At 59.9% G+C, this 111,439-nt stretch carries 117 protein-coding genes, 2 tRNA genes and 1 pseudogene (1 of these 120 cut by a window edge); 67 read left to right on the forward strand and 53 right to left on the reverse strand.

From position 1 onward, the window contains the following. Positions 1-126: 126 nt before the first annotated feature. Together WA367_RS06865 and WA367_RS06870 are read right to left on the reverse strand one after the other, a co-directional pair. On the reverse strand, positions 127-2,349 hold the full coding sequence (locus WA367_RS06865; protein WP_336056060.1) for an amylo-alpha-1,6-glucosidase: 2,223 nt from the start codon (positions 2,347-2,349) through the stop codon (positions 127-129). Positions 2,350-2,370: 21 nt separating this feature from the next. Then, positions 2,371-3,468, reverse strand: a complete 1,098-nt coding sequence (locus WA367_RS06870) for a glycosyltransferase family 4 protein (RefSeq protein WP_336056061.1) — start codon at positions 3,466-3,468, stop codon at positions 2,371-2,373. A 425-nt stretch (positions 3,469-3,893) separates the two neighbouring features. On the opposite strand from WA367_RS06870, the gene WA367_RS06875 reads away from it, so the two are divergent. Then, a complete protein-coding gene (locus WA367_RS06875; RefSeq protein ID WP_336056062.1) occupies positions 3,894-4,316 on the forward strand; it encodes an ion channel in 423 nt (140 codons plus the stop codon). Positions 4,317-4,343: 27 nt separating this feature from the next. On the opposite strand, the gene WA367_RS06880 is transcribed toward WA367_RS06875, so the two are convergent. Beyond that, the gene (locus WA367_RS06880; protein ID WP_336056063.1) at positions 4,344-5,543 is read right to left on the reverse strand and encodes a CaiB/BaiF CoA transferase family protein; all 1,200 of its coding nucleotides are present in this window, start codon (positions 5,541-5,543) and stop codon (positions 4,344-4,346) included. A gap of 13 nt (positions 5,544-5,556) precedes the next feature. Next, entirely contained in the window at positions 5,557-6,519 is a 963-nt protein-coding gene (locus WA367_RS06885; RefSeq protein ID WP_336056064.1) for a hydroxymethylglutaryl-CoA lyase, read from the reverse strand. Positions 6,520-6,633: 114 nt separating this feature from the next. Between WA367_RS06885 and WA367_RS06890 the strand changes: the two genes are divergently transcribed. From WA367_RS06890 to WA367_RS06910, 5 genes are all read left to right on the forward strand, one after another. Then, positions 6,634-7,326, forward strand: coding sequence for a GntR family transcriptional regulator (locus tag WA367_RS06890; RefSeq protein ID WP_336056065.1), 693 nt, complete (start codon positions 6,634-6,636; stop codon positions 7,324-7,326). A 30-nt stretch (positions 7,327-7,356) separates the two neighbouring features. Next, positions 7,357-8,325 (forward strand): Bug family tripartite tricarboxylate transporter substrate binding protein, encoded by a 969-nt coding sequence (locus WA367_RS06895; protein WP_336056066.1) that lies wholly within the window; start codon positions 7,357-7,359, stop codon positions 8,323-8,325. Continuing rightward, positions 8,322-8,753, forward strand: a complete 432-nt coding sequence (locus WA367_RS06900) for a tripartite tricarboxylate transporter TctB family protein (RefSeq protein ID WP_336056067.1) — start codon at positions 8,322-8,324, stop codon at positions 8,751-8,753. The genes WA367_RS06895 and WA367_RS06900 overlap by 4 nt, the downstream gene beginning before the upstream one ends. A gap of 3 nt (positions 8,754-8,756) precedes the next feature. Continuing rightward, entirely contained in the window at positions 8,757-10,259 is a 1,503-nt protein-coding gene (locus WA367_RS06905; RefSeq protein ID WP_336056068.1) for a tripartite tricarboxylate transporter permease, read from the forward strand. Between the two features lie 159 nt (positions 10,260-10,418). Next, complete coding sequence (locus WA367_RS06910; protein ID WP_336056069.1) at positions 10,419-10,958, forward strand: cell wall hydrolase; 540 nt, start codon at positions 10,419-10,421, stop codon at positions 10,956-10,958. A 177-nt stretch (positions 10,959-11,135) separates the two neighbouring features. On the opposite strand, the gene WA367_RS06915 is transcribed toward WA367_RS06910, so the two are convergent. The 6 genes and pseudogenes from WA367_RS06915 to WA367_RS06940 all read right to left on the reverse strand — a co-directional run bounded on the left by WA367_RS06915 (position 11,136) and on the right by WA367_RS06940 (position 17,462). Beyond that, positions 11,136-12,884, reverse strand: a complete 1,749-nt coding sequence (locus WA367_RS06915) for a peptidase M14 (protein WP_336056070.1) — start codon at positions 12,882-12,884, stop codon at positions 11,136-11,138. Then, the gene (locus WA367_RS06920; RefSeq protein ID WP_336056071.1) at positions 12,881-13,729 is read right to left on the reverse strand and encodes an ABC transporter permease; all 849 of its coding nucleotides are present in this window, start codon (positions 13,727-13,729) and stop codon (positions 12,881-12,883) included. Before WA367_RS06920 ends, WA367_RS06915 begins: the two co-directional genes overlap by 4 nt. A gap of 13 nt (positions 13,730-13,742) precedes the next feature. Next, complete coding sequence (locus WA367_RS06925) at positions 13,743-14,666, reverse strand: ABC transporter permease (protein ID WP_336056072.1); 924 nt, start codon at positions 14,664-14,666, stop codon at positions 13,743-13,745. A gap of 113 nt (positions 14,667-14,779) precedes the next feature. After that, a pseudogene (locus tag WA367_RS06930) lies at positions 14,780-15,727 on the reverse strand (ABC transporter substrate-binding protein); the annotation flags it as partial. A 623-nt stretch (positions 15,728-16,350) separates the two neighbouring features. Continuing rightward, positions 16,351-17,229, reverse strand: coding sequence for an AbiJ-NTD4 domain-containing protein (locus WA367_RS06935; RefSeq protein ID WP_336056073.1), 879 nt, complete (start codon positions 17,227-17,229; stop codon positions 16,351-16,353). A 143-nt stretch (positions 17,230-17,372) separates the two neighbouring features. Then, positions 17,373-17,462: transfer RNA gene (locus WA367_RS06940), tRNA-Ser, on the reverse strand. A 210-nt stretch (positions 17,463-17,672) separates the two neighbouring features. Here WA367_RS06940 and WA367_RS06945 point away from each other — a divergent pair. The 8 genes from WA367_RS06945 (at position 17,673) to WA367_RS06980 (ending at position 25,546) form a co-directional block, all read left to right on the forward strand. Further along, the gene (locus WA367_RS06945; protein ID WP_336056074.1) at positions 17,673-17,996 is read left to right on the forward strand and encodes a hypothetical protein; all 324 of its coding nucleotides are present in this window, start codon (positions 17,673-17,675) and stop codon (positions 17,994-17,996) included. Between the two features lie 49 nt (positions 17,997-18,045). Then, the gene (msrA, locus tag WA367_RS06950) at positions 18,046-18,717 is read left to right on the forward strand and encodes a peptide-methionine (S)-S-oxide reductase MsrA (protein WP_336056075.1); all 672 of its coding nucleotides are present in this window, start codon (positions 18,046-18,048) and stop codon (positions 18,715-18,717) included. A 132-nt stretch (positions 18,718-18,849) separates the two neighbouring features. After that, positions 18,850-19,848 (forward strand): BMP family lipoprotein, encoded by a 999-nt coding sequence (locus tag WA367_RS06955; protein WP_336056076.1) that lies wholly within the window; start codon positions 18,850-18,852, stop codon positions 19,846-19,848. 94 nt (positions 19,849-19,942) lie between these two features. Then, a complete protein-coding gene (locus WA367_RS06960) occupies positions 19,943-21,331 on the forward strand; it encodes a dipeptidase (protein WP_336056077.1) in 1,389 nt (462 codons plus the stop codon). Beyond that, complete coding sequence (locus WA367_RS06965) at positions 21,321-21,839, forward strand: GNAT family N-acetyltransferase (RefSeq protein ID WP_336056078.1); 519 nt, start codon at positions 21,321-21,323, stop codon at positions 21,837-21,839. The genes WA367_RS06960 and WA367_RS06965 overlap by 11 nt, the downstream gene beginning before the upstream one ends. Next, the gene (locus WA367_RS06970; RefSeq protein WP_336056079.1) at positions 21,836-22,453 is read left to right on the forward strand and encodes a ribonuclease D; all 618 of its coding nucleotides are present in this window, start codon (positions 21,836-21,838) and stop codon (positions 22,451-22,453) included. The genes WA367_RS06965 and WA367_RS06970 overlap by 4 nt, the downstream gene beginning before the upstream one ends. A gap of 147 nt (positions 22,454-22,600) precedes the next feature. Then, on the forward strand, positions 22,601-24,736 hold the full coding sequence (locus WA367_RS06975) for a transglycosylase domain-containing protein (protein WP_336056080.1): 2,136 nt from the start codon (positions 22,601-22,603) through the stop codon (positions 24,734-24,736). 60 nt (positions 24,737-24,796) lie between these two features. Beyond that, positions 24,797-25,546: an SDR family NAD(P)-dependent oxidoreductase gene (locus WA367_RS06980; RefSeq protein ID WP_336056081.1), complete on the forward strand. Its 750-nt coding sequence runs from the start codon at positions 24,797-24,799 to the stop codon at positions 25,544-25,546. 36 nt (positions 25,547-25,582) lie between these two features. Here the strand turns inward: WA367_RS06980 and WA367_RS06985 are convergent, their stop codons facing one another. Beyond that, positions 25,583-26,032: a host attachment family protein gene (locus tag WA367_RS06985; protein WP_336056082.1), complete on the reverse strand. Its 450-nt coding sequence runs from the start codon at positions 26,030-26,032 to the stop codon at positions 25,583-25,585. 220 nt (positions 26,033-26,252) lie between these two features. Between WA367_RS06985 and cysG the strand changes: the two genes are divergently transcribed. From cysG to rpsU, 6 genes are all read left to right on the forward strand, one after another. Then, the gene (gene cysG / locus WA367_RS06990) at positions 26,253-27,689 is read left to right on the forward strand and encodes a siroheme synthase CysG (protein ID WP_336056083.1); all 1,437 of its coding nucleotides are present in this window, start codon (positions 26,253-26,255) and stop codon (positions 27,687-27,689) included. A 12-nt stretch (positions 27,690-27,701) separates the two neighbouring features. Beyond that, a complete protein-coding gene (locus WA367_RS06995; protein WP_336056084.1) occupies positions 27,702-28,010 on the forward strand; it encodes a DUF2849 domain-containing protein in 309 nt (102 codons plus the stop codon). A gap of 22 nt (positions 28,011-28,032) precedes the next feature. Then, positions 28,033-29,703, forward strand: coding sequence for a nitrite/sulfite reductase (locus tag WA367_RS07000; protein ID WP_336056085.1), 1,671 nt, complete (start codon positions 28,033-28,035; stop codon positions 29,701-29,703). Continuing rightward, positions 29,678-30,430, forward strand: coding sequence for a phosphoadenylyl-sulfate reductase (locus tag WA367_RS07005; RefSeq protein WP_336056086.1), 753 nt, complete (start codon positions 29,678-29,680; stop codon positions 30,428-30,430). The genes WA367_RS07000 and WA367_RS07005 overlap by 26 nt, the downstream gene beginning before the upstream one ends. A 10-nt stretch (positions 30,431-30,440) precedes the next feature. After that, the gene (locus WA367_RS07010) at positions 30,441-30,968 is read left to right on the forward strand and encodes a DUF934 domain-containing protein (RefSeq protein WP_336056087.1); all 528 of its coding nucleotides are present in this window, start codon (positions 30,441-30,443) and stop codon (positions 30,966-30,968) included. 278 nt (positions 30,969-31,246) lie between these two features. Beyond that, complete coding sequence (rpsU, locus tag WA367_RS07015; RefSeq protein WP_036485114.1) at positions 31,247-31,474, forward strand: 30S ribosomal protein S21; 228 nt, start codon at positions 31,247-31,249, stop codon at positions 31,472-31,474. 144 nt (positions 31,475-31,618) lie between these two features. On the opposite strand, the gene WA367_RS07020 is transcribed toward rpsU, so the two are convergent. Continuing rightward, positions 31,619-31,813, reverse strand: a complete 195-nt coding sequence (locus WA367_RS07020) for a hypothetical protein (protein ID WP_336056088.1) — start codon at positions 31,811-31,813, stop codon at positions 31,619-31,621. 571 nt (positions 31,814-32,384) lie between these two features. On the opposite strand from WA367_RS07020, the gene cpaB reads away from it, so the two are divergent. The 7 genes from cpaB to WA367_RS07055 are packed head-to-tail and all read left to right on the forward strand — an operon-like array spanning position 32,385 to position 40,303. Beyond that, a complete protein-coding gene (cpaB, locus tag WA367_RS07025; protein ID WP_336056089.1) occupies positions 32,385-33,203 on the forward strand; it encodes a Flp pilus assembly protein CpaB in 819 nt (272 codons plus the stop codon). Between the two features lie 20 nt (positions 33,204-33,223). Then, positions 33,224-34,753 (forward strand): type II and III secretion system protein family protein, encoded by a 1,530-nt coding sequence (locus WA367_RS07030; protein ID WP_442935552.1) that lies wholly within the window; start codon positions 33,224-33,226, stop codon positions 34,751-34,753. Between the two features lie 16 nt (positions 34,754-34,769). Then, positions 34,770-35,462: a CpaD family pilus assembly protein gene (locus tag WA367_RS07035; RefSeq protein WP_336056090.1), complete on the forward strand. Its 693-nt coding sequence runs from the start codon at positions 34,770-34,772 to the stop codon at positions 35,460-35,462. Positions 35,463-35,486: 24 nt separating this feature from the next. Further along, positions 35,487-36,764, forward strand: coding sequence for an AAA family ATPase (locus tag WA367_RS07040; protein WP_336056091.1), 1,278 nt, complete (start codon positions 35,487-35,489; stop codon positions 36,762-36,764). Positions 36,765-36,785: 21 nt separating this feature from the next. Next, the gene (locus WA367_RS07045; protein WP_336056092.1) at positions 36,786-38,282 is read left to right on the forward strand and encodes a CpaF family protein; all 1,497 of its coding nucleotides are present in this window, start codon (positions 36,786-36,788) and stop codon (positions 38,280-38,282) included. Then, positions 38,282-39,295 (forward strand): type II secretion system F family protein, encoded by a 1,014-nt coding sequence (locus tag WA367_RS07050; RefSeq protein WP_336056093.1) that lies wholly within the window; start codon positions 38,282-38,284, stop codon positions 39,293-39,295. Before WA367_RS07045 ends, WA367_RS07050 begins: the two co-directional genes overlap by 1 nt. A 15-nt stretch (positions 39,296-39,310) precedes the next feature. Beyond that, entirely contained in the window at positions 39,311-40,303 is a 993-nt protein-coding gene (locus WA367_RS07055) for a type II secretion system F family protein (protein ID WP_336056094.1), read from the forward strand. Here WA367_RS07055 and WA367_RS07060 read toward each other — a convergent pair whose 3' ends face one another. Genes WA367_RS07060 through WA367_RS07070 form a run of 3 tightly spaced genes read right to left on the reverse strand, consistent with a single transcriptional unit; the run spans position 40,304 to position 42,326 of the window. After that, on the reverse strand, positions 40,304-40,705 hold the full coding sequence (locus WA367_RS07060; RefSeq protein ID WP_336056095.1) for a Fur family transcriptional regulator: 402 nt from the start codon (positions 40,703-40,705) through the stop codon (positions 40,304-40,306). Positions 40,706-40,708: 3 nt separating this feature from the next. After that, a complete protein-coding gene (znuB, locus tag WA367_RS07065) occupies positions 40,709-41,509 on the reverse strand; it encodes a zinc ABC transporter permease subunit ZnuB (RefSeq protein ID WP_336056175.1) in 801 nt (266 codons plus the stop codon). Continuing rightward, entirely contained in the window at positions 41,502-42,326 is an 825-nt protein-coding gene (locus tag WA367_RS07070; RefSeq protein ID WP_336056096.1) for an ATP-binding cassette domain-containing protein, read from the reverse strand. Before WA367_RS07070 ends, znuB begins: the two co-directional genes overlap by 8 nt. Before the next feature lie 150 nt (positions 42,327-42,476). On the opposite strand from WA367_RS07070, the gene WA367_RS07075 reads away from it, so the two are divergent. Continuing rightward, positions 42,477-43,517, forward strand: a complete 1,041-nt coding sequence (locus tag WA367_RS07075) for a zinc ABC transporter substrate-binding protein (RefSeq protein WP_336056176.1) — start codon at positions 42,477-42,479, stop codon at positions 43,515-43,517. A 74-nt stretch (positions 43,518-43,591) separates the two neighbouring features. Here the strand turns inward: WA367_RS07075 and WA367_RS07080 are convergent, their stop codons facing one another. Further along, positions 43,592-43,789, reverse strand: coding sequence for a CsbD family protein (locus WA367_RS07080; RefSeq protein WP_336056097.1), 198 nt, complete (start codon positions 43,787-43,789; stop codon positions 43,592-43,594). A 154-nt stretch (positions 43,790-43,943) separates the two neighbouring features. On the opposite strand from WA367_RS07080, the gene WA367_RS07085 reads away from it, so the two are divergent. Then, positions 43,944-45,323, forward strand: coding sequence for a cytochrome P450 (locus WA367_RS07085; RefSeq protein ID WP_336056098.1), 1,380 nt, complete (start codon positions 43,944-43,946; stop codon positions 45,321-45,323). Here WA367_RS07085 and WA367_RS07090 read toward each other — a convergent pair. The 6 genes from WA367_RS07090 to rph all read right to left on the reverse strand — a co-directional run bounded on the left by WA367_RS07090 (position 45,314) and on the right by rph (position 49,597). Beyond that, positions 45,314-45,688, reverse strand: coding sequence for a YraN family protein (locus WA367_RS07090; protein WP_336056099.1), 375 nt, complete (start codon positions 45,686-45,688; stop codon positions 45,314-45,316). The two genes, WA367_RS07085 and WA367_RS07090, sit on opposite strands and share 10 nt — an antisense overlap. Then, positions 45,675-46,529: a 16S rRNA (cytidine(1402)-2'-O)-methyltransferase gene (rsmI, locus tag WA367_RS07095; protein WP_336056177.1), complete on the reverse strand. Its 855-nt coding sequence runs from the start codon at positions 46,527-46,529 to the stop codon at positions 45,675-45,677. Before rsmI ends, WA367_RS07090 begins: the two co-directional genes overlap by 14 nt. A gap of 117 nt (positions 46,530-46,646) precedes the next feature. Beyond that, entirely contained in the window at positions 46,647-47,810 is a 1,164-nt protein-coding gene (gene hemW / locus WA367_RS07100) for a radical SAM family heme chaperone HemW (protein ID WP_336056100.1), read from the reverse strand. Further along, positions 47,810-48,454, reverse strand: coding sequence for an RdgB/HAM1 family non-canonical purine NTP pyrophosphatase (gene rdgB, locus WA367_RS07105; protein WP_336056101.1), 645 nt, complete (start codon positions 48,452-48,454; stop codon positions 47,810-47,812). Before rdgB ends, hemW begins: the two co-directional genes overlap by 1 nt. Next, entirely contained in the window at positions 48,451-48,864 is a 414-nt protein-coding gene (locus WA367_RS07110) for a VOC family protein (RefSeq protein ID WP_336056102.1), read from the reverse strand. Before WA367_RS07110 ends, rdgB begins: the two co-directional genes overlap by 4 nt. A gap of 16 nt (positions 48,865-48,880) precedes the next feature. After that, positions 48,881-49,597 carry a ribonuclease PH gene (gene rph, locus WA367_RS07115; protein ID WP_336056103.1) on the reverse strand — a complete coding sequence of 239 codons (717 nt, stop codon included), beginning with the start codon at positions 49,595-49,597 and terminating at the stop codon, positions 48,881-48,883. Positions 49,598-49,752: 155 nt separating this feature from the next. On the opposite strand from rph, the gene hrcA reads away from it, so the two are divergent. From hrcA to WA367_RS07130, 3 genes are all read left to right on the forward strand, one after another. Next, positions 49,753-50,823 carry a heat-inducible transcriptional repressor HrcA gene (gene hrcA / locus WA367_RS07120; protein ID WP_336056104.1) on the forward strand — a complete coding sequence of 357 codons (1,071 nt, stop codon included), beginning with the start codon at positions 49,753-49,755 and terminating at the stop codon, positions 50,821-50,823. An 84-nt stretch (positions 50,824-50,907) separates the two neighbouring features. Further along, positions 50,908-51,561, forward strand: coding sequence for a nucleotide exchange factor GrpE (grpE, locus tag WA367_RS07125; protein WP_336056105.1), 654 nt, complete (start codon positions 50,908-50,910; stop codon positions 51,559-51,561). Positions 51,562-51,575: 14 nt separating this feature from the next. After that, positions 51,576-52,208 (forward strand): trimeric intracellular cation channel family protein, encoded by a 633-nt coding sequence (locus WA367_RS07130; protein ID WP_336056106.1) that lies wholly within the window; start codon positions 51,576-51,578, stop codon positions 52,206-52,208. A 3-nt stretch (positions 52,209-52,211) separates the two neighbouring features. On the opposite strand, the gene WA367_RS07135 is transcribed toward WA367_RS07130, so the two are convergent. Next, positions 52,212-53,204, reverse strand: coding sequence for an adenosine kinase (locus tag WA367_RS07135; RefSeq protein WP_336056107.1), 993 nt, complete (start codon positions 53,202-53,204; stop codon positions 52,212-52,214). Between the two features lie 171 nt (positions 53,205-53,375). On the opposite strand from WA367_RS07135, the gene WA367_RS07140 reads away from it, so the two are divergent. Both WA367_RS07140 and WA367_RS07145 read left to right on the forward strand, forming a co-directional pair. Then, positions 53,376-54,110, forward strand: coding sequence for a sulfate transporter family protein (locus WA367_RS07140; RefSeq protein WP_336056108.1), 735 nt, complete (start codon positions 53,376-53,378; stop codon positions 54,108-54,110). Then, the gene (locus WA367_RS07145) at positions 54,107-54,550 is read left to right on the forward strand and encodes a DUF2214 family protein (RefSeq protein WP_336056109.1); all 444 of its coding nucleotides are present in this window, start codon (positions 54,107-54,109) and stop codon (positions 54,548-54,550) included. Before WA367_RS07140 ends, WA367_RS07145 begins: the two co-directional genes overlap by 4 nt. Positions 54,551-54,556: 6 nt before the next feature. On the opposite strand, the gene nth is transcribed toward WA367_RS07145, so the two are convergent. Next, a complete protein-coding gene (gene nth / locus WA367_RS07150; RefSeq protein ID WP_336056110.1) occupies positions 54,557-55,315 on the reverse strand; it encodes an endonuclease III in 759 nt (252 codons plus the stop codon). Positions 55,316-55,336: 21 nt separating this feature from the next. On the opposite strand from nth, the gene WA367_RS07155 reads away from it, so the two are divergent. Together WA367_RS07155 and WA367_RS07160 are read left to right on the forward strand one after the other, a co-directional pair. Beyond that, entirely contained in the window at positions 55,337-55,819 is a 483-nt protein-coding gene (locus tag WA367_RS07155) for a DUF2244 domain-containing protein (RefSeq protein WP_336056111.1), read from the forward strand. 62 nt (positions 55,820-55,881) lie between these two features. Beyond that, positions 55,882-56,763: a bifunctional helix-turn-helix domain-containing protein/methylated-DNA--[protein]-cysteine S-methyltransferase gene (locus WA367_RS07160; protein ID WP_336056112.1), complete on the forward strand. Its 882-nt coding sequence runs from the start codon at positions 55,882-55,884 to the stop codon at positions 56,761-56,763. On the opposite strand, the gene WA367_RS07165 is transcribed toward WA367_RS07160, so the two are convergent. Continuing rightward, positions 56,760-57,698, reverse strand: coding sequence for a nucleoside hydrolase (locus WA367_RS07165; RefSeq protein WP_336056113.1), 939 nt, complete (start codon positions 57,696-57,698; stop codon positions 56,760-56,762). The two genes, WA367_RS07160 and WA367_RS07165, sit on opposite strands and share 4 nt — an antisense overlap. Before the next feature lie 114 nt (positions 57,699-57,812). Here WA367_RS07165 and WA367_RS07170 point away from each other — a divergent pair, with 114 nt between their 5' ends. Both WA367_RS07170 and WA367_RS07175 read left to right on the forward strand, forming a co-directional pair. Further along, on the forward strand, positions 57,813-58,247 hold the full coding sequence (locus tag WA367_RS07170; RefSeq protein ID WP_336056114.1) for an Hsp20 family protein: 435 nt from the start codon (positions 57,813-57,815) through the stop codon (positions 58,245-58,247). A gap of 87 nt (positions 58,248-58,334) precedes the next feature. Further along, on the forward strand, positions 58,335-58,601 hold the full coding sequence (locus tag WA367_RS07175) for a DUF1150 family protein (RefSeq protein ID WP_336056115.1): 267 nt from the start codon (positions 58,335-58,337) through the stop codon (positions 58,599-58,601). Positions 58,602-58,640: 39 nt separating this feature from the next. Here WA367_RS07175 and ptsN read toward each other — a convergent pair whose 3' ends face one another. The 5 genes from ptsN to WA367_RS07200 form a co-directional block, all read right to left on the reverse strand. Beyond that, the gene (gene ptsN, locus WA367_RS07180; protein WP_036486327.1) at positions 58,641-59,105 is read right to left on the reverse strand and encodes a PTS IIA-like nitrogen regulatory protein PtsN; all 465 of its coding nucleotides are present in this window, start codon (positions 59,103-59,105) and stop codon (positions 58,641-58,643) included. Between the two features lie 52 nt (positions 59,106-59,157). Further along, the gene (gene hpf, locus WA367_RS07185) at positions 59,158-59,736 is read right to left on the reverse strand and encodes a ribosome hibernation-promoting factor, HPF/YfiA family (RefSeq protein ID WP_336056116.1); all 579 of its coding nucleotides are present in this window, start codon (positions 59,734-59,736) and stop codon (positions 59,158-59,160) included. A gap of 292 nt (positions 59,737-60,028) precedes the next feature. After that, positions 60,029-61,132, reverse strand: coding sequence for a histidine kinase dimerization/phosphoacceptor domain -containing protein (locus WA367_RS07190; protein ID WP_336056117.1), 1,104 nt, complete (start codon positions 61,130-61,132; stop codon positions 60,029-60,031). 67 nt (positions 61,133-61,199) lie between these two features. Beyond that, positions 61,200-62,678: an RNA polymerase factor sigma-54 gene (gene rpoN / locus WA367_RS07195; protein ID WP_336056118.1), complete on the reverse strand. Its 1,479-nt coding sequence runs from the start codon at positions 62,676-62,678 to the stop codon at positions 61,200-61,202. 84 nt (positions 62,679-62,762) lie between these two features. Further along, the gene (locus tag WA367_RS07200) at positions 62,763-63,596 is read right to left on the reverse strand and encodes a tetratricopeptide repeat protein (protein ID WP_336056119.1); all 834 of its coding nucleotides are present in this window, start codon (positions 63,594-63,596) and stop codon (positions 62,763-62,765) included. Between the two features lie 111 nt (positions 63,597-63,707). Here WA367_RS07200 and WA367_RS07205 point away from each other — a divergent pair, with 111 nt between their 5' ends. Then, the gene (locus WA367_RS07205) at positions 63,708-65,084 is read left to right on the forward strand and encodes a leucyl aminopeptidase family protein (protein ID WP_336056120.1); all 1,377 of its coding nucleotides are present in this window, start codon (positions 63,708-63,710) and stop codon (positions 65,082-65,084) included. Positions 65,085-65,102: 18 nt separating this feature from the next. Beyond that, positions 65,103-65,951 carry an NlpC/P60 family protein gene (locus tag WA367_RS07210; protein WP_336056121.1) on the forward strand — a complete coding sequence of 283 codons (849 nt, stop codon included), beginning with the start codon at positions 65,103-65,105 and terminating at the stop codon, positions 65,949-65,951. Positions 65,952-65,960: 9 nt separating this feature from the next. Here the strand turns inward: WA367_RS07210 and WA367_RS07215 are convergent, their stop codons facing one another. The 6 genes from WA367_RS07215 to WA367_RS07240 form a co-directional block, all read right to left on the reverse strand. Continuing rightward, the gene (locus WA367_RS07215) at positions 65,961-67,175 is read right to left on the reverse strand and encodes a beta-ketoacyl-[acyl-carrier-protein] synthase family protein (RefSeq protein ID WP_336056122.1); all 1,215 of its coding nucleotides are present in this window, start codon (positions 67,173-67,175) and stop codon (positions 65,961-65,963) included. A gap of 1 nt (position 67,176) precedes the next feature. Then, a complete protein-coding gene (locus WA367_RS07220) occupies positions 67,177-67,449 on the reverse strand; it encodes an acyl carrier protein (protein ID WP_336056123.1) in 273 nt (90 codons plus the stop codon). A gap of 111 nt (positions 67,450-67,560) precedes the next feature. Continuing rightward, entirely contained in the window at positions 67,561-68,064 is a 504-nt protein-coding gene (locus WA367_RS07225) for a hypothetical protein (RefSeq protein WP_336056124.1), read from the reverse strand. A gap of 73 nt (positions 68,065-68,137) precedes the next feature. Next, entirely contained in the window at positions 68,138-68,749 is a 612-nt protein-coding gene (locus WA367_RS07230) for a nucleoside/nucleotide kinase family protein (RefSeq protein ID WP_336056125.1), read from the reverse strand. An 11-nt stretch (positions 68,750-68,760) separates the two neighbouring features. Then, positions 68,761-69,450, reverse strand: coding sequence for a D-lyxose/D-mannose family sugar isomerase (locus WA367_RS07235; RefSeq protein WP_336056126.1), 690 nt, complete (start codon positions 69,448-69,450; stop codon positions 68,761-68,763). A 15-nt stretch (positions 69,451-69,465) separates the two neighbouring features. Then, complete coding sequence (locus WA367_RS07240; protein ID WP_336056127.1) at positions 69,466-69,702, reverse strand: Lrp/AsnC ligand binding domain-containing protein; 237 nt, start codon at positions 69,700-69,702, stop codon at positions 69,466-69,468. Positions 69,703-69,868: 166 nt separating this feature from the next. On the opposite strand from WA367_RS07240, the gene WA367_RS07245 reads away from it, so the two are divergent. The 4 genes from WA367_RS07245 (at position 69,869) to WA367_RS07260 (ending at position 75,666) form a co-directional block, all read left to right on the forward strand. Beyond that, positions 69,869-70,300 (forward strand): Fur family transcriptional regulator, encoded by a 432-nt coding sequence (locus tag WA367_RS07245; RefSeq protein ID WP_336056128.1) that lies wholly within the window; start codon positions 69,869-69,871, stop codon positions 70,298-70,300. A 55-nt stretch (positions 70,301-70,355) separates the two neighbouring features. Continuing rightward, positions 70,356-71,765: an NADP-dependent phosphogluconate dehydrogenase gene (gene gndA / locus WA367_RS07250; RefSeq protein WP_336056129.1), complete on the forward strand. Its 1,410-nt coding sequence runs from the start codon at positions 70,356-70,358 to the stop codon at positions 71,763-71,765. A gap of 324 nt (positions 71,766-72,089) precedes the next feature. Further along, positions 72,090-75,035, forward strand: a complete 2,946-nt coding sequence (polA, locus tag WA367_RS07255; RefSeq protein WP_336056130.1) for a DNA polymerase I — start codon at positions 72,090-72,092, stop codon at positions 75,033-75,035. A gap of 1 nt (position 75,036) precedes the next feature. Further along, complete coding sequence (locus tag WA367_RS07260; RefSeq protein WP_336056131.1) at positions 75,037-75,666, forward strand: LysE family translocator; 630 nt, start codon at positions 75,037-75,039, stop codon at positions 75,664-75,666. Here the strand turns inward: WA367_RS07260 and rpe are convergent, their stop codons facing one another. Next, positions 75,667-76,329, reverse strand: a complete 663-nt coding sequence (gene rpe, locus WA367_RS07265; RefSeq protein WP_336056132.1) for a ribulose-phosphate 3-epimerase — start codon at positions 76,327-76,329, stop codon at positions 75,667-75,669. It abuts the gene before it with no gap. Positions 76,330-76,576: 247 nt separating this feature from the next. On the opposite strand from rpe, the gene phnC reads away from it, so the two are divergent. The 10 genes from phnC to WA367_RS07315 all read left to right on the forward strand — a co-directional run bounded on the left by phnC (position 76,577) and on the right by WA367_RS07315 (position 86,080). Further along, complete coding sequence (gene phnC, locus WA367_RS07270; protein WP_336056133.1) at positions 76,577-77,410, forward strand: phosphonate ABC transporter ATP-binding protein; 834 nt, start codon at positions 76,577-76,579, stop codon at positions 77,408-77,410. Positions 77,411-77,490: 80 nt separating this feature from the next. After that, entirely contained in the window at positions 77,491-78,399 is a 909-nt protein-coding gene (gene phnD / locus WA367_RS07275) for a phosphonate ABC transporter substrate-binding protein (protein ID WP_336056134.1), read from the forward strand. A 78-nt stretch (positions 78,400-78,477) separates the two neighbouring features. Beyond that, on the forward strand, positions 78,478-79,446 hold the full coding sequence (gene phnE, locus WA367_RS07280) for a phosphonate ABC transporter, permease protein PhnE (protein ID WP_336056135.1): 969 nt from the start codon (positions 78,478-78,480) through the stop codon (positions 79,444-79,446). Between the two features lie 2 nt (positions 79,447-79,448). Beyond that, positions 79,449-80,993: a phosphonate ABC transporter, permease protein PhnE gene (phnE, locus tag WA367_RS07285; RefSeq protein WP_336056136.1), complete on the forward strand. Its 1,545-nt coding sequence runs from the start codon at positions 79,449-79,451 to the stop codon at positions 80,991-80,993. 125 nt (positions 80,994-81,118) lie between these two features. Next, entirely contained in the window at positions 81,119-81,826 is a 708-nt protein-coding gene (locus WA367_RS07290; RefSeq protein WP_336056137.1) for a DUF1045 domain-containing protein, read from the forward strand. Positions 81,827-81,835: 9 nt separating this feature from the next. Further along, positions 81,836-82,978, forward strand: a complete 1,143-nt coding sequence (locus tag WA367_RS07295; protein WP_336056138.1) for an alpha-D-ribose 1-methylphosphonate 5-triphosphate diphosphatase — start codon at positions 81,836-81,838, stop codon at positions 82,976-82,978. Positions 82,979-82,989: 11 nt separating this feature from the next. Beyond that, the gene (gene phnN, locus WA367_RS07300; protein ID WP_336056139.1) at positions 82,990-83,619 is read left to right on the forward strand and encodes a phosphonate metabolism protein/1,5-bisphosphokinase (PRPP-forming) PhnN; all 630 of its coding nucleotides are present in this window, start codon (positions 82,990-82,992) and stop codon (positions 83,617-83,619) included. Positions 83,620-83,698: 79 nt separating this feature from the next. Further along, complete coding sequence (locus WA367_RS07305) at positions 83,699-84,685, forward strand: adenosine deaminase (protein ID WP_336056140.1); 987 nt, start codon at positions 83,699-83,701, stop codon at positions 84,683-84,685. Between the two features lie 97 nt (positions 84,686-84,782). After that, positions 84,783-85,412, forward strand: coding sequence for a uracil phosphoribosyltransferase (gene upp / locus WA367_RS07310; RefSeq protein WP_336056178.1), 630 nt, complete (start codon positions 84,783-84,785; stop codon positions 85,410-85,412). A gap of 98 nt (positions 85,413-85,510) precedes the next feature. Continuing rightward, on the forward strand, positions 85,511-86,080 hold the full coding sequence (locus WA367_RS07315) for a TIGR02281 family clan AA aspartic protease (protein WP_336056141.1): 570 nt from the start codon (positions 85,511-85,513) through the stop codon (positions 86,078-86,080). On the opposite strand, the gene deoA is transcribed toward WA367_RS07315, so the two are convergent. The 6 genes from deoA to WA367_RS07345 are packed head-to-tail and all read right to left on the reverse strand — an operon-like array spanning position 86,081 to position 92,236. Continuing rightward, entirely contained in the window at positions 86,081-87,400 is a 1,320-nt protein-coding gene (gene deoA, locus WA367_RS07320; RefSeq protein ID WP_336056142.1) for a thymidine phosphorylase, read from the reverse strand. After that, positions 87,393-88,202, reverse strand: coding sequence for a purine-nucleoside phosphorylase (locus WA367_RS07325; RefSeq protein WP_336056143.1), 810 nt, complete (start codon positions 88,200-88,202; stop codon positions 87,393-87,395). Before WA367_RS07325 ends, deoA begins: the two co-directional genes overlap by 8 nt. After that, complete coding sequence (locus tag WA367_RS07330) at positions 88,199-88,591, reverse strand: cytidine deaminase (protein WP_336056144.1); 393 nt, start codon at positions 88,589-88,591, stop codon at positions 88,199-88,201. Before WA367_RS07330 ends, WA367_RS07325 begins: the two co-directional genes overlap by 4 nt. A gap of 3 nt (positions 88,592-88,594) precedes the next feature. Beyond that, positions 88,595-89,566, reverse strand: coding sequence for an ABC transporter permease (locus WA367_RS07335; RefSeq protein ID WP_336056145.1), 972 nt, complete (start codon positions 89,564-89,566; stop codon positions 88,595-88,597). A 1-nt stretch (position 89,567) separates the two neighbouring features. Continuing rightward, a complete protein-coding gene (locus WA367_RS07340; RefSeq protein ID WP_336056146.1) occupies positions 89,568-90,707 on the reverse strand; it encodes an ABC transporter permease in 1,140 nt (379 codons plus the stop codon). After that, a complete protein-coding gene (locus tag WA367_RS07345) occupies positions 90,704-92,236 on the reverse strand; it encodes an ABC transporter ATP-binding protein (RefSeq protein ID WP_336056147.1) in 1,533 nt (510 codons plus the stop codon). The genes WA367_RS07340 and WA367_RS07345 overlap by 4 nt, the downstream gene beginning before the upstream one ends. Positions 92,237-92,351: 115 nt before the next feature. On the opposite strand from WA367_RS07345, the gene WA367_RS07350 reads away from it, so the two are divergent. The 6 genes from WA367_RS07350 to WA367_RS07375 all read left to right on the forward strand — a co-directional run bounded on the left by WA367_RS07350 (position 92,352) and on the right by WA367_RS07375 (position 96,449). After that, positions 92,352-93,524 (forward strand): iron-containing alcohol dehydrogenase, encoded by a 1,173-nt coding sequence (locus tag WA367_RS07350; protein WP_336056179.1) that lies wholly within the window; start codon positions 92,352-92,354, stop codon positions 93,522-93,524. A gap of 1 nt (position 93,525) precedes the next feature. Next, complete coding sequence (locus WA367_RS07355) at positions 93,526-93,966, forward strand: acyl-CoA thioesterase (RefSeq protein ID WP_336056148.1); 441 nt, start codon at positions 93,526-93,528, stop codon at positions 93,964-93,966. Next, entirely contained in the window at positions 93,963-94,166 is a 204-nt protein-coding gene (locus WA367_RS07360; protein ID WP_336056149.1) for a SlyX family protein, read from the forward strand. Before WA367_RS07355 ends, WA367_RS07360 begins: the two co-directional genes overlap by 4 nt. Before the next feature lie 58 nt (positions 94,167-94,224). Then, the gene (locus WA367_RS07365) at positions 94,225-94,467 is read left to right on the forward strand and encodes a type II toxin-antitoxin system VapB family antitoxin (protein WP_336056150.1); all 243 of its coding nucleotides are present in this window, start codon (positions 94,225-94,227) and stop codon (positions 94,465-94,467) included. Then, complete coding sequence (locus WA367_RS07370) at positions 94,467-94,628, forward strand: PIN domain-containing protein (protein WP_336056151.1); 162 nt, start codon at positions 94,467-94,469, stop codon at positions 94,626-94,628. Before WA367_RS07365 ends, WA367_RS07370 begins: the two co-directional genes overlap by 1 nt. A 120-nt stretch (positions 94,629-94,748) precedes the next feature. Further along, positions 94,749-96,449: an ATP-dependent nuclease gene (locus tag WA367_RS07375; protein WP_336056152.1), complete on the forward strand. Its 1,701-nt coding sequence runs from the start codon at positions 94,749-94,751 to the stop codon at positions 96,447-96,449. 44 nt (positions 96,450-96,493) lie between these two features. Here WA367_RS07375 and WA367_RS07380 read toward each other — a convergent pair whose 3' ends face one another. From WA367_RS07380 to aroA, 5 genes are all read right to left on the reverse strand, one after another. After that, positions 96,494-96,856 (reverse strand): VOC family protein, encoded by a 363-nt coding sequence (locus WA367_RS07380; protein ID WP_336056180.1) that lies wholly within the window; start codon positions 96,854-96,856, stop codon positions 96,494-96,496. 123 nt (positions 96,857-96,979) lie between these two features. Next, positions 96,980-98,686, reverse strand: a complete 1,707-nt coding sequence (rpsA, locus tag WA367_RS07385; protein WP_336056153.1) for a 30S ribosomal protein S1 — start codon at positions 98,684-98,686, stop codon at positions 96,980-96,982. Positions 98,687-98,826: 140 nt separating this feature from the next. Then, the gene (cmk, locus tag WA367_RS07390; protein ID WP_336056154.1) at positions 98,827-99,483 is read right to left on the reverse strand and encodes a (d)CMP kinase; all 657 of its coding nucleotides are present in this window, start codon (positions 99,481-99,483) and stop codon (positions 98,827-98,829) included. Positions 99,484-99,485: 2 nt separating this feature from the next. After that, positions 99,486-100,190 (reverse strand): SDR family oxidoreductase, encoded by a 705-nt coding sequence (locus WA367_RS07395; protein WP_336056155.1) that lies wholly within the window; start codon positions 100,188-100,190, stop codon positions 99,486-99,488. After that, positions 100,187-101,539 carry a 3-phosphoshikimate 1-carboxyvinyltransferase gene (gene aroA / locus WA367_RS07400; RefSeq protein WP_336056156.1) on the reverse strand — a complete coding sequence of 451 codons (1,353 nt, stop codon included), beginning with the start codon at positions 101,537-101,539 and terminating at the stop codon, positions 100,187-100,189. The genes WA367_RS07395 and aroA overlap by 4 nt, the downstream gene beginning before the upstream one ends. A 261-nt stretch (positions 101,540-101,800) precedes the next feature. Between aroA and WA367_RS07405 the strand changes: the two genes are divergently transcribed. Continuing rightward, entirely contained in the window at positions 101,801-102,190 is a 390-nt protein-coding gene (locus WA367_RS07405; protein ID WP_336056157.1) for a TIGR02300 family protein, read from the forward strand. Between the two features lie 145 nt (positions 102,191-102,335). After that, positions 102,336-102,411 (forward strand) — tRNA-Ala (locus WA367_RS07410). A 43-nt stretch (positions 102,412-102,454) separates the two neighbouring features. On the opposite strand, the gene WA367_RS07415 is transcribed toward WA367_RS07410, so the two are convergent. Continuing rightward, on the reverse strand, positions 102,455-103,357 hold the full coding sequence (locus tag WA367_RS07415; protein ID WP_336056158.1) for a hypothetical protein: 903 nt from the start codon (positions 103,355-103,357) through the stop codon (positions 102,455-102,457). A 180-nt stretch (positions 103,358-103,537) separates the two neighbouring features. On the opposite strand from WA367_RS07415, the gene WA367_RS07420 reads away from it, so the two are divergent. After that, a complete protein-coding gene (locus WA367_RS07420) occupies positions 103,538-104,116 on the forward strand; it encodes a transglycosylase SLT domain-containing protein (protein WP_336056159.1) in 579 nt (192 codons plus the stop codon). Here the strand turns inward: WA367_RS07420 and WA367_RS07425 are convergent. The 3 genes from WA367_RS07425 to gyrB form a co-directional block, all read right to left on the reverse strand. Continuing rightward, positions 104,107-104,616, reverse strand: a complete 510-nt coding sequence (locus WA367_RS07425) for a hypothetical protein (RefSeq protein WP_336056160.1) — start codon at positions 104,614-104,616, stop codon at positions 104,107-104,109. The two genes, WA367_RS07420 and WA367_RS07425, sit on opposite strands and share 10 nt — an antisense overlap. 106 nt (positions 104,617-104,722) lie before the next feature. Further along, positions 104,723-105,211, reverse strand: coding sequence for a pyridoxamine 5'-phosphate oxidase family protein (locus WA367_RS07430; protein WP_336056161.1), 489 nt, complete (start codon positions 105,209-105,211; stop codon positions 104,723-104,725). Positions 105,212-105,351: 140 nt separating this feature from the next. Beyond that, on the reverse strand, positions 105,352-107,799 hold the full coding sequence (gene gyrB, locus WA367_RS07435) for a DNA topoisomerase (ATP-hydrolyzing) subunit B (protein ID WP_336056162.1): 2,448 nt from the start codon (positions 107,797-107,799) through the stop codon (positions 105,352-105,354). 232 nt (positions 107,800-108,031) lie between these two features. Between gyrB and WA367_RS07440 the strand changes: the two genes are divergently transcribed. Then, on the forward strand, positions 108,032-109,003 hold the full coding sequence (locus tag WA367_RS07440; RefSeq protein WP_336056163.1) for a complex I NDUFA9 subunit family protein: 972 nt from the start codon (positions 108,032-108,034) through the stop codon (positions 109,001-109,003). Positions 109,004-109,012: 9 nt separating this feature from the next. After that, the gene (locus WA367_RS07445) at positions 109,013-109,777 is read left to right on the forward strand and encodes a sulfite exporter TauE/SafE family protein (protein ID WP_336056164.1); all 765 of its coding nucleotides are present in this window, start codon (positions 109,013-109,015) and stop codon (positions 109,775-109,777) included. Here WA367_RS07445 and WA367_RS07450 read toward each other — a convergent pair. Further along, positions 109,774-110,580, reverse strand: a complete 807-nt coding sequence (locus WA367_RS07450; protein ID WP_336056165.1) for an undecaprenyl-diphosphate phosphatase — start codon at positions 110,578-110,580, stop codon at positions 109,774-109,776. The two genes, WA367_RS07445 and WA367_RS07450, sit on opposite strands and share 4 nt — an antisense overlap. A 139-nt stretch (positions 110,581-110,719) precedes the next feature. On the opposite strand from WA367_RS07450, the gene WA367_RS07455 reads away from it, so the two are divergent. Further along, a complete protein-coding gene (locus WA367_RS07455) occupies positions 110,720-111,412 on the forward strand; it encodes a glutathione S-transferase family protein (protein ID WP_336056166.1) in 693 nt (230 codons plus the stop codon). A gap of 2 nt (positions 111,413-111,414) precedes the next feature. Continuing rightward, positions 111,415-111,439 carry the 5' portion of a tRNA epoxyqueuosine(34) reductase QueG gene (gene queG, locus WA367_RS07460; protein WP_336056167.1) on the forward strand. 1,112 nt of this gene lie beyond the right edge of the window, so only the first 25 of its 1,137 coding nucleotides appear in the window; the start codon lies at positions 111,415-111,417; the stop codon falls past the right edge of the window.

Below are 111,439 nucleotides of genomic sequence, written 5' to 3' on the forward strand. Positions count from 1 at the left end.
CGCTCCTTGAAGGGCTACGATGAGCCAGAAATCCTCCTCTATCCGTTAAGCCGAAATTGTCTCATTGGTGCTGAACCCGGACAGCACCATGCTAACGGAGGCGGCTGCGCCACCTCCGTTTTGAGGTCAGGCCATGTTGGCAAGCACGTTCACGCTGCCTTCCTGATCGTGGATATCCACCACCACATTTCGCCCGGACCTGCGCAGGCCGACCGTGACGCGCGCGTCGCCAATGGTCAGACCCTTCAGCGTTACCTCTTCCAGAAATGACGGCAAGACCGGCCCATCGAAGGTTATGGTCTGTTCAGCCGGACTGAACTGCAGCCCAACACAGCTTTGCAGCATCGATAGTGGCGCGGCTGCCGACCAGGCCTGCGGTATGCAAGCCACCGGGTAGAATGTCGGCCCATGCGCTCTTTGGCGCGAGAAGCCGCAAAACAGTTCAGGCAATCTGCGTAAATCCACATAAGTCGAAGCGGCAAACATGCCCTCGAAGACGCGCATCGCCTTGTCCTGGAAGCCATAACGGGCAAACCCGGCTACAATCAGTGCATTGTCATGCGGCCAGATCGACCCGTTATGGTAGCTCATCGGATTGTAGCGCGCTTCGCCTGAAGCGATGGTGCGAACGCCCCAGCCACAGAAGGATGTTGCTCCCATCATCGTGTCGACAACCTGCTCCGCCCGCTCCGGGAATGCAATCCCGGTAAATAGGGCATGCCCGGCATTGGAAGAACGCACCCGGCAGGGACGCTTGTCGCCATCCAGCGCCAGAACGTAGGTACCCAATTCTTCGTCAAAGAAGGTCATGTCGAAGGTTTCGCGCAGCGTCACTGCTCGCGCCTCACAAGCCTGGGCGCGATCTGTAAGACCCAGTGCACGGGCAAGCTCCGCTGCCGCCTCCCAGGCCCCGAAAGCGTAGGCCTGAGCTTCGGCCAGTGCGATCGGCCCCTTCGCAAGCGTTCCGTCCTCATGAAAGATGGAATCGTGGCTGTCTTTCCAGCCTTGATTGGCCAGCCCCTCATCGGTCTGGCGCCCGTACTCGATGAAACCGTCGCCATCCCGGTCACCGTATTCGTCGATCCAGTGGAGGGCTGCCTCGATATTGGGCCAGATGCGCTTGATCAGCGAGAGGTCGTGGGTGCGTCGATAATAGGCGCCAGCCAGCATCACGAAGAGCGGCGTCGAGTCGATGCTGCCATAGTAGTGGCGGAAAGGCACCTCGCCGAGCTCCGCCATCTCGCCCTGGCGCACCTCGTGCAGGATTTTGCCCGGTTCCGAGTCCGCTTCCGCATTCACTTCTCTGGCCTGATGCGCCGCGAGATAGCTCAAGACGCCTTTCGCGATCGTCGGATCAAGCCAAAGTGTTTCCAGCGCCGTAATCAGGGCGTCCCGTCCGAAAAAAGTCGAAAACCACGGTATGCCCGCATAGGGGTAGGGGCCATGTGGCGTATCCGTGATCAGCATGTAGAGGTCGGAGACACTACGCCGCACAGCCTCGTTGAAGATTTCGTTCGAGGTCACGATGGCTGCTGCTCTGGACGCAGAGTTTCGCAGTTCCCGCCTGGCGCATCGGAGCGAGGTGAAAAAGCTTCGGCTGGCCGCCTGCTGCTCGCCTTCGGTGCTGCAACGCACTTCCATGAAGATCGATTTGCGTTCGCCCGGCTCAAGCTCGAAGGAATAGAGTGCTTCCTCCGCCGTGAGGCTGGTAGGATTGGGGTCAAAGCTCAATCGCGTGGTGCGCTTGCGCCTGTCCAGGCCGGTATAGCGTAGCCAGACGAGGTTCTCACCGATCTCGGGCTCATGATCGGTCCCTCGTTTCTCGCGTTTGCTGCCGCGAACCTCGAACAGGTCGGCGAAATCCGCCGAGAACTTGATCCCGATTGAAACCCGCTGGCGCCGTTCGTCATAATTGCGCACCACGATCCGCTCAAGGCACGAGCCCTGCCAGAGAAAGCGGGTACGGCGCAGATGCAGCAGATCATGCTCCAAGACCACCCGGCCATCGTCGTCGTAAAGGTCGGGATTGGTGAGGTCGCAGGTCAGGGTAGCGTTATCATCCCTGAGGGTGGAACTGAGGAGCAGGGGCCGCGCACCATCCACCGTCAGGTAGAGATGCGACAGGTGGCGTGTATCCCGATGGAAGACGCCTTCCGGGCTTCCGGGTCCGGAAAGCACGTCACCATTGTGATCGAAGACTGCGAATGTATCGCCATGCTTCAGGGTTCTGGGGCGTCGCTCCTGCAGGGAGGCTGCGGCGGGGATGAAAAATTGCGCAAGCTCCGGTGCCCCCGCATTACCCGGCAGATGGACATGCGAGAGCGTGGCCGCTTCAGCGGGCTTTGTCATGATCTCACTCCGCGTTCGTCATCAGGCTACGACCTGAAGGTCAGGCTGCTGCGGGCTCGTGATCAGCGGTGGCTGAACGCTTTGCCTGCGCAGCCCCGGTAAGGAACTATAGATGGACAGGTAATCTCTTGCCATGCGCTCTGCCGAAAAGCGCCGTTCAAATGTTTGCCGCACCACGCCACGGTCAAGTGCGTGCAGTCGTCCCGCAGCTGATATGGCTTCATCCATGTCCCTGACAATGAAACCCGAAACACCGTCATCAATGACCTCGGGAACGGCCCCGCAGGGGAAGGCAATGACAGGCGTTCCGCAAGCCATCGCCTCTATCATCACCAGGCCGAAAGGTTCTGGCCAGTCGATGGGAAACAGCAGCGCCCGTGCATTCCCGAGGAAGTCCGCCTTCTGATGCTCGTTGATCTCGCCGATGAACTCGACAAGGGGGCTGCTGGCCACAAGGGGCGCGATCATCTCGTCCCAATAGGCTTGGTCGGCCTTGTCCACCTTGGCTGCAATTTTCAGTGGGATGCCGGTCCGGTTGGCAATCTCGATGGCCCTGTCGGGACGCTTCTCAGGTGAGATCCGCCCGAGAAAGGCAAAATAATCCCCCTTCGGCTTGGCAGTGTAGGGCAGCAGGTCAAGCGGCAGGCCATGCAACACCGTGCCGGACCAGTTGACCGGCGGCATCGGTTTGCGCTGATCGTTACTGATCGAGACTAGGGGGATGTCAGGGTACGCCTGGTAGAAAGGTTTGAGATCCGGCAGGTCAAGCCGCCCGTGCAGGGTGGTAACCGTCCGATGCGCGAATTCCTTGATCAGCGGAAAATGCAGCAGATCGATATGGAAATGGAGAACATCGAATTCTTGAGCACGCCGCCGCACATGTTCCAGCATCATTATGTGGTAAGGCAAGGGATCACGGACGGCAGGGTTCAACCGCAATGCCATGTCGCAACAGGCCACGAGTTCTGCCGATGTGACCGAATCTCCGCTGGCGAAGAGCGTTACCTCATGGCCCTGTCGGACAAGCTCTTCGGTCAGGAATGACACGATGCGTTCCGTACCACCATAAAGCTTTGGCGGTACGCATTCGGCGAGGGGGGCAATTTGCGCAATCTTCATCCAATCAACTCCTGAGAAAGTATCGGCGAAGACCGCTTTGGGTCATGCCGCGCGTTTTCTTCTGTGTGCGAAGTCATGTCAGGCAGCTTCTGGTGCGGCTTCCCTCCTGTGCAGGTACGATGCCGAGGCGACCGGCATTGGTTTCGGCAAGCATGTCCGCTGCCGTGCCGCGCCTTGGCGCCGGCATGACATTTGCCCGACGAAAGCAACACACGAACGCATCATGCATCACCGAGCGGAGCGGAAATTCGCTCCTCATTCATTGATTTTCGAAAAAATTGGCAGGCTGGCTTTCAGTGCCAGCACGGAAGAACGCGCAGCTAGGGAAGAAGTTCCCGAAAAAACCCGCCAAGGCCACATGTTGCACAGCGCTTGAAACTGAAATGCCGAAGGCCCGTTACACTTGAGTATCAAGGAGTAGTTTTATGGCTCTGCTGACAGGCTTCATTCTGGTCCTTTTCCTGGGCATCTTTCATCACTACGCGCTGCGCAGTCTGGACCGGTTGAAGCGCAATGTGGGCGGTGCCGCGGATCTCACCCTCATAGTGATATTCAGCGGGTTGCTCGTCATCCACACGATCGAGATTCTGATCTTCGCCGGAATCTACGCCATGCTTCTTCCGCTGGAATGGACGGGTTCGCTTGAAGGCAGCTTTAGCGGCAGCGCCAATGACTTCATCTATTTTTCAGGAATCAATTATGCCACGCTCGGCTACACGCAGATCAAGACCGACGGCCCCATCCGCCTGATCAGCATGATGCAGTCGCTTGGTGGCTTTATGGTGCTCACATGGTCCGCGACATTCGTCTATGCGGCCTGGAGCGAGAAGTTCGGGACGAACAAGTAGTGAGGTGTTCGCGGAGGCCCGGCGTGTTCAGAAGCTGCGCGCCTCTCGCACGACCGCGGCGGCAACAAGGTTATCGATCTCGTCGCCGTCGAAACCGAAGGATGCAAGCACTTCCCGCGTATCGCCGCCAAGTTCGGGTGCGGGCAGTGAAACACTGCATGGTGTGCCCGAAAGCTTCACCGGGAAGCCCAACATGCGGATAGGGCCGTGGCTCGGCTGATCCACCTCGATCACCATTTCCTGCGCCTGTGCCTGTGGGTCTGCCAATGCCTCTTCCAAGTTCTGCACCTTCCCGCATGGCACACCTGCGGCATTGAGGCGCGAGATCCAATAATCCTGCGTTTGATGAGAAAGAGCCTGAGTGATCAGGTCAGTGAGTTCTGCCCTTTTTGCGAAGCGCTTCTCATTGGTATCGTAGCGCGGGTCATCCATCAGATGCCCAAGCTCGAGCGTGTCCAGGAACCGCTTAAGGATCACGTCATTGGACGGAGCAACGGCAATCTGGCCGTCTTTGGTTGCAAATAGCCCGTATGGCGCCACAAGCGGATGATCATTACCCGTTCGTTCCGGCAGCTTGCCCGTGGCCAGATGTTCTGATGCGAGATAGGCCATCATGCTGATCGCCCCATTCATCATGGCGGTCTCCACATGTTGGCCGACACCGTTCAGGTCACGAGCGCGAAGGGCGCTGACGATGCCGAAGGCGCAATAGAGGCCGGCAACAAGGTCGGTAATCGGCTGGGCAACGCGCATGGGCGGCGTGCCCTCCGCACCATTCACGCTCATCAGACCACTCATGGCCTGGGCGATAAAATCGAAGGCGGGGCGGTCGACATAGGGCCCGGTACTACCATAGCCGTTGATGCTGGCAGTAACGATCCTTGGGTTGAGTTCCTCAAGCCGCTTTTCGTCAAAACCCATCTTCGCCAGCACGCCTGGACGGAAATTCTCCACCAGCACATCGGCTTCGCGAATAAGGCGTTCCAGAACCTGCTTGCCCGCCTCGCTGTAAAGATCAAGCACCAGCGACTTCTTGTTTCGGTTGAAGCTCGCATAGTACCAGGAAAAACCGTCCTTGAGTGTGCCCTGAGCCCTTGTAGGATCACCCTTGGCAGTCTCGATCTTGATGACGTCAGCGCCCATGTCACCAAGCATCATCGTGCAGAACGGGCCCGACAGCACGCGTGTCAGATCGACGACGCGAATGCCCTCCAGCGGTCGGCGCATCTTAGACTTGTGCTCAACCATTAGCCGTGGCCACCGTATCCATGGAATGCGTCTTCAGGCGAGAACCGGCCTTCATGACCTGCCCTGGCAATGTGCGGCCAATAAGCGTCTCGGTTTGTTGTGCTGCTTCAAGCAGATGTTCCAGGTCGATGCCGGTGCCAACCCCGCATTCATGCAGCATGTAGACCAGGTCTTCAGTGGAGATGTTTCCCGTCGCGCGCGGCACGAAGGGGCAGCCGCCTAGGCCGCCGATGCTCGCTTCGAAACGGGTGATCCCCTCCAACAGCCCGGTATAGGCGCAGACAAGGCCCACACCGCGCGTGTTGTGAAAATGAAGCGTGACCTCCAGTTCAGGAACCGCCTCGCGCAGGGCGCGGCATCGCTCCTGGACAAGGGGAGGTGTGGCCATGCCGGTCGTGTCTCCGAGCGAGATCACGCGCATTCCCATTTCATGATAGGCCTTGGCAATCCTCACCACTTCCGCCACCGGCACTTCGCCTTCAAAGGGGCAGCCAAACGCGGTTGCGATCGCGCCCTGAACTGGCACGTCGGCCTGTGCGGCAAATGCGCAGATTTCTCTGAAACGCTCCAGCGATGTTTCCCGCGTGCAGTTGACGTTCTTCAGATTGTGACTTTCGGAGGCGGACATGAAGAGCACGAGCGCATCGACGCCGGCCTCGATGGCGCGTTCTGCCCCCTTCATATTGGGAACAAGCGTGGTGAATTGCGCGCCGGTGCTGCGATCCACGCCCCGCATGACCTCCTTCGCGTCGCGCAGCTGAGGTACGGCCCGGGGAGAGACAAAGGAGGTCGCCTCGAAATGGCGGATGCCCGCACCGACGAGATCATTGATCAGCTCGATCTTGCGCGCGGTGGGCACGAATTCAGGCTCCGATTGCAGCCCGTCACGTGGACCGACCTCTACGATATCCACGCGTTCCGGAAGTGGCGGATGAGCCTTTGGAGCCTGCTGCAATCTTTCTTCCTCCCGACTGATTGCCTTGGTCGACCATATTGGTATACCGTATGAGTAATGATGGTCAATGTGGGGTCAGGCGTTCGTAATGAGCGCATCATCGGGAGGAGCCTGATGGCCGACGAAGGGCAGGGAGATCAGCCGCTGGCGATGCGTGCATTGTCACGCATGCGCGGTGACATCCTGTCTCTCAAGCTGGCGCCTGGCGAGGTCACGTCCGAGCGGGCGCTTGAGCAGCTCTATGGTGTTTCACGCACGCCAATCCGCGAGGCCCTGAAGGCTCTCATTGGCGAAGGTCTGGTCATCCGCGCCGAACGAGGCTACGCCATCGCGCCATTTGATCTCGATCAGCTTGAAGAGATCTTCGAATATCGCGAGACCGTTGAAGATGCTGCCGTGCGACTGGCCTGTCAGCGCCGGTCCGATGATGCACTCGATGCCATTCGCGCCACGATCGATCGCGGGTTGAGCGAGTTCACGCCGGACAGCTGGTTCGAGGCGGGGCTCGATTTCCATGTCCAGCTTGCAGCCCTTTCAGGGAATCGCTTCCTGCGCGACGGCGTTCAGGATGCGGTGAACCGCACGATACGCGCCCGCTGGCTGGTTGCCAGCAGCGAGGAATCACGTGTCATCGCGCACAAGGAGCACAGCCAGATCATCGAACTTGTGCGCCAGCGTCGGGAGGACGAAGCCGCGGATGCTGTGAGACGCCATGGAAGGGAAGTGCATCGACAGATCGTTGAAGCGCTCGAAGCATCGCGTCGACTGTTCGGTGCAAGGGGGTTCGCGTCGTCAAAGGACGCGTGAAACCGGGTTCAACTGCAATGGGAGGAAAACATGAGAAAACTGTCCAGAATATTTGGAGCTGCGATCGTCTGGTCGTCACTGTCGGTTGCCGCAGCATCGGCTGCCGAATGCATTGCGCCCGCTGATCCGGGTGGTGGCTGGGACTTCACCTGCCGCACCATTGGCAAGATGCTCTACGACCTGGAGATCGTGCCTGATCCGATCCAGGTCACCAACATGCCGGGTGGCGTCGGGGCCGTTGCCTATTCCAAGGTGATGTCTGCACGCCCGGACGATGCGGACCTGCTCGTCGCCACATCCACGGTTGGTGTGACGCAGATCGCGCAGGGCAAATATCCAGCCGATACCTCGGTCATGCGCTGGGTAGCCATGCTCGGCACCGATGTGGGCGTGATTCTCGTACCGGCAGAATCCGAGCTGAAAACGCTTGATGATCTCGTTGCCAAGCTGAAAGAAGATCCTTCTTCCATCGCTTCGGCCGGCTCGTCCGGCGCAGGTGGCTGGGACCATATCCGCCTTTTGATGCTGGCCAAGGCTGCCGGTCTTTCGGGGGAAGACTACAAGAAGATCCGCTGGGTGCAGTTCGATGGCGGCAGCCCCGCCGTCACGCAGATGATGGGCGGCCAGGTCGATATCGTCTCGACCGATCTTGGCGAAATCGCCGGCTTTGTTGAATCCGGCGATGTGCGCATCCTCGCTGCACTTTCCGACGAGCGCATTCCCGCATTCCCCGATTCCCCGACGGCCAAGGAGCAGGGGCTAGACGTTACCGGCTACAACTGGCGCGGTTTCTATACCGGCGGTGAGGTCTCCGACGAAGCCTATGAGGAATGGGTGAGCCGTCTGGAAAAGCTCTACCAGACCGATGACTGGAAAGAGACCGCCAAGGGCAATGGCCTTGTTCCGGTCTGGCGCGGTGGCGCGGAGTTCAACGACTATGTCGCCGAACAGTCCGAGCAGATGCGTCAGATCTCCCAGGAGATCGGAGTCATCAAGTGACAGACCGTATTGTCGGCGCGCTGATACTTGCGCTGTCAATCTGGTACGGCATAACCGCGGGCAGCTACGAGGCAAGCTTCGGCGATCCTCTGGGGCCCGCGGCCTTTCCCATCATGCTGTCCATTCCGGCTGCAGTCTTGAGCCTCGCGCTCATCTTGCGGCCGGATGCCGAACCGAAATGGCCAAGCTTCTGGCCCATGATGCGCCAGGCTGCAGCCATCGCACTGCTTCTTGCCTACGCCGGCTTCCTCGAAGTGGTCGGCTTTCCACTGGCGACCTTCCTTGCGGTGACGCTTCTTGGACGTTTGTTGCAGACGACATGGCCGAAGGCCGCCATTTCCGGAGCCGTGATGAGCGCGGTGCTTTTCATTACGTTCGACTATTTGCTCGACCTGCCGCTTCCGCTACTCCCCGAATTCATGAGCTGAGACATGGGCTTTCTTGATGCGCTCCTGCAGGGCTTCGCAGTCGCGCTTACCCCGACGAACCTGCTTCTTGCGCTGTTCGGATGCTTCGCCGGCACCATCATCGGTGCACTTCCGGGGCTTGGTCCGGTCAATGGCGTGGCGATCCTCATCCCCCTGGCCTTTTCGCTGGGGCTGGAGCCAACCTCGGCACTGATCATGCTCTCCTGCATCTATTATGGCTGCATGTATGGCGGGCGCATCTCATCGATCATGCTCAACATCCCCGGCGACGAGCCTGCCATCATGACCACGCTGGACGGCTATCCGATGGCGCAGGCGGGCAAGGCTTCCGAAGCGCTGGGCATCTCGGCTGTCGCATCCTTTGCAGGCGCCACCTTCGCCACCCTGGGGCTGACGCTATTTGCGCCGCTGCTGGCGAAAGCTGCGATCCATTTCGGACCGGCCGACTACTTTGCCCTTTATGTTCTGGCCTTTGCCACCATTGGCGGCATCACTTCGGTCAATCCGTTCAAGACGCTTCTTGCGGCTTTTCTCGGGCTCATGGTGGCGAGTGTCGGGCTTGATCCGGCTACAGGAACGCCCCGTTACACATTCGGCTCCTATCATCTCTATGACGGCTTCGATCCCATCGTTGCCATTGTCGGCCTCTTCGCCATCAGCGAGGTGCTGGTCTATCTGGAAAGGCTGAACTTTTCCGATGCACGCATGGTCCCGCTGGGCCGTGCGCTGCCAAGGCTCAAGGATCTGCTTTCCGGCGGATGGGCCAATCTCCGCGGGTCGGTGATTGGTTTTGTCTGCGGCATCCTACCCGGCGCCGGTGCCTCGCTCGGTGCATTCATGTCCTATATTTTCGAGCAGCGCTGGAGCGCGCGCGACGGCAAGTTCGGCAAGGGCGACCCGCGCGGCATTGCCGCTCCGGAGGCCGGCAACAATGCCGCTTCGGGCGGCGCGCTCATCCCAATGCTGACTTTGGGCGTGCCCGGTAGTGGCACGACCGCCGTGATGCTGGCACTGCTGATCTCGCTCAACATCCAGCCCGGGCCGTTGCTGTTCGATCGCCAGCCCGATCTGGTCTGGGGCCTGATCGCCGCACTGTACATCGCCAATATCGTTCTTTTGGTGATGAACATTCCGATGATCGGGCTCTTCACGCGCATGCTGGCGATGCCGCAATGGATCCTCATGCCTTTCGTGGTGATGGTCAGTTTCCTGGGGGTCTATTCCATCAGCCACTCCACCTTCGATCTCTTTGTCATGGTGGCCTTTGGCGTGATTGGCTACATCTTGCGTCTGATCGGGATTTCGCTGGTGCCCATAATACTCGGTCTCCTGCTTGGAGCCGACATGGAAAACAATCTGCGTCGCGCGCTATCCATCTCCAACGGAGACTTCACCTTCCTGTTTCAAAGCCCGATAGCAATGGGGCTTTATGCGCTGACCGCTACCATGCTCACCATCGCGCTTGTACTTTCCTTCCGCAGGTCCGGGAAGGCAGAAAACGCCTGAGGAGACAGCTCGCCAAGTCTGCAAATCAAGTAAAAAGCGGTTCCTGAAGATCAAGAAGCTGCGAAAATGCCTTTTTTTCGCCGCTTCATTTTCAAGCTGCTGTCGAATTGACTGTGCAAAAGCCCCGCATCCAGAACATCAGAAATAAGGGGTTCGCGAATGACGCGATCAATGGCGAGCATGTTGCTCGCTTTGGGGCTGCTGTGCACTGCATTCAATCCTCAGGAAGCCTTCGCACGAACTGCATCACTGTCGCAGGCGCAAGACGAAGGAACGTTTAGAAGCTACAAGAAAGAAATCGAGTGCCTGGCAAAGGCAATCTATTTTGAGGCGCGGGGAGAACCAAAGGCCGGTCAGAAGGCAGTGGCCCGCGTTATCCTCAACCGCGTCGAAAGCGAGTACTATCCGGACACCGTCTGCGATGTGGTCTACCAGAATGACCACATGAAAAACGCATGCCAGTTCTCGTTTGCCTGTGACAACATTCCCGACAGGATCAACGAGCCGCGAGCATATGAGACGGCCGACGAGGTTGCGCGCTCCATATTCGAATGCGCAGCCAAAGAGTGTGATGCGGGTCAGCCGCTGGCAAGGTCAACACACTATCACGCTGACTTCGTCCTCCCCCGATGGGCAAAAAAGCTGGAACGCACGGGGCAGATCGGTCGGCACATATTCTATTTTACGGCATCCATGTAAGGGCCCGGGAAACTGTGCCATCACATGAACGCGAAATCCGGCATCTCTCTCATCGCTCGGATTCTGCGACCCAACTGTGTAAGTTGGAAAATGTTCCAGGCGGCGACCTGAAAAAATTCAGGTCGCCCCTCCCACCTCACGAAGCCCGCGTTGTAGTCGCGCTGTGACGCCGCGCTTCTACACCACCGCGGCATCTGCCATCAGGCTTTGAAGTGCCTCATAGGCAGCAAGTACCGTACGCGTCTGCGCTTCATGGGCGAGCCGGAAGGCGTCACCATAGATGGTTTCATCCGGATACTCGGTAATGAGTGTCATCGGCGGTCCGTGGCGGTCGACTTCGGTAATTGTTACGGGGAAGCCGTTCAGGACCTCGAATTGCAAGGTCCCGGCGTGAGTTTCGTAGAGCTTGATCTGCGCTTCGTTGAAAGCGACGAGCCCGGGCACTTTCGCAAGCTCCAACGTCACATTCTCAAGCAGCTGGCGCATGCGATCTGCCCATCCCGTCCTGTGACGCGCAATCAGGAAAAAGCCCTTCGGCACGGTCCACATCTCGAAGCCACGCGGAATGTAGCCGGTCAGCGGACGCGTCCACTCATGGGAGGGATAGCCGTGCAGATTGACGTGTAACGCTGCCTGCGTGCGCGAGAAAGCTTCCAGACGAATGGCTTTCTCGTAGAATGGCTCGGTCTCTCGATATTCCATGTCGTCGCCAAGCGCTGTGTAGCGAGCGGCGTGTTGCATGTGATGCGGCTGGCTCTGGCAGAGCGTATAGTGCAAGGCATAGCCGTCCGGGTTCTCCAGCGGAGACACGGTAAAATGCGCGTCTTCCCGCTCGCAAAGCAGCACGGCTCCGCGCAGCGCCCCGGCGACGCCGGAGATTTCGTTCGGGTGTTGCCCGCCGCTCAGCATGATTGGGTGGTCAGTCCCGCTTATATAGCGCGCCGGAACGGTACGGCCGGAAGGAGAGACCACTTCGAAAGCCTCTCCGCCGATCCGGGCAAGGGTTTCTTCGATCATGGCCACCGAAAAAGGTCCCTCGGCCTCGTGCAGCTTCTGCGTCGGCCATCGGGCGACGTCTCTGGTCAGCGGGCGGGTCTCTACTTTCACTGACGGAGGTCCGTCGCCTGCCGATATTACCGGTATGATCTGCCCCGGCTGCAGCCCCCGCGATCCAAGCGGCCGACCGGATTTCTTCTGGAAGAGTTCGAGCAGTGAGAAATAGAAATCCTCGTGCATCGCCTCATGCAGGCTGATCGCCTCCTCGCCGACCGGCAGCCGCTGGTCCGCACCCGGCATGGAAACATGGATGTGAAGCGCGTCGAAGTAGGGTTCTTCTTCGCGCCATGGGTGAGCATCAATGGCGGAGATCGTCTCAAGAAAGAGGCGTTCGAAATCAGTCTCCAGTGCCTCGTCAATGTTGCGGCCATCTGGATGGCGCAGGCGCAGCCAACCACAGGGCGAAAGCAGTTCTTCACCAATGTGATCTTCTGCAAGTCTGTTCGGCGTGAAAGCGATATGCTGCGACACCGCACCATCGACTGAAGTGATCTCGACGCCATATTCCAACGGGCCATCGACCGGCCCCGGAGCGAAAACGATTTCAGCGTCACCGACCATACCGGCAAGCGGGTAAGCTTCCAGCAGGAAGCGCTGTTCGGCTGCAGCAGAGCTTACCGGATAGGTGACGGTAATGCGCGCGGCATCCGGCATCACTTCTTCCAGGAAGAAGTGCACCAGCGGCTTGTAGGCGCTGTGCAGCCGCGCCGTCACACCGGCTGCAGTCAGATGCTTTTCGGCCGCGCGGCGCGCTGCCTCATCCTCGAAGAGCCAGGCCTCCAGCTCCGCACCCCGCCACGCATCATTGGCATATTCGGCGACCAGGCGATCAAGCGTGCGGTCAAATGTTTTTTCGAAGATCACGCTCATGTTTCGGTACGTCCCGTCGGATCAAGGAGATCGCGCAGCCAGTCGCCAAGAAGGTTCAGGCCGAGCACCGTGAACAGGATGGCAAGACCGGGAAATACGCTGACCCACCATGCGTTCTGCAGATAGGTTCGGCCGTCGGCAAGCATGCCGCCCCAGCTCGGGATCGTCGGATCCACGCCCAGGCCGAGAAAGGTGAGGGAGCTTTCCAGAAGGATGTTCGTGGCCACGTTCAGCGTCATCAGGACGATGACCGGCCCGGCAAGATTCGGCAGCAGATGCTGGAATAGGATCTTGAAGTCCCGAACGCCGATCGCCTTCGCCGCGTGGATGAACTCTCGGTCATTGAGCGAGAGCACCGCGCCGCGCACGAGGCGGGCATACTGAACCCATTGCGACAAGATGAGCAGGATGATGGTGTTGGCGATCCCGCCGCCCACTATGGCGATGAAGGTGATGGCGAGAAGGATGAACGGCAGCGCCAGCTGTACATCGGCAAAGCGCATGACAATCATGTCCCAGAAGCCGCGATAATAGCCCGAGATCAACCCCATGACGACGCCTACAATGACCGCCCCGGCAACCGAGGCGAAGCCAACCAGAAGCGAGATCTTGCCGCCCGTAACCACGCGCGCAAGCACATCGCGGCCAAGCGGGTCCGTACCGAGAATATGCGTCCAGTCGGTGAACGGTTTCGTCAGTCGCGCTGCGAGATTGATCTGCTCGCCGCCATCGGGAAAGAGCAGTGGTGAAAGCAGGACCGCGATTGTCATCGTGCCGGCAAGGAGAATGCCTAGAATGAACTCGATGTTCTTGAAGTGACGCAAACGCGAAACAGCCTGTGTCATGAGTGCGTCCTTTCTATCGGTTGCGAATGCGCGGGTCGACGAGCCCATAGGCGATATCAACCAGCAGGTTGACACCTATGATCAGCAGCGAAAGCACGGTGATGACGGCCTGCAGCACCGGATAGTCACGGCCAGCCACCGCATCAAAGGCAAGCGTGCCGAGGCCCGGCCAATTGAACACGCGCTCGATGACGACGATGCCGCCGAGAAGTCCACCAAACTGAAGGCCGAAATAGGTGATCAGTGGAATGGCGCAATTTCGCAGCGCGTGCTTGTAGAGCACCTTGGTCTCGCTCAAGCCCTTTGCGCGTGCCACCTGGATATATTGCGAGCGCAGGGTCTCAAGCATGGCGGTGCGCACAAGCCGCACATTGGTGGCAGTGAGGATGACGCCCATCGTGACTGCCGGCATGATGAAACTGGCAAACCCGCCCATGCCTGAAGGCGGCAGCCATTGCAGCATGATGGAAAACACCAGCACGAGCATGATTGCCAGCCAGAAATTGGGAAATGAGAGACCGACGAGGGACAGGATGCGGATGACCTGATCAGCAGTCTTGCCCTTGTTCACTGCCGCATGAATGCCCAGCGGTATGGAAATGGCAATCGACACCAGCATGGACGAAAGGGCAAGCGCCAGCGTGGCAGGAAGAGCTTTGGAGATGAGCAGGGAAACCGAAGTTCCGCCAAGGAAACTGCGACCGAAATCGCCGACGAACAGTCCTGCGATGAAATCCCAGTACTGGGAGATGAACGGCTCGTTGAGGCCGAGCGCCTCGCGGATATTTGCCAGATCCTCTTCTGTCACGCAGCCCGCGCCCTGAGAGAGCATGAGTGCCGGATCGCCGGTCAGGCGGATGGCGAACGACACCGTGAGCGTGACGACGACCACGACGAACACCGCCTGCAGGATGCGCTTGAGAAGAAAACTGGCCACCAGAGTCTCCGGGAAAATGAAATCGCGTCGCCGTAAGAGTGCTTGCGGTTCGCGTCAGGTTCTTCGGGTGCGGGGGCAGCGTGCCGCCCCCGCAGTTCATGCCCGTGAGAGGACTATTCGACCTCAACCTCGTCGAGGCGCATGCGGCTGTCAGGCGGTGCGACGAAATTCTTCACACGCTTGTTGACGCCATAGAGCGCATTGAGGTTGTAGAGCGGCATTTCAAGCGCACGGTCGGCTGCGTAACGCGCAATTTCCTGCAACACCTTTTCGCGCTTTTCTGCGTCGATCATCGGGCGCTGCGATTCCAGAAGCGCGTCGAGCTCCTCGTCGCTGTCATACGGATTCCAGCGCTCGCCTGTGTGGTACATCAGGTAGGCAGTGTTGTCGTAATCGAGCGTCCAGCCGCCCCAGCTTTGCTGGAACATTTCGCCGGTCTTGCCCTGCGGAATGATGTCGTTGAGCAGAACATTCGTCTCATAGGGCTTGATGGTGGCGTTGAGCCCGACCATCTGCAGGTAACTTGCAACCGCCTGGGTGACTTCGCCGAAGGTTGCGTCATTGCCGCGAATGTCGATCTGCACTGGTGCCCCGGCAGCCACTAAGGCTTCCTTCAGAAGCTCCTTTGCCTTTGCCTGATCGAATGGCAGCGGCTCCATTTCCGGATCATAACCGAAGGACAGTTCCGACTGGAAAGACGCGATCTGCTTGGCATGACCACCGAGAACGGCGTCGATGATGGCCTTGCGGTCGACAGCCATGATCATCGCCTTGCGCACGCGCTCATCGGCGGTGATGCCATTGCCGGTGTTGAAGCGCAGGGCATAGACCGTCGGGCTGGTGACGGAGCGGATTTCGAGCTTGTCATCCGCCTCGATGGTGGGAACCATGGAGATCGGTATGGTCGGCGGGATGACGATGTCGACACGACCGGCCTGCAGCTCGGCAACGGCGGTGGCCGGCTCCGAGATGAAGCGGTACTCGACGGCGTCGAGCTTCGGTGCTCCGCCCCAGTGATCGGCAAAGGCTTCAAGCTTCACGCCGACCTTTGGTTCATAGGAGGTCGGGGGAAGCTTTCGGGGTGGACCTTGTCGCTCTATTTGGGCCGCTACAGCTTGGATTGTGGATGCTGCAGGTGCGCCCCTGTCGCGGCCTTCGTGCTTTAGCTCAACGCCGCGCGTAACGAACGCCGCACGGGTCATAAATAAAGCGTTATGGAAGCGTGGTTTTTTGCTGATAATAATTAACCCACACTATATGCGGAAGGGGGCTCAAAGCTACCGTAATGCATAGTCTGTAGGTGTTGGTCACAGACCCACCATCCCATGAGTCGGAGCCTTGTGCTTCCTTAAGGCTGTCCTTCAAGCCACCTACTTGGAATCAAAAGACCAGCTCAACGCTCCCACTTCGACCCTCAGCTACCACCAACCTTCAGGCAATGCATGAGGGGGACCGTGAGGCGAGGAGGGAGGGAGAGGTGGAAGGAGGCCGACCGACTAGGAGGCTTGGTGGGAGCATAGGGGATAGCATGTGGCTTGGACGCTAGACACACACGATGCCACGCACCAGGGACCACATCGGTGGCCTTGTGTCTGATTACTGGGTCTACAGGGGCGCCAGTTCTCCGCGCTCCAGCCCAACTTGAGATTGTCGAGCAGAAGCACCATGCCAAGGGCCATTTGCGTCAGCCGTGGTGTGTCTCCGAGTAGCCAGCCAGCGCGAATGTGATGAAGGCGGAACACACCGCTAGCACAAACAAGGCGTCCCGTTCCGTCACTCGAGCATCCTTCTCTTCCAAAAGGGGGTGGCGAATTCCCGGCTCATCACTTGCGTATCCGTAAAGTTTCTCCAAAGCCGACCGGAATGACCCATGCATCGGATTTCGTTTCTCGAGTTCTCTGAGCGCATCCGAGAACTTCGCCTTTCCAGTTAGCAACCGCACAACGGATTCTACAGCGTGGATACTCTCACGCACACTTCCCGCATAGTCGCCTTTCGTAAGATGTGAGCCCGCAGCGACCAAATGTGCCCTCGCCGGTTCGCGGTTGCCCACGCGCAAGTTTTCAATGGCATCCGCGTACGCCTGTGCTTCCTCCTTGGATGCCACCGGCACGATGGAGTGGCCATCTAGGACGCGGTATGCTGCCCGTTCGGCGGTGAGTGCTCTCTCCACCTCTTTCAGAAAATGCTGCTCGCGCATCTCGCGGAGGAACCACTCCACGGTGCCGAGCAGTTTGCCGTATCCTTCGTCTTGAAATATTGGTTTAAATGCGCGTTCGACCCACCACGTCCGGTAGTCGATTTCGTCTGCCATGACACCCCGAACCTCGACGAGATAACGTGTCACAAAGGGGGCAAGCGGGCTTCTTATCTCGTTGCTGTATTCGGTATATTTGTGTCGATGAATAAGATTGAAAAACGCCGACCAAAGACGCGCCCGTAGCGTTTTCGTAACTTCACCGACCTTCAATTGAGAAGGCAAAGGAACAAGCCCCTCGGCCTGCTCAAAGGTCAGTAGCCTTCTGTCCAGTTTCATTTGCTCAGTCATCGACCCGATGCTCATTTCTTCCCCAACAACCGCAGTATCGCACGATTCGAGAGGTCAAAAAAAGCAAGGCTTATTGGGGCACCGCCTTGGGGCACCGTCAGCTAAACATCTCACAGATATTCTTTATCGTTCAGTGGGTTGTGTGAGGCAAAAAAAACTGGCGGAGAGAGAGGGATTCGAACCCTCGATACGGTTGCCCGTATACACGCGTTCCAGGCGTGCGCCTTCAACCACTCGGCCACCTCTCCGCAGATCCGACGCGCCATCAAATGGCTGTGTCGGCGACGCATATGGCGCGTCCGGGAGGTCATCTAGTCGAAAAGACGGCTCGTGCCAAGACGTCTTTGCGACATTTCCTTGTCAGATGCACGAAATGATGCCTGTCTGCTGCTGCCCGATTGTCTTGAAGCGCCAGCAGGCCTATCTGTTGGGTATGGTAATAGTTGGGTAGGCATCCAATGCGGTTCGTTCTTCATGTCATGTCGCTGATTGCGCTGGCAATTGCCGTCATAATGGCAGTGGTGGATGCAACGCGCTCGATCGCGACAGCCGAATGGACCTTTACGCCGTTGATGCAGAGCTGGCAGGCGAAATTCCCGAAGATGCTGAGTGGCATCGAAAGCTATTTCACGCAAAACGGACCGGCTGTCATATGGGATCCGGGCATGATCTTGCTGCTGAGCCTGCCCGGTTGGCTCGTTTTCGGCGTGTTGGCCGGGCTTCTTCATCTCGCTTCCCGGCCACCACGGCGCATGCGCGGCATGGCGGCCGAGCAGTTCTAGCCGCTGCACCCAATACCAGGCCGCCCCAAGGCGGATGAAGGAGAACGTCATGTTTTTTCTCAATGATCTTCTATCGCGCAAGAGCAAGATGCCTGCGCCCGAAGAGGCTCTGGCCGGGCGCGAGGCGCCGATCCCGACTTCCACCCACCATTATGTGAACGGCAATCCGCTCAAGGGACCGTGTCCCGACCATCTTGAGGTCGCCTATTTCGGCATGGGCTGCTTCTGGGGTGCCGAGCGCTTGTTCTGGCAGGTGCCAGGTGTCTGGGTAACGGCAGTGGGCTATGCTGGCGGCTACACGCCCAATCCCACCTATCGCGAAACCACCACCGGCATGACCGGGCACGCGGAGATCGTGAAGGTGGTTTTTGACCCGGGCGAGGTCTCCTATGACGCCTTGTTGAAGCTCTTCTGGGAGGAGCATGACCCCACCCAGGGCATGCGGCAGGGCAATGATGTGGGGACCACCTATCGCTCGGCAATCTACACAACCAGCCCCGAACAGGCTGAAGCGGCACGCGCAACGCGCGACGCCTATCAGCAGGCGCTGAACAAGTCCGGCGGCGGCAAGATCACGACCGAGATCCGTGAGGCACCGGAATTCTTCTATGCCGAGGAAGAGCACCAGCAATATCTGGCAAAGAATCCTGGCGGCTATTGCGGGTTAAAGGGAACGGGCGTCACCTGTCCGGCGCCGACTTCTGCACCGGCTGGGAAATGATCATCGCGCAATAAAATTCCGCGTGAATTTTACAACCACCCGTGCAACAGTAATGCCAGAGCGGGAGCTTAAACCCGCCTGCAGCGGGCTTTCGCCCGTTCCTGAAGATGTAACCGACAGGGTGTGGATCACATGAAGCGTATTGTTCTCGGCCTTCTGGCTGCAACCGCATTGACCGGCTCAGCCATGGCGCAGGAGGAGTTCTCTCCCGCGCTGCTGTTCGATCTGGGCGGCAAGTTCGACAAGTCCTTCAACGAAATGGCCTATATGGGCGCCGAGCGTTTCAAGGAAGAAACCGGCGTCGAATATGCCGAGTTCGAAATCTCCAACGATGCGCAGCGTGAGCAGGCGCTCCGCCGCTTCGCCGAGCGCGGCCACAACCCGATCGTGATGGCAGGTTTCACCTGGGTGGAGTATCTCAACAAGGTTGCTCCGGAATATCCGGACGTGGACTTCACCATCATCGACGACAAGGTTGACCAGCCGAATGTGCGTTCGGTCACCTTCAAGGAGCAGGAAGGCTCCTATCTCGTCGGTCTGCTTGCAGCCATGGCCTCCGAAACTGGTACGATCGGTTTTGTCGGTGGCATGGAAGTGCCGCTTATCGGCAAGTTCGAATGCGGCTATGTGGGTGGCGCAAAGGCTGCAAATCCGGATGTGACCGTTATCCGCAACTATACCGGCGACACGCCTTCGGCCTGGAATGATCCGACCAAGGGCGGCGAGATCACCCGCACCCAGATCGATCAGGGCGCTGACGTGGTCTACCACGCAGCCGGCGGCACCGGTGTCGGCGTTCTTCAGGCAGCAGCTGATGCCGGCAAGCTTGGCATTGGTGTCGATTCCAACCAGAACGCGCTCCATCCCGGCAGTGTCCTGACCTCCATGGTCAAGAAGGTTGATGTCGCCGTCTATGACTCCTTCATGGACGCCAAGAATGGTGAATTCGATTACGGCGTGCAGAATGTCGGTCTGGCAGAAGATGCAGTCGGCTATGCTCTCGATGAGCACAATGAAAGCCTCATCACGGACGAGATGAAGAAGGCAGCCGAGGACGCAAAAGCCAAGATCATCGCCGGTGAAATCGAGGTTCACAACTTCCTCGACGACAACAGCTGCCCCTATTGGTAAGCTTCATCTGAACCTTTCGGAAAAGGGCCGCTTGCGGCCCTTTTTCAGTTTTGGCAGGCAGTGCCTGCATCCCCAAATGTCTCGCGAGGCCTCGATGTCTGATATCACCCCTGTACTTTCGGCTCTGGACGACAATCTGGACAGCAGTCTGGAGCGTCTGTTCGCGCTCCTGTCCATTCGCTCCATCTCCACGGACCCCGCTTTCGCGGATGAGTGCCGCAAGGCGGCGAACTGGTTGGTGGATGATCTGAAGTCAATCGGGTTTGACGCCAGCCTGCGCGAGACGCCGGGACACCCCATGGTCGTGGCGCACCATGACGGCGAGGGGCCGCATGTGCTCTTCTACGGTCATTATGACGTGCAGCCGGTGGACCCGCTGGAGCTGTGGGAGGATGATCCCTTCGAGCCTGCGCTGAAGGAGGTGGAGCCCGGCCGCAAGATCATCACCGGTCGCGGAGCCTCGGACGACAAGGGGCAGCTCATGACCTTCGTGGAAGCCTGCCGCGCATACAAATCGGTTCATGGTAAGCTTCCATGCAAGATCTCCATCCTGTTCGAAGGCGAGGAAGAGTCCGGTTCGCCCTCGCTCAAGCCATTCCTTCAGGCGCATGCTGAGGAGTTGAAGGCCGACTTCGCGCTGGTTTGCGACACGGCCATGTGGAACCGTGAAACGCCCGCCATCTGCGTTGGTCTTCGCGGTCTCGTGGGCGAGGAAATCACGGTCAAGGCTGCAGACCGCGATCTGCATTCCGGCTTCTTTGGTGGCGCGGCTGCCAATCCGATCCGCATCCTTTCCAAAATCCTCGCCGACCTTCATGACGAGAACAATGCGGTGACCATCCCCGGCTTCTATGACGGCGTGGAAGAGACCCCGGCTAATGTTCTGGAAAGCTGGAACGGCTTGGGGCAGGGCGCAAAAGAAATGCTGGGACCCATCGGCCTGTCGGAGCTCTCCGGTGAAAAGGGGCGAACTGCCCTCGAACTCGTATGGGCTCGTCCGACAGCCGAGTTCAACGGTATCGAAGGCGGCTATACCGGCGACGGTTTCAAGACAGTCATTGCCGCGGAAGCTCGGGCGAAGGTGTCTTTCCGGCTCGTGCATCGCCAGGACCCCGACAAGATCCGCGCTGCTTTCCGCAAATTCGTCGAGGAGCGTGTGCCCTCCGACTGTTCGGTTGAGTTCCACCCGCATGGCGGTTCGCCGGCTATCCAGCTCTCCTATGATTCTCCGCTGGTCACGACCGCACAGGCCGCACTCAGCGAGGAGTGGAGCACGGATGCGGTGACGATCGCCATGGGTGGTTCGATCCCGATAGTGGGAGACTTCCAGCGCCTTCTGGGCATGGATTCGCTTCTGGTCGGCTTTGGCCTTTCGGATGACCGTATCCACTCGCCGAATGAGAAATACGAGCTCTCATCCTTCCACAAGGGACAGCGCTCCTGGGCGCGCATCCTGAAGGCGCTGGCGCAGAATGCCGTCTGACACGCCTCACATTCTGGCTGAAGAGGGTGACGTCCGCGTCATCCTCGCGACCCCGAATGACGCGCAAAGCGTGCTCGCGCTGCAGGATCTGCTGTTTCCCGGAGATCCAAATGCACTGCCTGCCGACAGGTTTGGCGACGTCATCGCACACGAAGCGAACACGGTTCTGGTCGCACGCCGCAATGATGCTGTTTTGGGCTTTTTGGTATTGCGTGACCGCGGTCTGAGGCCGTGGACCGGGGTGGATTTCGTTGGCGTTGCGCCGGAAGCACAGGGGAAGGGTGTTGGCGCGCTTCTGGTCAAGGCAGGCTGCAAGGCAGCGCGCCGACCGGTAATCCGGCTCTTTGTCCATCCCGATAATCACCGCGCCCAAAGCCTTTACACACGCCTGGGCTTCCGCCAAACCGGAACACGCAAAGACAATTACGCAGACGGTGCCGATGCCATCATCATGATGAAATGGCTTGGGCCCCGCAGCTTCAGACGAGACAGAGACAGAAAAGAATGACCATCCGCTTCCACCGCAACGACCTGCCGGACCTTTCCAACTACGATGTTGAGGCGGTGGCTATCGATACCGAAACACTCGGTCTCAACCCGCTGCGCGACCGTCTCTGCGTTGTGCAACTGTCACCGGGCGACGGAACCGCGGATGTGGTGCAGATCGACAAGGGGCAGCGCGAGGCGCCGAATCTGCAGAAGCTTCTGGGTGACAAGAATATCACCAAGCTCTTCCACTTCGCGCGCTTCGATCTTGCCGTGCTCTATCACACCTTCGGAGTGATGCCGGACCCGGTCTTCTGCACCAAGATCGCGTCCAAGCTCACCCGCACCTATACGGATCGCCACGGCCTGAAGGACATCTGCAACGAGCTTCTGGGCGTCAGCATTTCCAAGCAGCAGCAGTCTTCCGACTGGGCGGCTGAGAAGCTTTCGCCCGAGCAGCTCGAATATGCGGCATCTGACGTGCTTTATCTTCACGGTCTTCGTGATGCGCTGAAATTCCGGCTGGCCCGCGAGGAGCGCAGCCAAGAAGCCGAAGCCTGCTTCCGCTTCCTGCCGACACGTTCCAAGCTCGATTTGATGGGCTGGGACGAGCAGGACATCTTCGCCCATAGCTAAGGGCGACAAGCCGTAGTTCACAACCGGTTGCCGCTCATAATTATGTCTTAAGAGCCCCTTAAGTCCGCAGGCCTATTTTCAGGCAAATTGTTCCCGTTCGCTTTCCGTGTACCCGGAAGGCGGAACGGGATTGCGGGACGGGAGCTCATGGCAAAGGCGACGCGCAGGAGACGCATCGAACCGGTATTTGATGCCGCCCCCGGCGAAGACCGGGGCGACACGCTGCGCGCTAGCGAAAGCGACCGGGTGGTGCCGAACCGCAAACGCAGGACAAAGGCGGCAAAACCGGCACAGAAACGCAAGAAGGCAGGACGTCCGACACGCAGAAAGACGCGCGGTTTTTCCTTTTTCGGGCTTATCCGCGGTGCGGTCTATTGGGGGTTGGTTCTGGCTCTTTGGGGCGGCATCGCAGGTGTCGGCGTGGTTGCCTGGTATGGCGCACGCATGCCAGCCGCCACCACCTGGTCCATTCCCGACCGCCCGCCCAATGTGAAGATACTTTCCAACAGCGGCGACCTGATTGCCAATCGTGGCATGACAGGCGGCGAGGCGGTAGGCCTGCATGAGATGTCGCCGCATATTCCGCAGGCTGTCATTGCCATTGAGGACCGGCGGTTCTACTCCCATTTCGGTGTCGATCCGATCGGCTTGGCGCGTGCGATGGCTGAAAATCTCATGGCAGGAAGAATTTCGCAGGGCGGTTCCACGCTGACGCAGCAGCTTGCCAAGAACCTCTTCCTGAAGCCGGACCGCACGATCGAGCGTAAGGTGCAGGAGGTGCTTCTCGCCGTATGGCTTGAGCGCAAGCACACCAAGGCGCAGATACTCGAAATGTATCTGAACCGCGTCTATTTCGGCTCCGGCGCCTATGGCGTGGAAGCAGCTTCGCGGCGCTATTTCAACAAACCCGCAAGCCAGGTCACGCTTTCCGAAGCGGCCCTTCTTGCCGGTCTCCTCAAGGCTCCCTCGCGGCTCTCTCCCGCTCGCGACCCGCAGGCGGCGGAAGCACGGGCGCAGGTGGTGTTGGCTGCGATGCGCGATCAGGGCATGATCGGCGACAGCGAGCTTGCCGCAGCGATGAGCGCTCCGGCAACACGGGCGGCGGCCTACTGGACCGGCTCGGAGCACTATGTTGCCGACAAGGTGATGGAGGACTTGCCGGGTATCATCGGAGACGTGAAGGAAGATGTCATCGTTGAGACGACGGTCGACCTAACGCTCCAGAAATTCGCCGAGGATTCCATCCGCAACCTGATCCGTGAACAGGGTGAGGCGCATCAGGTAAGCCAGGGTGCACTGGTCTCCATAGACGCCTCCGGCGCGGTACGCGCGATGGTGGGCGGATATGACTATGCCAACAGCCAGTTCGACCGCGCGTCCGAGGCAAAGCGCCAGCCCGGCTCCGCCTTCAAGCCCTTCGTATATATGGCCGCAGTCGAGAATGGTCTGACGCCATTCAGCGTTCGCAATGACGCACCGGTTCGTTTCGGCAAGTGGCAGCCGAAGAACTACAAGGACAAGTATTACGGCCCAATCACCATTTCCGAGGCGCTCGCCCGCTCGCTCAATTCCGTAGCGGCACAGCTTGCAATGGAAGTCGGACCGGCAGCCGTGGTGGAAGTGGCGCACAGATTGGGCATCGAATCCGAGCTGAACGCAAACGCCTCTATCGCCCTTGGAACATCAGAGGTCACCCCGTTGGAGCTGACCGCCGCCTATGTGCCCCTTGCAAATGGCGGATACCGGCCCGAGGTCCACTTCATCCAGCGCGTGATCACAGAAGACGGCGAAGTGCTGTATGACCGCCAGCTCAAGCCGCTTCCGCGTGTCGCAAGCGACGAGGTGGTCGGCATGATGAACCACATGATGGCCGACACGGTGAAATATGGCTCTGCACGCAAAGCCGATTTCGGCTGGCCGGCTGCAGGCAAGACCGGCACCACGCAGGAATCGCGTGATGCCTGGTTTGTTGGTTACACCGCCAATCTCGTGACAGGCGTCTGGTTCGGCAATGACAGCAATGCGCCAACAAAGGCTTCCGGAAGCTCCCTTCCTGTCGAGGCTTGGCGTGCATTCATGGAAAAGGCCCATCAGGGTATCCCGGTTTTCCCGCTGCCGGGGGAATGGGATCCCAATTCCCGCACGCCTCAGCCGCAGATCGCCGTCGGCAACGGGGATATACCGCCGGTCGTTCCATCTTCGGGAGGAGGTCCCGTGCCTCCGGCCGGCATGGGCGAGAGCGGCGGCAAGAAATCGCTTCTGGACATCCTGCTCGGCAATTGATCCTCTCGCATTTATGAGCGCGAGGCTCTACATAGGCGGAAATGTTTTGGAGGAATGGCCGTGAGCGAAGTCGACGAGCGCAAGACCTTGGTGCTGACCGGAGCCAGCCGGGGAATCGGCCATGCAGCGGTCAAGAAGTTCTCGCGCGAGGGTTGGCGCGTCATCACCTGCTCGCGCCAGGCATTCGCCGATGATTGCCCCTGGCCGGCAGGGCCTGAAGACCATATCCAGCTGGATCTTTCCGACCAGGAAGGCGTGGGGACAGCCATAGCGGAAATTCGCCACCGCCTTGCTGCCAATGGCGGTCGTCTGGACGCCCTCGTCAACAATGCCGCCATCTCGCCCAAGCATGAGGGCGGCAAGCGGATGAACTCCATTGAAACACCGACGCATGTCTGGCGCGATGTGTTTCAGGTGAATTTCTTCGCCCCGATCATGCTGGCCCGAGGGCTCTTCAAGGAGCTTTCCATCGCTAAGGGCTCGGTGGTCAATGTGACATCAATTGCCGGAAGTCGTGTGCACCCATTCGCGGGAACCGCCTATGCGACCTCCAAGGCCGCGCTTGTGGCGCTGACCCGTGAGATGGCTGCGGATTTCGGGCCGCATGGCATCCGTGTGAATGCGATTGCGCCCGGCGAGATCGAAACCTCCATCCTCTCGCCTGGTACCGAAAAGATCGTCGAGCAAATTCCGCTGCGCCGCCTCGGGCAGCCATTGGAGGTCGCCGAAACGATCTTCTATCTGTGTTCCGAACAGGCGTCCTATGTGAACGGCGCCGAGATCCACATCAATGGCGGTCAGCACGTTTGACAAATAAGGCCGGCATGACTGCCGGCCTTTTCGTTCCTAGTGCTCTGTAAGCAACTTCTCGATGTCGGGAAGGGTGTGGTTGGTAAGCGTCTTGGCCACTTCACCGGCAACCTTGGCTTCCACTTCCTTGTGAAGCTCCTTGCGCAACTCCCCCAGAATCATCGGCGGTGCGACGAGAACGATCCGCTCGAACTTGCCTGCATGCGCCATCTTGTAGAGGCGCTCGGCCACTTCATCGGCAAACCGCTCCTTCTCGATGCGGTGCCAGTCCGTCTCCTGAAAGCCGCTCTTGTGGGTGTTGCCGCCATCATAGTACCGGCCGGGCTGGTCCGTGCCCTGCTCGCGGGTAGGCGGATTGTCATCGTGCATTTCACGAACGACTTCCAGATTCGGATACTCCGCGTCGCCTTCGTTGCGCAGGAAGAGTGCTTTCTCACCATCGGCCACGAGGACCCATGTGTCGTGTTTCAGCCGGAAATCGGACATGTCGAACTCCACTTCTGTATGTTTGACAAACCAACGTCCGGCTGAATGCGCGTGTTCCACGCCGTGCGATACTTTGCCCCGCATGAGGGACGAATTTTGCGCAGTCTCCCGCCACGGCGCAAAAGCGATTGCGCTGCATGAAGGTCGACGCGAGTGGGTTTCTTCTGAAATGACACCTTAAAGGTCAGAATTCGGGCTCAATTCTCAGGAGGCCCGGCAAATGTCTGGCAACACGGCAAAACTGAACGCTTTCCCCGTCTTCATGCGCGTCGACGGTCGCCACGTGGTCATTGTCGGCGGTGGCGACGAAGCGCTGGCAAAGGCGCGGCTGATGGCGCAGTCCTCGGCCGAAGTCGTGGTTGTTGATCCTGCGCCGGGAGCTGAGCTGATCTCTTGGGCTGGTGAAAACAATGTCACTGTGCTGCATCAGGCTTACAAGCCCGCCCTGATCGAAGGGGCGACGCTGGTTTTTGCGGCGACCGGCGAGGAAGCTGCTGATGCGGCTGTCGTTCGCGATGCGCGGGAGAAACATATCGCGGCAAATGCCGTGGATCGCCCTGAGCTGTGCGATTTCTTCACGCCCGCGCTCGTCAACCGTGCTCCGGTCGCGGTTGCCATTGGCACCGAGGGGGCCGGCCCGGTTCTGGCGCAGATGATCCGGGCAGCCGTTGACCGCATGCTCTCGCCATCGCTTGGCGCACTGGCAAGTCTCGCTGCCAGTTATCGTGACCGGGTCGAGGATACGGTTCCGCGCGGCGCTGCCCGCCGCCGGTTCTGGAAGTCCTTCTTCAACGGTGCGACAGCACGCGGCATGGCCAGGGGCGATGAAGCCGGTGCCGTTGCCGCAACGGAGAAGCTTCTCGCCACCAAGGGCAGCGAAGCGGGCCATGTGGCACTTGTAGGTGCCGGTCCGGGTGCCGAAGACCTTCTGACCCTGCGCGCCCAGCGCCTTTTGATGGAAGCCGATGTCATTGTTCACGATGCGCTTGTTCCAGAGGCCGTCGTTGCCATGGGACGCCGCGATGCCGAGCGCATTCATGCCGGAAAGCGCAAGGGCTGCCACTCCAAGACGCAGGCCGAGATCAACGCGCTGCTTGTCGAGCTTGGCCGCGAGGGAATGCGTGTGGTTCGCCTCAAATGCGGCGATCCGCTTGTCTTTGGCCGCGCTGGTGAAGAGATGGCCGCACTGCGCGAAGCCGGCATCTCCTACGAGGTCGTCCCCGGCATCACTGCTGCTTTCGCCGCTGCTGCAGATTTCGAGCTGCCGCTGACACTGCGCGGCGTGGCCTCTTCCATGGTATTCACCACCGGTCACGACCTGAAAGGACATGCGCTTCCTGACTGGGCGAAGCTGGCCGTCGCCGGTGCAACCATTGCCGTCTATATGGGCCGTACCACTGCGGCAGAGGTGGCGGGCCGCCTGCAGGATGCTGGCCTTTCACCCGATACGGCGGTTGCCGTGGTGGAAAATGCCAGCCTTGGCCATCGCAGGCTTGCTCATGGAACCCTTGCCGATCTGCCGGCTCTTGCCGAGCGGGACGACATGACCGGGCCTGTGCTCACGATCATCGGCGATGCTGTCGCCGGCGCCAATTTCGACCACTCCGAGCCGCTCTCCGCGCATGCGCGCATGCCGCAGCTTCCGGCGCTGGTCTGACGAGGAATAGTCATGAAACTTTTGACCGCAAACCGATTGATCGATGGCGAAGCCGTCTGGCTGGGCGAGGGTGATGTCTGGGTCGAGACGATCGATCAAGCTGTCGTCGCGCATTCCAAGGATGAAGAAGTGCGTCTTTCCGCAGTAGGGTTGATGTCACTGAACAACAATGAAGTGGTGGATGTGAACCTCATCGACGTCGAATTGGTCGACGGCGAGATCCGCCCCATTCGCCTGCGCGAGCGCATCCGTGCTGCAGGCCCCACCACCCATCTTCATTTTGGCAAGCAGGCTCGCCCGCAAGAAGCGGCCAACGGCTGAAGAAAGCGTCAGGGAAAACATCATGTACCGTTACGACGAGTTCGACCACGCCTTCGTCAAGGAGCGCGTTGCCCAGTTCAAGGACCAGGTGGAGCGCCGCTTGGCCGGTGATCTGACTGAAGACCAGTTCAAGCCGCTGCGTCTGATGAATGGCGTCTATCTGCAGCTTCACGCTTATATGCTGCGTATCGCCATACCCTATGGCACGCTGTCCCCGCGCCAGTTGCGCATGCTCGCCCATATCGCCCGCAATTTTGACAAGGGCTATGGCCATTTCACCACGCGCCAGAACATCCAGTTCAACTGGCCGGCTCTTGGTGACATTCCGGAAATCCTGGAGCTTCTGGCTTCGGTGGAAATGCATGCGATCCAGACGTCTGGCAATTGCATTCGCAACGTGACCGCTGACCACTTCTCAGGCGCTGCCGCCGACGAGGTTGCCGATCCGCGTCCCTATGCGGAAATCCTGCGCCAGTGGTCCACGGTCCATCCGGAGTTTTCCTATCTGCCGCGCAAGTTCAAGATTGCCGTGACGGGTGCGGAACGTGACCGCGCTGCGGTTCAGGTTCACGATATCGGGCTTCATCTGAAGAAGAACGAAAAAGGCGAGCTGGGCTTCGCAGTCTATATTGGTGGCGGTCTTGGCCGTACGCCCATGATCGCCAAGAAGGTGCGCGATTTCCTGCCCGAGGAAGATCTCCTGTCATACACGACCGCTATTCTGCGCGTGTACAACCTCAATGGTCGCCGCGACAACAAATACAAGGCGCGCATCAAGATCCTGGTTCACGAGACCGGCGTGGAAGAGCTGAAAGCCCAGATCGAAAAGGAATTTGATGCGCTCAAGGGCGGCGAACTGAGCCTCCCCGATGCCGATATCGCGGCCATCCAGGCCTATTTCACCCCGCCGCAGCTTCCCGCGCGGCCGGAAGGTGAAGCACTTCTGGCAAAGGAAGCCGCAGCCAATGCCGGTTTCGCCGACTGGCTGCGTCGCAACCTGCATACCCACAAGAACCCTGACTATGCCGCAGTCACCATTTCGCTGAAAGGTATTGGCGAAGTGCCGGGTGATGCCTCTGCCGATCAGATGGATGCCATAGCGGATCTGGCGGAAGAGTTTGGGCACGATGAAATTCGGGTGAGCCATGAGCAGAACCTCGTACTGCCGCATGTGGCCCGTGCTGACCTCAAGGCGCTGTTTGATCGCCTCGTGGAAATCGGTCTGGCAACTGCCAATGCAGGCCTTGTGACCGACATCATTGCCTGCCCTGGGCTTGATTACTGCGCTCTTGCCAATGCGCGTTCCATTCCCGTGGCGCAGCAGATATCCCAGCGTTTCGGAGATCAGAAGCGGCAGGAGGAAATCGGCGATTTGAAGCTCAAGATTTCAGGCTGCATCAATGCCTGCGGGCACCATCATGTCGGCCATATCGGAATTCTGGGTGTTGAGAAAAAAGGTGCCGAACTCTACCAGATCACGCTTGGTGGTTCGGGTGACGAAAACACCTCCATCGGTGAAATCATTGGTCGCGGTTTCGGCCCTGACGAGATCGTCGATGCGGTGGAGACCATTGTTGAGACCTATCTGGGGCTTCGCGACGGACAGGACGAGAGCTTCATCGCAGCCTATCGCCGTGTAGGACCCGCACCATTCAAGGAGGCGCTTTATGGACGAGAAGCAAAAGCTGCGTAACGCCGAAGCGCTTGCTGCTGAGGAAGCCGCTCGTCTCGAGGCTGCCTATGGCGAGCTGGAGGCCGGCGACGTCATTCGTCTGAGCGCGGAGCGTTTTGCCGCTGATGGCGGCGTTGCGACCGTGTCCTCGTTCGGTGCGGATTCCGCTGTGCTCCTGCATCTGGTTTCACAGGTAGACCCGTCGCTTCCCGTGGCCTTCCTCGATACCGGCCACCACTTCGGCGAAACGCTGGAATATCGCGACCAGCTGGCGGCTGACCTGGGCTTGGAAAATCTGGTCATCGTGCATCCGGAAGAAGCAGCACTTGAGCGCCATGATCCGGACAATCTGCTGTACAAGGTCGATACAGATCTGTGCTGCGAAATCCGCAAGGTCGAGCCGATGGCGCGCGCTGTTGAGCCCTATGCGGCATGGTTCACTGGCCGCAAGCGCCATCAGGCGCAGACGCGTGCGCAGATGCCTGTCTTCGAGGCCGTCGGCCCGCGCATCCGCATCAACCCGCTGGCCCGCTGGACCACGCAGGATCAGGCCGACTACATGCGCGCGCACGGCCTGCGCAAAAATCCACTCGTGCAGTTCGGGTACCTTTCGATCGGTTGCTTCCCCTGCACCCAGCCCGTGAAGCCCGGCGAAGATCCCCGCAGTGGCCGCTGGGCCGGGCAGGCAAAGACCGAATGCGGCATTCACCTGCCGCAGCTTGAGCGCTCGCTGACATCTGCGGCGTAAGGAGAATTCAATGAGTAACCACGCTCAAACGCCGCGTCTCTGGACGCCGGATGGCTTCAAGGAAAACGCGTATCTGCGCGTTGAAGCGCTTGAGGACAATGCGGCTTCCGAAAGACTGCTTGTCACGCTCGAGACATTTCTCGCATTTGAGGATGCGCAGCGCGAAGAGATCATCAGCCGGATTGGCGTCGAACTGCAGCCTGGCGAGGCGGTCGACGCGCTGTTGCCACATCTTGCTCGACTTCCGCTGATTGCCCTGGCTTTTCCTGCCTATACGGATGGCCGCTCCTATTCCAAGGCGCAGCTTTTGAAGGAAAGACATGGCTACCAGGGCGAGCTTCGTGCAACGGGCGATGTTCTGCTCGATCAGGTGGCGCATATGCTGCGTGTCGGCTTTACCTCGCTGGAAGTGACCCACCAGCCTACAATCGAGCGGCTGGAGAAGGGCGATCTCGCTGGAATTATCCATGCCTATCAGCCCGCAGCCCGAAGTGCCGCTCATTCCGGCGGCTATTCGTGGCGGCGCCTGACTGGTTGAGATCCCGCGTTTCGCCTTTTATCGCTCGCATCAGGGAAACATCTGCGCTATAGGCGCATTTCGATGTTGCAGGTTGCTGCGGAAAATCGCTCTGAATGCGTCACCTATGGCTGGCGGCACCAAGGGTGGGCTTTTCGCGTTAATTGTGTTAACCTCCGCAGCTTCTCTGAGTCGCCCGGATTTTGGCGGCCCATCGCCGCCGTTAACACCGTTCTGGTGTTGGGTCTCGCATGACCTGTAAAACACCAATGAAACGCCAACAGGAAGAAGGAAGTCCATTGCAGGTAGTTGTACGCGAAAACAATGTCGATCAGGCTCTCAAGGTGCTGAAGAAGAAGATGCAGCGTGAGGGCGTATTCCGCGAAATGAAGGCGCGCCGTTCCTACGAAAAGCCTTCCGAAAAGCGTGCACGTCAGCGCGCAGAAGCTGTTCGCCGTTCGCGCAAGCTTGCGCGCAAGCAGGCACAGCGCGAAGGTCTGCTTCCGAAGAAGAAGCGCGCCGCCTGATAGCGATATTCAAGTGCGAGCACGTGCCGCGCCACTTGGCTTGAGGGCGCGTGATATCGGCATAAAAAAGCTGCGGCCGGAACAGGCCGCAGCTTTTTTTTTTGATTTCGATAGTTCGACCGGTGTCTGTGCCGGCGCTTCTTCTTAGGAGAGGTCTCGCTTGCTGCGTCGCTGCGGAAGCTCTTCTTCGGCTTCCTGCAGTTTGCCAAGCAGGGATTCGATTTCCTGCGGCATTGACTGATCCAGCGCAAAGCCGGGCATGCGACGGAGGAACCGCGCGTTTTCCGCGTGGCGGATCTGGCGGCTCAAGACCTCTGCCGTTGACCGATCCTTCTGCATCGTTCCTCGCATCCTTCACTTGCGCCACCCGCGAAATTGCGCCGACGCCGTTAAACTAGATCCGGTGTATCCACATCATTCCCGTACCGGATATTGTCTCAAGTCTCGGGAAACTAACCCGTTATCTGGGAATACGTTCCCAGTCATTCCGCTAAGCTCCTGAACTTGCAGTGATCATGGTAAAGTTTGCGTAAAACTTTACAGATCTTGCCTTGGAGGCAGCTTCAGCCAAATTTCGTGCAACAGCACGACAGGTCTGCCATGTTCAAGCACTGGTTGTTTCGGCCTTGGCAGGAGAAGCGCCTTGTTCAGGCATGTGAGAGCGGCATTGCCTGTCTCTCATCCGCGGTCCTTGACGCGCGACAGGGTGGTGAAACCGTCCAAGGACAGATCGGTTCCACAAAAAGTTTCCTTCGCACTTTGATTCTTAACGCGGAATGCTCGCACCTGCTCGACCCGATAACGTCCTGTTAATGACAACCGTAATGGGTTCGTTAACCTTAATTTGACGTTTGGCAGCGCAATGTTCCCCCAAGAGTAGCAAATTATGCGGCTATAAGGGGCGGACATAATGGGTAAATCCCGCATCTTGATTCTGGGCGTTGCCGTGGTTGCGGCCGTCGCGGCGGGTTACATGGCCAAGAATCTGGCCTCCACGCCAGCACCTGTGGTGGTTGAGAAAGTCGAAGCCGAACCTCAGATCGAGCTGACCGACGTTCTGGTCATGGCGCAGGATGTGCCGATGGGCGAGATGATCGGCAGCGCGGTGCGCTGGCAGTCATGGCCCAGGGATTCCATCAATGATACGTTCATTACCCGCGACAACCAGCCTGACGCGGTCGAGGATCTGCGCAACGCGGTTGCGCGCCTTGCGCTTTATGCCGGCGAGCCGCTGCGGCGCGCGAAGCTGATCGGCGAGGGCCAGAGCTTCATGTCGGCCATCCTGCCGCCCGGCAAGCGTGCCGTCGCTACCCAGATCGCAGCCGAAACTTCAGCGGGCGGCTTCATCCTACCCAACGATTACGTAGACGTGATCATGACCCGACGCGCTGACGCTGCCTCCGGGGCATCGCCTGACGGCTTCGTCACCGAGACGATCCTGAAGAATATCCGCGTGCTTGCCATCGACCAGACCATCCAGGAAGATGAGGAAGGTCGCCGCGTGCGTGTCGGTGAGACAGCCACGCTCGAGCTCTCTCCCGAGCAGGCCGAGGTGATCACGGTTGCCCAGCAGATGGCTGACCGGCTGACCCTTTCGCTGCGCTCCATCGCAGACACCAATGAAGATCCGCAGGAAGACGGCCTCTACCTCGTCAATGGTACGGGACGCGGCAACACCGTGCGGCTGATCAAGTCGGGCGAGATGTCCGAAGTGGGGACCCGGAAATGATGATGAAGCCGGATAAGATCATGTCCAACCAACGCACCAGCATCTATCGCCGTGGGCCTGTCCGCAAGGCAGCATTGGCCCTCGCGCTTGCCGCGTCCGTCAGCGCCACTGCTCCCATCATGGGTGTAGCACAGGCGGCAGAAGGCGTGGTGACGGTCAGCGGTGCTCATGAGCGGGTGAAGCTCGGGCTGAACAAGTCGCTCGTGGTCGATCTGCCATCGGATGCCTACGATATTCTGGTGGCCAATCCCGCAGTTGCAGACGCAATCACGCGCACCGCGCGGCGCATCTACCTCTTTGGCAAGCAGGTTGGTGAGACGAACATCTTCGTCTTTGGTGCCAATGGACAGCAGATCGCCAGTCTCGACATTGCCGTGGAGCGGGACGTCGCGGGCCTGGAAGACTATCTCCAGCGCTATATTCCGAATTCCGACATCGATGTCGAACTCATCAACGACAATGTGGTGCTGACCGGCACGGTTCAGACCCCGCTTGATGCATCGCGCGCAGCCCAGCTTGCTCAGATTTTCGTGACCGGCGGTGAGGCCACGACTGGCCAGTATTCGCAAAGCGCAGCCGCTCCGACCGATGGTGGCGGCGTCTCCATCGACAACCCCGATTCCGAGCGTCAGCAATCGCGCATCGTCAACATGCTGCAGATCATCGGCGAGGATCAGGTAACGCTGAAGGTCACTGTCGCCGAAGTCAGCCGCACTGTCATGAAACAGCTCGGCGTCAACATGATCGGCAATGGCAGTGTTGACGGCATCACCTGGGGTGCGGTCTCTGAAGCAGCCTTCGGTCTCGGCAAGCCACTTTCTGCCAGTGGGGGCAGAATAGGCGGGTCGCTGATGACCGCATATCTCAATGCCATGGAGCAGGCCGGTGTCATGAAGACGCTGGCAGAACCTGCCCTTACGGCGGTGTCGGGTGAAAAAGCGACTTTCAAGGTTGGCGGCACCTTCCAGATGGTCAATGGCCGCGATCAGGATGATGACGGCAGCCTGACCTACGAGTTCAAGGAAGTCGAATATGGCGTTGGTCTGGAATTCCAGCCGACAGTCCTGTCGGCGGGCCGCATCAGCCTGAAGGTTCGCACCCAGGTCTCCGAGCCTACAATGCAGGGGGCTGGCACGCTGGAGGCGGGCGGTTCGCTGCAGGGCATGAACATGCTCTCCATCCGCAAGCGCCTGGCTGACACCACGGTAGAGCTTCCCTCCGGCGGTTCGATGATGATTGCCGGCCTTGTTCAGGATGATGTGCGCCAGTCCATAAATGGCCTGCCCGGCCTGTCAAAGCTCCCGGTGCTCGGCACGCTTTTCCGTAGCCGCGACTTCGTGCGCAACGAGACGGAACTCGTGATCATCGTCACGCCATATCTGTCTCGCCCGACGCAGCGCACGGCGCTGGCCAAGCCGGACGACAATTTCAATCCCGCCAGTGATGCTGCCGGATACTTCCTGGGTCGCGTCAATCGCGTCTACGGGACCATGAAAACAGACCTGCCGGACGGCCGCTATCACGGCGTCGTCGGCTACATCTACAAGTGATCGGAGACCGGTTGCCATGATCGTTCTGGGGGAAATGAAGCGGGGCATGCCGATTATGGCGGTGGTACTCGCAAGCCTTTTGGCTGGATGCGCGGCCAAGCGCGACTCGGTCATCGTCGGCGCGGTGCCGGAAGACTACCGCACACGCCATCCAATCGTCATTGCCGAAGGTGACGAGGTGCTGGATCTTCCCGTGGCTTCGACATCGAACCGAATGACCTATCAGCAGAAAGCTGCGATCTCCGGCTTCCTGTCGAACTATGCCGAAAGCGGCGGCTCCGTCGTTTCCATATTGGTCCCAGCTGGTGCTGCAAACTCTGCGGCTGCCCTCGACGTGGCACGCGATTTCCGGGATTACATCGCGCGGCGCGGGGTTCATCCCGGCCAGATTCAGCTTCTCAACTACCAGGCGCAGGCTGACCGCGCGGCTCCCATCCGCCTCAGCTACTCGCGTGTAAAGGCGCAGGTCGGTCAATGCGGGCGCTGGCCTTCGGATCTCCTGAAAACCGAAGAAAACCGCAATTGGGAGAATTTCGGCTGCTCCTACCAGAACAATCTGGCTGCGCAGGTCGCCAATCCGCTGGACTTCCTTGGCCCGCGCGAAATGACCCCGATTGATGCAGAAAACCGTGACGCTGCCATCTCCGATTACAAGGACCGCCTTGTATCCGACGAGTTCCGCTCACGCTCGGAAGTTGATTACGACTAGAGGCGATGGATTGAGGATGACGACATGAGCGATCTCGCCTACGAAACCGACCCGCAGGACACCCTGACTGCCGCGACCGACGCAACGCTGAAGTCGCTCCGTCCGGTCCCGCGCATCTCCATTCAGGCCTTCTGCGAGACTGAAGCCGTCGGCAATCCGATAGAACGGGCTGCCGAAGACCGTCGCATGGCGAAGGCTCATGTGAAGGTCCACCAGGGTGGCATTCCGACTGCGGTCGAGTTCTACCAGACCGCAGCCACGCCAAATCTGGTGATTGTGGAATCTCGCGCCGAGCCGAAGGAATTGCTTGGTCAGCTTGGCCAGCTCGCCGAGGTTTGTGATCCGACCTCCAAGGTCGTGGTGATCGGACACTATAATGATGTGTGGCTCTACCGCGAGCTCATCCGTGCCGGCGTGTCGGAATATGTCGTGGCACCCATCTCGATGATGGACATCGTCGCCGTCATTTCCGGTATCTTTGTCGATCCGGATGCGGAACCGCTGGGAAAATCGATCGCCTTTGTGGGCGCCAAGGGCGGGGTGGGCTCCTCCACCATTGCACATAATATCGCCTTCGGCATGTCGACCCTCTTTGAGAGCGAAGTGGTCGTCGCCGATCTCGATCTGGCATTCGGCACCGCCAACATCAATTTCGATCAGGACCCGGCCCAGGGCATTGCCGAAGCGGTGTTCTCGCCCGAGCGCATCGACGAGGTCTATCTCGATCGCCTGCTTGCTCAATGCGCTGAGCATCTGTCGCTTCTGGCCGCACCTTCGACGCTTGATCGCACCTATGACTTCGATGGCGAGGCATTCACGCCCATCATCGACACGGTACAGCGTACAGCCCCGCATGTGGTTCTCGATGTTCCGCATATTTGGTCAAGCTGGTCAAAGACGACGCTGGCGCGTGCTGACGAGGTGGTGATTACCGCCACGCCGGAACTGGCCAATCTGCGCAACACCAAGAACCTGGTGGACATGCTCAAGAAGCTGCGCCCCAATGACGGGCCGCCGAAGCTGATCCTCAACCAGGTGGGCGTGCCCAAACGCCCTGAGATCACGGCTGCCGATTTTGCAGAACCGCTGGGCATCGAGCCGCTTGCGGTCATTCCCTTCGAGCCACAGCTCTTCGGCAATGCTGCGAACAATGGTCGGATGCTGGCCGAGATGGAGCGGGACCACGCCATCGTGGCCACATTCAACGAACTTGCGCATGTTCTGACGGGCAGGCGCGAGGTGAAGCCGAAGAAGAAGGCCGGCCTCGCCAGCCTTCTGGAGCGGATCGCGAAGAAGAAGTAATTCCAACGATCGGGTACAAGCATGTTTGGCAGAAGAGGCTCGACCACCAGTTTCGGCGATGTGCCACGGCCAGCCGCTCCGGCTGCTCCCACGCCGCGTGGCGATGACGCCGTGCTTGCTCCTGAACCGGCAGCGCCCGCGCCCAAGCCGGAAAAGCCGGCTGCCGCAGCGCCTGCGCCAAAACCCGCGCCTCCACCGCCGCCGCCAGCTCCACCGCGTCCCACCCGTGAACGCGGCGAGAACTATTATGACACGAAGAGCCAGGTCTTCTCTGCACTGATCGACACGATTGATCTGTCGCAACTGGCCAATCTCGACCCGGACAGCGCGCGCGAGGAAATTCGCGACATCGTCAACGACATCATCGCGATCAAGAATTTTGCGATGTCCATCTCCGAGCAGGAAGACCTGCTCGAAGACATCTGCAACGATGTGCTCGGCTACGGTCCTCTCGAGCCGCTTCTGGCTCGCGACGACATCGCCGACATCATGGTGAACGGCGCGCAGAAGGTCTATATCGAAGTCAACGGCAAGGTCGAGCAGACCGGTGTTCGTTTCCGCGACAACCAGCAGCTTCTCAATATCTGCCAGCGCATTGTGAGCCAGGTTGGCCGCCGCGTTGACGAATCGAGCCCCATCTGTGACGCCCGTCTACCCGACGGCTCCCGCGTAAACGTCATCGCGCCGCCGCTCTCCATTGATGGCGCATCGCTGACCATTCGTAAGTTCAAGAAGGACAAGCTGACGCTTGATCAGCTCGTCAAGTTCGGCGCGATCTCACCGGAAGGTGCCGAGGTTCTGAAGATCATCGGACGCGTTCGCTGCAATACCATCATTTCCGGTGGTACCGGTTCGGGTAAGACAACGCTGCTCAACTGCCTGACCAACTATATCGACCGCGATGAGCGCGTGATCACCTGCGAAGACTCCGCCGAGCTTCAGCTGCAGCAGCCGCATGTGGTGCGTCTTGAAACCCGCCCGCCAAACCTTGAAGGCGAAGGCGAGGTGACCATGCGCGACCTCGTGAAGAACTGTCTGCGCATGCGTCCTGAGCGCATCATCGTGGGTGAGGTGCGTGGCCCGGAAGTTTTCGATCTTCTGCAGGCCATGAACACCGGCCACGACGGCTCCATGGGCACGATCCACTCCAACAGCCCGCGCGAATGTCTCAATCGTATGGAATCCATGATCGCCATGGGCGGATTCAGCCTGCCGCAGAAAACCGTGCGCGAAATCATTGTCGGTTCCGTTGACGTCATCATCCAGGCCGCCCGCTTGCGCGACGGTTCCCGCCGCATCACGCACATCACCGAGGTGGTCGGCATGGAAGGCGATGTGATCATCACGCAGGACCTCGTCCTCTACGACATGCAGGGTGAAGACGCGCAGGGTCGCATTCTCGGCAAGCATGTCTCGACCGGTGTCGGTCGTCCCGCCTTCTGGGATCGCGCGCGCTACTACAATGAAGAGCAGCGCCTGGCGAGTTCGCTGGAAGCAATGGAGAAGGCGGGTCACTGATGTTCGGCATCGATACGAATGTGCTCCTGATCATCGTGCTGGCGGCATGCAGCGCCGGCGCGCTGGCCTATGCGCTTCTTTTCAACACGATCTCCAGTGAAAAGAAGGTCGAGCGGCGACTGGAGACGGTAAAGCGGGCGGAAACCGACCGTGGTGCCATCAAGGCAAGCCGCGACCGGGCAGCTGAACAGGTAAAGCGCCGCAAGAACATCCAGGATTCGCTGAAGGACCTCGACAAGCGGCAGAAGGATCGCGATAAATACGCGAAAAGCCCACCGCTCAAGGTGCAGATACGCCAGGCCGGGCTCGAGCTCTCGATTGAAAAATTCTATCTCTATTCCGCCCTGCTTTCGCTGGTCTGCGGTTTCGTTGCCCTGATCCTTGGTGCACCGCTGCTGGCCGTTCCAGGCGCAATATTGGTGGGTGGTCTCGGTCTGCCGCGCTGGATCATCGGCTTCATGCGCAAGCGTCGCGCAAAGGCCTTCCTGAACGAGTTTCCAAACGCGCTCGATGTGATTGTGCGCTCGGTCAAATCCGGTCTGCCGATCAATGACGCGATCCGCATGATCGCGAGCGAGGCACCGGAACCGGTTCGCGGGGAGTTCAGGCGCATCGTGGAGTCCCAGCAGATGGGCATGTCGACCGCTGAAGCCGCGCTGCGCATGCCCGAAACCATGCCTTCGCAGGAAGCAGCCTTTTTCGGCATCGTGATCCAGATCCAGAGCCAGGCCGGCGGCAATCTGTCGGAGGCGCTAGGCAACCTGTCGAAGGTTTTGCGCGATCGCAAGAAGATGAAGGCCAAGGTGCAGGCGCTTTCCATGGAAGCCAAGGCATCTGCCTATATTATCGGCTCGCTGCCGATCATCGTGGCCTTTCTCGTCTATCTGACGAGCCCCAGCTACATCCTGCCGCTTTTCACGACAGGCACGGGCAACCTCATTCTGGCCGCTTCTGCGGTTTGGATGAGCGTGGGCATCTTCGTGATGCGTCAGATGATGAATTTCGAAGTCTAGGCGGAGCGATAGAGCATGTCAGATTCAGTCGCCCGCACTCTTCTGGACCCGAACTTCCTGATCGCCTTGTTCGTGGGCGTCGCGGTCTTCGCCACGATCTTCACGCTGCTTCCCGTATCCAGCGGCGACACGCTCAAATCGCGCATGCGCTCCGTCGCGCTCGAGCGTGATGAGCTGCGGGCCAAACAGCGCGCCCGTCTTGCCGCCGAAGCTGAACGTCGGCGCAAGGGCCTGCGTGAGCAGGATGCCGGATCGATCCGCACTATCGTGGACCGGCTCGACTTGCGGCGCGCCCTTGCAGATGAGGCAACGGTCAACAAGCTGCGCATGGCCGGCTTCAGAGGCCAGAACCCTCTGACGAAGCTTCTGTTCTTCCGCCTGGTGCTGCCGTTTGTCGGTGCGGCGATCGCGATCTTCTATGTCTTTGTGCTGGATTCCCTCGACGGGCAGCCTTTGTTCATGAAGGTTTTTGTCTGCATTCTCGGCGCCTATGCGGGCTTCTATGCGCCAGTGCTATACGTCAACAACCGTGCGACCAAGCGCAAGACTTCCATCCAGAAAGCCTGGCCCGACGCGCTCGATCTGATGCTGATTTGCGTGGAATCCGGCATGTCCGTTGAGGCCGCGCTGCGCCGAGTGGCAGAAGAAATCGGCTCGCAGTCGGTAGAGCTCGCCGAAGAATTCGTGCTGACAAATGCAGAACTGTCATTCCTGCAGGAGCGCCGCCAGGCCTATGAGAATCTTGCCAACAGAACCGGCCTTGATTCGGTGAAAAGCGTCTGTCAGGCCCTCATTCAGGCCGAGCGCTACGGCACGCCCGTCAGTCACGCCCTGCGTGTTCTGGCTGATGAAAGCCGGGATGCGCGCATGACGGCAGCCGAGAAGAAGGCAGCAGCTCTCCCGCCGAAGCTCACCGTGCCCATGATCCTGTTCTTCCTGCCGGTTCTGTTCGCGGTGATCTTGGGCCCGGCGATCATCCAGCTTCAGGACAACGGCGTCATGAATTGATCAGCTTGCCTTCGCGCAGGCGCGGCAGGCACCTCTGATCTCCACCGTCGTCTTCGCCGGCTTGAAGCCGCGCTGACGCATCGCGGACGTCAGCCTGTCTTCCACTGCGTCATCGGCGAATTCTTCCACCTGCCCGCAGGTCTCGCAGATGGCGAAGGCAATCGTCTCATGCGTGTGACAGTCCGGATGCGCACAGGCGACGAATGCGTTCAGGCTTTCAAGGCGGTGCACCAGGCCCATTTCCTGAAGCTTCTCCAGTGCGCGATAGACCTGCAGCGGAGCGCGGAAACCATGATCGCGCAGCCGGTCGAGAATGGTGTAGGCGCTAAGTGGTGCTGACGCCGTATCCAGAGCGTCGAGAACCAATCCCTGGTTCTTTGTGAGATTTGGCTTGGCCGCCATGGTTCAACCTCCCGCCGGCTGCATTTTCAGCCGCAGCAGGCTTAGCAGAAACAGCACCAGTGCCGCCACCACGATCGACGGACCGGACGGCGTGTCGAACTGCAGCGATGCCAGCAATCCGCCCGAAACGCTCAAGGCGCCTGCAAGCGACGCCATGACAGCCATGATTTCAGGCGTCGGTGCGAAACGCCGCGCCGTCGCTGCGGGAATGATCAGCAGTGATGTTATGAGCAGGATCCCGACGATTTTCATTGCAATGGCGATTACCGCGGCCATCAGGATCATGAAGACCAGCTTGGCGGCCTCCGGGCGAAGCCCTTCTGCTTCCGCGATTTCCGGATTGACCGTCCCGGCGAGCAATGGCCGCCAGATATATGCAAGCACCGCAAGCACGGCCAGACCACCGGCGAAGATCACGCCAATATCGGACTTCGAGACGGCCAGGATATCACCGAACAGGAAGCCCATGAGATCGATCCTGATCCAGCTCATGAAAGCGACCATCACGAGCCCGAGCGCAAGTGTCGAATGCGAAAGAATGCCCAGCAACGCGTCCGTGGAGAGTGCACCACGCCGCTGAAGAAACAGGAGCGCGAGCGAGGCAAGTGTTGCTACCGCAAAGACGCCCAGGGTCAGATTGATATCGAAGAGGAAGCTTAGAGCGACGCCCAGAAGTGCTGAATGCGCCATGGTATCACCGAAATAGGCCATGCGGCGCCAAACCACAAAGCAGCCGAGCGGCCCGGCTATGATGGCGATGCCGATACCAGCCACCATCGCGCGAACGAAGAAGTCGTCAAGCATCAGAAATGTTCTCATGGCTGTGGTCGTGAAGGTGACCGCATGAATCGGCGATCGTTCCATCGGCAAGGCGCACGCGCCCATCCACCAGATGTGTATGATCGTGCTGGTGGCGATAGAGCGCGAGTTCGCTTGCACGTGAGCCGAACAGTGTCCGATATTCCTCGCTTGCCACGACACTTTCGGGCGTCCCGCGGCAGCAAATATGGCCGTTCAGGCAAACAACCGTATCGGTCTCAGCCATGACCACATGCAGGTCGTGCGAGATCAGAAGCACCCCGCAACCTGTCCTGTCGCGGATCTCCCGGATCAGTCGGTAGAGCGCGATCTCGCCTGAAAAATCCACACCCTGCACAGGCTCGTCGAGCACAAGAAGGTCCGGTTCACGAGCAAGCGCACGGGCCAGCAGGGCACGCTGAAACTCGCCGCCGGACAGCGACTGCACCGCCGCACCGGACAGGTGACTTATGCCAGCCGCGACAAGCGCGGCTTCGAGCTTTTCACCTGGCAGCTTTCCGGTAAGTTCCATCAATCGCTTCACGGTCAGCGGCATCGTCCAGTCGACATTGACCTTCTGCGGCACGTAACCGACACGCAGAGGGTTTGCGCGCTGCACCTTGCCCTCATCCGGCGAGAGAACCCCGATCGCCGTCTTGGCCGTGGTGCTTTTGCCAGAACCATTGGGGCCAATCAGGGTCACGATCTCCCCGCGCCGCACGGTCAGGTCTATTCCACGCACGAGCCACCGGTCGGCTCTTTTGATGCCGGCATTTTCCATGACGACCAATGCGTCGCCTTTAGTGTCTTTGGCTTGCAGCATTTTCACCAGAACCCTGTTGTCACTGCCTATGCCACACGTTATAGCATAACGCAATGAGACGTAATACCATTACATTAATAGCATCACGGTAGGGTGCACTCACCTTGGTTCACTGCAATAAGAGGGACTTGGAAAATGATATCGAAAAAGCTGCTGGCTTCTTCGGCTGCTGTATTTGCAATGTTGGGAACGCAAGCGTTCGCTGCGCCCAATGTTGTTGCCTCGATCAAGCCGATACACTCGCTAGCCGCCGCGCTGATGGAAGGTGTCGGCGAGCCGAGCCTGCTCGTATCTGGTGCGTCGTCACCCCATGCCTATTCGATGCGTCCTTCCGAGGCCCGTGCGCTGCAGGATGCAGATCTTGTGTTCTGGATCGGTCCAACCATGGAGACCTTCATGGTCAGTGCGCTTGAGGCGCATGCCAAGGACGCTCAGGCAATCGCGCTCGTGGAAACGCCCGGGATCGTGGAACACGAATTGCGTGAGGGTGGGGCGTTTGAAGGTCATGATCATTCGCACGAAGGTCACGACCACGCGCATGGCGAAGATGGGCATGACCACGGCGACGAGCATGCCCATGATGACGACAACCACGAACATGATCACGATCATGACGAAGACCACGCGGACGGCGACGCCGACAGTCACGAGGGTCACGACCACGGCAGCATAGATCTACACCTTTGGCTTGATCCGGAAAATGCGCGCACCATTGCCCGCCACATGGCAGACAAGCTCGCCGCGGCCGATCCGGCGAACAAGGCGAAATATACTGACAACCTGAAAGACCTTGAGCGGCGCCTGGATAACCTGACGGCTGAGCTTCAAAAGAAGCTGGAGCCGGTGCGCAACCAGCCTTATGTCGTCTTCCACGACGCTTACAGATATTTCGAAGAACGCTTCGGCTTGCAGCCGGCAGGTTCGATCACGGTCAATCCGGAGACCATGCCTGGCGCCAAACGCCTGCAGGAGATCAAGTCAAAGCTTGCGGAAGTAGAAGCTGCCTGCGTGTTCTCCGAGCCGCAATTTGACGGAAGCATCGTTGAAGTCGTGGTGGAAGGCACGGATGCCCGCGCGGGTGAGCTCGACCCGGTCGGCGCAGATCTGGAGACCGGCCCTGATCTCTATCCAGCACTGCTTGAGCGCCTGGCAGAAGGCTTCGCCACATGCCTGACCGCCGCCAAAGGCTGACGTCCTTGGCATGAAAAAAGCCCTGCGGCCGAGGGATGCCGCAGGGCCGCATCACCGCTCAGGCGGCGACGCTGCTAGTGGTTGGCTGCCCAATCATCAATTTCACGCTCGGCTTCTTCCTGCGTCTTGCCATAGCGTTCCTGAATGCGGCCAGCCAGTTCCTTGCGATTGCCTTTGACGACATCGAGATCGTCATTGGTGAGCTTGCCCCACTGCTGCTGGGCCTTGCCCTTGAACTGCTCCCAATTGCCTTCAATCTGATTCCAGTTCATCGAATGTCTCCTTGGCTCGCGCGCCTCGGTGGCGCGATCAATATTCGTGCTTCCTAAACGTCCTTGAGCGACCGCTGTTCCCATCGCCCTGAGGGAAATTGCATGCATTGATGTGAAGGCGTGGTGTGCTTAAGTCATGGGTGAAGGAGCAAGGATGGACCACGCCGCCCGATCATTCCGCCCGCCAGCACCCAAGCCCCGCACATCGCCGCCATCGACGCTGCAGATGATGCGGATCGTCTACCGCAATCCGCTCGAATTGTGGGGCGAGCCCAGCTACAACGAGCCTTGGATATCGATAGCCGGTGGCCTCGGTGGGCCGCTGCTCATTGCCAATGATCCCGGCCTGATCCGTCATGTGCTGGTGGATAATGCCCGCAACTACAAAATGGCGCGCGTGCGTCAGAAAATCCTGCGGCCCATCCTGCGCGATGGGCTCCTGACTGCCGAAGGTGATGTGTGGAAACGCTCGCGCAAGGCAATGGCGCCCGTATTCACGCCGCGCCATATTGCAGATTTCGCCGGTCCCATGCTGGAGCAGGCTGAAAGCTTCGCGACACGTTATGAGGCGGAATTGGGAAAAATCGTCGACGTCTCCCGCGACATGACCATGCTCACCTTCGACATCCTGGCCGAAACACTGTTCTCGGGCGAGGTTGCCGGCGAACCCGACAGCTTCGCAGGACAGGTGGACCGGCTGTTCGAAACCATGGGCCGCGTCGATCCGCTCGATCTGCTGGGTGCGCCCGATTGGCTGCCGCGCATTACGCGTCTGCTGGGGCGCAATTCGCTTAGATTCTTCCGCGACATCGTCGCGCGAACGATCGAGATGCGTGAAGCAAAGATGAAGCGCGGCGAGGCGGTGCCGGAAGACTTCCTCACACTCCTTCTGCAGGCCGAAGGTCCAGACGGCCTCAACCGTTCCGAGATCGAGGACAACATCATCACCTTCATCGGTGCTGGTCATGAGACCACCGCAAGAGCGCTTGGCTGGACCTTCTATTGCCTTGCAATGCTTCCGGCTGAGAGGGAGGCGATCGAGCATGAAGTGGATGAAGTCCTGGCGCGCGAGCCTGATCCGGTGAAGTGGCTGGACGAGATGCCGAGGGCCCGCGCGGCCTTCGAGGAGGCGATGCGGCTATATCCGCCTGCACCTTCCATCAATCGCGAAGCCGTCGAGGATGACCGCTTTGCCGATCTGGATATCCCGAAGGGCACGCAGGTGCTGGTCATGCCATGGACGGTCCATCGCCACCGCAAGCTTTGGGATGACCCGGAAGAGTATCGTCCCGCCCGATTTCATCCTGAAAACCGGGAGGCAATCGACCGCTATCAGTATCTGCCCTTTGGCGCAGGTCCGCGTGTATGCATCGGGGCAAAATTCGCCATGCAGGAAGCAGTCATCGCCATGGCAGTGCTGATGCGGCGATACCGTTTCGATGTGACCCCGGAAACGAAACCGTGGCCGGTTCAGAAGCTCACTACCCAACCCCAGGGTGGGCTGCCAATGAAGGTCAGCCTGCGTCAGCCCTGAAAGATGTTCTGGACATGAACCGGCCAGCGGCGCGGCAAAATCGCCACCAGATCGTAGCGTATTGAAAGCTTGTGTCGGTTCGGTTGACGCGCGAGCCATAGATCGGCAGCCGCATCGATGCGCCTTTGGGCGGTGTAACTGACGGCATCCATCGCCTCGCCAAGGCTGTTGCGCGCCTTGACCTCCACGATCGCGACCACGTCGCCCCGGCGCGCAATCAGATCAATCTCGCCGAGCCGTGTCTTGTAGCGACGCGCCTGAATGCGATAGCCCTTGAGCATCAGTGCGAGGGCTGCCAGCCATTCGCCGCGATGGCCCCGGCGGTAGGCAGCAATCTTCCGGTTCTGCCGGTCAGTGCGATCCATCTTTGAGTTCCAGAAGCCGCTGATAAAGGGCGGACTTCTTCGCCCCGGTCATGCGCGCTGCCTCACCGGCAGCCTTGGCTGCAGGCATCTCACCGGCCAGGGAAAGCAGCAGCCGGTCCGTGTCTGCCGGGTCGAACGCCTCACTGGCTAGCGGCGGCGCAACACATACCACGACCTCGCCCTTCGGCGCGCCTGCACTCTCGTAATGCGCTGCAAGCTCCGTGAGCGTACCTGGTCGTACCTCCTCAAAGGTCTTGGTCAACTCGCGTGCGATCACTGCCTTCCGGTCTCCACCAAGCATCTTCGCCATGGATCCAAGGCTGGCACCCAGCCGGCGCGGACTTTCAAAGAAAACGAGAGTGGCTGGAGATGAGTTTAATTCATTTAGCCGGCTCTCGCGTTGTCCAAGCTTGTTGGGAAGAAAGCCGGCAAACAGAAAGGCATCCGTTGGCAGGCCACTGGCGGTCAGGGCCGCAAGAACCGCCGAGGCACCTGGGATCGGCACCACGCGCAGGCCACGCTCCTGCGCCTGCGAAACAAGACGAAAGCCGGGATCGGAGATCAGTGGTGTGCCCGCGTCACTTGCAAGTGCAACGCTCTGTCCTGCTTCCACCGCGTCCAGCAGCTTCGGTCCGGCTTCCGCCGCATTATGCTCGTGATAGGCGGTCATGCGCCGCCGCATCCCGTACCGTTCGAGCAGTACCCGCGTGACCCGCGTATCCTCGCAGGCCACGATATCGGCGCTGGCAAGCGTTTCGAGCGCCCGGATCGAGATGTCGCCGAGATTGCCTATGGGTGTGGCGACGAGATAGAGCGCAGGCTCCAGTCGCGGTGCCGTCATGACCGCGTCGCGGATGGTGAACTGTCGCTTGTTTTCGGTCTCGCTCACGCGCACTCCCGTCTGGCGAAGATATCAGGGGCCAATCTAACTGCTGGTGATCAAACTGCCACAACCAACTTAACGGGCGAGATCGGCCACCACTGCATCCAGCACCACCATTCCGGCAGGTGTTGCACGAAGGCGCGAATTGCCGACGGGCTCGACCAGGCCTTCGTCACGCAATACGGCAACGCGCTCCGGCGAAAGTGGCCGCCCCGTGAACTGCTCATAGCGCACAAGATCTATGCCTTCGACCAGGCGCAGCCCCATCAGCAGAAACTCGTCCGCCTCTTCGATCCTGGTCAGCGTCTCCCCTCCGGTCACCCCGTGGCCCTTGCGCTCCACCAGATCAAGCCAGCCTTCAGGCGAACGCTCGGTGAAAGTCACCGTCCGCCGCACGCCCTCGCGAAAACGCCCATGCGCACCCGGACCAACGCCCACATATTCGCCATAGCGCCAATAGATCAGATTGTGCTGGCTCTCCGAACCGGGTCGCGCATGGTTCGAAATCTCATAGGCAGGCAGCCCATGCGCTGCGGTCACTTCCTGTGTGGCCGCATAAAGGTCGGCTGCGCTGTCGGCATCGGGGATTTGCAGCTTGCCGGCAGCGCGTAGCGCGTAAAATGGCGTGCCTTCCTCGATCGTGAGCTGATAAAGCGACAGGTGATCGGCGGCGTGGCCAATGGCTTCTTCAAGCTCCCGCCGCCAGTCTTCGACCCGCTGGCCGGGACGCGCATAGATGAGGTCGAAGGAAAGGCGCGGGAAATTCTCGCGCGCCAACCGTATCGCGGTCAGCGCCTCGTCCACCGAATGCATCCGTCCGAGAAAGCGCAGGTCACGGTCCTTGAGCGCCTGAACTCCGAGCGAAACCCTGTTCACGCCAACCTGTCGATAGCCGCGGAAGCGGTCGGCTTCGACGGAGGTGGGGTTCGCTTCCAGCGTGATTTCGACGCCATCGGGCACATGCCACTGCTCGGCGATTGCATCAAGAATGCTGCCAACTGTCGCCGGCTTCATCAGCGATGGCGTGCCGCCGCCAAGAAAAATACTGCGCACGGTACGATTACCGGTGCGCTCGCGCATTGTCGCAATCTCTCGCGCAAAGGCCTTGGCGAAGCGTGCCTGATCGACGGGCTTGTGGCGGACATGGCTGTTGAAGTCGCAATAGGGGCACTTGGCCGCGCAGAAGGGCCAATGCACGTAAACCCCGAAACCGGGATCCCTATTCAGCGTGTCGTTCATCAAAGGCTCAGCCTTGCCTCGGCAAATTTCTTGAAGGATCGCGCGCGATGGGAAAGCGCGGTCGCCTGTCCGGGCTTCCATCCATGCTTCTGCTGCGAATCCATCTCGCCGAAGGTTATCTCATGGCCATGCGGTTGGAAGACGGGATCATAACCAAAGCCCTTCTCGCCGCGCGGTGGCCAGACGAGCCGACCTTCAGCCTCACCGCGATAGAATTCGGCTTCACCATCGGGAAAACACAGGCAGAGCACGGAAACAAAGCGTCCGCTGCGCTGCTCGGGGCTCGTCGCACCCTTTTCCTTCAGCGCCCTTTCCACCTTCTCCATCGCGATTGCGAAGTCGCGGCTGCCATCAGGCTTGGTCGCCCAGTCAGCCGTATAAACGCCCGGCGCACCGTCCAGCGCATCGACGCACAGGCCGGAATCGTCGGAGAGTGCAGGCAGGCCTGTCGCTTCGGCCGCAGCCTTCGCCTTGATCAGCGCGTTTTCCTCGAACGCGGTGCCGGTCTCCTCCGGTTCGGCCAAGCCAAGCTCGGCAGCCGAAACAATCTCGTAGCCAAAGGGAGACAGGAGTTCGGAAAATTCGCGAAGCTTGCCCTTATTGTGGCTGGCCAGCACGAATTTGCGGTTTGGTATCTCTCTCACGAAAGCCCCCAGATGCGTGGCTCGGCAAATTCCAGCGAATTGCCTGCCGGATCACGGAAATAGATGGAGCGGCCGCCATTGGGCCACTCGAAATCCGCTTCGATGGAAATGTTCAGATCTTCCAGATGCGCCTTCCAGCGCGCGATCTCTTCCGCGCTGGCCGAAAAGCAAAGATGGCCCGGCCCCTTCGCCCCGTGAGGCGGGACCGGCAAAGGGGCATCATCGGCAGGCGGTGTCTGCGTGGCCTGGGCGTTGAAGAGAAGCAGAACCATCTCTCCGCAACGGAAGAAGACATGCCGCCCTTCAACGCGAACGATGCGCTCAAGGCCAAGTACATTCGCGTAGAAGCGCTCCGCCTCATCGAGGTCGTCCACATAAAGAGCGGCTTCTAGAATGCCCTTGGCCCGCACGTCTTGTTCACCCGCTTCAGGCTACAGCCATTTTCTGCAATTCGACGAGACGCTTGATGCCCTGCTTTGCAAGACCCATCAGCTGGCCGAATTCCTCTTCGGAAAAAGCCTCGCCTTCCGCCGTGCCCTGGATCTCTACGATACCGCCCTTGCCGGTCATGACGAAATTGGCATCGGTCTGGGCAGCGGAGTCTTCGGCATAATCGAGATCGAGAACCGGCTGGCCCTCATAGATGCCGCAGGAAATGGCGGCAACGTGATCCTTGAGCACCCGCTCGATATTGATCATCTGGCGTGCGTGCATCCAGGTCAGGCAGTCGTGCAGGGCGACGAAACCGCCCGTGATTGCCGCCGTGCGGGTGCCACCATCCGCCTGAATGACATCGCAATCGACTGTAATCTGCATTTCGCCGAGCGCCTGCAGATCCACCACCGAGCGCAGCGAGCGGCCGATCAGACGCTGGATTTCCAGCGTGCGTCCGCCCTGCTTGCCGCTGGAGGCTTCACGGCGCATGCGGTCGCCGGTGGAACGCGGCAGCATGCCGTATTCCGCCGTTACCCAGCCCTTGCCGGAATTGCGCAGCCAGCCTGGAACGCGTTCTTCGAGGCTTGCGGTGCACAGCACATGGGTGTCACCGAACTTGACCATGCAAGAGCCTTCGGCGTGCTTGGAGACACCTCGCTCGAAGCTGATCGCGCGCATCTCGTCGGGCTGCCTTTTGGAAGGTCTCATTTAAGCGTTTCTCCGCTAGCGGTTCGGGGCATGGTTAATCGACCGGCTTGTAACTTTCTTGGTCTGAGGACGCAAAGGAAAACCGCTGCAACCGTGCTGCGCCAGTTGTGTTTATGCGCCTGCCGCATATATTTTACGGCAGGAGTATCAGCGCAATGACGAAGCCTATCACCGACCGAGATCTGAGTTCGCTCGACGCGCGCTCTCGCGACATATTCCGCCTGATCGTCGAGACCTACCTCAACGAGGGGGAGCCGCTGGGCTCGCGTAACCTCTCCCGGTTGCTGCCAAATCAGCTCTCACCGGCCACCGTACGCAACGTGATGAGCGACCTGGAGCATCTGGGCCTCATTTATGCGCCGCATGTCTCCGCCGGACGCCTGCCGACCCAGCAGGGCCTGCGCTTCTTCGTCGATGCCTTTATGGAGATCGGCGATCTTTCGGAAGAGGAGCGGCAGGTCATTGAAGCGCAGGTCAAGACGGCCGGGCGCAGCCAGTCGCTTGAGCATATGCTGACCGAGGCGAGCCAGATGCTCTCCGGGCTTTCACGGGGGGCCGGGCTGGTTCTGGCCACCAAGACCGAAGCGGCGCTGAAGCATATGGAGTTTATCCAGCTGGAGCCGCGCAAGGCATTGGCCGTGCTGGTTTCGCAGAACGGTGATGTCGAGAACCGTGTGATCGACCTGCCGCCGGGCGTCACCGCTTCACAGCTTTCCGAAGCCTCCAACTTCCTGAACGCACATATCCGTGGCCGCACTCTCGGCGAGGCCCGCAGCGAGATCGCGCGGCTTCAGGAAGAGACGCGCACGGCGCTCGACAAGTTGTCCCAGGCGCTGGTGGAGCAGGGATTGGCTGTCTGGTCAGAGGCGGGAGAAGGCCAGCCGGCGCGCCTGATTGTGCGTGGCCGCGCAAATCTGCTCGAAAACATCAATGCCGAGGGCGACCTGGATCTCCTGCGCCATCTCTTTGAGGACCTGGAGACAAAGGAAGGACTGGTTCAGCTTCTGGATCTGGCCGAAGACGGGCAGGGTGTGCGCATCTTCATCGGCTCGGAAAACAAGCTCTTTTCACTTTCCGGCTCCTCGCTTGTGGTTGCACCTTACCGCGACCAGGACTCGCGCGTCATAGGTGCGCTGGGCGTAATCGGCCCGACACGGCTCAATTATGCCCGTATCGTGCCGATGGTGGACTATACCGCTCAACTGGTCGGGCGTTTGCTGCGCTAGGCGCAGCAGTGCAGCCCTTGATTTTGAGGCGCCAAACCTCGATATGCGGCGCGAAATGAAGTTTTTACGAGAGACAGACAGCCAATGACAACGCACCCAAAGGACGACAACGACCTGAACCTGGAAGAGGCGAATGCCAATCCCCAGGTCGAGGACGAGAACGTAGCCGCTGAGGGCGAGGCTGAAGGCGAAGTTTCTGAAGAGGACGTGCTTCTCAAGCTTGCCCGCGAAAACGAAGACCTGAAAGAGCAGAATCTGCGCCTCGTGGCCGAGATGGAGAATCTGCGCAAGCGTACCCAGCGTGAAGTGGCGGACGCCCGCACCTTTGGCATTGCCGGCTTCGCCCGCGACATGCTGACCGTTTCCGATAATCTGCAGCGTGCACTCGGTGCGATCACGCCCGAGCAGCGCGAAAATGCTGACCCGGTGCTCAAGTCGCTGGTTGAGGGTGTGGAGATGACCGAACGCTCCATGCTCTCGACCTTGGAGCGCCACGGCGTGAAGCGCCTCAATCCGGAAGGCGAGCGTTTCGACCCGAATTTCCACCAGGCCATGTTCGAGGTCCCGAACCCCGATATCGCTGCCAACACCGTGGTTCAAGTCGTGCAGCCCGGTTATGTGATCGGTGAGCGCGTGCTGCGCCCGGCCATGGTTGGCGTCTCGAAGGGCGGGCCGAAGGCCTCCGCCGAAAAGCAGCAGGCTGACGCGGAGCAGGCAAGCTCCGGCGACGCTTCCTGATGGCCTGACCGGCCATGATGCCGCTCATGCTGCTGGATTATGCCGGGGTGGCGGTTTTCGCCGCCACCGGCGCCCTTGCTGCCTCGCGCAAGCAGCTCGACATGATCGGCTTTCTCTTCTTTGCAGGTATTACAGGGACGGGCGGTGGCACCCTGCGCGATCTCGTCCTTGGCTTGCCCGTCTTCTGGGTGGTCAACCCGGCTTATGTCATCGTTAGTGCAGCGGTCGGCGTCCTGGTGTTCTTCACCGCCCATCTGGTGGAATCGCGCTATCGCCTCCTGCTCTGGCTCGATGCAATCGGCTTGTCGGCTTACGGCGTGCTGGGTGCTGCAAAGGGTCTGGCAGCCTCGGGTTCCGTGCCGGTGGCACTGATCACGGGCATGATGACCGCGACCTTCGGCGGCATATTACGCGACCTTCTGGCCGGTGAACCGTCGGTCCTGCTGCGTTCCGAGATTTACGTCACCGCTGCCCTTGCCGGGGCCGCGGTCTATGTGGCGGCTGTTCTTCTCGGGCTGGCGGTCATGCCGGCCGCAGCGCTCGCCTTCACCGCCGCCTTCATCGTGCGGGGCGGCGGTATGCGCTACGGTTGGTCCATCCCCCGCTACAAGCCGCGCCCGGGGCGCAAGCCAGAAGACATCCTCTAGGTATCAGAGAAGACCTGCCTGCTCGGCATCGCTCTTAAGGCTGGTCTGCAGCCGCGGGCCGATCTGGCCGATGACGCGGCTTGCAGCCATGGAGCCGAGCTTGCCGCTCTGCCCGAGGCTTTTGCCATTCGTGTAGCCGAACAGAAAGCCGGCTGCATAAAGATCGCCAGCACCGGTCGTGTCCACCACGTCGCGCACCTTGACCGGGTCGATCTCCACGGTTTCGCCGTCGCGCACCACAATTGAGCCGCGTTCGGAAAGCGTAACGCAGGCGAGATCGCAATCCTTACGGATCGCGGCGAGGGCATCGTCGAAGCTTGACGTCTCGTAGAGCGAAACAAGCTCGTGCTCGTTGGCAAAGACGATGTTCACGGTCTTCGAACGCATGAGTTCGAGAAACTCCGCTCGGTAGCGGTCCACGCAGAACGGGTCGGAAAGCGACATGGCGACTTCTCGTCCGGCCTCATGCGCCAGCTCGGCGGTCATGCGGATTGCTTCCTTGGCACGTGGCGGATCCCACAGATAGCCTTCAAAATAGGTGACTTTCGCAGCCTTGGCCTTGTCCGCTTCGACATCTTCCGGCCCAAGCTCCACGCAGGCGCCCAGATAGGTGTTCATCGAGCGCTCGCCATCAGGGGTCACAAAGATCATTGAGCGCGCCGTGGGCGGCTCACCTTCAAGCGGCCTGGTGTCAAACGCCACGCCCTGTGCGCGGATATCATGCGTGTAGATTTCGCCCAGATGGTCGCGCGAGACCTTGCCGAAATACGCAGCCTTGCCACCGAAACTCGCCACACCCGCAGCCGTGTTTCCGGCACTACCGCCGGATGTCTCGATCGCCGGGCCCATCCGCTCGTAAAGAAGCGCTGCGCGCTCTGCATCCACAAGGTTCATCGTACCCCGCCGGATATCGTTCTCCACGAGAAACGCCTCGTCGCAACGGGCAATGATGTCCACAATGGCATTGCCGATGCACAGGACGTCGAATTCGCTCATGAAGCTCTCCACCGGGTCAGAGGATCTGGGTCAGTCGTTCCGCGAGCGTGTTTAACGCCTGCAGCCGGAGATTGGAACCATCATGAGCGTTCGCGCTGCCTTGTGTCGCCTCGATTGTCTGCTTATCTGCAGTGGCGAGCAAAAACGCGGAAGCGGGGGAAGACGAGCAAGATGATCATTGATGCCGCACGGGCCGCTGCCGGGCAGCTCTTCTCCGCACCCTTCCGCTCCGCATTCTACAAGACGCTTGGCTTGACCCTGCTGGTCATCGCCGGTCTGTGGTTTGGACTGCGTGAACTCTTCGATTTCTATATCCTGCCGCTTTTGCAGGTCTTCATGCCAGACCTGCCATCCTGGGCAGGCTGGCTTGGCCTTGTTGCGGGTCTTGCCGCGGGCATCGGTCTGGCGCTCGCACTTGCACTGCTGATCGCGCCGATAACCGCAATCATTGCCGGGCTTTTTCTTGATGACGTCGCGGAGGCGGTGGAGAAGACCGATTACGCGCAGGACCCGCCCGGCAAGCCGGTCCCTCTCGTTCCGGCCATCATCATGTCCCTGAAGTTCTTCGGTGTCGTCATCCTCGGCAACCTGTTCGCCCTGCTTCTGCTCCTGGTGCCGGGCGTCAACGTGATCGCCTTCTTCATCGTCAACGGCTATCTTCTGGGCCGGGAATTCTTCGAATTTGCCGCCATGCGCTTCCGCTCGGAGGCCGAGGCCAAGGCCCTGCGGCGCAGGCATGCGAGCACGGTCTTCATGGGCGGGCTGGTCATCGCAGGATTCCTCGCCATCCCCTTCGTCAACCTGCTGACGCCGCTCTTCGCCGCAGCAATGATGGTGCATCTTCACAAGATGATCACGCATTCCGCGCAAGATGCGGTCGCCAAATCCGGAGGAACGCGCGCATGACGGATCTTGTACTGGCAATACTGCACCACCTTCTGGTGTTCCTGCTCGCCTTCATCATCGCTGCCGAATTCGTCCTGATGAAATCGGACATGTCGCTGCGGGATCTGAAGATCCTCACCCATATCGACCGGATGTATGGCCTTGTTGCCATGCTGGTTCTGGCGGTTGGCGCCGCCCGCGTCGCTTTCGGCCTGCGGGGCTGGGAGTTCTATGCGGCCAACCACGCCTTCTGGGGCAAGATCGCAGCCTTTGCCATTGTCGGGCTGCTCTCGGTCAAGCCGACACTCGCCATCCTGCGCTGGAGCAGACAGGCGAAGGAGGCGGGGTTCCAAATGCCGGTGGCCGAGATCAAGGCGATGCGACGCTTCCTGGTGGCCGAAATCGCGGTTTTTGCCCTCATCCCGGTCTTCGCAGCCATGATGGCCCGAAATTTCGGCTGACGTGTCCTAAGCCGCCTGCTCATCCGCAATCGGCACAAGCGGCGCCGGAATATCCGTTGTTTTTTCCGGTGCCTTACAGAGATCGGCAATCACACAGGCTTCACAGTCCGGCTTGCGCGCCTTGCAGACATAGCGCCCGTGCAGGATCAGCCAGTGATGGGCATGGAAGAGATATTCTTCCGGAATGACCTTCATCAGCGCGGCCTCGACGGCATCAGGGGTCTTGCCCGGCGCCAGCATGATGCGGTTGCCGATGCGCAAGATATGAGTGTCGACCGCCATGGTTGGCTGCCCGAAGGCCATGTTGAGGACCACATTCGCGGTCTTGCGGCCCACGCCCGGCAATTTCGTCAGGAGGTCGCGCTCGCCTGGAACTTCCCCGCCATGCTCGTCGATCAGCGCCTTGCTGAGCGCGATGACATTCTTCGCCTTGTTGCGCCACAGGCCGATGGTGCGGATATATTCGCCAACCTTTTCCTCGCCCAGCGCATACATTTTCTCAGGCGTATCCGCCACAGCGAACAGATCCCGCGTCGCCTTGTTGACGCCGGCATCGGTTGCCTGCGCAGACAGGACCACCGCCACCAGAAGCGTAAACGCGTTGACGTGTTCGAGCTCGCCTTTCGGCTCCGGACGCTGCACCTTGAAGCGGCGGAAGATTTCCGTCAGCTCTTCATGGGAATAGGCTGTCAGCGCCTTCTTGCGCGGCGCTTTGCGCTTCGCGGCCGGCGCCTTGGCTGCATTTTTCACCTTGGGCTTTTCCATGCGCTCTCTATAATCTCAATCATGAGCGAAACGAAAGCCGATGCACCATTTTTCAGCGCGTTGCTGATGCCTCACCGCTCGCTTGGGCGGACGGGCTTTGTCGTGCTGATGACGGTGCTCGTCTTTTTCTGGCTGTCGCTGGGCGCGTTCTTCCTGCAAATGGGCGCATGGCCGGTTTTCGGCTTTTTCGGATTGGATGTTCTGGCGATCTGGTTTGCTTTCCGGATGAATTACCGTGCCGCACGCGCACGGGAGGAAGTGACCCTGTCGCGCACAAACCTTCTCATCCGCAAGACCGCGCCCTCTGGTCGCGTGGAAGAGCATGGGTTCAATCCGTTCTGGACACGGTTCCGCGTCGACCGGCATGAAGAGATAGGCGTGACCGACATGGCGGTGGAATCGCGTGAGCGCCGCATGAGCCTCGGCAGTTTCCTCAATCCGGAGGAACGTGAAAACTTCGCGAGCGCTTTCGGGCAGGCTCTGGCCACGGCAAAAGGCCGCTGATCCGGTTTCGGGTGGCAGCGCCGTGCGATCGGCGCGATAGTGCGGGCAGGGAGTGACAGATCATGAACCTGCAGACTGCCATACTTCAAAACGACATCACGCCGCGCGGCAGCGATTACGAGATCGTTCGCCGTGTGATCGAGAAGATCAGCCTCGATTATCGCGACCAGCCTTCACTGGAGGAGCTGGCGCGGGATGTTGGGGAACACCCGGCCACTCTCCAGAAGCTTTTCACCCGCTGGGCGGGGCTTACGCCAAAGGCTTTTCTTCAGGCTGTCACGCTCGATCATGCCCGTCGCCTGCTCGACGGCGGAATGCCATTGCTCGAAGCGGCCATGGAGCTTGGCATGTCGGGGCCGGGACGTTTGCACGACCTGTTTGTGACCCATGAGGCGATCTCGCCCGGCGAGTATAAGAGCCGTGGCGCAGGCCTGGAAATCCGTTACGGCTTCCATATCTCGCCCTTCGGCAGCGCATTGATCATGGCAACTGAGCGCGGCCTTGCCGGCCTTGCCTTTGCCGATGAAGGTGAGGAAGCGGAAGCTTTCGCGGATATGAGCCGCCGGTGGCCTGCAGCGACCTATGTCGAGGATATGGGCGCCACCGCACCCTATGCCCAACGCATATTCGACCCGTCGCGGTGGCAGGCGGAGGAACCGCTGCGCGTGGTGCTTATCGGTACGGATTTTCAGGTGCAGGTCTGGCAGGCCCTGATGAAGATCCCGCTGGGGCGGGCAAAGGCCTATTCAGACATTGCTCGCGAGGTGGGCAAGCCAAAGGCCTCGCGTGCAGTTGGCGCAGCCATCGGTGCCAATCCGCTTTCATTCGTCGTGCCATGCCATCGCGCCGTCGGCAAATCAGGCGCGCTGACAGGCTATCACTGGGGCCTGACGCGAAAGCGCGCCATGCTCGGCTGGGAAGCTGCCCAACTCGAACGCGGCTAGAGCCGTCCCAGCCGCTCCGTCAGAAGCTGGAAGAAGCCTTCATGGTCAATATCGCGCATGAATGTGGCGTTGGCCGGACGGTCAGTGACGCCCCACCAGTCGGCCACCGTCATGCCGAGGGTTAGCTCGGAGGCGGTTTCGACCATCACATTGCACGTGCGACCGGCAAACAGCTCCGGCTTCAACAGCCAGGCGATGACGCATGGGTCATGCAGCGGGCCGCCGTCCGATCCGTATTTTTCCTCGTCGAAGCGTTCGTAGAAGACAAGCATCTCTGCCGTCGCCTCGCCGACACGCGTGCCAAGATTGCGGATGGCGTCCACACGCTTGTGCGTGGTCAGCGCCTTGTGGGTCACGTCGAGCGGCATCATGACGATGGGAACGCCCGAGCGCAAAACCACATCTGCTGCATGTGGATCGACATAAATGTTGAATTCGGCCGTTGGCGTGATGTTGCCGCCTTCAAAGAAGCCGCCGCCCATCAGCACGATCTGCTTGATGCGCGAAGCGATCTTCGGCTCGCGGATCAGGGCGAGTGCGATATTGGTGAGCGGACCGAGCGGACAAAGCGTAACTGTCCCCGGCTCACGCTCCATCAGCGTCTCGACGATGAAATCCACCGCATGCTGCTCCTGCAGCTTCATCTGTGGTTCGGGCAACTCCGGACCGTCGAGCCCGGTTTTCCCGTGAACATGTTCCGCCGTCACGAGATCGCGTATCAGCGGCCGGCTTGAACCGGAATGGACTTTGACATCCGGCCGACCGGCCAGCTCGCAGACCTTGCGGGCATTCACTTCCGTCAGTGAAAGCGGCACATTTCCTGCAACGGCCGTGATGCCCAGAACCTCAAGCTCCGGACTTGCCAGAGCCAGCATGATGGCGACAGCGTCGTCCTGACCGGGATCGGTATCGATGATGATCGGCTGTGCCGCCATGAGCAGGGTTCCCTGTTCTTGAATCAGTTGAAGCGAGAGACCATATCAGTCTTGCAGACGGGAATGCCATTCGGGTTCCCATCTGTCCACGTCGCTCTTTGAGGACAGGAAAATATGACGCGCATGACGCCTTTCTCGAACCCGCTTCTTCTAGGGTTCGACAGTATGGAAAAAACGCTGGAGCGTGTAGCGAAATCCGGCGACAGCTATCCACCCTACAATATCGAGCGCATTCGCGCCGATGACGGCGAGGACGGACCGGCCGAAAGGCTGCGTATCACGCTCGCCGTGGCCGGCTTCAGCGAGCAGGATCTTGAGGTCGCGACCGAAGAGAATCAGCTCGTCGTGCGAGGTCGGCAGGCGGATGATGAAGACCGCGAATATCTGCATCGCGGTATAGCGGCCCGGCAGTTTCAACGTGTTTTCGTGCTCGCGGACGGCATGCGTGTTCGTGGCGCCGAGCTGAAGAACGGGTTGTTGTCGATCGACCTTGACCGGCCACGTCCCGAGAGGCTGGTGCGAAAAATAAATATTTCGGTGCGAGACTAATCGGCGCCTCAGCCGTTAACTCACTACCGAATGGGAGGCTCTGGTCGCAACCGGTCCAAGGGACGGTTGCCTGAAAGGAGGCTTGTTATGGTTGCAAATGAAAAGAAATATGTCGTGACCGAGCAGCAATTGGCTCATCTGGGCGAGGGCGCTGTTGCCTATATGCGCCAGATGGACGTCACCGAGCTGCAGGGGGCCTTCCCTGCCGTATCGGAGATGATGGACATCAAGCCCGGCACCAAGCTTTGGGCAGTCTTTGGCGCGAATGGAGACCCCATTCTACTTGCCGATGCGCGTGCAGCAGCGCTCGCCGGTGTGTTGCAGAACGATCTGCAGCCGGTCAGTCTTCATTAGGTAATTGAATATCCGAGGCCGCGTTGAATGCGGCCTCGTTCATGCTGCGTTGGAGGCGGGTGCCTGAGCAAGAAGATTGTGTATGGCAGCAGCGTCATCCGTGCCGCGAATCTTGGCTGTCGTATCCGGATCGCGCAGCACGCGGGCAATCCGTGAGAGGGCCTTAAGGTGGTCCGCGCCCGCACCTTCTGGTGCAAGCAGCATGAACACGAGGTCGACGGGGCGATCATCCAGCGAATCGAACTCGACCGGATGGTCTAGGCGCGCAAAGATACCCGTGATTTCGGAAATTCCCGCAAGTTTCCCGTGAGGAATGGCGATGCCATTGCCCACCCCTGTGGATCCCAGGCGCTCGCGCTGAAGGATCGTATCGAAAATCTCGCGCTCTGTAAGGCCGGTAACGCTTGCCGCCTTTTCCGAAAGAAGCTGCAGAACCTGCTTCTTCGAATTCGCCTTCAGCGACGGCACGATCGCTGAAACCTCGATCAGATCACTGAGATCCATCATGTTATTCCTCTATTCCGGCAGTTGGGGCGGGTTGCCCCGCCCCTGCCAATCATTCGCCCGCTATATTGGACGGATCAATCCAGCCGATATTGCCATCTGCGCGGCGATAAACAATGTTCACCCCGTCGGTTCCCGCGTTGCGGAACACGAACACGGGGCTGTCCTTTGTGTCGAGTTCGATCACGGCCGAGGCGACGGACATGGTCTTCAGCGGCATGCGTGATTCGGCCACCACCGTGGGCGCAAAATCCTCTGCCACTTCTTCCTCTTCATCCGCCACCGGCGACATGATGCGGTAGGCAATATCCATCGGGTCAACCCCGTTGCTGCCCGTCGCATGAGACTTGAGCTTGCGCTTGTAGCGGCGCAGACGCTTTTCAACGCGCTCGGCCGCCGCGTCGAAGGCCGGCTGCGGCTCCTGCGCCTGGCCGGTCGCCTGGAACACCATGCCGGTATCGAGATGGATGGTGCAGTCGGCATTGAAGCGCTGTCCCGCCTTCTCGACCGTCACCCGGCCGGAGAAGCCCCCGTCGAAATATTTGTCGACGGCTTCGTTGATCCTGGTCTCGATGCGTTCGCGGAACGCATCGCCGATGTCCATATGCTTGCCGGAAATACGGAGGCTCATGAGATGACAGACCTTCCTTCAATGTGATTTTACGGAATGCAAGTTTATACGTGTGGCCTACGCGCACAAGGTTTCGGCACCACTCACCACGCTTCGTTGCCCGTAAATCGCGTTTCTGGTCTTGAGCCGATCATCAGGTGCGGCTGCTGCACGCTTGCCGCCCCTCGCTGCGCGCGGCTTCTAGTTGCTTGGGGAGGCAATGTCAATCAAGCAGGGCGTGCCATACCGCGCGCCCTGATCGAAACAGATTTTGTCACGAGCGCATGAATCCGCGTTGATTCTAGCAGCTGGGTCAGTCCGCCAGCGGGAAGGTGAGGAACAATCGGCTGCCATTCTCATCAAGCTCCTGAGCGAAATTGCCATTCAGCCGTGATGCGGCAGCATTCATGATATTTGTGCCGAGGCTCCCGATCTTCCCCAGCTTTGGCCGGTGCGCCTTGCTGCCGAGTCCGTCATCGCTGCAGGCAAGAATCATTTCTCCGCCCTGCTCCTTCAGTTCGATCGTCACATTGCCGCCCTGTGCATCCGAAAAACCGTGCTTCAGAGAGTTCGCAACAAACTCGCTGACGATCATCCCGAGTGCCGAAGCTGTGTCCGAATCCATGGCTGCATGGACGGCCTCCGCGTGAATGCGCACATTGTCCGGTGCAGTCTCCTGCAGAAGGCCCACGACCCGCTCAAGAAAGCGTTTGATGTCGATCTGCTGGCCCGAGGAGGACCCCTGAAGCTGCTCGTGTAGCGCACCGATCGCGTCGATGCGTCGTTGAACCGCCGTAAGTGCGTCGCGCGCGGTCTCGTCTTCAACGCTACGCAGATACAGGCGCACGATGGAGGAGACCGTCTGCAGCGAGTTCTTGACCCGGTGATCGATTTCCCCGCGCAGAACTTCCTGATCGCGCAGCGCAAGCCGCAACTCGAACTGCTTCATGACCTGCCGGGCAAGAACCCTGATCGCGCTGCGCTGAAGATCGTTCAGCTGCCGGGGCTGGTTGTCGAGCACGCACAATGTGCCAAGCGGCATGCCGTTTGGCGCCACCAACCGCGCGCCTGCATAGAATCTGAGGCCACCAGTTTCTGCCAGGCAAAGCGGGTTATCCGCCAGACGCGGGTCATTCAGCGTGTCTTCGATTTCAACGAAGTCTTCATCAAGAATGATATGTGCGCAGATCGAGGTGTCGATGGGCGTCTCGCGCGTGCCCAGTCCGACTTCCGCCTTGAACCACTGGCGCTCTGCATCAATGATGTTGATGACCGAGATGGGTGCGTCGCATATCTGCGCCGTCAGCGCGACGATCTCGTCGAATTCCTCTTCGCGGGGCGTATCCAGTATCTGGTAGCGGTATAGCGTCTTCAGACGTTCCGCCTGCTCGGGATGCGCCTCAGCTCTCAAACTCAAGTCCCCCACGATGTTCTACATCGATTGGTTGTTCAGATTTCCCACAGGATGGACCGGTGGATCTTGGTCAGGCGCTCGCACGAGCCAGCGCCTTCTTTTCCCGGCGCCGCTGGACAGAGGAGGGAATGTTCATGCCCTCTCGATACTTTGCAATGGTACGGCGTGCAATCTCAATCCCTTCTTTCGCAAGATGTTCGACGATGGCATCGTCGGAAAGTACGGATTTCGCGGTCTCGTTGTCGATCAGGCTTCTGATCCGGTCTCTGACCGCTTCGGATGAATGGGCTTCTCCGCCCTCGCTTCCGCCCAATGCGGTGGTGAAGAAGTAGCGCAGTTCGAACAGTCCACGTGGCGTCATCATGTATTTGTTCGCGGCAACGCGGCTGACGGTGGATTCGTGCATGCCGATGGCATCGGCGACGGTTGACAGCTTGAGCGGCTTGAGGTGCCTCACGCCGTGGACAAGAAACGCATCCTGCTGGCGCACGATTTCACTGGCCACCTTCAGGATGGTGCGCGCGCGCTGATCAAGACTCCGCGCGATCCAATTGGCGCTTTGCAGGCATTCGTTGAGGAAGGCACGATCTTCCTTCGCCGCATTTTTGGATACGGTGGTAAAATAGGTCTCGTTGACGAGCACCTTGGGCATGGCATCCGAGTTCAGCTCTATTGCCCAGCTCCCGTCGGGCGCCTGCTTCACGCTGACATCGGGGATGATGGTCTCCGCCGTGCCGCCGCTGAAGGCAAGGCCGGGCTTCGGGTCGAGTGCCCGGATCTCGGCAAGCATCTCGACAAGGTCTTCCTCATCAACACCGCAGATGCGCCGGAGCGTGGCAAAATCGCGCTTTCCCAACAGCTCCAGATTTTCCATGAGGCTGGCCATTGCAGGGTCGAGCCGGTCCCGCGCCTTGAGCTGCAGGGCGAGGCATTCGGCGAGGCTTCGGGCGAAGAGGCCCGGCGGATCGAACTGCTGGCAGCGTGCCAGAACAGCCTCCACGGCTGAAATTTCAGCGCCGAGGCTCTCGCACAAGCTCTCTGGCTCAGCTGCCAGATAGCCAGCTTCGTCGAGGCAATCTGCCAGTTCGGCAGCGATCAGGCGCTCTGCAGGCGCGGTGAAAGCGAAGCTGATCTGTTCTTCAACATGATCGCGCAGGGTGATGGGTGCGCTGGCGCTCTGGCCAATGTCCCAATCCGCGGCAGTCGTTCCCATCCCCGCAGATGATCGCCATTGCGCGGCCAGGTCAGGCGCCAATGCGTCTCCTCGACCAGGATCATCGGGAAAGAGGTTTTCCAAGGAGGAATCGAGTTTTTCTGCAATACTGCTGGCACTGACGCGTTCGGTGGCACTGTCGCCATCAGCCCCGCCATCGCTGCCCGCCTCCTGCGCCTCCGCACGCTCCAGCAGCGGGTTGCGCTCCATTTCCGCTTCGATAACGCGCTCAAGCTCGACGCCGGTCATCTGCAGAAGTCTGATCGACTGCAGAAGCTGGGGCGTCATCACCATGGACTGGCTTTGACGCAGCTGAAGACCTGGCGACAAGGCCATGATTGTTCACGCCATACGCTGGAGAAACGACAAATGTTGCGCTGCCATTGAACTGGCCCGCTACTTGCTTGTCAATCGAGCCGCCTACTGGTTGCGGCGCTTGTCTTCGCTCGCGATCTGCGCCCAGCTGTTATTCTGTGCCAACATGGCACGCAAATAGGCGACATTGGCTTCTGCCTGTTCGGGTGAAAGCTCCTGGCGGGCAATCTTCTCCGCGTCCGAAAACCGGCCCTGTAGGCCGATGACGAGGGCGAGGTTCTGCCGCACCCGGCTGTCGGCACCCGGTGAGCCGGCTGCCTGACGCATATATTTCTCCGCCGTCTGAAGATCGCCTTCGAGGAGATGGGACATACCCATATTTGAGAGCACCGAGGCTTCGTTGGGCTGTATGCTCAGGGCCTTGCGGTAAAGAGCACGCGCCTGTTCCGCTTCGCCCAGCTGATCCAGGATCGCGCCTTCTGCCGACAGAAGGCGCCAATCGGGATATTCGGGCGTCTGCGCACGGCGAATGGCATCAAGAGCAGGCTTCAGCTCACCTGCGGCGGCCAGCGCCTTGCCATAGGCTGCAAGCACTTCCCGGTCCTTGGGATAATCAATCGCCAGCTTGCGCATCACGGCAAGCGCCTGATCGCTCTGACCGTTCATCTGAAGCAGAGTCGAGTAGCGCATGGCGGTGGCGCGGTCCTTCGGATCACGCGCATAGGCCTGACCGGTGGACTGCGCCGCCTGCTGCAATTCCGGCGCGGAAAGCGTGTCGAGCGAGCGCGAGGCATCGCGGGACACTGCGTTGGTCGTGATCTGGCTGACCTTTCGTGCAGAATTCGCACATCCTGCCAGCACGCTGGTCGAGAGAAGGGCAACGCCAATCAGCGCCAGTGCCCGAAGCCGCCTTGCTTCACCCTGATGATGCGCACCCATTGCCCTGGATCCTTAACCTGAACGCGATTTGATTCCACCTCCAGAAGTATTCCGTTAACCCTAATGGAGTGTTAATCCGGCGCTCCGAACAGACATTGCGAAAGGTGCTTCATGCCCATCAGCTTCAGCGCAGCTTCCACAGACACTGCCATCCCGGTTCACCTCGTCAAAGGCGGTCGACTGCAGGACCTTGACCTTGATGGATCGGCGCGTGAGTGGGCAAAGGCCGCCGGTTTCAGTGGAGATGAGGGCGAAGTGCTTCTCCTGCCGGGTGAGGGCGGTGCGCTTCAGGGCGTGCTGTTTGGCGTGTCGGAAGAGATGCTGCCATTAAAGACGCTGGCCCTCGGCGCGCTGGCTCGCAAGCTGCCTGAGGGGCATTACCGAGTCGCTGGCGATGTTGCCGAGCCTGAGCTTGCCGCAATCGCCCTTGCGCTAGGCGGTTACTGCTTTACCCGCTACGGCAAGAAGCCGACGCGGACTTTGAGCTTTGCACTTCCCGAAGGTGCGGATGAGAAGCGCGTGGAAGATCTCGCCACCGCGACATTTCTCACCCGCGACCTCATCAACACGCCCGCAAGCGATATGGGGCCGGTAGCATTGGAAGCGGCCGCAGCCAACCTTGCCAGCGAACATGGGGCCAACTTCAACGCCGTGCGCGGCGATGCTCTTCTGGAGCAGAATGTCCCGATGATCCACGCCGTCGGCCGCGCGTCGGATGAAGCACCGCGCCTGATCGACTTCACCTGGGGGCGCAGCGATGCGCCGAAGGTGACGCTCGTCGGAAAGGGCGTATGCTTCGACACCGGCGGCCTCGACATTAAGCCGGCCAGCGGCATGCTTCTGATGAAGAAGGACATGGGCGGAGCGGCCAATGTGCTGGGCCTTGCTTCAATGCTGATGGCCTCGAAGCTCGATATCCGCCTGCGTGTGCTTATCCCGGCGGTCGAGAATTCCATCTCCGGCAACGCGTTTCGCCCCGGCGATATCCTGCAAAGCCGGAAAGGGCTCACCGTGGAGATCGGCAACACCGATGCCGAAGGACGGCTGGTCCTCGCTGATGCCCTGGCGCTGGCCGACGAGGAAGAGCCTGAAGTACTCATCGATATGGCTACCTTGACCGGCGCGGCGCGTGTCGCGCTCGGTCCCGATCTGCCGCCTTTCTATTCACTGGATGATGCCTTCGCGGGAGAGATCGCCAGCGCATCCGAAGCTGTTGCGGATCCGCTTTGGCGGATGCCTTTGTGGCAGCCCTATATGCCGAAGCTTTCCTCCCGCGTCGCCGACACGAACAATATCACCGCGGACGGCTTTGCTGGCTCCATCACGGCCGCACTTTTCCTGCAGAAATTCGTGGAGAAGGCGAAGAGTTGGGCGCATTTTGACGTCTTCGGTTGGAATCCGGTTGAAAAGCCGACCTGCCCGATCGGGGGTGAGGCTCAGGGAATTCGCGCCTTGGAGCAGGTCCTGCGTCAGCGCTATGGCCGCTAGCATTTCGGAGGATGCCTGATGGAAAAACTCGACCGCCGCCTTCATGCCTTCCGGCCCGATCTTGCTGATGTGAAGCTCCAGGGCCGGGTGGAGGCGGAGCGCTTCGTGGAAGGCAGACCCGCGCGCGTGGTTGCGCCCGTCAGCAACATACATGCCGCCCCCGCATTCGATGCAGGCGTCGACAGCCAGCTTCTGCACGGGGAAGGGGTGCGTGTGTTCGACGAAGCGGAAGGCTGGTCCTGGATCCAGGCCGAAACCGACAATTATGTCGGCTATGTCGAAACGGCCACTCTGGCGCAGGGGGCGACCGATCTTACCCATGTCGTTTGTGCCGTCCGCAGCTTTGTGTACCCGCAGGCCGAACTGAAGTCGCCGCCTGTTGACGCGCATTCCATGGGGGCACGGGTGAAAGTGGTCGGCCAGGAGGAAAAGCGCGGAACGCGCTATGCGCTGCTTGCCGGTGGCGGTGCGATGATCGCGGATCATCTACGGCCGGTTGATGATCACGCACCGGACTATGTCGAGATCGCCGAGCGGTTCCTGCACACGCCCTATCTCTGGGGTGGGCGCAGTGGCTTCGGTATCGACTGTTCGGGCCTCGTTCAGCTATCCATGCAGATGGCGGGCCGCCTCTGTCCGCGTGACACCGACATGCAGGCAAGCGGTCTCGGTGAGCCGATAGATCAACTGCAACTGCGCCGAGGCGACCTGGTCTTCTGGAAAGGGCATGTGGCGATCGTGCTGGATGAACAGTCGATCATCCACGCCAATGGCCACACCATGACCGTCGCCGTGGAGCCGCTGGAACAGGCCATCGAGCGCGTTGCAAGGCTCTATGATCGCCCGACAGGCTATCGCCGTGCCTGAACGCTTGCCTCAGCCATAGGACTTGACGGCCACCACGGCGTTGGTCCCGCCAAAGGCAAAGCTGTTGCTGAGTGCTGCCCGCACGTCACGGTGCCTTTTCTCATTCGGCGTGACGTCCAGATCGCAATCCGGGTCGGCCTCGCGGAAATTCGCGGTTGGCGGTACCAGCCCTTCACGCACTGCATTCACGCAGGCGATCAGTTCCAGCGCACCGGAGGCGCCGAGGCAATGGCCATGCATGGATTTCGTCGACGAGACAGACAGCCTGTCGGCATGCCTGCCGAAGACGCTGCGAATAGCCTCGGTCTCTATCCTGTCATTGGCTTTCGTGCCGGTTCCATGAGCGTTGATGTAGTCGACGTCACCGGCAGATAGTCCCGCTTCATCGAGACATGCAGCCATTGCCTGTGCTGGTCCCTCCACCGAAGGCGCCACGATGTCCGAAGCGTCTGCCGAGAGGCCAACCCCGGCCAGTTCGGCCAGTATGGGCGCGCCCCTGGCCTGCGCATGTTCAAGCGTTTCAAGGACCACCATGCCAGCGCCTTCGCCAAGCACCAGTCCCTGACGGTCGGCGGAGAAGGGGCGGCAAGTATCGCCAGCCAGAACGCGCAACGCCTCCCATGCCTTCACCACACCGAAAATCAGCGGTGCATCGCTGCCCCCGGCAACCATGACATCGGCACGCCCGAGCCGAAGCTGGTCGGCAGCGCTCGCAATGGCATGATTGGCGGACGAACACGCGGAAGTCGCCGCAAAAACGGGCCCCCGCAGTCCGAACTGCATGGAAACCTGTCCTGCGGCTGCACCCGGCATGACTCGCGGCACGGTGAAGATGTTCACCCGGTTCTTCTGCTCAAGCAGAATGGCGCGGTAGCTGTCTTCGATGGACTCCCAGCCGCAAACACCGACACCCACCACAGAGCCGCAACGGCTCCGGTTCGCTTCGGTGACTTCCAGTCCGGCATCGGCAATCGCCTCGCCCGCGGCAATAACGGCAAGCAGGCTGAAGCGGTCCATTGTTGTTGTGCGCTTGCGCTCCAGACCGTGGTCGGGGAGTTCCGCGATCTGCGCGCCGACGCGTGTCTTCACATCATGCAGCGCTTCGCTGTCGATCGGGCCGATGGCGCTTTTCCCGTCGGCCATGGACTGCCAGATTTGTGGGACATTGTTGCCCAGCGCACAGATGCCGCCAAGGCCGGTAATGACAATTCGCGTGCGGCTCATGTCAGGCTTTGGCCTGGACGAGCTTGCGCACTGCTTCCACGATGTCCCGCACCGTTTCGAGATTTTCCCAGGCTTCCGCCGTGTTCATCTCGACTTCGATGCCGAATGCATCTTCCAGGTCGAAGATGATTTCCGTCAGTTCAAGAGAATGGATGCCAAGATCAGACAGCGGCGTGTCCATGCCGATCGTGCTGACATCCCCTTCTGCATGCGCGCTGATCTTCTCGAGGATCGTCTGTCCCAGCGAATTCGTTTCGCCTTGCGCTGCGCTCATCAGGCCCCTCCGTAAACTCCACTGCATCCGCCGCTAAAGGGGATGCTCCTCACAGGCCATATGACCGCAATATTGATCCGCCTACAAGTCGGATGCGATGGGGAAAACCGGCTATTCTTCCTCCGGCGCCTCACCGATGACAAAAACCGTCACCTGGCGTTCCTCGCCATATTCGACGGCGATGATGTCACGCAGCAGGATGCTTCGGGAATCCACCGCGTGATAGAAAAGCGCACTGCCCTCTATGGCCTCGCGAAGTGTCTGAAGCGGCTGTTCGTTTTTCTCCAGAACCTCGGCGACTTCGGGCGTTTCCGCGGTTTCTGGCGCGACGAAAATGATGTCCAGCTCGTCCAGGTTGAACGTTTTGCGAACTTCCTGTGCAGCCGCCCGTGCATTGCCGACGGCTTCGATCAGGCGATCGGTTTCTTCAACGGTCGTCGCTTGTTCTGTCTTCACTTCCGAGCCGACAATCGCGTCGATGGCCTCTTCGCTGTCCAGCCCCTGCGCCATGGCAGGAGCAGAGTAGGCTGCAAAGCCGACAGATAGCCCGATTGTCAGCAGCAGGCCGGTGAAAAGGCGCGGCTTGTTCGGCAAGGCAGAAGGGGCGATGGGCATGAAAGTCTCCATTCCTTTCGCAGGGCAACTCGTCTGAAGGGACCGGGTTCCCTCGTCAGTAAGCATCCATCTTCTAGAGAACAAGGTCGGCGGGAAGTCGGTGCTTGATCACGCGGACGGCGTTGGGCAGGTCATTCTCTTTCACCCATTTGATCGCAGCCTCGGCCTCTCGCCCGTGTGCGGCCCAGCGCGCCAGAAGGCGCCGCTCCAGCTCCTCAAGCCTGACATCGAGAAAGAAGCGCATGTCGAAGAGCGCGGCCAGTCTGCGCCAGGGGTCTTCATCAAGCAGAAGATAATTTCCTTCCACAAGCACAAGCTCCGTCTCGGGAGTAACAAGCCCGGCGGCAGCGCGCGAAAGTTCCATGCCGCGATCAAAGATAGGGATGGCGACGGTCTCATCGCCGGAACGCAGTCGCTTCAGCAGGCTTTCAAAGCCATTGAAATCGAACGTCTCCGGCGCGCCTTTTCTATGCGCAAGTTCCAGTTCTGCCAAAACCCGGTCATCATAGTGGAAGCCGTCCATCGGCACGACCGCGGTTTTTCGACCGCGTGCAGCGAGCGCGTCTGCGGCGTCCCGTGCCAGTGTGGACTTGCCCGAACCCGGCGCGCCGGCAATGGCCACCAGTTGTCGCTTTCCCGAAAGCGTGCCGACGAGTGTGTTGGCCAGTTTTTCAGCAGACCGCATGCGGCTGTTCTTCAGGAAGTTAGCCACTGCTCATAGTCCGAGACCAGGAGGCGATAGGGAGCCTCATCCTCCTCGATTGGCGAGAAGCGCGGGATTTGTTCCTCGAAGACATTGTCCGTCAGGTCGTCATTGACGGTCGAAACCTCGCCGATAAGCACATCGCCGCCTTCGCCCCAGAACTTGTGCCAGACGCCGGGCATCAGCGTCACGCTCTCGCCGGCAGCCAGCTTCAGTACGTCCCCGGCAGCGAATTCACGTAGGATGCCGTCCGTCGGCACTGTCACGCGCGCCTCACGGTCAATGGAACCGTCGGCCTGCGAGGCATAAAGCTGGATTGCGAGCGTCCCGCCGCCTCGGTTGATGATGTCTTCGGCCTTCACCACATGGCGGTGCATTGGCGAAATCTGGTCCCTGCGAGAGATCATGATCTTCTCGGCATAGAGCATACCGCTGCCGCGCTTGAGGTCTTCCGCATCCCCATTGCGCACCGTGAAGAGAAACAGTCCCTTGGCATCGAAATCACCGCCGGCATAATCCGTCACGTCCCAGCCAAGACGCGCCTTGATCAGGCCATTAAGTTCGTTGCGCCGCGCGTTCATCTCTTCTGGCGTTAGGTCGGCAAAGGGCGGCAGCACGTAACCGAAGGACCGGATGAAGGCTGCACCTTCGCGTATGATCTCGTTGACGTGGGAGCGTTTCATCCCCGGGCTCCTGTCTCAGAAGGCTTTGAAGGTGAGCGTGGTAAGCGAGCGCTCTATGCCCGGAACACTCGCAACATTGTCATTGATGAATTTGCCTACATCCACGCCTTCATCAATATAGACCTTCAGCAAAAGGTCGTAGTCGCCGCTTGTGGAATAGAGTTCGGAAGCGATTTCACGCTCATAAAGGGCGTCCGCCACCTCATAGGTCTTGCCGGGTTTGCAGCGCAGTTGAACAAATACCGGTCTCATCACGGCCCTCACAAAACTCGTTGGCGCAGGCATTCCAGCCGCTATCGAAATTGGGCGGAGGGTTCATTGATTGACCTTCCGTGTCAACTCCAAACAGCAGCGTTCACTTGTGGGAGTTTCGCCTTCCGCTTTGCACGCGGCAGCGTTCTGACGCATATTCGCGCCCATGAGCAAAGCGAGCGAAAAACTGGCCGATTACGAGGCCATGCTTAGGGACAACGGCATGCGGATAACGCGTCCGCGCCAGGTCATCCTGCGCATCCTCTCGGAGACGGACGATCATCCGGACGCGATGGAGATTTTCTCCCGCGCCCAGGAGGTCGATCCCGCCATTTCGCTGTCTACGGTCTATCGCACGATGAAGCTGCTCGAGGAGAAAGGCGCGATCCATCGCCATGCCTTCGAAGGCGGCCGTGCGCGCTTCGAGCAGGCGGGCGGAGGCCATCACGATCACCTGATCGACATCGATACTGGCGATGTGGTCGAGTTCCATTCCCGCAAAATTGAAGCTCTACAGGATGAAATCGCCCGAGAATTGGGATACGAGATCGTCCACCACCGGCTCGAGCTTTACGGACGCAAGCGCCGCAAGAGCTGAACTGAGATGAATAGCGGGCGCGGCCGCCCGCGCCAACGGGGGCAAAAAACCTGAAATGCAGAAAGCACAGATCGGCCTGATCGGCCTTGGCGTCATGGGCGCGAATCTCGCGCTGAACATCGCGGAAAAGGGTTTCCGCATTGCTGTCTACAACCGCACCAGCGAGAAGACGGATGCATTCGTGGCCGAAGCCGGCGAACTCGCCGAAAACATCATTGGCTGCTCAAGTCTTGAAGAGCTCGCAAATGCCATCGAGAAACCACGCCCGATCATCCTGATGGTGCAGGCGGGCGAAGCGGTCGATCAACAGATCGAAGCCCTTCAGGGTATCATCGATGCCGACGACATCATCATTGATGCCGGCAACGCCAATTTCCGCGACACCCGCCGCCGCATGGAAGCATTGCGGGAAAGCGGCCCCCGCTTCATCGGCATGGGTGTGTCTGGTGGCGAGGAAGGCGCCCGCCACGGACCCTCGATCATGGTCGGTGGCCCACGCGTAGCCTATGACCACATCAAGCCTGTGTTGCAGGCGATTGCAGCACGCTATGAAGGAGAGGCCTGTGAGGCCTGGCTTGGCTCCGATGGGGCAGGTCATTTCGTCAAGACCATCCACAACGGCATCGAATATGCCGACATGCAGATGATTGCCGAAATCTACGGCATCATGCGCGATGGTGCGGGCATGGCACCGGCAGAGATCGGCAATGTCTTTGACCGCTGGAACAAGGGCCGTCTGAACTCCTATCTAATCGAAATCACCGCCAAGGTCTTGGGCGTAACCGACGAGAAGAGCGGCGGACCGATCGTTGACATTATCGTGGATCGTGCAGGGCAGAAGGGCACGGGCCGCTGGTCGGCGATCGAATCCCAGTCGCTCGGCATTCCGGCGACCGCAATAGAGGCAGCAGTCGCAGCTCGCAGCCTCTCGGCCATGAAGGATCTGCGCATCGAGGCCGAAAAGCGTTTCAAGATTGAAACCGGGTCCGTCGAGCCGCTGGATGACCATCGCATCACGATGCTGGAAGACGCCCTTCTGGCAGGCAAGGTGATTGCCTATGCACAGGGCTTTGCGGTCATGACGGCGGCGTCGAAGGAATTCGGCTGGGACCTGCCACTGGCAGAAGTTGCCCGCATCTGGCGCGCCGGCTGCATCATCCGCTCGCAGTTCCTTGATGAGATCGCCAGCGCCTATGAGGCGGAGACGGAAAAGACAGATCTGTTGATGACGGATACCTTTGCCGACCTGATCAGTCGTACGCAAGGTGCGCTGCGCAAGACGGTGGCGGAAAGTGCTGCTGCCGGCCTGCCTGTTCCAGCTCTTGCCTCTGCGCTCGGTCACTTCGACCAGTTCCGCCTTGGTCGCGGCACGGCAAACCTGATCCAGGCGCAGCGCGACTTCTTCGGCGCCCACAGCTTCGAGCGTTTCGACGCGCCGGGCGCCCATCACGGCAACTGGTCCTGAGATAAAAAAGTGCCGCCGTGGCGGAGGGAAGCCACGGCGGCCTTTTATCATTCACGACAGCCCGGAGAGGGGGGGTGAGGCTGCCGTGTGCATGTCCGGAATGGCGGGGGACAGGCCTGAACCGGACCGTCAGCGATAATATTGCTGACAACTGTTATTTCGTGCGCCCAACATGGCTATTCAAGGGCGCAGAAATTACATCTTTGTAACGTTCTCGTTATTCTCTCCACGGGCACGCAGCGGTAGCCGTCATGGCAAGAGACCGCAGGCAAAATCCGGCTTTTGCATGGACAGGACGCAGCCTTCGCGCTACCCGTTCAACCCATGAAAAAAGGCGATCATCTCTTTCTAGTCGACGGTTCGGGCTACATTTTCCGGGCTTACCACGCACTGCCTCCGCTGACGCGGAAATCCGACGGTTTGCCTGTTGGCGCGGTTTCGGGCTTCTGCAACATGCTGTGGAAGCTCCTGCAGAATGCGCGCGACACGAATGTCGGCGTCACGCCCACGCATTTTGCGGTTATCTTCGATTATTCGTCAAAGACATTCCGCAACGAGCTTTACTCGGAATACAAGGCCAATCGCACGGAGCCGCCGGAAGATCTGGTTCCCCAGTTCGGACTGATCCGCGAAGCCACCCGCGCCTTCGACCTGCCATGCATCGAGAAGGAAGGCTTTGAGGCCGACGATCTCATCGCCACCTATGCGCGGCTTGCCGTGGAAGCGGGCGGTGATGCCACGATCATCTCCTCCGACAAGGACCTGATGCAGCTCGTCGGACCATGCGTCTCCATGTACGACCCGATGAAGGACCGCGAGATCCGCGTGCCGGAGGTGATCGAAAAATGGGGCGTGCCGCCCGAGAAGATGATCGACCTGCAGGCGCTGACCGGCGATTCCATCGACAATGTTCCCGGCGTACCGGGCATCGGCCCGAAGACGGCTGCGCAGCTTCTGGAAGAGTATGGTGATCTCGACACGCTTCTCGATCGCGCGTCCGAGATCAAGCAGAACAAGCGCCGCGAAAACCTGATCGCCCATGCCGACAATGCACGCCTTTCTCGCGAGCTCGTGCGTCTGCGCACCGATGTGCCGGTGGATGAGAGCATCGATGCGTTTCAGCTCAACCCGCCGGACGGCCCGAAGCTCATCGGTTTTCTCAAGGCGATGGAGTTCACCACGCTCACGCGCCGCGTGGCAGAGGCAACCGGGGCTGATGCTGCCATCATTGAAGCCACTCATGTCGAGGTGGCCGAAGGTGCCGCGGCCCATGGCCCGGATCTCACCGTCCCTTCATCGGGTACGGGAGAACCCGGCGCGGAAGGGGAGGTCGCGCCCGCCGGACCGCAAGGCTATACCCCGCAGCTGCTCGCCAAGAACCTTGCAGATCAGGCTGCCACCACCGCGATCGATCGCACGGCCTATGAGTGCATCCGCACGACCGAGCGGCTGGAGCATTGGATTGCCGAGGCGCGCGAAGCAGGCATCGTCGCCTTCGACACGGAGACCACATCGCTCGACCCGATGCAGGCTGGTCTGTGCGGTATCTCGCTTGCGGTTGCTCCCGGTCGTGCGGCCTATATCCCGCTCTCCCACAAGGACGGTTCTGGCGATCTGCTCGGTGGCGGTTTGATCGAAGACCAGATCGGCGAAGAAGAAGCGCTGGCTTTGCTCAAGCCTTTGCTTGAGGACGCTTCCGTCCTCAAGATCGGGCAGAACCTGAAATTCGATTGGCTGTTGCTCTATCGCAAGGGTATCGAGGTCACGCCCTATGACGACACCATGCTCATCTCCTATGCGCTTGAGGCGGGTGCGGGCCACGCAGGCGGCGGTCACGGCATGGATTCACTCTCGGAACGCTGGCTCGGCCATGTGCCTATCCCATACAAGGAGCTGACGGGCACCGGCCGCAACCAGATCACCTTCGACATGGTTGCGATCGACAAGGCTACGGCTTATGCCGCCGAAGACGCTGACATCACGCTGCGCCTTTGGCACGTGCTCAAGCCCCGTCTCGTCGCCAACGGTTTGACCACCGTCTATGAACGCCTTGAACGTCCCATGATTTCGGTGGTGGGCCGTATGGAACATCGCGGCATTCAGGTGGACCGTCAGATCCTCTCCCGCATGTCCGGCGATTTCGCCCAAACCGCCGCTGGCATGGAGGAAGAAATCTACGAGCTGGCGGGAGATCGCTTCACGATCGGTTCGCCGAAGCAGCTTGGCGAGATTCTCTTCGGTAAGATGGGCTTGCCGGGTGGTGCCAAGACCAAGTCAGGACAGTGGTCTACCTCGGCCCAGGTGCTCGAGGAGCTCGCAGCTGCCGGTCACGCCCTGCCGCGGCGCATCGTGGACTGGCGGCAGGTTACCAAGCTGAAATCGACCTATACGGACGCTCTGCCGGGCTATATTCACCCTGAGACGGGGCGCGTTCACACATCCTATTCGCTGGCATCGACCACGACGGGGCGTCTGTCCTCGTCGGAACCGAACCTGCAGAACATCCCGATCCGCACGACGGAAGGCCGCAAGATCAGGCGCGCTTTCGTAGCGCCGGAGGGCTGCAGACTGATCTCGGCCGACTACAGCCAAATCGAACTGCGCGTGCTGGCCCATGTGGCAGAAATCCCGCAGCTTCGCCAGGCTTTCGCCGATGGTCTGGACATTCACGCCATGACCGCATCGGAAATGTTCGGCGTGCCGGTCGACGGCATGCCGGGCGAGGTGCGCCGCCGCGCGAAGGCCATCAATTTCGGTATCATTTACGGCATTTCCGCCTTCGGTCTGGCCAACCAGCTCGCCATCCCGCGTGAGGAAGCCAGCGCCTATATCAAGCGCTATTTCGAGCGTTTCCCCGGCATCAAGGACTATATGGAAGAGACGAAGGCCTTCGCACGCCAGAACGGCTATGTGGAGACGATCTTCGGCCGCCGCGCGCATTACCCGGAAATCCGCTCGTCCAATCCGTCCGTGCGCGCCTTCAACGAGCGTGCCGCCATAAACGCTCCCATCCAGGGCTCGGCAGCCGATATCATCCGCCGTGCCATGATCCGCATGGAAGGCGCATTGGCAGATGCGGGGCTGGCTGAGGTGAAGATGCTTCTACAGGTGCACGACGAACTGATCTTCGAAGCGCCCGTCGATCTGGTGGAGAAGGCCATCCCCGTGATCCGCGAGACCATGGAAAACGCTGCCTTCCCCGCGCGTAACCTCTCGGTTCCGCTACAGGTGGATGCACGTGCGGCTGACAATTGGGACGAGGCGCATTGATATGGAATGGCTTTCAGCCATACCGCTGCAAAGCCTTCTTCCATTCCTGCTGGCTTCATTACTGATCGAGCTGACGCCAGGACCAAACATGGCCTATCTGGCGTTGGTTTCGGCATCAGAAGGTCGGCGCGCCGGGGCTGCGACAGTGGCCGGGGTTGCGTTGGGCTTGGCTGTCATCGGCATTATCGCGGCCCTCGGGGTGGCCCAGCTCATCCAGGCTTCACCCTTGTTGTATGAGGGGCTTCGATGGGCCGGAATTGCGTTCCTGCTCTATCTCGCATGGGATGGCTGGCGCATGGGAACAGATATCGTGAAATCCGGCGACAAACCGGATAGCCAGCATTTCATGCGCGGCTTCATCACGAACCTTCTCAATCCCAAGGCCGGTGCATTCTATGTGACTGTTCTGCCAAGCTTCGTTGTGCCCGGCCTGCCCGCCAGCCAGCAGACGATCATCCTGACGGGCGCCTATGTAGGGGTGGCGACAGCCGTTCACGCTGCGATCGTAATTCTTGCTGGCTCACTTGAGCCGATCCTGAACAATCCGCGCCGGGAACTCGTTGCACGCCGTGTGCTTTCGGCGATGCTTGCTGCTGTCGCAATATGGTTTGGCTGGGCGACCGGCCGCTGATCAGACGGCCTTTCGGATCGCCTCGATGTTACGGCGATAGGCGTCTTCGCTGCCGCCTTTGAAGACTGCGGAGCCCGCCACGAGCACATTTGCACCCGCTTCCACGACAAGTGGCGCCGTTTCCGGTGTCACGCCACCATCAACCTCGATATCGATGTCCCGATCGCCCACCATCGCCTTCACGCGGCGGATCTTCTCGACAACCGCGGGGATGAAGGCCTGACCGCCAAAACCGGGATTGACCGTCATGAACAGGATGAGGTCCACCTCGTCCAGCACATATTCAATGACGCTTTCAGGCGTGCCGGGATTGAGCGAGACGCCCGCCTTCTTGCCAAGCTTGCGAATGGTCTGAAGCGAGCGGTGGAGATGCGGGCCGGCCTCGGCATGAACCGTGATGATGTCGCAACCTGCATCCGCGAAGGCTTCCAGATACGGGTCTGCAGGCTCAATCATCAGATGGCAGTCGAACACCTTGTCCGTGCGATCACGCAGGGCCTTGATGATGGGCGGCCCAAAGGTGATGTTCGGCACGAAATGCCCGTCCATCACATCCAGATGCACCCAGTCGGCGCCCGCGCGCACCACGCTTTCCACCTCGTCTCCGAGCCGTGAGAAATCCGCTGAAAGAATGGATGGTGCGATCTGGAGGGGGCGCGTCATGAGTTGTCTCGCAAGCCGGTGTTGAACTTGGCATTGGACCTACCCGCCCAGCGTTGACTTGTCGAGAAGGCGCCCATTCTCAAAACGATTAGCTGTGTGGATGCCGATTTCCACGCCCTGTATTCGAGCTGGAACAGACAGTTAGCCGGGCGTCAAAAAACTGACATCTGACTGACATTGGAGGTTCATGCAGGAACGCTAGGACTCCACTCCGACAAGAGCAAGAGCTCGGGACCGGGGAGTGGTCATGTTGGAAATCAAGGGCGTTACGCGGCGCTTCGGTAAAACGGTGGCCGTCAATTCCGTAAACCTTCAGATTGCCGAAGGCGAAATGGTTGGCGTCATCGGTCGCTCCGGTGCAGGCAAATCGACATTGCTGCGAATGATCAATCGCCTCGTCGAAACGAGTGAAGGTGCGATTGCCTATAACGGCCTTGAGGTCACCGGCCTGAATGGCACCACGCTGCGTCGTTGGAACCGCGATTGCGCGATGATTTTCCAGCAGTTCAACCTCGTGCCGCGGCTTGATGTTCTGACCAATGTGCTGCTCGGCCGGCTCAATCACCGCTCGACCGTGAAGAACCTGCTCGGCATCTATTCCCGCGAGGAGCGCATCAGGGCCATCGCGGCGCTGGAGCGGCTCGACATTGCGCATACCGCACTCCAGCCGGCGGGCACGCTATCCGGCGGTCAGCAGCAGCGCGTGGCGATCGCCCGCGCTTTGATGCAGGAGCCGAAGGTGATCCTGGCAGACGAGCCGATTGCCTCGCTCGACCCGCTCAATGCCAAGGTGGTCATGGACTCGCTTGCCGACATCAACCGGCGCGAAGGCATCACGGTCATCACCAATCTTCACACGCTGGATACCGCCCGCCACTACTGCTCGCGCATAATCGGCATGGCCAAGGGCGAAGTCGTCTTCGATGGCCCGCCTGTCGCGCTGACGGCCAATGCCGTGCGCAAGATCTACGGCGCCGATGCGACAGGCGAGTCAGTTCGCGAAGACATCACCTCCACCACCATCAAGACATCGCCGCGGCCTGCAGCAGCGCAGGTGATGGAGCCCGTTCTCGCCGGATAGGCAGCGCTTCGCCCCCGTCAAGGGCCATGGATCATCTACGAAAAACCGCCGGGTCTTCCGGCAGCAACAGGAGAGACGACATGCTGAAGAAAGCACTTCTGAGCGCCGTTGCGCTCGCAGCACTCGCAATGGGTTCCGCCCAGGCTGAAGACCTGAAGACATTCCGCGTCGGCATTCTCGGCGGCGAGAACGAAGCCGACCGTCTGCGCAATTTCCAGTGCCTCGCCGACAAGCTTCCCGAAGCTCTCGGCGTGGAAGAGGTCCAGTTCTTCCCCGCCTCCGATTACGATGGCGTTGTTCAGGGCCTGCTCGGTGGCACCCTTGATTATGCCGAGCTCGGCGCCTCCGGCTATGCCAAGGTCTATCTCGAAGATGAAAACGCTGTTGAGCCGATCCTGACCACGGTCCAGACCGACGGTTCCACCGGCTACCACTCCGTCATGGTTGCCCGTGCCGATTCCGGCATCAAGACGCTGGAAGATCTCAAGGGCAAGAAGCTCGGTTTTGCCGATCCGGACTCCACCTCCGGCTACCTTGTCCCGGCTGTCACTCTGCCAGCCGCAATTGGCGCTCCGGTTGACGAATTCTTCGCCGAGACCGGCTTCGGTGGCGGTCATGAGAACCTGGTTCTCGAGGTCGTGAAGGGCACCTTCGATGCAGGCACCACCTGGGCATCCGGCGTGGGTGATTTCTCCGAAGGCTACACCTCCGGCAATCTGCACAAGATGGTCGAGAAGGGCATTCTCGACATGGACGATCTCGTCGAGATCTGGAAGTCCCCGCTCATCCCGAATGGCCCGGTTGTTGTTCGCACCTCGCTCGACGATGGCATGAAGCAGGCCTTCAAGGACTTCATGATGCAGCTCCCCGAAACCGACGCCGAGTGCTTCTCTGCGATCCAGGGTGGCGATTACACTGGCTACACCGAAGTAACGCCGGAATTCTACGCGCCGATCATCGAAGCGCGCCGCGCCCAGATCGGATCCTGATAGGACCAATCCGAGACCGGCCCCTTCTCCTCGATCGAGGGGGAGGGGCTGCCTCATGTCTTGAGCAGACCGGACATCATGACAGCGACCACACAGACACCGCTTCTGACAGAAGCCGGCGCAACCGTTGAACGTCATTGGCGTGAACTGGCTGGCCGCCGCCGCCTCTACACCTTTGGCGGCATCGCATTTCTTGCGCTGGCAATGTTCGGCTCGCTCTGGTTTGCCAACGAATCCAATGCCGGCAAGTTCTTTGACCGCCTGCCCTATCTCTTCGATTTCGTGGGTCAGCTCGTGCCACGTGATGGCATGGAGATCTGGCGGGCAATGTTCGACCTGCCGTCGCCCTATGACGATGGAAGCCTGAAATACAATTATCCGGACGGGCGCATCTATCTCACCGAGAGCCTGTATCTGCCGGAATATTTCTACAAGATGCTCGAGACGATCAATATCGCGGTGGTTTCCACACTGATCGGTTTTGTCTTCGGCTTTATCCTTTGCTTTCTGGCTGCGGCCAATCTGACAACGCGGCGCTGGCTGCGCTTCTTCGTGCGCCGCTTCATGGAGCTGCTGCGCGCCTTCCCGGAAATCGTGATCGCCGGCTTCTTCCTTGCCATTCTCTCGCTGGGTGCGGTTCCCGCCATCATAGCGGTGGCGATCCACACCATCGGCGCGCTTGGCAAGCTCTTCTTCGAGGTCGTCGAAAACGCGGATCTGAAAGCCGAAGAAGGCCTGCGTGCGGCGGGTGGCAACTGGGTGGAGCGGGTCTGGTTTGGCGTCGTGCCGCAGGTTCTGCCCAATTTCCTGAGCTATACGCTGCTGAGACTCGAGATCAATGTGCGCGCCTCCACCATCATCGGTGCGGTCGGCGGCGGTGGCATTGGCGAGACCTTGCGCCTGTCGATTGGCCGCGGCCATGAGGCCAAGACGCTCGCGATCATCCTTTTGCTGTTCACAACGATCGTTGCGGTTGACCAGTTCTCCGCATGGCTGCGCAAGCGCCTTGTGCGTGAACAAAGCTTCACTCTCGCGCAGGGAGCGTGATTATGGCTTCACAATCCGCAAATGACGCGATCCTGGCGTGCTATCCCGAAATATTCGCCAGCAGCGCCCGCCGTCAGCGCACCGGTTGGCTGATCGGCCTCGGTACGATTGCTTATCTCGCCTTCGCCTGGTGGTTCTTCTCCATTGGCAGCGTGTTGGGCGGAGCAAACTGGGGCATAGCCGGCACCTATCTCAATGACTGGTATTCCTACGAGATCAAGCCCGACATCGACTTTGAGGAAAACCATCTCACGGTCTCCTTCCCCCGTTTCTCACCGCTCGGCAGTGATCCCAAGCCGGAGTGGCTGGAGCTGCGCAAGGACACGGTGCGCGTCGCCAGCGGCACAGGTTCAGCCGCGACCGGAACGGGGCAAACCGCGAATAGCGGCTTCCTTGGAAATCTGCAGGCAGAGCCTGCCCCTGCCCCTTCCCAAAACAGCTTCCTGGGCAACCTGCCGCAAACATCTGGGGAGGCCGCTGCCGTATCTGCGCCGCAAGCACCTCGGCAAATCGAGGCAGTCGTTGAAGCGCGCGTCCACCTCTCTGCAGACCATTTCATCGACATTCAGCCAGGCGGCGTGGTTGTGACGCGCGGCGAGGAAGTCCTGAACATTCGCATTGAAGAGGGGCGGGTTCTGCCGCTCGAACCTCTTCCCGACTGGGCCAGTCAGCGCTCGGAAGGCGCGAAGATACTCCTGTCCTTTGGCATGAAGGGCAGGGCGGAAATCCGCGACAACAAGGTTAAGGTCAGCCGCCGCTTTCTTGGATGGGAGAATTTCTTCTTCGACACGCGCTCACCATTCTGGGGTAAGTCAGCCGGGGAGGTGATCTCCCTGATTGCCTTCGGCCCGCGTATCGAACCCGAACGCAGCAACGCCGCGCTCGCCCTCGACAATTTCGCCAACAATGCGGAGTGGCAGCACGGCGATGTCTGGCTCAAGCTGCTTCAGACCATCGTCATGGCCTTTGTCGGCACGGTGCTTGCAGTTATCGTGGCATTCCCGCTGTCATTTCTTGCTGCCCGCAACATCCATCCGCGGCGGGTTGCCAACTTTGCCCTCAAGCGATTCTTTGACTTCCTGCGCTGCGTGGACATGCTGATCTGGGCGCTCTTCTTCACCCGTGCCTTCGGGCCGGGACCACTGGCCGGCATTTCCGCCATTTTCTTCACCGATACCGGCACATTCGGTAAGCTCTACTCCGAGGCGCTGGAGAATATCGACGAGAAGCAGCGTGAAGGCGTTCGCTCTGTCGGCGCATCGCCAAGCGTGGTTCAGCGTTTCGGCGTATTGCCACAGGTGCTGCCGGTCTTCCTTAGCCAGGCACTGTATTTCTGGGAATCGAACACGCGTTCGGCGACCATCATCGGAGCTGTGGGTGCAGGTGGCATCGGCCTGAAGCTGTGGGAAGCCATGCGCACGAACCAGGATTGGGAAAATGTGGCATATATGGTCTTGTTGATCCTGATGGTCGTGTTCATCTTCGACAATATTTCAAGCATGCTTCGCCGCCGGCTAATCGGAACCGAGGGTGCAGCGCTGAATTAGGAACCCTATCCTTGGCAGAGCGCTCTGCGCGCCTTGCCGCTACCGTCCGCTTCGTTCTTCTGTCATGCAAATCACCTATGGCAGGCGGTGAGACGGTGCAGCCAAGGGACTGGAGGAGACTGGAAATGCGATATGCGATCTATTTCACGCCCGAGCGTGACGACCCGCTGGCAAAAACCGCTGCGCGCTGGCTTGGCCGGGACCCCCATACGGGTGAGGCTTTGCCGCCGGTAGCCGTCGGTTCTTTTTCTGCGGCCGAAATTGCATTTCATACAGCCGCCGCGCGCCGCTACGGTTTCCATGCGACGCTGAAAGCCCCCTTCCGACTGATGGACGGGCTGAAGGAGGCGGAACTCTGCGACGCGCTTGACCGCTATACACTGCAGCAGGAGCCGGTTCACCTGGAGCGTATCAAGCTTGCGCGTCTCAACAGTTTCTTCGCCCTGGTGCCGGCCGACCCGTCACCGGAACTCAACGCGCTCGCAAGCGATATCGTTACTGCCTTCGAACCTTATCGCGCACCGCTTTCGCCATCCGAGATCGAGCGCCGCAACCCGGACAATCTTTCGCCGGCTCAGCTGAAGAACCTGCACAAATGGGGTTACCCCTATGTGCACGAGGAATTCCGCTTCCACATGACGCTCACCGGACGGGTGCCTGCGGCGGAAGCAGAACGTATGGAACAGGCAATCAGCGACCATTTCGGCCCGCTTTTGCTGGAACCTCTCACCATTGGTACACTTGCCCTGTTCATAGAGCCGGAGCCCGGTGCCCCATTCAAGATCAAGTCTCTCCACCCGCTACAAGGCGGCAGAGCGCGTAAAACTGCCTGAAAGATCGAAATGACCAAGGAATTGCTATTCAAGAACGCGAATATCGTGCTGCCAAACGAGGTGGTGCAGGGCAATCTGCTCATCCGTGATGGCCAGCTCGCGGATATTTCAACCGGTACTGCCAATAGCGCAGGCGAAGATCTCGACGGCGACTATCTCGTGCCCGGCCTGGTTGAGCTTCATACCGACCATCTCGAGCGCCATTATTCGCCACGCCCCAAGGTGCGCTGGAACCCTGTCGCAGCCGTCATGGCGCATGATGCGCAGATCGCCGCGTCCGGTATCACCACCGTATTTGACGCATTGCGCGTCGGTCTTGATGAGGACAGCGATATCACTGCGCAGGACACACGAGATCTGGGCGACGCCATCGAGGAAAGTCAGGAGGCCGGGCGTCTGCGCGCGGAGCATTTCCTGCATCTGCGCTGCGAGGTTTCCGCACCCGATTGCTATGACGGCTTTTCGCTTTTCGCCGATGATGACCGCGTGAAGCTTGCCTCGCTCATGGACCATTCGCCGGGCCAACGCCAGTTTACCAATCTTGATGCCTACGCGCTGTACTACAAGACCAAGATGGGGCTGGATGATGATGCCTTCCGCCGCTTCTGCGAAAAGCGCATGGCGGAATCGGCAAGAAACTCCGCCCCCAACCGCCGTAAGGTCGCAGAGATCTGCGGTCAGCGCGGCATCATTCTTGCCAGCCACGACGACGCGACCACCGACCACGTGAGCGAAGCCGCGCAGGATGGTGTGCGTGTAGCGGAATTCCCCACCACGCTCGATGCGGCATCGGCTTCCAAGCAGGCTGGAATGGCGGTTCTGATGGGCGCTCCGAACGTTGTTCGCGGCGGCTCCCATTCGGGCAATGTCTCCGCACGCGAGCTGGCCGAGGAAGGAAATCTCGACATTCTGTCGTCGGATTACATCCCCTTCAGCCTCATGCAGGCGGCCTTTTCACTGGGGCAGGTCGTCAACGGTATCAGCTTGCCCGAAGCTATTGCCAAGGTATCGAAGAACCCAGCCGACGCCGTGGGCCTTAACGACCGCGGTGCCATCGAAGTTGGCCGTCGCGCTGATCTAGTGCGCGTGCGTCTTGATGACGGCATGCCGGTCATTCGCACCGTGTGGCGCGCTGGCGAGCGCGTGGCCTGAGGAGCAGAAAGATGATATCCGCCAGCATGGAAAGAGCCCGCGCCGAAACGCCCTTCCCGATCCGACAGGGTGTTTTCGTCGCAGTCGCCGGCCCCTCGGGGGCTGGCAAGGACTCTGTCATGCAATATGCGCGCGATCGGCTCGGCCCATTGGCTGCAGATATCGTCTTTGCCCGTCGTGTCATCACCCGCCCGATGGAAGCGGGCAGCGAGATACATGACAGTTTGGACGAAGGTGCATTCGAAAAGGCCGAAGCGGAAGGCTCATTTGCTGCATCATGGCGGGCCAATGGGCTCTGCTATGGTTTGCCGACTGAGCTCGACGATGTGGCGCGGGCAGGGCAGGTGGTCGTGGCGAATGTATCGCGGGCGGCCATCCCGACCTTGAGCGAACGCTACCTCAATTTCCAACCCGTCATCATCACGGCACCCCGCAATGTGCTCGCAGACCGGCTGGCCGCGCGCGGTCGTGAAAGCCGAGAAGAGCTTCTGAAGCGTCTGGAGCGTGCAGACGCAACCGAGCTACAGGTGCCCCAGGCGCTCGTAATCGACAATTCCGGTCCGCTTGAGCGTGCGGGCGAACAGTTTCTGGCTGTTCTGCGCAAGGCGGCCGCCTGGAGTGATGTTTGCGACACGGTGTGAACCGAGCACCTTCCTTCTGCCTTCATCTGCGCTATTGTGCGCCGCTGCGCATATGAGCGGCATCAGATGAATGAATGGAATGGTCAAAGTGGTACCCAAAGCGGAATTGCACTGTCACATTGAGGGCGCGGCGTCGCCGGCACTCGTTATGGCTCAGGCGAAGAAATACGGCGTCGATGTCTCGTCCTTCATCCGCGATAACGCCTATCACTGGAATGACTTCACCAGCTTCCTCAAGGCCTATGATCGCGCTGCCGAGCTCTTCCGCACGCCTGAAGACTATGCCCTTCTGACGGAAAACTATCTGCGTGAGATCGCGCGCGAAGGCGCGATATATGCGGAGTTCTTCACCTCGCCGGACCATGCCGAGCGGGTGGGGCTGTCGCCCGAATCCTACACCGAGGCACTGGCCGAAGGCATGCGCCGCGCCAGGTCCGAAACCGGTATCGAGTCGCGCATGGTGGTGACAGGCGTCCGCCATGTCGGACCAGAAGCGGTTGAGAAGGCAGCCCTATTTGCCGCCAATTGCGGACACCCTCTGGTCACGGGCTTTGGCATGGCCGGTGACGAACGCATGGGCACTGCAAGTGATTTCGCCCGTGCCTTCGACATCGCACGCGAGGCGGGCCTGGGCCTGACCGTTCATGCTGGAGAATTCGGCGGCCCCGAAAGCGTCCGATCCGCACTGGATACCTTTGCGCCGACCCGCATCGGCCACGGCGTGCGCGCCATCGAGGATGACGCGCTTGTTCAGCGCATCGCAGAAGAAGGTATCGTGCTAGAGGTCTGTCCGGTCTCCAATATCGTCCTTGGAGTCTACGACAAGATCGAGAACCACCCGCTTCCAGCACTGAAGGAGGCAGGTTGCCGCGTAACCGTCAGTTCAGACGACCCGCCGCATTTCCACACCTCACTCGCCAACGAATATGAAGTGGCGAAAGAGCATTTCGGCTTTGACGACCGGGAACTGCTCGACCTCACCCGCACCTCCGTCGAGGCAGCCTTTGTGGATGAAGCAACGCGCTCTCGTCTCTTGGAGCGTCTGAACGGGTCATCCGCGGCATAAATGCTTGCGCCCCGGCCCTGCATCTGGTTTCCGACAGGGTAAGAGTATTCAGATGCAGGTAAGCGTGCAGGCCGCGCGCGAGATCATGGAGCCAATCATGCAGGGCGTGAACGTCGTCGATCATCCGCTTGTACAGCACAAGCTGACCATCATGCGGGACAAGGAAACCTCCACCGGCAGCTTCCGCCGCCTGTTGCGCGAGATTTCGCTGCTGCTCTGCTATGAGGTGACCCGTGATCTGGAAGTGACCACGCGGGTCATCGAGACGCCTGTTCAGGAAATGAAGGCGCCGACGCTTGAGGGCAAGAAGCTGGTCTTCGCCTCGGTCCTGCGTGCAGGCAATGGTCTGCTAGACGGCATGCTCGATCTTGTCCCATCCGCCCGCGTTGCCCATGTCGGTCTCTACCGTGACCACGAGACGCTGGAAGCGGTTGAATATTTCTTCAAGGCGCCATCCGATCTTGAAGACCGTCTGGTCATCGTGGTCGACCCGATGCTTGCCACGGCCAATTCCGCCGTTGCCGCCGTGCAGAAGCTGAAGGACCGCGGCGCGACAAACCTCCGCTTCCTCTGCCTCCTGGCCGCACCGGAAGGCGTCGAGCGCTTCCGGAAGGCTCATCCCGACGTTCCGGTCTATACCGCCTCCATAGACGAGAAGCTGAACGAAAAAGGCTATATCGTCCCCGGCCTGGGCGATGCCGGTGACCGTCTCTACGGCACCAAGTAGTTAAGGCCTTGGAAACCAAAGCTGCTTCAAGCACGCGGCGTTTAAGCTATCGGTGATACTGTGCCTCCATGCTGGCTCGCGCCAGAATGGGGGCAATAATGCGCTTGAGCAAAATCATCTTCGTAAGTTCGCTCGTCGGGGTCGCAGTCGCGCTTCCGATGGTGCACCGCGACAACCCGGAGCTCTTTGCCAGGCTCATCAACCATTTCTACGAAACCTCGGCCACGGGCGAGGAAAGCCGCATGACGGTCCGACTGAGCCGGGCGGAACTGGAGCGTGAGCAGGAAAATCTGCTTGGCCGGAAGGTCCGGATTCCAGCGGATGCAAAGGGGCATTTCTTCGCGGAATTCAAGCTGAACGGACGGCGCATTTCCGGCATGGTCGATACCGGCGCCACCATGGTTGCAATCAATACCAGCACCGCCCGCAAGGTCGGCATCAGGCTTCAGGAATCCGACTTCAACGCACGGGTGAACACGGCGAACGGCATGACGCGCGCGGCCGTTGCAAAGCTGGACGGCATGGCAATCGGGAAAATCTACATTCCCGACGTCGAGGTGCTCGTTCTGGATGACCGCGCACTTGACCACACGCTTGTGGGGATGAGCTTTCTGAGCGAATTGAAGCGTTTCCAGATTGAACAAGGTTCGCTCATTCTGGAGCAGTGACTATCCGTCTATTCGCTCAAGCACTGGATCATTCCGCCCGGTACTTTCGCCAATCCGGATGGCTCTAAGTACGGCAGAAAGCGCCGCCTGTGCGTCTTCGTGATTGGCAGCGTGGATGCGCGCAAGCGGATCCCCCTTGTTGACTGCCGTGCCAACAGGTCTGATGCGGTCGATACCCACGCGGTGATCGATCTTATCCTCTGCGCGCCTGCGCCCTCCGCCAAGGCCGATCACGGCAACGCCCACGGCACGCGAGTCGATGGCTGACACATGTCCATTCTCCGGAGCCGGGATATCAATCACAACCGGAGCTTTCGGCAGATGATGTTCGGCCCGATCAAGAAAGTTGCTTGGCCCACCCAGTGCGGCCACCATTCTGTCGAATTGCTCAGCCGCCCTCCCGTCATTCAGAGCATTCCGCGCCATGGCTTCGCCATCATGGGGAGAAGAGGCAAGCCCGCTGGAAAACAGCATCTCTGCGCAAAGCGCCAGCGTCACGCGCTCCAAGCGGTCGGTGCGCCGCGCGCCGGTCAAAAAGTCTGCCGCAACCTGAACCTCCACCGCATTGCCTGCCGCGTCGGCCAGCGGCTCGTTCATGTCGGTGAGTAATGCCGTCGTCTTGAGGCCCGCGCCATTGGCCACCTGCACGAGACATAGCGCCAGCTCGTGCGCTTTTTCATGACTGCTCATGAAAGCGCCATTGCCGCATTTCACATCAAGCACCAGGCTCTGCAGCCCTGCGGAGAGCTTCTTGGAGAGTATGGAGGCGGTGATAAGGGGTACCGATTCCACCGTGCCGGTCACGTCGCGTACCGCGTAGAAGCGCTTGTCGGCAGGCGCAAGGTCGGAGGTCTGCCCGATGATTGCACAGCCTGCTTCGCGTACCGTTTTGCGGAAGAGGTCAAGCCCGGGCTGACTCTGATAACCGGGGATGGAATCCATTTTGTCGAGCGTACCGCCCGTATGCCCCAGGCCTCTGCCGGAAATCATCGGCACGAGACCGCCACAGGCTGCAATGATGGGCGCGAGCATCAGGGAGACATTGTCGCCCACACCGCCTGTCGAATGCTTGTCGGTAACGGGGCGATCAAAGCCCTGCCAGTCCAGCACGTCGCCGCTGTCACGCATGGCGAGCGTCAGCGCAACCGATTCCTCGCGCGTCATGCCGTTGAGAAAGATCGCCATGGCCAGAGCGGCAACCTGGCCCTCGCTCCAGCCATCATCGCTCAGGCCCTGCACGAAGGCGCCGATTTCATCCGGGCCGAGCGCCTTGCCATCACGCTTGAGGCGGATGATCTCCTGCGGCAGGAGGCTAGTCATCGCGGTGCATGCCGGAGGCGAAATAGGCGCGCAGCACCTGTGCGAGGCGCTGGCCGCCAAGTGGCGCCATGTCCTTCGTCTCCTGATGAGACATCTCGCCTGCAGCCATGCCCGCCCCCAGATTGGTGATGACCGAGCAGGCGGCGACCTTCAGTCCGATGAAGCGCGCGAGAATGACTTCGGGAACGGTGGACATGCCGACAGCGTCGGCACCAAGCGTCCGCGCCATGCGGATTTCCGCCGGCGTCTCGAAGGACGGGCCCGAAAACCACATATAGACGCCGCGATGAAGGGTGACATCGGCCGTTTCCGCTGCCTTCGCCAACGCCTCGCGCATATCGCGGTCATAGGCTTCGCTCATTCCGGTAAAGCGTCGGTCGCTCTGCTCGCCGATCAGCGGGTTCATGCCCGAATAGTTGATGTGATCGTCGATCAACATCACCGATCCGGGCGGCATTTCCGTATGCAGTGAACCTGCCGCATTGGAAAGCAGAAGGCTGGTCACCCCAATGCCCCACAGCACCTCGAGGGCAGGACGCATCGCTGCCGCATCGCCGTGCTCGTAGTAATGCGCGCGACCTGCAAGCATCACCACCGGAACACCCTGGAACGTGCCGGCAACGATCTTGCCTGCATGGCCCGATACGCCGCTGTGCGGAAAGCCGGGAAGCTCCTCGTAAGGTATGTGGACCGCGTTCTCGACCTCCTCGACAAGACCGCCCAGGCCCGAACCAAGCACAATGGCCACCCGCGGCATCAGGCCGGCCAGCCGCTCGGTCAGAATATCAACCGCTTCCTTCACCGGTTCTGCTCCAGATCAAAGCCACGTGGAAAAATGGACGAGAAAGGCACGCTCTCAACCACGCCTTCGGTGGTGCAAAGATGCAAGACCGCATCCTCCGTCACGAATTCTGAAAGCCGTTGGCGGCATCCGCCACAGGGCATGATGCGTTCCATCTTCTCTGCGACCACGGCCACTTCCGCGACCTTGCCGCCGCCACCCATGATGAGGTGCCCCAGCGCGGTCGTCTCGGCACACCAGCCTTCCGGATAGGATGCATTCTCGATATTGCAGCCGGAATGCACCTGACCATCTTCGGTGCGAAGCGCTGCACCGACCGGAAAACGCGAATAGGGCGCATAAGCCTTGGCCATGGCCGATTTCGCGGCCTCGAACAGATCTTCCGCCATGGGCTAGCGCTCCTTCACATAAGGCGTGCCACCCGCACGCGGAGGCACAGCCTTGCCGATGAAGCCCGCAAGCAGGATCACGGTCAGGATGTAAGGCAGTGCCTGCATGAACTGAACCGGAACGCGCCCGATCAGCGGCAGCGGGGTTCCCTGGATGCGGATCGCAAATGCATCGAGGAAACCGAACAGAAGGCAGGCAAACATCACCGGTACCGGCTTCCACTTGGCAAAGATGAGGGCAGCCAGCGCGATGAAGCCGCGCCCTGCCGTCATGTCCTTTACGAAGCCCGCATTTTGCGCCAGCGCCAGATAGGTGCCTGCAAGGCCGGTGAGGATGCCCGTACACATCACCGCGCGATAACGCAGCCATGCAACCGAGATACCCGCCGTATCCACGGCAGCCGGATTTTCACCGACCGCGCGCAGGCGAAGGCCAAAGCGCGTGCGGAACATCACCCACCATGTGAAGGGCACCAGCAGGAAGGCAACATAGACGAGAAGCGAATGACCGGAGATCAGCTCTGCATAGATCGGACCGATGATCGGCACGTCACGGACTGCATCCGCGAAGGGCAGGTGAATGGCGTTGAAGCGACCTTCCGCGCCCAGAAGCGGCGTGCGCCCGCCTTGGCTGAACCAGGCCTGTCCCAGAATGATCGTCGAGCCGGCCGCGATGAAGTTGATGGCAACGCCCGAAACGATCTGGTTGCCGCGATGCGTAATGGAGGCAAAACCATGCACCAGCGCAAAGAACACCGAGACCACCACTGCGGCAAGGAGACCGATCCATGCGCTTGCGGTGACGGCAGCGGCAGCACCGGCGGCAAAGGCGCCGGCCAGCATCTTGCCTTCAAGGCCGATATCGAAAACGCCCGAACGTTCCGAATAAAGCCCCGCGAGTGCGGCCAGCAGCAGCGGCACGGAAAGGCGAACGGTGGAGTCGAGAACCGCAATCAGCGTGTCGAAGAATTCCATGTCAGGCACGCTCCCCTCGCGCGTCGCTTCTATCGCGGTCTGCCGCGTTGAACCCTGCAAACAGCGCCTGCACCGAGGGGCGGAACATGTGCTCCAGCGCCCCGGCAAACAGGATGACGAGACCCTGGATGATGACGATCATGTCGCGCGAGATACCGGGCATCTCGAAGGCAAGTTCCGCACCGCCCTGATAGAGCATGCCAAACAGGATTGCTGCCGGCACGATGCCTGCCGGATGCGAGCGTCCCATCAGCGCCACGGCAATACCCACAAAACCCGCACCCGTTACGAAGTCGATCTGCAGCCGGTGCTGATCACCCAGAACCGGATTGAGCGCCATCATGCCGGCAAGAGCGCCGGAAATCAGCATGGTGATGATGATGATGCGCGTCTCGCTCACACCGGCATAGCGCGCAGCCTTCGGGCTGTGGCCACGCATGCGGATCTCGTAGCCAAGCTTTGTGCGCCAGATGAGAACCCAGACACCGAAGGCAGAAAGCAGCGCCAGCAGGAAGGACAGGTTGAACGGAGCCGAACGGATCGTGAAGCCGAACCATTCCAGCATGAAGTTCAGCTTCGGCAGATGTGCCCCTTCGGCAAAGGTGCGCGTCTGCGGCGCCTGCAGGCCGGCCGGCTTCAACACATTCACCAGCAGATAGACCATCAGGCTGGCGGCGATGAAGTTGAACATGATCGTCGTGATGACGATATGCGAGCCGCGCTTGGCCTGGAAATAGGCGGGAATGAAGGCCCATGCCGCACCGAAGGCGGCAGCTCCCGCAATCGCCAGCGGGAAGGTCAGCCACCAGGGCAGGATATTGTCGAAGGCAAGCGCGACAAGCGCCACGCCAAGCCCACCCACATAGGCCTGTCCCTCGCCGCCGATATTGAACAGGCTGCAGTGGAACGCCACCGCTACCGCAAGTCCGGTAAAGATGAAGCTCGTCGCGTAATAGAGCGTATAGGCAATGTTCTGCCCCCGCCCCAATGCGCCGTCGATCAGGATCATGGCCGCACGAAGCGGGTTCTCGCCCACCAGCAGAACCACAAGTCCTGCCACGAAGAAGGCAACCAGAAGATTGATGAGCGGGATCAGCCCGTAATCAGCCCATGCGGGCAATTTCGCATAAGGCGCACTCATTCCGCCGCTTCCTTTTCTTCAACGCCGGCCATCAGCAGGCCGAGTTCGCCTTCGGTGGCTTCCGGGCCGCGTTCGCCGACCACGCGGCCGGCGAACATGACGAGGATACGGTCGGAGAGCGAGCGGATCTCGTCGAGTTCGACGGAGACGAGAACTACGGCCTTGCCCGCATCGCGCATCTCGATCAGGCGTTTGTGGATGAATTCGATGGCGCCGACATCCACGCCGCGCGTCGGCTGGCCGACGATCAGCACCTTCGGGTCCTGCTCAATCTCGCGGGCCAGCACGATCTTCTGCTGGTTGCCACCGGAGAAATTGGCTGTCTTCAGGCGCGGATCGGGTGGGCGGATGTCGTATTTCTTGATCTTCTCGACCGCGTCCTCGCGCATGGCCTTGATGTCGAGCAGCATGCCTTTGCGGTATTTCTCCTGCCCGTGATAGCCGAGCATGGCGTTTTCGTTCTCTTCAAAGGCCAGTACGAGGCCGACATGATGGCGGTCTTCGGGCACATGGGCCATGCCGCGCCGGCGCAGATCGGCAGGGTCGGCTTCGCCCGTAAGGTCCACCGGCGCGCCGTCAAGCGTCACCGTGCCGTTCTCCGCCTTGCGGATGCCCGTGATCGTGTCGAGAAGTTCCGTCTGTCCGTTGCCGGCCACACCTGCAATGCCCACAATTTCACCTGCGCGCACATCGAAGGAGACATTCTCCACCATGGTCACGCCGCGCGAATCCTTCACCGTCAGGTTCTTGACCGAAAGCAGAACCTCGCCGGGCTTTGCCTCGCCCTTTTCCACCTGCAGAAGCACGCGGCGGCCGACCATGAGTTCGGCCAGTTCCTCGACGCTGGTTTCTTCCGTCTTGCGCGTGGCGACCATCTGGCCTTGGCGCATGACGGAGACATTGTCGGTGACGGCCATGATCTCGCGCAGCTTGTGCGTGATGAGGATGACGGTTTTGCCCTCGTCCTTGAGCTGGCGAAGGATGCGGAAAAGGTGATCGGCCTCCGCAGGCGTCAGCACGCCAGTCGGCTCGTCGAGAATGAGAATGTCTGCGCCGCGATAAAGCGCTTTCAGGATCTCCACGCGCTGCTGAAGGCCGACCGGCAGTTCCTCGACAATGGCGTCGGGATCGACTTCCAGCCCGTAATCGCGCTCCAGCCGTTCAAGCTCCGAGCGCGCATTGGCGATGGAGCGGTTGAGTAACGGCGCGTCTTCGGCACCCAGGACCACGTTTTCCAGAACCGTGAAATTGTGCACCAGCATGAAGTGCTGATGCACCATCCCGATGCCTTTTTGGATCGCGTCGGAGGAGGAGGTGATCTTCACCTCGCGCCCGCCGATGAAGATGCGCCCGCTATCGGCCTGGTAGAAGCCGTAGAGGATCGACATCAGCGTCGACTTGCCAGCGCCGTTCTCGCCGATGATCCCGTGGATTGTCCCCGCCTCGACCTTCAGGTCGATGTCGCGGTTGGCGCGCACGGCACCAAAACTTTTCGATATGCCCTTGAGCTCGATTGCGGCTTCCGCCATGCGGGCTCTTCCCCGTATATTGTCGTTTGTTTGCTTTAAGGATACCCGGTGTGGGCCGCCTTTGATTGCATACTACACTCGACAAAGGTTCAGGGAATTGTCAATTTCCCTGACCATGAAGATTTCGTCCTCACCCTTCGTCTTCAATACCACGCCCTCTATCGTCTTCGAGGCGGGCGCGGCAACCCGTCTTGGCGCGATAAGTGTTTCACGCCTGGGCAGACGTGTCCTTCTGGTCACGGATCCGGGCCTGCGAAAGCTGGGTCTCGCCGATCCCGCCATCAAATCGCTCGAAGAAGCGGGCGCAAAAGTCACCCTTTTCGACGAGGTGGAGGCCGATCCCTCCCGTGAAACATTGGAGCGCGCGGTGGAAGCCGGGCGAAGGGCGCAAGCCACCGGCGTTGTCGGCTTCGGCGGCGGTTCATCGCTCGATGTGGCAAAGCTTGCAAGCCTGCTTCTGGGCTCGAATGAAGACCTCGACGAGGCATGGGGTGTAGGGCAGGCCAAGGGTCCGCGTCTGCCGCTGGTTCTGGTGCCCACCACCGCCGGCACCGGCTCGGAAGTGACGCCGGTCTCCATCATCACCGTGGGTGCGGAGGAAAAGCGCGGCGTCTCAAGCCCCGTGATCCTGCCGGATATCGCAATTCTGGATGCGCGCCTCACCCTTGGCCTGCCGCCGGCAATCACCGCCGCCACGGGCGTGGATGCCATGGTGCACGCCATTGAGGCCTATGCCTCGAAATCCGCCAACAACAATCCGCTGTCGAAAATGCTCGCCCGCCAGGCCCTTCAGCTTCTGGGCGCCAATATCGAGACGGCCGTGTTTGACGGCGGCAATGAGGAAGCACGCGGCGCGATGCTGCTCGGCTCAATGCTGGCCGGACAGGCCTTCGCCAATTCGCCGGTCGCTGCCGTCCATGCGCTGGCCTATCCGATAGGCGGCACATTCCACGTGCCCCACGGCCTGTCGAACGCGCTGGTGCTGCCTCACGTATTGCGCTTCAACGCGCCCGATGCCGCGCATCTTTATGCCGAAATCGCCCGCGATGCCTTCCCGCATCTGGATGAAGGCGAGGGCGCACAGGCGCTCTGCTCCGCCTTTATCGAGGAGCTTGCGGCCCTCTCCAGACGGCTGGAAATGCCAACCCGCCTGCGCGAGGTCGGCATCGGCGAGGAGCATCTGCCGAAGCTTGCCAGCGAAGCGATGAAACAGCAGCGCCTGCTCGTCAACAATCCGCGCGACGTGCGCGAGGAAGATGCAGCCGCCATCTATCGCGCGGCATGGTGAGATGAGCGAAAGCCGCCCCGAGCCGTCCACCCGCGCGGACTACAGCGCCTTTCGCACCATCCCCACGCGCTGGATGGACAATGACGCCTATGGCCACATGAACAATGTGGTCCACTATTCCCTCTTCGACACGGCGGTAAATGGCTGGCTGATCGAGAACAACCTGCTCGACATCAACAACAGCACCGAGATCGGTCTGGTGGTGGAGACCGGCTGCCGCTATTTCGCGGAAATGGCCTTTCCCGACATCATCACCGCTGGCCTGCGCGTTGCGCATCTGGGCAAGAGCTCGGTGCGCTACGAAATCGCGCTCTTCCGCAACGAGGAAGTGAAAGCCTCCGCCGAAGGCTTCTTCGTCCATGTCTATGTGAACCGAAAAACCCGCAAGGCCGCACAGCTCAACCCGGCCCTGCGCGCAGCACTCGAAAGCCTGCAGAAATGACCACCGACCGTATCGAACAACTCGAAATGCTCGCCGCCGAGCAGGAAAAGACCATCGAGGAACTTTCCACCCAGCTCACCGAGCAATGGAAGAGCATCGACGCCCTGCAAAAGAAACTCGACCGCCTGACCGAGCGCTTTCTGACGCTGGAAGAACAGGTGGCGCCGGATGTGCCCGTGACCAAACCGCCGCATTGGTGAGGGGGATTGGGGCTAGTGTCCGCTTTGGGATATATTGTGAGGAAATGAGGATATCCCGATGCCCCTCTACATCAACGACCCGGAAGTCGACAAACTTGCCGAAGGACTGGTTGGACTGACCAAGACCACCAAGTCCGAAGCGGTAAAGCGCGCGCTGAAACACGAAATCAGCCAGCAAAAACGCCGCCTGCCCATGCGCGAGCGACTGGCAAAATCCCTGGCGATGGCACAGGAGGCGGGTCCCTTCGCGCCAGGCGATCATGCGCAGGAGACGGATGAGCTTTGGGATGACGTTGACTGATGCTCTTCATCGACGCATCGGTGGTGGTTGCCATTCTTGCTGGCGAAGGTGATGCCGAAGTTCTGATGGCGCGGCTGGAGCGCGAAGATGGTCCCTTCGTCATCTCACCCGTCGTGCGCATGGAAGCCAGCCTCTCGCTCGCCCATGCGCCGAAACTATGAACGCGTTTTAAATGACCTGTGAATTTCCCGCCCTGCAGGTCTTCTAATTTTAGAGGTGTAGAGCGTAATCTACCTGTAGTTGGTGTGTCTTACGAGAAAATCTTATCAGGCGGGAAGCGGATGTCGAAGATCAGTGCTGCGCTCGGTAGCGTCACATTTTCCAGCGGACAAACCCTCTTAGTGAATGAGGGTGACAAGATTATCTTAGTAGGGCCGAATAACAGTGGTAAATCCCGAACGCTACGCGAAATTGAACAAGTGGCAAGAGAGGGAGATGGATCAAGATCGATTGTTGTTAAGGATATAAAGATTATTAAAAAGGGAAATTCTGAAGATTTAAAGGAATTTTTAGATGAAAGTGCAGCGTATAAAAATAGTTATTATAACTATAGAGATTGGGTAATACATGAGAATTCAGTGAAAAATTGGGATAAAAATTATCTTAGGGGGGAAATATTAGGTGGTTTTCTCAAAAGAATTGATGCGAAAACTAGACTAAGCATATGCGATCAGCAGAGCAGCATTGGTCCTCATGACCAAATGTCGCGACCGCAGCATGTTCTATTCCAAGACACTCCGCTAATGGAGCGAATAAGCACCCTGTTCAAACGAGCGTTCTCCCACGACTTGATGTTCGATTACCGCGGGGGAAGTGTCATGCCGATTCATGTTGGGAATAAGCCCTCACACGAATATTCTGACAGGGTAGGTGAAGAATACGTGGCAGCTGTACGCTCTAATCCGCTGCTAGACCAGCAGGGCGATGGGATGAAGAGCTTTGCCGGTATCCTATTTGAAACGATAGCTGTTCACCGTGATATAACATTGCTCGATGAACCTGAAGCATTCCTGCATCCACCCCAGATGAGGCGGCTCGGCGAAATCCTCGCTTCAGAAATGGATGGACAGCTTGTTGTCGCCACTCACTCCAGCGACATTATGCGCGGTTTTCTAGAAGGCACAAAAGGCAATGTGCGCGTGCTGCGCATAAGGCGAGAGGGCGCCATGAACTTCGTATCGGAAGCAGGCCCAGACGTCATAAAAGAGCTTTGGTCTCGGCCAGAGCTTAAATACTCTAATGCATTGGAGAGCATATTCCACGAGCAAGCTATCCTCTGCGAGGATGACAGTGACTGTCGCCTGTTCAATGCTGTTGCGGATTCCGTCGCACCGACCAACGGCGAAGCATGGCAAGATACTGCTTATATCCCAGTGGGTGGGAAACATGGTGTGAGGAAAGTCGCTGCGGTTTTGAGGAAGATTGGCGTGCCGATCAAGGCAGTTTTTGATATAGATTTTCTTTCGGACGAGGATCTGGTTAAGGAAACGGTAGGCGCCTTTGGGGGGGAGTGGAATGACCATAAAGCCCTTTGGAAACAAGTTGATGCAGCAGTGAGAAGTGGCGTGCGACCGAAGACGCCGAAGGAAATTGCGCGAGAATTGGTAGAGCTTTTAGATAATTGGGATGATGGTCGACTTCCGCGCAGCAAGATCACTGAAATGATGAAGCAGACCAGCGCGTGGAATATGGTCAAGAAATTGGGCGAAAACGGTATCCCGCGTGGGGAAGCGCGTAAAAATTTCGAAAAGCTCCTGCGTGGTCTCCGTGAAATCGGCATATATGTGGTCCCAGTCGGAGAGATAGAGAGCTTCTATCCAGAAATGGGGAAACACGGCCCGCAGTTCGTCCATGAACTTCTCTCTACGGTCTCGCTGGATAGTGAGAAGTTGAAATCTCTTCGGGACTTTACGACCTTAGTACATTCTGGAGCTCACGCGCCAATGCCGCACGACTGCACAAAAGAAGAGGTGGCAGCATAAGTAGCTCCTGACGCGTCTGGGGAGCGCTTCGCGTTAATTCACCCTCACCCCACCGCAGGCTCCCAAAGCTCCACCGGGTTGCCCTCCGGGTCCACGACCCGTGCAAAGCGGCCGACTTCTGAGTCCCATTCTGCCCGCGTTTCAACCTCAATGCCGGCGGCTTTGAGCTGGGCGATCATGGCGTCGAGGTCGTTGACGCGGAAATTGAGCATGAATTGCTGGGTGTCGCGGCCGAAATAGTCGGTGTCGGCGGGGAAGGGGGCGAAGACGGTGTAGCCGCTTTCCTGCTGCCACACGCCCTCGCACTCGCCGCCCACGCCCAGATGCTCGCGATACCATTCCCTAAGCTTCTGCGGGTCGCGGGCGCGGAAGAAGATGCCGCCAATGCCATTGGCTTTCTGTTTCATCATCTATGTCCTTCGGTCTTGAAATGCGTGCCCGAAACGGGCGTTTGAAAAATCGGCCATGAAAAAACCCCTGCGAGATTACTCCCGCAGGGGCTGATTGCAAAAGTATTGGTAGCTTGACGATTACTCGTCGTCGCTGCCCTGCTTCTTGAGCGCTGCACCAAGAATGTCGCCGAGCGATGCGCCGGCGTCGGTGGAACCGAACTGTGCAACGGCTTCCTTCTCTTCCGCAATCTCGAGCGCCTTGATGGAGACGTTGAGCTTGCGCGTCTTCTTGTCGAACATGGTGACGCGAGCGTCCACACGCTGGCCGACGGAGAAGCGCTCTGGGCGCTGCTCTGCACGGTCACGCGACAGGTCGGAGCGCTTGATGAAGCTTTCGACTTCGTGATCGACAAGACGGACTTCGAGGCCGCCTTCCTTCACTTCGGTCACTTCACAGGTCACGACAGCACCCTTGCGCAGGTCGCCCGATGCAACCGCATCGCCAACCGCGTCAGGACCAAGCTGCTTGATGCCCAGCGAAATGCGCTCTTTCTCGACATCGACGTCGAGAACCTGCGCCTTCACCATGTCGCCGCGATTGTACTCCTCGATGACCTGCTCGCCCGGACGCGTCCAGTCGAGGTCGGAGAGGTGCACCATGCCGTCGACATCGCCTTCCAGGCCGATGAACAGACCAAACTCGGTCTTGTTCTTGACTTCGCCTTCGACGACGGAGCCGGACGGATGGTTGCGGGCGAATGCCTCCCACGGATTCTCCAGCGTCTGCTTGAGACCGAGCGAGATGCGGCGCTTGACCGGATCGACTTCCAGAACGACCACTTCGACTTCCTGCGTCGTGGACAGGATCTTGCCGGGGTGAACGTTCTTCTTCGTCCAGGACATTTCCGAAACGTGGATCAGGCCTTCGATGCCCGGCTCCAGCTCGACGAATGCGCCGTAGTCGGTGATGTTGGTCACGCGGCCGGCAACCTTCTTGCCAAGCGGGTACTTGCCGCCAATGCCTTCCCACGGGTCGGCCTCGAGCTGCTTCATGCCCAGCGAGATGCGGTGCGTTTCCTGGTTGATGCGGATGATCTGAACCTTGACCGTCTGGCCGATATTCAGGATCTCCGTCGGGTGGTTCACGCGGCGCCATGCCATGTCGGTGACATGCAGCAGGCCGTCAATGCCGCCGAGGTCAACGAACGCACCGTAATCGGTGATGTTCTTGACGACACCCTCGACCACCTGACCCTCTTCGAGGTTCTGGACGATCTCGGAGCGCTGCTCTGCACGGCTCTCTTCAAGAACGGTACGGCGCGAAACGACGATATTGCCGCGGCGCTTGTCCATCTTGAGGATTTCGAACGGCTGCGGCGTGTGCATCAGCGGGGAAACGTCGCGGATCGGACGGATGTCCACCTGGCTGCGCGGCAGGAAGGCCACGGCACCATCCAGATCGACGGTGAAGCCACCCTTGACCTGGTTGAAGATGACGCCTTCGACGCGCTCGCCATTGTTGAACTTGACTTCCAGCTTGACCCAGCTCTCTTCGCGGCGAGCCTTCTCGCGCGACAGCATGGCTTCGCCAAGTGCGTTCTCGATGCGCTCGACATAGACCTCGACCTGGTCGCCGACCTTCATCTCGCCGTCTTTCGCCTTGGCGCCGAATTCCTTCAGCGGCACGCGGCCTTCGACCTTGAGACCCACGTCGATGATGGCCATGTCCTTTTCGATGGCCGTAACGGTGCCCTTGACGACGGTACCCTCGACAGCCTCGTTCGCGGAGAACGACTCTTCGAGCAGGCTCGCGAAATCGTCGCGGGACGGATTGAATTCTGACATTGAAGCTCCTGATATGCCCCATTTGCGGGGCTGCGCCGGTGGTTTGCGTTGCGTTGGGGCCTGCCGGTCATCCGAGCTGTTGCTCTGGCCGCCCATCAAGGGCGGCAATTCCGGCGCGAAGGATAAGGGCAGGCCGGTTTTCAGTCGTTTCCGTCAGCCAGCGCCTTCTCAACGAATGCGCGTGCTTCAAGAAACGCCGTTTCTATATCCATTTCACTCGTATCTAGCAAGTGTGCGTCGCGTGCGGGCCGCAAGGGGCTGTCGGCGCGGCCCATGTCACGCGCATCACGCCGCTTCACATCCTCCAGAACCTGCTCATAGGTCGCCTCTCCGCCGTTGGAGAGGATTTCCCTGTAGCGGCGTTCGGCGCGCACTTCGGCACTCGCCGTCACATAAAGCTTCACAGGTGCGTCGGGACACACCACGGTGCCGATGTCGCGCCCATCCAGAACAGCGCCTGGCATGGCTGCGGCAAACTGCTGCTGCTTTTCCACCAGCGCCCGGCGCACCCGCGGCATGACGGCAACCTTCGACGCCGCATCGCCAATCCCGTGCTCGGCAAGCACGGTGCGATCAAGTCTGCCCAGATCAAGCTCAAGCGCAGCCTTCTCTGCAATATCCTCGTCATCAAGCGGCAGGCCCCGGTCGATGAGCGCCTTTGCAACGCCGCGATAGGTCAGCCCCGTATCGAGATGCCGCAGGCCGAACTCCGCCGCAAGCCTTCGCGAAAGCGTGCCCTTGCCGGAAGCCGCAGGCCCGTCAATGGCAATGGCGAGTGGCTTTTCTGCTCCTGCCATCCTCAGACAGACCTCGTGATGCCGCCATCAATGCGGATATTCTGCCCCGTGATGTAGGAGGATTTCTCCGAGGCCAGAAACAGGATCAGCTCGGCCACCTCTTCCGCCGTGCCGTAACGACCCATGGGAATGCGCGAGCGGCGCTCTTCCTTTTCCGGAAGAGAGTCGATGAAGCCCGGCAGCACATTGTTCATGCGCAGATTGTCGCCTGCATATCTGTCGCAGAAAAGCTTGGTGAAGCCGGCAAGCCCCGCGCGGAAGACGCCCGATGTCGGGAACATCTCTTCCGGCTCGAACAGCGCATAGGTAGAGATATTGACGATCGAGCCCGCCTTCTGCGCCTGCATGATCGGCGTGACGAGCCGCGTGGCGCGGATGACATTGAGGAGATAGACTTCCATGCCCTCGTGCCATTCCTCGTCTGAAATCTCGAGCACCGGCCCCTTCGGCCCGTGGCCGGCACCATTCACCAGCGCGTCGATGCGGCCAAAGCGCTCCATCGTGCCGTCAATAAAGGCCTTCAGCGCTTCCGGGTCACGATTGGAGCCGGTGAAGCCGAACCCGCCGAGTTCCTGGCCCAGCGCCTCGCCCTTGCCCGACGACGACATGACGGCGACCTTATAGCCGCTTTCGGCAAGCTTGCGCGCGGCCGCCGCGCCCATGCCGCTTCCACCACCAATGACTGCTGCAACCTTGTTCGTGCTCATTCTCCGGCCTCCTTTTCAATCCGCGCACCAAGCCCCGTCATCAGATCCATGAATTCGGGGAAGCTCGTGGCGATCATCGCGCTGTCGTCGATCGTCACCGGCTTTTCGGCGGCAAGACCCAGAACAAGGAAGCTCATCGCAATGCGGTGGTCGAGATGCGTGGCAACCGTGCCGCCACCAAGCCCCTTGCCGCTGGGCACACCGCGAACGGCAAGCGTGCTCTCGCCCTCGGTGCAATCCACCCCATTGGCCTTGAGGCCGTCGGCAACAGCCGACAGACGGTCCGACTCCTTCACGCGCAGCTCTTCAAGGCCTTCCATCACCGTCTCGCCTTCGGCAAGCGCCGCAGCCATGGCCAGAACCGGATATTCGTCGATCATGCTGGGCGCCCGATCGGCGGGAACGGTCACGCCCTTCAGTTCGGACGCGCGCACGCGCAGATCGGCAACATCCTCGCCGCCCGCCTTGCGCGCATTCATGATCTCGATGGATGCACCCATCTCCTGCAATGTCAGGATGAGGCCGGTGCGCGTCGGGTTCATCAGCGCGTTCTCGATCACCACATCAGAGCCCGGCACGATGAGTGCGGCCACAAGCGGGAAGCCTGCGGACGATGGGTCGCCCGGCACGTCTATCACCTGCCCGGTAAGTTTCGGCTCGCCCTCGATGCGGATATGGCGCACACCTTCCCCATCGGTCTCAACTTCCAGCGAGGCGCCGAAGCCCGCCAGCATCTTTTCCGTATGGTCGCGCGTCATCACCGGCTCGACCACCGTGGTAATACCTGGCGTGTTGAGTGCGGCGATCAGAACGGCCGACTTAACTTGCGCGGAAGGCATGGGCACGCGGTAGGAAATCGGCGCGGCGCGTTGCGGTCCGCGCAGCGTGATCGGCAGGCGGTCGCCTTCTTCCGCTGCAACCACCTGCACGCCCATTTCGCGCAACGGGTTGAGCACGCGCCCCATGGGGCGTCGCGAAAGCGAGGCATCGCCAATGAAGCGGGTTTCCATGTCATAGGTGCCGACAAGGCCCATGGTCAGGCGAGCGCCGGTGCCTGCATTGCCGAAGTCAAGCGGCGCTTCCGGCTGCAACAGGCAGCCATTACCGGTGCCCTGCACAACCCATTCATTGCCCTCGCGCGCAATTCTCGCGCCCATGGCCTTCATGGCGTCGCCAGTGCGCAACACATCCTCGCCTTCCAGAAGGCCGGTAATGCGCGTCTCGCCTGCGGCAAGCCCGCCAAACATGAAGGCGCGATGCGAGATCGACTTGTCGCCGGGCACGCGCACGCTTCCCTTGAGCGCTTCGGATCGTCTGGAAAGGGCGGGGGAGGGCGTGCTGGAATGCATGAATTCGGTACCACTCTAAACGTGATTGAGCTGGCGCTCACTTAGCATGCGACTTTCGCAAGGTCATCCCTTGGAGGAGAGGCTACCGAAAGGCTTGGCAAAAAGCCTGACAAATGCCCCTCATTATGCTTTGACAGGCGGTCCTTCTGTGGTTATGGGACCGAAAAGCAAAGAGCGAGATTTCTCCCGCTTCTGCCTGTTGCGCAAGAGACAAACGGGCAAAAGCGGTGGGCCTGTTGGCGGAAAAGATGAGGCAGCACGGTGGCTAGAGCTGAACTTGGCACAAAACGCATTTGCCCAGAGACGGGCCGTAAATTCTATGATCTGAACAAGGATCCCATCGTCTCTCCCTATACGGGCAAGAGCTATCCGTTGAGCTTCTTTGAAGACGTGTCCGACACCTCCGTGGACGAACCGGAAGTGGACGATGAGGATGCGGCAACCGAAGGCGCGGAAGTCGTTTCTCTTGAAGACGCCGACGAGGAAACGAGCTCCAAGGGTTCGACTGATCTGCCCGATCTCGGCGACGACGACGACGATGACGTGGATCTCGGCGACGATGACAACGACACCTTCCTCGAAGACGAGGAAGAGGATGATGACGACGTTTCAGACATCATCAGCGTCGGCGACGACGACGAGGAAAGCTAATTTCCCGCGCCGACCGCAGCCATGGCGGATGCGGTCGGTGAAAAAACTTCCAAACCCGCTTGATTTAAGCAGAAAGCGGGTTTAGAAGCCGCCATCGAACCGGGCGCAAGTCCGGCGACCTCTAAGGCCCGCAAGGGCCGCGCGTGGGGCCATAGCTCAGTTGGGAGAGCGCTACAATGGCATTGTAGAGGTCAGGGGTTCGACTCCCCTTGGCTCCACCATTTCCTTTCTACTCTTCAAAGCGGATGCAGTCAGGCCCTCCTCCTAGAAGGAAAGCCCGCGCTTGTTCCACATCGCGCCATTGCGCTCTTCGTCCTTCAGGGAAGCGGAGCCGAAATTGAACTTCACGCCCGCCAGCATGCTGTGAGCATCGGCGCTGGCAATCTCCGTATCGTCATATTGCAAGCTGACATCGCTGTAGCGATAGCCGCCGTAGAGTGTGACCGGCTGTTCCGGCAGTCGGTAATTCGCGATACCCGACAGGCTGAACATTTCCGCAGAGAGGTCGAGATAGCTTAGCTGCTGATATTCGCCATCCAGACCGAAGCGCAAATTGTCATTGGCGTAGAATCTTGCGCCAAGACCTGCAGCCAGTCTGCCAAGTTCGAAGCCGGAATAATCCAGGGTGCCGAAACCCGCATAGCCATGAAACGTCATCTGGTCGGTGAAAGCAGCTGCTTCACCACCTGCAAGATAGCCAAGTGCGAATTCATCGGCCCCCCAGAGAGCCAGAGCGTCGAACAGGTCGGAGCCCAGACGGCTGCCGGAGACGAATGCACCCGCAGCGTAACGATCATCGGCGCGTTGGTAGACATGGGCCGTGGCTGAAAGCTCGTCCATTCCGAAGCCCTCAACATCGGAGCGGCCATAGTGACCGTCAGCTTGAAAGTTCCAGCCATTTCCATAGTCGGCGTTCAAGGCGCCGCGCAGCGCCCACTCCGTTGCCTCGGCTTCGTAGCCCTCTGCCTCGAACCTGGTCCCACTTCCGTGAAGGCTGATGGAGCCGGTGAAGCGGTTGCCGGTGCCCGCAACCGGTGCTTCGCTTCCCGTGATCACTGACTTGTCGGGCAGTGAGAACAACACTGCGTCGGCTTCAGCGGCCAGAGCTCCAGCAGGGGTGGCCATACCTGCCGCGCAGGTCAATAGAATTATCTTGTAAGTTGTCATGGGAATCACCGTCACTCGCTTAACGCGACGGTTATGGAGTCATTAGGGTTAAGCAGCAGTTAAACCTATGCGCTTGCGGTCTGTGGATAATGCAACCGTTAGCAAAATCTAAATCAAATGCGTATCGAATCTGTAGCAAGGGCGGCGGGAGGCGTCGGGTCTCTGTTTTGCAGGTGAGTAATGCGTATCCTAATCCTGGCTTGTCTCCTCGCGCTGGCGGGTTGTGCAACCGCGCCTACGCGTGCGGACAATGTCTGTTCCGTCTTTAGCCAGAAGGGCGGATGGATCAACAACTGGTATCGTGAGGCGAAAAGCGTCGAGCGCGAATATGGCGTTCCGGTGCCGATCCTCATGGCGACAATCTACAAGGAATCGACCTTCCGCGCCCGCGCGCGTCCGCCGCGGCGCAAGATCCTGGGCTTTATACCCGGCAAGCGTATTTCAACGGCCTATGGCTACGCACAGGCGCTGGACGGCACCTGGGAGGAATATCGCCGCAAGACCGGGCGCTATGGCGCAAGGCGCAGCGATTTCGGAGACGCAGTCCGCTTCATTGGCTGGTACCACTCTGAAAGTCACCGCAAGAACGGCATTCCCCTGAACGATGCCTACAGCCTCTACCTCGCATATTATGCGGGCCATGGCGGCTATGCGCGCGGTGTGTGGAAGAGCAATGCGGGCATGAAGAATTCGGCGGCCAAGATGGCAGCCGTCGCCCAGCGCTACGCCTCCCAGATGGCTTCCTGCGGCTACCGTTGAGACGATGCCGGGTCGGCAGCGGGATTGCGGTGATACCCCGGTCCCACTGTCAACGGGATTTCAGGAAGTGCAGCGCTGGATATGCGGCTCTCATAGTGGCGCTCGACCTGGAACAGAACATCGTTGCGCGTCCGGTCGAGCACGCGGATCGTGACTTTGTATGGACGATTGGCCTTGATCCCCCGCAGGGGCGGAGAGCGCAAGGCATAGTGGCGCGTACGCGCACTCATCCGCTCCGACGTCACCAGATCATCGCCACCCGACGGATTCTCGAAATGGGCCTGAAGGACGGACCCGGGAGGCAGGGGGCGTCTGACCTCGGCCGCAAAACCGTAATAGGCCTCTGCCTCGCGGTAGTTGAAGACAAAGCCGCCGCCCACGATCTCCAGCGGCGGCCTCAGTGCCGGATCGCTGCGTGTCACCCACCCGGCGGCAAAAAGCACGCTCAAAAGGGCGAGCAAGCCGCCCAGCACGTGCCACTCGGTCAGTTTCCCGCCCATGAGCATTCTCCCGGCGCAGAAGCAGCATTTTCCACCCGTTAGCCCGAGACGACAAGAGCCGCTGCCTTACGGCAACGGCTCTGGAAATCGGTATGACTGCGACAGGTTAGTGGCCTTTGAAGTTCACCTTCTGGCTCTCGCCAAGCTCCGGCTTCGCACTGGTGAAGGCTGCAGCCGCCATCTTGAAATAGGCGACGGCCGTGCCTGGCCCATCCCAATATTGCGCATCCTGTGGCGTGATCTTCAGAACGCGGATGGAAGGATCATCCGGGCTGTCCCACCAGGCTTTTGCCGGCGTTGCCCACAATTCGCGGATCTTCTCCCGATCATTGGAAATCTCTGCAAGGCCGGTGATCGAGACATAGTTCTGCTTGGACGTGTCGGCGAATGCGAGCGTCACATGGGGATCGCGCGCGATCTCTTCATCCTTGTGGCTGGCCACATCGGTGAGGAAATAGAGCATCTCCTCCTCCCGGTCGAAATAGGCTGCCATGGGGCGCGAACGCATGACCTCACCTTCGCGGCTGACCAGCATGCTGATGCCAATGTCGTCCACCATGTCCCAGACATGGGCGATGTCTTTCTCGGTCGTCATTGGTAAACTCCTTTTGGGAAGACGTGCAGGCGCAACGGGCAGGGAAGAAGCTTTGTTCCCCGCGCACACACCGCTCCCTGACGTAAAAAGGGGAGAGCCGCAGGCTCTCCCCCTTCGAGTGTGGTCCAAGGCGGTTGTGCCTAGACGTCCAGATTGGCCACTGACAGCGCATTGTCCTGGATGAATTCGCGACGCGGCTCCACCTCGTCGCCCATCAGGCGCGAGAAGAGCGAGTCCGCATCCGTCGCGTCGTTCACCTTCACCTGGAGAAGCGAACGCGCATTGGGGTCGAGCGTGGTCTCCCAAAGCTGCTCGGCATTCATCTCGCCCAGTCCTTTGTAGCGCTGCATGGTCAGGCCCTTGCGGCCGGTCGCGAAGACAGCGTCAAGCAGCGACATGGGGCCGGAGATGGTCTCCGACTTGTCGTTGCGCTTGAGCACGGGCTGCTTTTCATAGACTTCCTGCAGGCGCGTCGCATAGCGGTCGATGGCGCGTGCATCCGCAGATCCGATGAGGGCGGAGTCCAGCACATGCGCCTCGCGCACGCCGCGAACGGTGCGCTCGAAGAGATAGCCACCCGACCCTTCATTAGAAGGATTGATACGACCTTCCCAGCCGCGCTCGGTTTCTTCCGAAATCATGTCGAGACGCTCGGCCACATGGGCTGCAGCATCGCCGGCGCGTGCCGGATCGGCGAGAACGGCAGCATTGAGCGCACCCGCAATCGCGGCCTGCTCGACCACCGAGCGGTCATACCGCGTGTGAAGACCGTTGATCAGCGAGCGCACGCCGCGTGCATCCTCGATTACCTGCTTCAGATCCTGGCCGGAGCGCACTTCGCCGGTCGAAAGCGCGAGAGATGCTTCCTGCAGACCGGAATCGATCAGGAATTCCTCGAATGCCGCCTCGTCCTTGATGTACTGGACCGATTTGCCGCGCGTCACCTTATAGAGGGGCGGCTGCGCGATATAGAGGTGACCGCGCTCGATCAGCTCCGGCATCTGACGGAAGAAGAATGTCAGGAGAAGCGTGCGAATATGGGCGCCGTCGACATCGGCGTCCGTCATGATGATGATCTTGTGGTAGCGCAGCTTGTCCGCGTTGAACTCGTCCTTGCCGATGCCCGTGCCAAGTGCGGTGATCAGCGTGCCGATCATGTCCGAAGACAGCATGCGGTCGAAGCGCGCGCGCTCCACATTCAGGATCTTGCCGCGCAGCGGCAGGATTGCCTGGTTCTTCCGCGAACGCCCGGATTTTGCCGAGCCACCTGCCGAGTCACCCTCGACGATGAAGAGCTCGGATTTGGCCGGATCGCGCTCCTGGCAATCCGCCAGCTTGCCGGGAAGGGAGGTGATGTCGAGCACGCCCTTGCGGCGGGTCAGCTCGCGCGCACGGCGCGCCGCCTCACGGGCTGCAGCCGCTTCCACGACCTTGCCGATCAGCGTCTTGGCTTCGTTGGGATGCTCTTCAAGCCAGGTGCCGAGCGCCTCGTTGACGAGGCTTTCCACGACCGGGCGCACCTCGGAGGAAACCAGCTTGTCCTTGGTCTGGGAAGAGAATTTCGGGTCCGGTACCTTTACCGAGAGAACCGCAGTCAAACCCTCGCGGCAATCATCGCCGGTCAGCGAGACTTTCTCTTTCTTGGTGAGGCCGGACTTGTCGGCATAGGAGGTGACCTGACGCGTCAGCGCACCCCGGAAACCGGCCATATGCGTGCCGCCATCGCGCTGCGGGATGTTGTTGGTAAAGCACAGCACATTCTCGTGGTAGGAGTCGTTCCACCACATGGCCACTTCAACCGTTATCCCGTCCTTCTCGCCGCCAATGGCGATCGGGTTCTCGATCAGCGGCTTCTTGGAGCGGTCGAGATATTTGACGAATTCCTCAATGCCGCCTTCGTAGAGAAATTCCTGCGACTTCACATCCGCATGGCGGTTATCGGTCAACAGGATGCGCACGCCCGAGTTCAGGAAGGCAAGCTCGCGCAGGCGATGCTCAAGCGTTCCATAGTCGAACTCGGTCATGGTGAAGGTTTCGGTTGAGGGCAGGAAGGTGACTTCCGTGCCGGTCTCGTCACCCGCATCACCCGTCACTGCCAGCGGCGCATCGGAAACGCCATGGGTAAAGCTCATCTCGTGAACCTTGCCCTTGCGCTTGATCTTCAGCTTCAGCCAGCTTGAAAGCGCGTTCACCACGGAAACACCCACGCCATGGAGGCCGCCAGATACCTTGTAGGAGTTCTGGTCAAACTTTCCGCCTGCATGAAGCTGGGTCATGATGACCTCGGCCGCAGACATTCCCTCGCCTGCATGCATGTCGGTGGGAATGCCGCGACCATTGTCGGTGACCGAGCAGGAGCCGTCGGCATTGAGCGTCACGGTCACCAGCGTTGCATGACCGGCAAGGGCTTCGTCGATGGCGTTGTCCACCACCTCATAGACCATGTGATGCAGGCCGGAGCCGTCATCCGTGTCGCCGATATACATGCCAGGCCGCTTGCGCACGGCATCAAGGCCCTTGAGAACCTTGATGGAATCTGCGCCGTATTCAGCCTGTTCGCCGGGGAGTGTTTCGGGCGTGTCGCTCATCAAAATCTTTCGTTGTGAAGGCGCCGCTTTGGGCTATTGGTGAAGCTCGCCGAATCAGCAGAGCGTAACTGTCAAATATATAGGGGCTGGAAGCCTTTTTTCCAAGTTTTGCCGGCATCAGCGCTGGGGATGAAACAGGCACAAGACGGCTAGTTTGCGGCGATGAAGCCTTTGCCTTTGTCGCGAAAGCGATTATGTAGCCCCAAGACTGGTAGAAGAGGTATTCAGCGACATGGCGACCATTAGCGAAAAACCCAAGCTTGTCACCGTTTTCGGCGGGTCCGGCTTCATCGGGCGCTATGTCGTGCAGGCATTGGCCAAGCGCGGTTACCGCGTGCGCGTCGCCTGCCGCAATCCCCACACGGCAATTCACATCATGCCGCTTGGCAATGTGGGCCAGGTTCACGCCATGCAGGCCAATCTGCGCCACCGCTGGTCCGTCGACCGGGCAGTGGAGGGCGCGGATCATGTCATCAACCTCGTTGGCATCCTGCATGAGAGCGGTCGCCAGACATTCGATTCCGTTCAGGCAGAAGGCGCACGTGCTGTTGCCGAGGCTGCAAAGGCCGCCGGCGCCGCGATCACCCATATGTCCGCCATCGGCGCAGACGCGAATTCGCCAGCCGAGTATGGCCGCACCAAGGCCGCAGGTGAGCGGGCCGTTCTGGAAGTGGACAAGAAGGCGGTCATCCTGCGTCCGTCGATCGTGTTCGGACCGGAAGACGGTTTCTTCAATCGCTTGGCCAACATGGCGCGCTTCTCCCCCTTCCTGCCGCTGATCGGTGGAGGTCACACGCAGTTCCAGCCCGTCTATGTAGGCGATGTGGCAGAAGCATTCGCCCGCTCCGTTGATGGCCAGCTGAAGCCCGGAGCTATCTACGAGCTTGGCGGGCCGCAGGTCATGACCTTCCGTGACTGCATGGAAGAGATGCTTGAGGTCATCAATCGCAAGCGCGTTCTGGTCAGCGTTCCGTGGTCGCTGGCACGCCTGCAGGGTCGCATCCTTGGGATTCTGCCCAAGCCGCCTCTGACACTCGATCAGGTCAGGCTGCTCGAAAGCGACAATGTCGTTTCCGACGAGGCTTACAAGAAGGGCCTGACACTGGAAGGTCTCGGCATCCCGCAGCACTCGGTTGGTGCCATTCTGCCAACCTATCTGTGGACCTATCGTCCGCAGGGTCAGTTCACCCAGCCGCAATATTGAGGCTGACGCTTGGAGGCGCTGGCGCTGCTGCCTGAGGGGCTGGGGCTTGTGCCCGCAGCCCTGCTGGTTTTTGCCAGCTTCTTCACCTCGGCACTGACGGCCAGTTTCGGTATTGGCGGTGGCGTGTCGATGCTCGTGCTGCTGGGGCTGTTCATTCCCGTTGCCGCACTCATTCCGGTTCATGGCGTCATCCAGCTCGGCTCGAATACGGGCCGCGCCTGGCATCAGCGCGAGAATATCCGCTACGACATCGCCGGGCCCTTCGTGATTGGCAGCCTCTTTGGTGCTGCCATCGGTGCCTTCTTCGTGGTGCAGTTGCCCGATGAGGTGCTGAAGGTCGTCCTTGGGCTCTTCGTGCTGGTTGTCACATGGTCGAAGATCCCGGGCGTGGCGCAGCTCGGCCATGCGGGGCTGACCATAGGCAGCACTATTGTCGCGCTGGCGGGCATGTTCGTCGGTGCCACGGGTCCGCTTCTTGCCGCCGTATTTGCGCAGATTATTCCAGATGACCGCAAGGCCGTCGTGGCAACCCATGCCGCAGGCATGACCGTGCAGCATGGCTTCAAGGTTCTGGCCTTTGCCGCTGCGGGCTTTGCCTTTTTCTCGTGGATACCGTTTCTGGCGGCGATGATCCTGTCGGGCTATCTCGGCACGATCTATGGAACACGGCTTCTGCACCGCCTGCCGGAAGAGACCTTCCGCCGCTGGTTCAAGGTCGGCCTGACGATCCTTGCAGTTGATCTTTTGCGGCGTGGCCTGATTGGCTTTCTTTAACCGAAAACCAGAAGCCCAATCATGCCGAGCGTCCCGACAATGATGCGCCACCAGCCAAAAAGCGAATAGCCACGGCGCGACACATAGCCAAGCAGCCAACGCACCACGAGCACGGCTGCAAAGAAGGCGGCAACGAAACCGATGCCGATGATCTTCACGTCAGCAGCGCTCAGGATCTCGTGGTTCTTGTAGAGGTCATAGGCAAAGGCACCGGCCATGGTCGGCATGGCGAGGAAGAAGGAAAATTCCGCCGCCGCGCGCTTGTCCGCACCCAGAAGAAGGCCGCCCACAATGGTAGAGCCGGAACGCGACGTGCCCGGGATCATGGAAAGGCACTGGAAGAGCCCGATCTTGAAATACATCGAGAGCGGGAATTTCGTGATGTCATGGTAGCGCGGGCTGCGTGCCCAGCGGTCCACCCAGAGCAGCACGAAGCCGCCCAGGATCAGCATGATGCAGATCAGCATCGGCGTTTCGAAGAGTACCGTCTTGATGATCTTGTAGGCGAGCACACCGATCACGGCCGCTGGCAGGAAGGCAAGCAGAACGCCGAACACAAAGCGCCTCGTGTCTTCGTCCTTCGGAAAGTCTATGAGGATGCGCCACAGACGCGCTGCATATACGCTTAGAATGGCAAGGATCGCACCCAACTGGATGAGAACCTCGAAAGCCTTGCCGGTGGATTCGAAGCCCAGAAAATGGCCAGCCAGAAGAATATGCCCGGTGGAAGAAACAGGGATGAACTCGGTCAATCCTTCAAGGATACCAAGCACCAGCGCCTGCACGATTGTCTGGTCGGCCACGATACACCCTTTATGTCGGCTTGCTTGTCAGGGTCGAGAACTGCCCCTATAGCGGATGGGACACCCGCAAGACGGGAGAGATTCGAGAAATACCGTTCAGGCCATGAAATGGCCAGAGGTTTCCCATAGTGCATAGCCCATGCTGACGCTGTTTCATCACCCGCTATATGCCTCCAGTCGATTCGTGCGCATTGCCTGCGGCGAATATGGAGAAGAACTTGCCCTAATTGAGGAGCGCCCATGGATGCGGCGCAGGGAGTTCCTTTCGCTTAATCCGGCGGGCACGATTCCCGTGCTCCTGGCCGAAGGCGATCACCCGATCGTCGGCGCGACGGTTATCGGCGAATATCTTGATGAAACGCGCGGCGCCTTCAAGCGCGACAAGCGCCTGATGGCGGAAGACTCCATTCACCGCGCGGAAATCCGTCGGCTGGTTGACTGGTATCTCGTCAAGACCGATGGCGACGTGACCCGGCATCTGGTGCGCGAGCGAGCGCTGAAACCGATGATGGCAGGCGCGCAGGGTGGCGGTGCTCCTGATTCCGCAGCTATTCGTGCAGCCCGAGCGAATATCGCCCAGCACATGAAATACACCAACTGGCTTGCCGCCTCGCGCGACTGGCTGGCCGGCCCACGCATGAGCTACGCCGACATCGCCGCCGCCGCCTCGCTTTCCATTCTGGACTATCTCGGCGAGATCCGCTGGGGCGAGTATGAGGCCGCGCGCGACTGGTATAGCCGCATGAAGTCACGCCCTTCCTTCCGCTCCATTCTTACAGATCGCGTGCGCGGACTGGCGCCCGCCTCCCACTACGCAGACCTGGATTTCTGATCATGGGTGCCGGGGCGCCAGCCGACC

This window comes from Nitratireductor sp. CH_MIT9313-5 (assembly GCF_037029545.1).
In the GTDB taxonomy this organism is placed as follows: Bacteria; Pseudomonadota; Alphaproteobacteria; order Rhizobiales; family Rhizobiaceae; genus Chelativorans.

Bases quoted from the DNA above. Each gene is read 5' to 3' on its own strand.
- WA367_RS06955 (WP_336056076.1), top strand. From the start codon at position 18,850: ATGAAGCGTATTGTTCTCGGCCTTCTGGCTGCAACCGCATTGACCGGC.
- WA367_RS07070 (WP_336056096.1), bottom strand. From the start codon at position 42,326: ATGCTGCAAGCCAAAGACACTAAAGGCGACGCATTGGTCGTCATGGAA.
- gyrB (WP_336056162.1), bottom strand. From the start codon at position 107,799: ATGAGCGACACGCCCGAAACACTCCCCGGCGAACAGGCTGAATACGGC.
- WA367_RS07375 (WP_336056152.1), top strand. From the start codon at position 94,749: ATGTCGAAGATCAGTGCTGCGCTCGGTAGCGTCACATTTTCCAGCGGA.
- WA367_RS07335 (WP_336056145.1), bottom strand. From the start codon at position 89,566: ATGGAATTCTTCGACACGCTGATTGCGGTTCTCGACTCCACCGTTCGC.
- WA367_RS07455 (WP_336056166.1), top strand. From the start codon at position 110,720: ATGCTGACGCTGTTTCATCACCCGCTATATGCCTCCAGTCGATTCGTG.
- WA367_RS07425 (WP_336056160.1), bottom strand. From the start codon at position 104,616: ATGGGCGGGAAACTGACCGAGTGGCACGTGCTGGGCGGCTTGCTCGCC.
- gndA (WP_336056129.1), top strand. From the start codon at position 70,356: ATGCAGAAAGCACAGATCGGCCTGATCGGCCTTGGCGTCATGGGCGCG.
- WA367_RS07245 (WP_336056128.1), top strand. From the start codon at position 69,869: ATGAGCAAAGCGAGCGAAAAACTGGCCGATTACGAGGCCATGCTTAGG.
- WA367_RS07000 (WP_336056085.1), top strand. From the start codon at position 28,033: ATGTACCGTTACGACGAGTTCGACCACGCCTTCGTCAAGGAGCGCGTT.
- WA367_RS07080 (WP_336056097.1), bottom strand. From the start codon at position 43,789: ATGAACTGGAATCAGATTGAAGGCAATTGGGAGCAGTTCAAGGGCAAG.
- WA367_RS07230 (WP_336056125.1), bottom strand. From the start codon at position 68,749: ATGCGGTCTGCTGAAAAACTGGCCAACACACTCGTCGGCACGCTTTCG.
- WA367_RS06875 (WP_336056062.1), top strand. From the start codon at position 3,894: ATGGCTCTGCTGACAGGCTTCATTCTGGTCCTTTTCCTGGGCATCTTT.
- WA367_RS06945 (WP_336056074.1), top strand. From the start codon at position 17,673: ATGCGGTTCGTTCTTCATGTCATGTCGCTGATTGCGCTGGCAATTGCC.
- WA367_RS07160 (WP_336056112.1), top strand. From the start codon at position 55,882: ATGAACCTGCAGACTGCCATACTTCAAAACGACATCACGCCGCGCGGC.
- upp (WP_336056178.1), top strand. From the start codon at position 84,783: ATGCAGGGCGTGAACGTCGTCGATCATCCGCTTGTACAGCACAAGCTG.
- WA367_RS07010 (WP_336056087.1), top strand. From the start codon at position 30,441: ATGAGTAACCACGCTCAAACGCCGCGTCTCTGGACGCCGGATGGCTTC.
- WA367_RS07360 (WP_336056149.1), top strand. From the start codon at position 93,963: ATGACCACCGACCGTATCGAACAACTCGAAATGCTCGCCGCCGAGCAG.
- WA367_RS07155 (WP_336056111.1), top strand. From the start codon at position 55,337: ATGAGCGAAACGAAAGCCGATGCACCATTTTTCAGCGCGTTGCTGATG.
- hpf (WP_336056116.1), bottom strand. From the start codon at position 59,736: ATGAGCCTCCGTATTTCCGGCAAGCATATGGACATCGGCGATGCGTTC.
- deoA (WP_336056142.1), bottom strand. From the start codon at position 87,400: ATGACTAGCCTCCTGCCGCAGGAGATCATCCGCCTCAAGCGTGATGGC.
- WA367_RS07215 (WP_336056122.1), bottom strand. From the start codon at position 67,175: ATGAGCCGCACGCGAATTGTCATTACCGGCCTTGGCGGCATCTGTGCG.
- WA367_RS07240 (WP_336056127.1), bottom strand. From the start codon at position 69,702: ATGAGACCGGTATTTGTTCAACTGCGCTGCAAACCCGGCAAGACCTAT.
- WA367_RS06880 (WP_336056063.1), bottom strand. From the start codon at position 5,543: ATGCGCCGACCGCTGGAGGGCATTCGCGTCGTCGATCTGACACGCGTG.
- WA367_RS07210 (WP_336056121.1), top strand. From the start codon at position 65,103: ATGGAAAAACTCGACCGCCGCCTTCATGCCTTCCGGCCCGATCTTGCT.
- WA367_RS07200 (WP_336056119.1), bottom strand. From the start codon at position 63,596: ATGGGTGCGCATCATCAGGGTGAAGCAAGGCGGCTTCGGGCACTGGCG.
- rpsA (WP_336056153.1), bottom strand. From the start codon at position 98,686: ATGTCAGAATTCAATCCGTCCCGCGACGATTTCGCGAGCCTGCTCGAA.
- nth (WP_336056110.1), bottom strand. From the start codon at position 55,315: ATGGAAAAGCCCAAGGTGAAAAATGCAGCCAAGGCGCCGGCCGCGAAG.
- WA367_RS07260 (WP_336056131.1), top strand. From the start codon at position 75,037: ATGGAATGGCTTTCAGCCATACCGCTGCAAAGCCTTCTTCCATTCCTG.
- WA367_RS07370 (WP_336056151.1), top strand. From the start codon at position 94,467: ATGCTCTTCATCGACGCATCGGTGGTGGTTGCCATTCTTGCTGGCGAA.
- WA367_RS06890 (WP_336056065.1), top strand. From the start codon at position 6,634: ATGGCCGACGAAGGGCAGGGAGATCAGCCGCTGGCGATGCGTGCATTG.
- phnC (WP_336056133.1), top strand. From the start codon at position 76,577: ATGTTGGAAATCAAGGGCGTTACGCGGCGCTTCGGTAAAACGGTGGCC.
- WA367_RS07040 (WP_336056091.1), top strand. From the start codon at position 35,487: ATGAGCGATCTCGCCTACGAAACCGACCCGCAGGACACCCTGACTGCC.
- WA367_RS07380 (WP_336056180.1), bottom strand. From the start codon at position 96,856: ATGAAACAGAAAGCCAATGGCATTGGCGGCATCTTCTTCCGCGCCCGC.
- rph (WP_336056103.1), bottom strand. From the start codon at position 49,597: ATGAGACCTTCCAAAAGGCAGCCCGACGAGATGCGCGCGATCAGCTTC.
- WA367_RS07140 (WP_336056108.1), top strand. From the start codon at position 53,376: ATGATCATTGATGCCGCACGGGCCGCTGCCGGGCAGCTCTTCTCCGCA.
- WA367_RS07350 (WP_336056179.1), top strand. From the start codon at position 92,352: ATGAAGATTTCGTCCTCACCCTTCGTCTTCAATACCACGCCCTCTATC.
- WA367_RS07130 (WP_336056106.1), top strand. From the start codon at position 51,576: ATGATGCCGCTCATGCTGCTGGATTATGCCGGGGTGGCGGTTTTCGCC.
- WA367_RS07135 (WP_336056107.1), bottom strand. From the start codon at position 53,204: ATGAGCGAATTCGACGTCCTGTGCATCGGCAATGCCATTGTGGACATC.
- WA367_RS06970 (WP_336056079.1), top strand. From the start codon at position 21,836: ATGACCATCCGCTTCCACCGCAACGACCTGCCGGACCTTTCCAACTAC.
- rsmI (WP_336056177.1), bottom strand. From the start codon at position 46,529: ATGACGGCACCGCGACTGGAGCCTGCGCTCTATCTCGTCGCCACACCC.
- WA367_RS06910 (WP_336056069.1), top strand. From the start codon at position 10,419: ATGACGCGATCAATGGCGAGCATGTTGCTCGCTTTGGGGCTGCTGTGC.
- WA367_RS06905 (WP_336056068.1), top strand. From the start codon at position 8,757: ATGGGCTTTCTTGATGCGCTCCTGCAGGGCTTCGCAGTCGCGCTTACC.
- phnN (WP_336056139.1), top strand. From the start codon at position 82,990: ATGATATCCGCCAGCATGGAAAGAGCCCGCGCCGAAACGCCCTTCCCG.
- WA367_RS07440 (WP_336056163.1), top strand. From the start codon at position 108,032: ATGGCGACCATTAGCGAAAAACCCAAGCTTGTCACCGTTTTCGGCGGG.
- WA367_RS07145 (WP_336056109.1), top strand. From the start codon at position 54,107: ATGACGGATCTTGTACTGGCAATACTGCACCACCTTCTGGTGTTCCTG.
- WA367_RS07395 (WP_336056155.1), bottom strand. From the start codon at position 100,190: ATGAGCACGAACAAGGTTGCAGCAGTCATTGGTGGTGGAAGCGGCATG.
- WA367_RS07415 (WP_336056158.1), bottom strand. From the start codon at position 103,357: ATGACAACTTACAAGATAATTCTATTGACCTGCGCGGCAGGTATGGCC.
- grpE (WP_336056105.1), top strand. From the start codon at position 50,908: ATGACAACGCACCCAAAGGACGACAACGACCTGAACCTGGAAGAGGCG.
- WA367_RS07090 (WP_336056099.1), bottom strand. From the start codon at position 45,688: ATGGATCGCACTGACCGGCAGAACCGGAAGATTGCTGCCTACCGCCGG.
- WA367_RS07235 (WP_336056126.1), bottom strand. From the start codon at position 69,450: ATGAAACGCTCCCACGTCAACGAGATCATACGCGAAGGTGCAGCCTTC.
- WA367_RS07315 (WP_336056141.1), top strand. From the start codon at position 85,511: ATGCGCTTGAGCAAAATCATCTTCGTAAGTTCGCTCGTCGGGGTCGCA.
- polA (WP_336056130.1), top strand. From the start codon at position 72,090: ATGAAAAAAGGCGATCATCTCTTTCTAGTCGACGGTTCGGGCTACATT.
- WA367_RS07420 (WP_336056159.1), top strand. From the start codon at position 103,538: ATGCGTATCCTAATCCTGGCTTGTCTCCTCGCGCTGGCGGGTTGTGCA.
- WA367_RS06920 (WP_336056071.1), bottom strand. From the start codon at position 13,729: ATGACACAGGCTGTTTCGCGTTTGCGTCACTTCAAGAACATCGAGTTC.
- WA367_RS07085 (WP_336056098.1), top strand. From the start codon at position 43,944: ATGGACCACGCCGCCCGATCATTCCGCCCGCCAGCACCCAAGCCCCGC.
- WA367_RS07005 (WP_336056086.1), top strand. From the start codon at position 29,678: ATGGACGAGAAGCAAAAGCTGCGTAACGCCGAAGCGCTTGCTGCTGAG.
- phnD (WP_336056134.1), top strand. From the start codon at position 77,491: ATGCTGAAGAAAGCACTTCTGAGCGCCGTTGCGCTCGCAGCACTCGCA.
- WA367_RS07175 (WP_336056115.1), top strand. From the start codon at position 58,335: ATGGTTGCAAATGAAAAGAAATATGTCGTGACCGAGCAGCAATTGGCT.
- aroA (WP_336056156.1), bottom strand. From the start codon at position 101,539: ATGCATTCCAGCACGCCCTCCCCCGCCCTTTCCAGACGATCCGAAGCG.
- WA367_RS07205 (WP_336056120.1), top strand. From the start codon at position 63,708: ATGCCCATCAGCTTCAGCGCAGCTTCCACAGACACTGCCATCCCGGTT.
- hemW (WP_336056100.1), bottom strand. From the start codon at position 47,810: ATGAACGACACGCTGAATAGGGATCCCGGTTTCGGGGTTTACGTGCAT.
- WA367_RS07355 (WP_336056148.1), top strand. From the start codon at position 93,526: ATGAGCGAAAGCCGCCCCGAGCCGTCCACCCGCGCGGACTACAGCGCC.
- phnE (WP_336056136.1), top strand. From the start codon at position 79,449: ATGGCTTCACAATCCGCAAATGACGCGATCCTGGCGTGCTATCCCGAA.
- WA367_RS07330 (WP_336056144.1), bottom strand. From the start codon at position 88,591: ATGGCGGAAGATCTGTTCGAGGCCGCGAAATCGGCCATGGCCAAGGCT.
- WA367_RS07305 (WP_336056140.1), top strand. From the start codon at position 83,699: ATGGTCAAAGTGGTACCCAAAGCGGAATTGCACTGTCACATTGAGGGC.
- phnE (WP_336056135.1), top strand. From the start codon at position 78,478: ATGACAGCGACCACACAGACACCGCTTCTGACAGAAGCCGGCGCAACC.
- WA367_RS07365 (WP_336056150.1), top strand. From the start codon at position 94,225: ATGCCCCTCTACATCAACGACCCGGAAGTCGACAAACTTGCCGAAGGA.
- WA367_RS07170 (WP_336056114.1), top strand. From the start codon at position 57,813: ATGACGCGCATGACGCCTTTCTCGAACCCGCTTCTTCTAGGGTTCGAC.
- WA367_RS07060 (WP_336056095.1), bottom strand. From the start codon at position 40,705: ATGGCGGCCAAGCCAAATCTCACAAAGAACCAGGGATTGGTTCTCGAC.
- WA367_RS07225 (WP_336056124.1), bottom strand. From the start codon at position 68,064: ATGCCCATCGCCCCTTCTGCCTTGCCGAACAAGCCGCGCCTTTTCACC.
- WA367_RS06965 (WP_336056078.1), top strand. From the start codon at position 21,321: ATGCCGTCTGACACGCCTCACATTCTGGCTGAAGAGGGTGACGTCCGC.
- WA367_RS07290 (WP_336056137.1), top strand. From the start codon at position 81,119: ATGCGATATGCGATCTATTTCACGCCCGAGCGTGACGACCCGCTGGCA.
- WA367_RS06985 (WP_336056082.1), bottom strand. From the start codon at position 26,032: ATGTCCGATTTCCGGCTGAAACACGACACATGGGTCCTCGTGGCCGAT.
- WA367_RS07050 (WP_336056093.1), top strand. From the start codon at position 38,282: ATGTTCGGCATCGATACGAATGTGCTCCTGATCATCGTGCTGGCGGCA.
- WA367_RS07045 (WP_336056092.1), top strand. From the start codon at position 36,786: ATGTTTGGCAGAAGAGGCTCGACCACCAGTTTCGGCGATGTGCCACGG.
- rpe (WP_336056132.1), bottom strand. From the start codon at position 76,329: ATGACGCGCCCCCTCCAGATCGCACCATCCATTCTTTCAGCGGATTTC.
- msrA (WP_336056075.1), top strand. From the start codon at position 18,046: ATGTTTTTTCTCAATGATCTTCTATCGCGCAAGAGCAAGATGCCTGCG.
- WA367_RS06975 (WP_336056080.1), top strand. From the start codon at position 22,601: ATGGCAAAGGCGACGCGCAGGAGACGCATCGAACCGGTATTTGATGCC.
- WA367_RS07295 (WP_336056138.1), top strand. From the start codon at position 81,836: ATGACCAAGGAATTGCTATTCAAGAACGCGAATATCGTGCTGCCAAAC.
- WA367_RS07340 (WP_336056146.1), bottom strand. From the start codon at position 90,707: ATGAGTGCGCCTTATGCGAAATTGCCCGCATGGGCTGATTACGGGCTG.
- WA367_RS07430 (WP_336056161.1), bottom strand. From the start codon at position 105,211: ATGACGACCGAGAAAGACATCGCCCATGTCTGGGACATGGTGGACGAC.
- WA367_RS06865 (WP_336056060.1), bottom strand. From the start codon at position 2,349: ATGACAAAGCCCGCTGAAGCGGCCACGCTCTCGCATGTCCATCTGCCG.
- znuB (WP_336056175.1), bottom strand. From the start codon at position 41,509: ATGCTTGACGACTTCTTCGTTCGCGCGATGGTGGCTGGTATCGGCATC.
- WA367_RS07220 (WP_336056123.1), bottom strand. From the start codon at position 67,449: ATGAGCGCAGCGCAAGGCGAAACGAATTCGCTGGGACAGACGATCCTC.
- WA367_RS07055 (WP_336056094.1), top strand. From the start codon at position 39,311: ATGTCAGATTCAGTCGCCCGCACTCTTCTGGACCCGAACTTCCTGATC.
- WA367_RS06935 (WP_336056073.1), bottom strand. From the start codon at position 17,229: ATGAGCATCGGGTCGATGACTGAGCAAATGAAACTGGACAGAAGGCTA.
- WA367_RS07165 (WP_336056113.1), bottom strand. From the start codon at position 57,698: ATGGCGGCACAGCCGATCATCATCGATACCGATCCCGGTCAGGACGAC.
- WA367_RS07345 (WP_336056147.1), bottom strand. From the start codon at position 92,236: ATGGCGGAAGCCGCAATCGAGCTCAAGGGCATATCGAAAAGTTTTGGT.
- WA367_RS07020 (WP_336056088.1), bottom strand. From the start codon at position 31,813: ATGCAGAAGGATCGGTCAACGGCAGAGGTCTTGAGCCGCCAGATCCGC.
- WA367_RS07035 (WP_336056090.1), top strand. From the start codon at position 34,770: ATGATCGTTCTGGGGGAAATGAAGCGGGGCATGCCGATTATGGCGGTG.
- WA367_RS06960 (WP_336056077.1), top strand. From the start codon at position 19,943: ATGTCTGATATCACCCCTGTACTTTCGGCTCTGGACGACAATCTGGAC.
- WA367_RS06915 (WP_336056070.1), bottom strand. From the start codon at position 12,884: ATGAGCGTGATCTTCGAAAAAACATTTGACCGCACGCTTGATCGCCTG.
- rpoN (WP_336056118.1), bottom strand. From the start codon at position 62,678: ATGGCCTTGTCGCCAGGTCTTCAGCTGCGTCAAAGCCAGTCCATGGTG.
- WA367_RS07030 (WP_442935552.1), top strand. From the start codon at position 33,224: ATGTCCAACCAACGCACCAGCATCTATCGCCGTGGGCCTGTCCGCAAG.
- ptsN (WP_036486327.1), bottom strand. From the start codon at position 59,105: ATGGATCTCAGTGATCTGATCGAGGTTTCAGCGATCGTGCCGTCGCTG.
- WA367_RS06895 (WP_336056066.1), top strand. From the start codon at position 7,357: ATGAGAAAACTGTCCAGAATATTTGGAGCTGCGATCGTCTGGTCGTCA.
- cysG (WP_336056083.1), top strand. From the start codon at position 26,253: ATGTCTGGCAACACGGCAAAACTGAACGCTTTCCCCGTCTTCATGCGC.
- WA367_RS06995 (WP_336056084.1), top strand. From the start codon at position 27,702: ATGAAACTTTTGACCGCAAACCGATTGATCGATGGCGAAGCCGTCTGG.
- WA367_RS06870 (WP_336056061.1), bottom strand. From the start codon at position 3,468: ATGAAGATTGCGCAAATTGCCCCCCTCGCCGAATGCGTACCGCCAAAG.
- cpaB (WP_336056089.1), top strand. From the start codon at position 32,385: ATGGGTAAATCCCGCATCTTGATTCTGGGCGTTGCCGTGGTTGCGGCC.
- hrcA (WP_336056104.1), top strand. From the start codon at position 49,753: ATGACGAAGCCTATCACCGACCGAGATCTGAGTTCGCTCGACGCGCGC.
- cmk (WP_336056154.1), bottom strand. From the start codon at position 99,483: ATGGCAGGAGCAGAAAAGCCACTCGCCATTGCCATTGACGGGCCTGCG.